This window comes from Pseudomonas sp. G3-39 (genome assembly GCF_054790485.1).
Genome location: NZ_CP186497.1, coordinates 3042169 through 3157511, shown reverse-complemented (window position 1 = coordinate 3157511; position 115343 = coordinate 3042169). Strand labels below are relative to the sequence as shown.

The window sequence follows — 115343 nt, the reverse complement described above, 5'->3', positions numbered from 1 at the left end:
ACTCCGGTAGGGCCAATCCGTAGTCGGCAACTTTCAAAATCGCATCGATATAAGCAGCGAAGTCTTTTTCGACTTTTTTGCGCTCGTTAGCAACTTCCTTTAAATAACCACACATCCGGGCTTTGCCATCGATTACGCAGTTTGTGGCGTCCAGATAAGCCTTTTTGTTTTTCTGAAAGTCTGCCTCCTTCAGAGTCGTCAACTTGCCACTCTTCGTGAGCGCAGCGCGGGCTTTCAAGTAAGTCTGCACGCGATTTCTTGCTTCGATCGCCCCTGGGGAAAACAGGTTGCCGCTTTCGTAGGTGTAGCCAGCAATTTTTGCCTGTGCAACTGCAATCGCTTTCAGCTTCTTCCATTCGTTGTAGAGGCGCTGCAGTTTCTGGCCGTCAGAGTTGGCTTCAAGCAGGCTCGCTTGCTGTTGATTGGCAAGCTCCCGATTGCGAGCGTATTCGCTTTGGTCTGGCAGTTTGTCCAAAGCAGCGGAGTTTCGGGCCTCTCGGCTGACAGCCTTCAATCGCATAGCCATGGTGGGCTGCGCGATATCGGGTTCCTGAGCCTCGATTTCGAGCATTCGGCTTTTTTGCTCGCCTTGCAGGAAATTACTCAGTTTGGGCTCCAGAAAGTACTCTAGAAGCCCTGCGGTGTTCATACCTTTGAGTCGTTCTTCCGGAGACTTGCTGGCGCTGATGTGTTGCTCGAGTTCATTCATCGCCTCTTTGATCGAGCTGGCCGCTCGTTTAGGCAACAGGTAGAACATTTTTTCCTTGGTGGCGTAGATCACTTCGCCATATTCCGTCGAGCAAGGCGTCTTCACGTTGTCGAACGCGTTAGAGCAACTGTCAGGCGCTTCAGGCTGGGGATCAAGCTCCAAAGCTGGCTTGCTTTCTACCGGTACCGCTGAAGTCGATACGTTCGCACTTGGTCCGTTGAGATCTACCTTGGGTGCTTCTGAAATTTCAGTTTCCATTTCGCTTCCATTCATTCTTTACGGACGGGCTCATCAAGCAGCGCTGTTAGCGTGTTTCTGCAACTGCTGCACTTTGATGAACGACTCTTCCCTGGATTGCAGGATGGCCATTGCCTGTGGCTGCGTTTCGAGCAGCGGGCCGTTGGTGATTTGGCCCAGTTTCAGTAAATGACGCCCTTCGTAAATGTTGTGGGCAACCAGCACATTGAGGTTTTCCACGAGGTTGGGCAGTTGTTCGTCGGTAGGTTCACCGTAGGCAGAGTATTGCTCGTCTGCCCAGTAAACCCATCCCAGATGCGCCTGAACCTTTGGCGCTGCTGGTGGCAGGTTGAACGCTGAGACGTCGTCCAGCCATTCAAGTTCCGAAAGGGCTCGCCAACTGAGCCAGCGACCGCGATTGCGCCCGAAGTGGACCGGCGCCGGGCTGTATACGTGTTGCCAAGGGCCGAAGAGCTGATGCGAACTTTCACCGGCGGTGTAGGCCAGCGCGGCCCACAGACTTGGCTTGTGATAACTCAACAGACTTTGACCGCCGGAGCCATCGTTGGCACGCAGGAGCCAGCGGGCGTGTGCAAGTGCTTTGACTGGATCTGCTGTGGTGAGGGCGATGCCGGAAAAGTTCTCTTCGCAGAGACCTGCCGCTTCTGCAGCGAGGCGACTGCCCCACGGGGCGACCAGCCAGAGAGGGCCGTCTGCGGCGATTTCGGCGAAGTCGGTGTTGAGGAACAGGCCTTGGGTGTCGACGGGTTCGCCGACACGGTAGAGGCGGCTCATGGCTTCTGGCTGACGGACGCGATCAATGATGAAACACAGGCTCAGGTCGGAGCTTTCTGTTGGCAAACCCTCGAAGGGGTGGCGTGGCGCTTCGAGGAGGGCGCTCAGCGCTTTTACATGCATGTGCAATCCTTACGGCTGCAAGCGCCGTTGCTTTGTTTGCCGCACAACGGCGTGATACCGGACTCGTTGAGGCGTTTGGGCAGCGGGATGAGCACTTTGCCCGCCTTATCCGCATCCGCCACCTTCATCGGCCCTGGCAGCAACGGCGCGGCCGGCGTACCTACACCCGGTGCACCGCCGGTATTGACCTTCACCTCGGCGCCGCTGATGGTCACGCCACCGGCGTCGACCTTGACGAAGCTGCCGCCCGCTTTGGCGGTCAGTTCCATTGCGCCTTCGACGACGACTTTCTGGCCGGCGTAGTAATGGATTTCGCTGCCGGCTTCGACGAATTGCGCTGTGCCTACTTTGAGGTGCTGGGTGACTGCGACGGTCAGGTGATCATCTGCGCGCATTTCACTGACGCGATTCAAATGGGTGATGCGGTGCTCTTCGACTTTGAATTCGCTGTAGGTGTTGGCCTCAACCGTGTCATGCCGCTCATTGCCCACGCGGATCTTCTGGTCGTGCTCGATGTTCTCGTCCCAATCCCGCTGCGCATGGATGTAGATCTGCTCCACACCCTTTTTGTCTTCAATCCGAAACTCGTTGTAGCCCTTGCCGCCCGGGGAGCTGAGGGTTTTGAAGGTGCTGCGGGTCTTGTTTGCCGGCAGGTCGTAGGGGACGACGTTTTCCTTGTGGTACAGGCAGCCGGTGACGAGTGGCTGGTCGGGGTCGCCTTCGAGGAAGGTGACGAGGACTTCCATGCCGATGCGCGGGATGGCGATGCCGCCGTAGGCGGCGCCGGCCCAGCCGCTGGCGACGCGCAGCCAGCAGGTGGTTTTGTCGTCGGACTGGCCGTCGCGGTCCCAGTGGAACTGGACTTTGATGCGGCCGTACTGGTCGCAGTGGATCTCTTCGCCGGCCGGGCCGGTGACGATGGCGGTCTGGCTGCCGAGGACTTTGGGTTTCGGGTGTTCGAGGGCAGGGCGGTAGTGCGCATCCCACGGGGTGGCGAGGAAGCTGTTGCGGTAGCCCTGGTGGAAATCGCTTTTGTTGTCGGTGACGTCGCTGGTGACGTTTTCACCGAGCACTTGCGGTTGTTTGCCTTCGTGGAAGACTTCCAGCAGCAGCCACAAGTCGTTCCATTCAGCGCGCGGGTGTTCGGCCAAGGTCAGGAAGTGGCCGCTGGTCAGGGTCGGTTCGTCACCTTTGCCTTCGGCGAGTTTGTAGTCGCTGCGATGACGTTCGAGGGCGCGGGTCGAGAGGAATTTGCCGCGCTCGCGGGTGGAGAAACGACCGGGGTAATCGTAGTCCTCAAGGTCCGGGGCGAACTCGGATTTGACCGCGCCTTCGGGCAGGATCTTCGGTTTTTCGAAGTCGTAGTCGCGGCGGCTGACGCGGGTGGTGCGGGTTTCCAGGCGCAGGTTGAAGCGCTTGATCACCGGTTTGTCGGCGCTCATGCCGGAGTCTTGCTGGTAGCTCACGGCCTTGAGTTTGCGGAACACCGTCTGATCGTCGCCGAACACCAGTTTGTGCCCGCTGCTGCTGTGCTGGAAGTGGAAGTGAATGCCTTCCTCTTCGCACAGGCGCTGGATGAAGTGCAGGTCGGACTCGTCGTACTGCACGCAGTAATCGCGCTGCGGGTACTCGGCGTTGAGCTGGAAGCTGTAGGCGTCGGCCAGAATGCCGCGATCTTCCAGCACCTGGGCGATGATCTTCGGCACCGTGAGGTTCTGGAAAATCTGCTGGTCATGGTTGTGCCGCAGATAGGCCAGCTGCGGCACCAGACTGATGCTGTAACGGGTCAGGGTCTTGCCGGAATCGCCTTGTTCGATGCGATACACCAGGCCGTGAATCTTGCCTTCGCCGGTGGCGCCGAAGGTCAGGACGCCGGGCTTGTGCAGCAGCTCTTCGAGTTTCAGGTCGGGGCGGGCGCTGACCAGTTCGAGGTCGAAACGGAAAGGCTCGTTGAGGGCTTCGCGACCGGTGAAGCTGAGCACTTGCAGGTCGGCGGAGGCGCCTTCGAGGGTAAGGGTAATGTGGGTAGCGTTGGCGTCCAGCATGCCTTGAATTCCGTCCATTGAATAAGCAGGTGACGGATGATGGAGGATTAGACCGCCTCGTTCAAGGCGCAAATGCCGTAGAGAGGGGGCCCGTGCTGTATAGGGAAAACCCCTATGACGGCGTTTAAACCCAATGAAACCGGGGGCTTCGCAGTCGTGAGCCCTTGGTCAGCGCATGATTTGAGCCAATCGCAGGCCGAAGAATCGCCAGTCAGTTTCAGACTAAAGTCGCCTTCAGACCGTCAAAGCCATCTGCCATCATTGCAACTCACCCCTGCGTGTCCACTTCTTCCCGGCTGTTTTTGACCCGGGACGGGAGCTATTTTTCTGGCTGACTGCGCCCCGGCGCAAACGCTGTACTGTTGGAGTTTTTCATGCGTCCCCCATTCCCTCTCATCACCCCGCGCCAGTCGTTTGGCTTCGGAGCCGTTGTGCTGTGCGCCGGTTTTGTCGCGCAGGTTCAGGCCAGCGGTTTTCTCGAAGACACCACGGCGAAAATCGAATCGCGCACGGTGTACTTCAACCGCGACTTCCGTGATGGGCATACCTCCAGCGATCAGGGCGCTTCCAAGCGTGAAGAGTCGGCGCAAGGTTTTATTCTCAATCTGCAATCGGGTTACACCGAGGGCACGGTCGGCTTCGGTATCGATGCGCTGGGCATGCTCGGTTTTCAGCTCGATTCCAGCCCTGATCGCAGCAACAGCGGCCTGCTGCCGTCCAGCGGCGAGAACCCGCGCGGCTCGAAGGGCCAGTACGCAAAAATGGGCCTGACCGCCAAGGTCAAGGTTTCGGACACGGTGTTGAAGTACGGCGCGCTGCTGCCGGATCTGCCGTTGCTCAAGTACAACGACGGCCGCTTGCTGCCGACCATGTTCAACGGCGCCATGCTGACCTCCAGGGAAGTGAAGGATCTGACCTTCATGGCCGCACGTCTGGACAAGTACACCGCGCGCGATTCCACTGATTCGCAAGACATCCGCGTGCACTGCAAGAACAAGCGCTACGCCTGCAACACCACCGCCGATCATTTCGACATGTACGGCATCGATTACAAGATCAACGATCGCCTGACCGCGCAGTATTACTACGCCGAGCTGGAAGACATCTACCGCCAGCACTTCATTGGCTTGCTCGGCAACCAACCGCTGGGTGACGGTGTGCTGAAGGCCGATCTGCGTTTGCTGAAAAGTGCCGACAGCGGTGATGCCAAAGCCGGCTCCATCGACAACCGCGCCTTGAGCGGCATGCTCTCGTACGGCATCAGCGGCCACACCTTCAGCGCCGGCTGGCAGCGCATGAACGGCGACAATTCGATGCCGTACCTCGATGGCAGCAATCCGTATCTGGTCAACTACGTGCAGGTCAACGACTTCGCCGCCGCGCAGGAACGTTCCTGGCAGCTGCGTTATGACTATGACTTCAAGGCCATCGGCATCAACGGCCTGAGCTTCCTGACCCGCTATGTCAACGGTGATCACATCAAGGTCCCGGGCAGTGATCAGGAGGGCAAAGAGTGGGAACGCGACAGCGAGTTGAAGTACGTGATCCAGACGGGCACGCTCAAGGATGTCAGCCTGCGTCTGCGCAATGCGACTTACCGCACCAACTATGAAAAGTTTGCGCGGGATGTGGATGAGACCCGGTTGATTGTGAGTTACAACTTTTCGGTGTTGTAACCCTTAGGACTATGGCGCCTGGATGACCGCTATCGCGAGCAGGCTCACTCCTACAAAGGAATTTTGGTCGCCGCGGATAGCGTGTTCGCCATCGATCCCTTGTAGGAGTGAGCCTGCTCGCGATTGGGCCTGATAGTCATCCCTACAACCAATGCCAGAACCGGCTCCAGAAGCCGCGATTCAGATCTTCCTTGCACCCGGCATACTGCCGCGCATACACGTCGGAGCGCGCCTGCACCTTGCGCGCAGTCGGCATCAGCCAGGCCTTGCTGGCGTAGGTTTTATTGCGAAAACCGCCCCAGCCTTCGTGGTAGTTCAGGTACTGGTTATAGGCGTCGTACTTGTACACGCCGTTGATCGAGGTGGTCTTGTCCATGTACCAGCCGACGAAATCGATGGCGTCATCGAAGTCTTCGCGGTCGGCCCAGTTGCGCCCGGTACTCTTCTGATAATCGGCCCAGACTTCATCCTTGGCCTGGGCATAGCCGGCGGCTGTCGACACCCGGCCCCACGGGATTACCCACAACAGGTATTTGCGCGGCGTCTTGGCGTCGTAGCGGTAGCCGGACTCCTGATACATGATCGCGAAGGGCACCTGGATCGGCACGCCCCAGCGCTTTTGCGTGACTTGCGCCGCATCGTACCAGTCGCTTTTCTCGCGGAAGATCGCGCAGATGTCTTCCGGCGAACGCGGCGGCGAGGTGCCGCAGCCGCTGAGTAATCCCGCCAGTATCAAAAGTCCCGCCATCCGCCCCGACATCAAACCGTCATCCCCATGCGCGCAAAAAGGCCGACAGTCTACGCGCTCAGCTCAACTGGTGACGATAGGGCAAATCCGGACCGGTCTTGCTGCACGTAAGGGCGGCCGCCTGTACGGCAAACCTGAGCATCGCGTCGATCTGCTCGCGGCTGAGCTGTCGCACGCCCTCAACCGAGTCCATACCTTGTTCGGTCAGCCAGGTGATCAGCGCCGCCTGAAAGGTATCGCCGGCGCCGACGGTATCGGCGATCTTCACCGAGCGCGCCGGTGCTGACCACGAACCGTGCGCGCGACTGAATACCGTTGCGCCTTCGCCACCACGGGTGAGGAACACCAACTGGCAGCGATGCTGCAGCCAGCCTTCGATCACGCGCTGTGGATCCTGTTCGGGATACAGCAGGCTCAGGTCTTCATCGCTGACCTTGATCATGTCGGCCAGTTGCACCAGGGTCGCCACTCGCTCGCGCCACAAGTCGATGTTTGGCTCCGGGTTGAGCCGTACGTTGGGATCGAGAGTGATGAGGCGCTTGCCGCTTTCGCGCTGCACCAGGGTCAGCAGGGTGTCGGCAATCGGCTGCACCACCAGCGAGAACGAGCCGATGTGCAGACCACGGACTTCAGCGTCCAGTTGCGGCAGATGGGCGAGGCTTAATTGGCGATCAGCACAGCCCTCGCCGCGAAAACTGTAATGCGGTGAACCGTTGGCGCCGACCGCGACCATCGCCAGCGTAGTTGGCGCGGCGAAATCGATCAGGTAGTCCGCCCGCACGCCTTCATCCCGCAGCACTTGCTGCAAACGCCGGCCGAGATAGTCGGTAGACAGCCCGGCAAACAGCGCCGAATCCACGCCCAAACGGCGCAAGCCGACCGCGACGTTGAACGGCGAGCCGCCGGCAATCGCCTTGAAATTGACTTTCGAAGCCAGACCGCTGGCATCGTCTTCGCTGAAGAAATCGAACAGGGCTTCGCCACACACCAAATACATAATTGTTTGCTCTTTATAGGGTTGCGACATGCTGTTGATAGCGTTCATAGGCCTGCTGGAACGCCGCGACATCGGCGGCAACCGGCAGGGTTTCACTGTGCAGATCGAGCTTCACGCAGCGCTGGCACAGATCGGCCAAAGTGTCCTCGTGACCGTTCGACCATGACTTGCACCACGCTGCCTGAATCGCCGCGCCAAGGGCTGCGGCTTCGCTGTGTTCGGTGCAGATCACCGGGGTGTTCATGATGTCGGCGACGATCTGCCGCCACACCGCGCTTTTCGAACCGCCGCCGATCAGGCAAATGCTGCGGCTTTGTAAACCATTGTGGCGCAACAGATCCAGTCCATAACGCAAACCGAAGGTGGTGCCTTCGACCACGGCGCGACACAGGTTGGCCTGGGTCAGGTTGCTCAGGGTCAGGCCGTGCAGGCTGCCGGTCGCATGGGGCAGGGCGGGGACGCGCTCTCCGTTGAGAAATGGCAGCATGCTCACGCCTTCGGCGCCGATCGGCGCCTGGGCCACGAGGTCGTTGAATTGTTCGAGATCAAGGTCGAACAGTTCGCGAATCGCACCGGTGGCGTTGGTCAGGTTCATGGTGCAGATCAGCGGCAGCCAGCCGCCACTGGACGAGCAGAACGTCGCAACCGAAGCGTCCGCGCTGACCTGCGGCGCCTCGGCGTAGGCGTACACCGTGCCGGAGGAGCCGAGGCTCATGGTGATCGCTCCCGGCTGAATGTTGCCGGTGCCGATGGCGCCCATCATGTTGTCGCCACCGCCGCTGGCGACCAGCGCATTAGGGTTAAGGCCGAGCTGTTCGGCAATCGCCGGCAGCAGGGTGCCGACCGCCTGATGTGCGTCGATCAGCTCCGGCAACGCGGCTTGCAGGCGACCCGTGGTGTCGATGTCGCGCAGCAGTTGTAAATCCCACTGGCGACTGCGCACGTTGAAATAGCCGGTGCCAGAGGCGTCGCCGTACTCGCTGCAGGCGCGGCCGGTGAGCCAGAAGTTCAGATAATCGTGGGGCAGCAGGATGCGTGCGATGCGCGAGAACACCTCAGGATGCTGTTCTTTGGTCCAGAGCAGTTTCGACACGGTGTAGCCCGGCGCGATGACCACCCCGAGGCGCTCCAGAGAGCCTTTTTCACCGCCGAGGTGTTTGAGCAGGCGATCGTTTTCGTCAGTGGTTTCGGTATCGCACCACAGCTTGGCCGGGCGCAGCACCTGGCCCTGATCGTCGAGCAGCACCAGCCCGTGTTGCTGGCCGGAAACGCCGATGCCGAGGATCGCTTGACCGTCAACATTGGCTGCGAGCAAGGCGCGGCGGGTGGCGAGGGCGAAGGCGTCGAGCCACTGTTGGGTGTCCTGCTCGCGCCGGCCATTGGCGCCGCTGATCATCGTGTGCGTGGCCGCGCCTTCGCCGAGCACCTGACCGCTGCTGGCATCGAGGATGATCGCCTTGGTGCCCTGGGTGCCGCAGTCGATGCCGAGGAAGAGTTGTCGGGTGGTCACAGTGAGGTCCTCAGGGTGTCAGGTTTGCCAGGGTGAGGCTGCCATTCGCGAGCAGGCTCGCTCCCACATTTTGAAATGCGTTCACCTGTGGGAGCGAGCCTGCTCGCGAAGGCGGCAGTAAAGTCACCGCATCATTCAGTCAAGACCCGCTCCAACGTGCGCGTCACACCCACCTCGCGCAAGCTGTTGCAGCACCATTCAAATGCCGCCACAAACGCCGCCGAACGCGGTATCGCCGTGCCGAAGATCTCCTCAACCGCCAACAACCGCTGAGTGATCAACGCATCATCCGCTACCAGTCCCTGACAAAACTCTGCCCGTGGATCGGGAATCGTATAAGTGTCGCCATTCTCATCCACGCCCTTCAAATACAACGCCCAGGCCGCCACCACCAACGCTGCGCGCTTGGTTTCCTTACCATCGGCAATCAAGCGATTGATCGTCGGAATGGTGAACTTGGGAAACTTCGACGAGCCATCCGAGCACACCCGTTCCAGCTGATCGGCAATCGCCTGATTGGAAAAGCGCGCCACCAGCGTGTTCTTGTAGTCGGTCAGATCGATGCCCGGCACCGGTGCCAGTTGCGGGGTGACGTCGAGGTCCATGTAGGCGCGCATGTAGCGCACGAACAGCGGGTCGTTCATGGTCTCGTGGACGAAGCGATAGCCTTTCAAAAAGCCCAGATACGTCAGCGCCAGGTGGCTGCCATTGAGCAGTTTGATCTTCATTTCTTCGTAGGGCGAAACGTCATCGGTGAACTGCACGCCGACCTGTTCCCAGGCCGGGCGACCGTTGACGAATTTATCTTCCAGCACCCATTGTACAAACGGCTCGCAGACCACCGGCCAGGCATCGTCGACCGCGTGTTTGTCGGCCAGTTGCAGACGATGCGCGGTGCTGGTCATCGGCGTAATGCGGTCGACCATGGCGTTGGGGAAACTGACGTTCTGCTCGATCCAGTCGCGCAGCCCCGGGTCACGCAGGGTGGCGAAGGCCAGCAGTGCCTTGCGGGTCACTTCGCCGTTATGCGGCAGGTTATCGCAGGACATGATCGTGAACGCTGGCGTGCCCGCGCCACGGCGTTTTTCCAGCGCCGCGCAGAGGAAACCGAACACGGTTTTCGGCGTTTGCGGGTGTGCCAGATCGTGTTGAATCTGCGGCAGGTGCGCCATGAATTCGCCGTTGCTGTCGTCGATGCAGTAGGCGCCTTCGGTGATGGTCAGCGAGACAATGCGGATCTGCGGATCGGCGAGTTTGTCGATCAGCGCCTGTGCGCCATCCTCGGCCAGGAGCATGTCGCGGATCGCACCGATCACCCGCACTTCGGTGTCATCGTTGTCGCCGAGTTCGAACAGGGTAAACAGGTAATCCTGCTCCTTGAGGTCGTCACGGGCGCGGCGGTCTTCCGCGCGCAAGCCGACCCCACAGATTGCCCAGTCCAGCGCCTGGCCGGTGTTCATCAGCGCATCGGTGTAATACGCCTGATGGGCGCGGTGGAAGCCGCCGACGCCAATGTGCGCGATGCCCTGACGGGTGTCGCTGAGGTTGTAGGCCGGCAGTTGCACCTCGGGGGCGAGGCGGTGCAGGTTTTGTTCATTCAGTTTCATCGGGCAGGTCTCGAAATTCAGGCCGCGGCGCGAAGCGGGCGGGTCAGCGCCACGCCATCGGCGTCGAACAGGTGGCAATGGCTGGCGTCCAGGTGCAGGTTCAGTTGCTCGCCGTAGCGGCTTGCCAAGTCGCCGCGCACGCGCATGGTCAGGGCTTCGCCCGCGTTGGTGGTGACGTGGCAGAAGGTGTCGCTGCCCAGGCGTTCGCTGACGTCGGCGGTGACTTGCAGGGTGCAGTCGCCCGGTTGTGCCAGCTCCAGATGTTCCGGGCGAATGCCCAGGGTCACCGCGCTGCCGACGCTCAGGTTGGCGGCGTTGAACGGCAATGTGATGCGCGTACCGGCGTCCAGCGAGACTTCGCAGGTCTGGCCGTCGATGCGGGCGATCTTGCCTTTGAGGAAGCCCATTTTCGGCGTGCCGAGGAACCCGGCGACGAACAGGTTGGCCGGGTTGTGATAGAGGTCCAGCGGCGAGCCGACCTGTTCGATTTTGCCGCCGTTGAGCACCACGACCTTGTCGGCCATGGTCATCGCTTCGACCTGGTCGTGGGTCACGTAGATCATGGTCGCTTGCAGGTCCTTGTGCAGGCGCAGCAATTCCAGGCGCATCTGCACTCGCAGGGCAGCGTCGAGGTTGGACAGCGGTTCGTCGAACAGGAAGATTTTCGGGTTGCGCACGATGGCGCGACCGATGGCGACCCGTTGCCGTTGGCCACCGGAAAGTTGTTTCGGCTTGCGCTCGAGCATCGGCCCGAGCTCGAGAATCCGCGCCGCTTCGCCGACCTTTTTCTCGACTTCGGCTTTCGGCACGCCCGCCAGATCGAGGGCGAACGACATGTTCTTCTTCACGGTCATGTGCGGGTACAGCGCGTAGGTCTGGAACACCATCGCCAGATCGCGCTTGGCCGGGCTGACTTCGGTGATGTCGCGGCCATCGAGTTCGATGGTGCCGCCGCTGACCTCTTCCAGCCCGGCGATCAGTCGGAGCAGGGTGGATTTGCCGCAACCGGACGGGCCGACGAAGACCACGAATTCCTTGTCATTCACCTCAAGGTCGATGCCCTTGATGATGGAGAAACCTTCGAAGCCTTTTTGCAGATTCTTGATTTTCAGGTTGGCCATTTTGATGGGCCTCCACTTAAGTTAATTCAATGGCGCCGGGCATGCTTTTATGTGGGAGCGAGCCTGCTCGCGAAAGCGGTGTGTCATTCAGCATTAATGCCGACTGACACGGCCCCTTCGCGAGCAGGCTCGCTCCCACAGGGGATTGGGTACGGTTGGAGCACTTCATTTCACGGCACCGAACGACAAGCCGCGCACCAGTTGTTTCTGGCTGATCCAGCCGAAGATCAGGATCGGTGCACAGGCCAGGGTCGAGACTGCCGACAACTTGGCCCAGAACAAGCCTTCAGGGCTTGAATACGAGGCGATCAGCGCGGTCAGCGGCGCGGCTTTCGACGAGGTCAGGTTCAGCGACCAGAAGGCCTCGTTCCAGCACAGAATCAGCGACAGCAACACGGTCGAGGCGAGGCCGCCCTTGGCGATCGGCAGCAGCACGCGGACCATTTCCTGCCACAAGGTGGCGCCGTCGAGGCGGGCGGCTTCTAGGATGTCTTTGGGGATGTCCTTGAAGTAGGTGTAAATCATCCAGACCACGATCGGCAGGTTGATCAGGGTGTAGATCACGATCAGTGCGATGCGTGTATCGAGCAGGCCGAAACTCTTGGCCAGCAGGTAGATCGGCATCAGCACGCCCACCGGCGGCAGCATCTTGGTCGAGAGCATCCACAGCAGCGTGCCTTTGGTGCGCTGGGTTTCGTAGAACGCCATCGAATAGGCGGCGGGCACCGCGATCAGTAGGCACAGAGCGGTAGCACTGAACGAGATCACCACCGAGTTCCAGGCAAAACTGAAGTAGTCGCTGCGCTCGTTGATGTGCAGGTAGTTCTCCAGCGTTGGCGTGAAGATGAATTGCGGCGGCGTGGCAAAGGCGTCGATTTCGGTTTTGAAACTGGTCATCACCATCCAGAAGATCGGGAAGAAAATCACGATCGCGATGGCCCAGGCCAGGGTGCCGAGCAGCAGGCTTTGCAGCCGGCGGGATTGTTGAAGAGTCATGGCAGGCCTCAGGCTTTGTCAGTCAGGTTTTTGCCGATCATCCGCACCAGAATGATCGCGGCGATGTTGGCGATGACCACAGCAATCAAGCCGCCCGCCGAGGCCATGCCGACGTCGAACTGCACCAGCGCCTGGTTGTAGATCAGGTAGGCGAGGTTGGTCGAGGCGTAGCCGGGGCCGCCGTTGGTGGTGGTGAAAATCTCGGCGAACACCGACAGCAGGAAGATCGTTTCGATCATCACCACCACGGCAATCGGGCGTGCGAGGTGCGGCAGGGTCAGGTGCCAGAAGATCGCGACGGGGCCGGCACCATCGAGGCGCGCTGCTTCTTTCTGTTCCTGGTCGAGGGACTGCATGGCGGTCATCAGGATCAGGATCGCGAAGGGTAGCCATTGCCACGAGACAATGATGATGATCGACAGCAGCGGGTAGTGCGCCAGCCAGTCCACCGGCTCGGCGCCGAACAGCCTCCAGACGTAGGCGAGGATTCCCGACACCGGATGGAAAATCAGGTTCTTCCAGATCAGCGCGCCGACGGTGGGCATGATGAAGAACGGCGAGATCAGCATCACCCGCACGATGCCGCGGCCGAGAAATTCGCTGGCCTCGAGCAACGCGCTGATCAGCACACCGAACACCACGCTGATCAACAGCACGCTGCCCACCAGCAACAGGGTGTTGGTGGCGCCGGGCAGGAACCCGGAGTCGGTCAGAAAGTAAGTGAAGTTCTCCAGCCCGACGAATTCGTTGACGCCCGGATCGAGCAGGTTGTAGCGAATCATCGAGAAGTAAATGGTCATGCCCAACGGCACGATCATCCACAGCAGCAACAGGGCCACCGAAGGGCTGACCAGAAACCAGCCGGGATTACGTACGCGGACTTTGCGCTGAGGTTGCGACAAGTCGAGGTGGGCTTTGGCAGTTGAAGTATTCATGGTGATCACAACCGAGTCATACAGACCTATGGAGATCTAATGTAGGAGTGAGCCTGCTCGCGATAGCGGTGTGTCAGCCACCAATGGGGTTTGATGGAAAACCGCCATCGCGAGCAGGCTCACTCCTACAAAAGGCAGGAGCGAGCAGTGTGGTTACTTGGGATAACCGGCGCGCTTCATCTCGCGTTCGGTGGTTTGCTGCGCGGCGGTCAGGGCCTGATCCACCGTGGTCTGGCCGATCAGCGCCGCCGAGAACAGCTTGCCGACCTGGGTGCCCACGCCCTGGAACTCAGGAATGGTCACCAGCTGAATGCCGATGTAGGGCACCGGTTTCAGCGTCGGTTTGCTCGGGTCTGCGGCCTTGAGCGATTCCAGCGTGACCTTGGCGAACGGCGCCGCGCTCATGTAAGCATCGCTGTAGGTCGAGGCGCGGGTGCCCGGTGGTACGTTGGCGATGCCGTCGGTCTTGGCCACCAGCTCGCCGTATTCCTTGGAGGTGGCCCAGGCGCTGAACGCTTTGGCGGCGTCCTTGGCCTTGGAACTGGTCGGAATCGCCAATGCCCACGAATACAGCCACGCCGAACCTTTATCGGTGACCTGATGCGGGGCGAAGGTGAAGCCGACGTGATCGGCGACCTTGCTCTGAGTCTTGTCGGTGACGAACGAGCCGGCGACGGAAGCGTCCACCCAGATCGCGCATTTGCCGCTGTTGAACAGCGCGAGGTTTTCGTTGAAACCGTTGCTGGACGCGCCCGGCGGGCCGGATTTCTTCATGGTGTCGACGTAGAAATTCAGCGCGTTTTTCCATTCCGGCCCGCTGAACTCAGGTTTCCACTGCTCATCGAACCAGCGTGCGCCGTAAGCGTTGGCGACGGTGGTGATCAACGCCATATTTTCGCCCCAGCCGGCCTTGCCACGCAGGCAGATGCCGTACTGTTCTTTGTCTTTATTAGTGAGTTTTTCTGCGAAACCGGCGATCTGTTCCCAGGTCGGGCGCTCGGGCATGCTCAGGCCGGCGTCCTTGAACAGGTCGGTGCGGTAATAGGTGATCGAGCTTTCGGCGTAGAACGGCAGGGCATACAGCGAACCCTTGACTGACAGGCCTTCACGCACCGACGGGAACACATCGTCGAGGGCGTAAGAAGCCGGCAGATCCTTCATCGGTTCGAGCCAGCCCTTGGCGCCCCAGAGTGCCGCTTCGTACATGCCGATGGTCAACACATCGAACTGGCCACCCTGAGTGGCGATGTCGGTAGTCAGGCGCTGACGCAGGACGTTTTCTTCCAGCACCACCCAGTTGAGCTTGATCTCCGGATGCTCGGACTCGAAAGTTTTCGAGAGCTTTTGCATGCGGATCATGTCGCTGTTGTTGACGGTGGCGATGGTCAGGGTCTGGGCGCCAAGGGTGACGCTGCTGAGGGTCATGCAGGTGAGGGCTAGCAGAGCTTTTGCAGTGGGTTGCATCGTGCACTCCTTTTCTGCACCCGGCGGGCGGCAGAAGGACAGTTATTGTTTTTGTGTCTTCCGAATGCAGGAAGAATGTGCGCTGATTACAGCCCTCAATCGACGGACTGACAAATCATCCGTCGCACTCAAATCAATACTTTTTTGCACTGGTGTTTGTTGCGGTAGACGCAGGGAAGGGCTTTTCAGTGGGAAGGGGCTATCGAATCAGTACAGGTTTCATCGCGTCGGATGCTGTTTGTGGGGGCGGGCTTGCTCGCGAAAACACTGTGTCAGTTTGCCGATCAGTTGACTGATACACCGCTTTCGCGAGCAGGCTCACTCCTACAGGGGGCGGTGGTATCAGCCGAGGTTTTGTTCGGTCAGACGCTGTACAGCGAGGCGTCGATAGTGCGACGGCGTCATGCCCTTGAGTTGCTGGAAGCGCCGATTGAAGTTGGAAATGTTATTGAACCCCGACTCGAAACACACCTCGGTCACCGGTTTGTCGCCATCGGCCAGCAGTTCGCAGGATTTGCTGATGCGCAGGCGATTGACGAATTCGATGAAGTTGCGCCCGGTGGCCTGTTTGAACACGCGGCTGAAATAGGTCGGCTTCATCCCCAGATGATCGGCGACTTCTTCCAGAGTCAATTCGCGGGCGTAATGGTCGAAGATGAAGTCGACCGCTCGGTTGGTGCGGTCGATGTTGTGCTCGTCGGCCAGTTGCGTGTTAGTGGCGCCGGACAGCAATTGATAATCGTCAGTCGCCGCCAGCAGCTCCATCAAAATGAAAAAGTGTCCGAGACGGGTAACGCCGCGCGTGTCGGCAATTCGCTGCATCAACGTCATGGCCTGACGGATCGTATCCTTGTCGCGAAATTCGATGCCGTATTGCGCACGCTCCAGCAGCGGCGCCAGGGTCTTGAGTTCGGCGAACACCTGGTGCCCGCTGTCGAACAACTCATCGGTGAAGTTCACCAGCATGTCGCGCTTTTCCACCACCTCGTCGTCGGCCACCTGGCTGATCCAGTTGTGCGGCAGATTGGGCCCGGTGAGGAACAGTGTTTGCGGATAAAAGTTGCCGATGTAGTCGCCGATGAAGACCTTGCCGGAACTGGCGACGATCAGGTGCAGTTCGTATTCCTTGTGAAAATGCCAGCGCACTAACGGGCACGGAAAACCATGCTGACGGTAGATGATGGACAACCCGTTATGGTCGTCCATCAGTTCGTAGGAGGGATCAGTGATTCTGGTTGCCCGAGTCATGTCCGATGCGTCTTGTTGTGGTGTTCAGGTGCCCATCATGCACGCGCGCCACGGACAGTTCCAGCGCCTCAGCCCCGGGCCTTGCGTAGACCTTTGGACTGGTTGACCTGCTGGCAATGGCTGATCAGTGGAGTGCCACCGATGAAGTCGGCATTGATAATGCTGCACTTCGGCGCCCATCCCGAGTCTGGGCCAAACCATTGATCGAGTTCGTCGGTGATCCGCTTGACGCCGGCCAGTTCGCCGTAGCTGGTGGCCGACAATGACCAGAGGCTGCCGGGTACCGGCGGGTTGGCGAGGGTTCGGGTGATGTGTTGCTTGAGTTGCTCTGGCGAGGTGATGTCCGAGCCGCTCCATTCATGGCGGATTTTCGGCCAGTACAGGGGCGAATTGAAATCCGGGTGCGAGTCGCTTGCCAACACCACGCGTTGTAGCGAGCTGGCCCTTTTAAGTTGTTCAAGGGTCAGATGACCGTTGTTTCGGGGAATAAGCCGCGAAGCCAGCTCCGTGGTGATGACTTCATGGAAACCCTTGTAATCGAATGGCTGATCGTTGGTGCCCTTGAGTTCATGTAAGTCCAATACGATGAATTCGTTCGGATTTTCATTGAGGAAAAAATTGAGACTTTTTACCAACTCGCTCAAGGAGCGTCCCTGGAGCAGTTTCACGCCATGAAAGGTATGAAACTTCCTGATGCCCAGCCAGTGTTCATCGGCGTGCAGACGCAAGTCGAAGGCACGCACGCCTTCATTAAGTTGCTGAATGAACGGACCGTCCTGACAGACAAACCAGTTCTGGGCGGGTTGGAGATAAGCCGGGTACGGAAAATCAAAATCCAGCCCGGAGTTATGCGCGCCGGGCCAGACCACTTCGCCAAGGGTCAGTCGGTCCATATCCGGTGTAGCCGCCATCCAGTTTTTGAAAGGGTAATTACTCATGGTGCATTCCGTTGCAGATAAAGTTTAATTTCCGACCAGTCAACTTGTTTGGTCAGTTCGGAAGTTATTCTTTGGTGCAAACGGAAAAAGTACAAGCCAGCACTCTTTGCAAAGTATTGGCAATGTGGTTTTGCACTTTAATTATCAACTTTTCTGGTTCTTTGCTTCGATCCACTGCGCCATGTATTGAGTGCTTTTATGCAAGTGGTGACGCAACATGCTGCCAGTAAAGTTGGCGCGACGTAATGCTGACAAGTTGTCGCGGCAATGTTGCAGGCGAGCGATCAGCGCCGGGCCGTGATCAGTCTGCCGATAGCGCGCATTCAACAACGCGACGCCGGCCTGCTGTGCGTCAGCCCAGCGCAATCTGTCTTCGTGCAGCGCTACAGCGGCGTCGGCCAGGGCCTGGGCCGACTGAGCCATCGCACCGGGCCAGGGCAATGCGCCGCCCATGCCTTCGGCGCCGATGGGCGTCGTGACGTTGGGCGTGCCGCAGAGCATTGCATCGACGATCTTGCCCTTGATCCCAGCGCCGAAACGCAAAGGCGCCAGGCAAACCCGGGCTTGCGACATCACTTGCAGCGCATCTTCTGCCCAGTTCATCACATGAAACCCCTGCGCCGCGTTGTGCAGGGCTGTGGCCTTGGGCGGCGTATAGGCACCGTAGATATGCAGTTGGGCGCCGGGCAATTGCTGGCGGATCAGCGGCCAGATGGCGGTCTTCATCCACAGCACGGCGTCCCAGTTGGGCGCGTGACGGAAGTTGCCAATACTCAGAAAGTGCGCCCGCTCTTCAAAGGGGACGAACGAATCGCGCGGTGGTTCGAGCATCAGCGGGCACCAGTGCAGCAGGTCGCCAGGGACTTGAAACTGTTCGACCAGCAACTGAATTTCAACTTCGGAAATCATCAGATTCAGATCGCAGCGATACAACGCGGCGATTTCCCGTTTGGCCAGGTCCGTATCGGCCATCAACTCGAACTCTTCGCGCAGCGCCGGGGCGAACAGGGCGCTGAAGTCCTGATTGTCCGGGTCGTCTTTCAAACGTTCCTTGAGCCGTTGGTGGCGGGCGTGGCGCAGGCTCTGCAGGTCGGACGTCTCCAGTACGCGCAAGGCATTCGGGCATTGCTTTTCGACGCGCCAGCCGAACTGCTCTTCCATCATGAACTGGTCGAACAGCACGATATCCGGGGCCAGTTCACTGATGAAACTATCGAAGCTGCTGTTGTTCAGTTCGATCGGCACTTCGCGGATGCCCAGCGCGGTCAGGTCAGCCTTGTGCTCGCCCGGGCCGGCCGGGCTGCTGAAGGTGATGTCCCAGCCTTGCTGCAAAAACGTCTCGAGGATCTGCATCACATGCCCGCTGGCTGCCGAAGAGCGCGGTTCGGGCCAGACGTAACCGATGACCAGAACTTTGGTGGCGGGTGATGCAGTCATTGACGGGTAATCCTTGCAGGCAGGCGGCTGAAAATGGCGCGCAATTAGAGCACATCTGCAGCCGCTGCCGGATCAAGGCCAATCACTCGGTCAGAATGCCCTTGACCTTGTCACGCAGTTGATCGATCGAGAAGGGTTTGCCGATCACGTGCATGCCGGCGGGAACGTCGATGTTTTCGGCGTAACCGCTGGCGAACAGAACGGGCAGGGTGGAGCGCAGTTCACGTGCCTTGCCGGCCAGTTCACTGCCTGTCATGCCCGGCAGGCCGTAGTCAGTCATCATCAAGTCGATAGCCTTGCTCTGATCCCCGAGAATCTCCAGCGCAGACTCGCCGTCATCGGCCTCCAACACACTGAATTCCAGCTCCTCGAGCACATCGACGATGAGCATGCGTACGATGTCGTCGTCTTCTACTACAAGGATGGTGGACGCTGGGGTGGACATAGGGATAGCTCTCAAGAAATGAAATCGGAACGGCGACCGGTCGAAAATGCCGGGCTCTTGCATGAGTAAGTGGCGCATGGCCACAAGTTCCCGAGCGGATACGAAAAAGATTAGCTGCAAATCGGGGCGGCAAGGATACCCGTTGCCTGATCGGGAAGTGCAGCAAATGTAGGAAATTGCCATCATGGCGGTGAGAAAAATGGATCCATAGTACCGTTTTGGGGCAAACTCCCGGGTTTCGACAGTTCGACAAGGCTGCCCCATGTCCACTCGGTCTACAGTTGACGAAACACGGTTCCGTAAACTCCTGACGCGCAACATCAGTCTGCCTTTGGGCGTCGGCGCGATCAGTGCAGTGTTTTTCATTTCGCTGATCACCTATTTGCTCTCGGTGATCCAGTGGGTGGAACACACCGACCGGGTGATCAATAACGCCAACGAAGCGGTGAAACTCACCGTTGATCTGGAAACCGGCATGCGTGGTTTCCTGCTCAGCGGCGACGAGCACTTCCTCGACCCGTACGAGACTGCCAAGCCGCGGATCAATGTGGCGCTCAATACCTTGCTCGAATTGACCGCCGACAACCCGGTGCAGACCGATCGTCTGCGGCGTCTGCAGGCCTTGCAGACCGAATGGAGCAACTACGCGCAATCGATGATCGACCTGCAGCGCTCCAGCGGCGACTACCGGGGCGCGGTCAAGGCCGGGCGTGGCAAGCGCCTGACCGACGAAATTCGCAAGCAATTCGAAGACGTGATCGACATGGAGCAGCAGTTGCGCACCACGCGCAACGAAGAGGTGCGCCGCACCACGATCTGGAGCATCACTCTTTATCTGCTGTTTATAGCCGGGATCAGCGGTTTGCTGGCCTATGTCGGCCGGCGCGATCTGGTCAGCCTTTCGGACAGCTACAGCGCCAACCTCGCCGCGCAGCAAGCCAGTGCCGAGCGTCTGGAGCGCCAGGCGTGGATGCGCAGCGGCCAGACCGAACTGGCGGAGCAGGTGCTGGGGCAACTGACGCTCAACCTGCTGGGGCGCAATATTCTGCAGTTCTGCGCGCAATACCTCGGCACTGCGGTGGCGGCGCTGTACGTACGTGAAGAGCACGGCGGCCTCAAGCGCGTGGCGTCCTATGGGTTCTCCCGCGAACAGGAAGAAAAGGATCAGCAGATTTACAGCGGCGAAGGCATCGTCGGCCAGGTTGCCCAGCAGGGGCAACTGATTCGCCTGGATTCGGTTCCGGCCGACTACTTCAAAGTCAGCTCCGGCCTGGGCGCAGGTCTGCCGCACAGTGTGCTGGTGGTGCCGACCAGTGATGATGATCGGGTCAACGGCGTGATCGAACTGGGCTTCCTGCGCCCGCTCACCGACCGCGATATCGATTTGCTGGAACTGATTGCCGGCAACATCGGCACCTCGATCGAAGCGGCACGTTATCGCCAGCGTCTGCAGGAAGTGCTGGCCGAAACCCAGCAGCTCAACGAAGAGTTGCAGGTGCAGCAGGAAGAGCTGAAAACCGCCAACGAGGAGTTGGAAGAACAGTCGCGGATTCTCAAGGAATCCCAGGCGCATCTGGAAACCCAGCAAGTCGAGCTGGAGCAGACCAACGAGCAGCTGGCCGAACAGGCGCAGACTCTGGCCGAGCAGCGCGACGCCATGGACCAGAAGAACACCGAGCTCAATCAGGCACAGGTGCAGCTCGAGGAGCGCGCCGAAGAGCTGCAGCGTTCGAGCAAGTACAAGTCCGAATTCCTCGCCAACATGTCCCACGAACTGCGTACGCCGCTGAACAGTTCGCTGATCCTCGCCAAGTTGCTGGCCGAGAACCCGCAGGACAATCTGACAGCCGAGCAGGTCAAGTTCGCCGAGTCGATCTATTCGGCGGGCAACGATCTGCTGAACCTGATCAACGACATTCTCGACATTTCCAAGGTCGAGGCCGGCAAGCTGGAAGTGATCCCGGAAAACACCAGCGTCGCGCGGCTGGCCGACGGCCTGCGCAGCGTGTTCGAACCGCTGGCGGCGGACAAGCAACTGACGTTCAGCGTCGAGTTGCAGCCGGATGCGCCGATCATGCTGTACACCGATCGCCAGCGTCTGGAGCAGGTGATCAAGAACCTGCTGTCCAACGCCGTGAAGTTCACCGAACACGGCGCGGTCAGCCTGACCATCGCTGGCCAGCCGAACGAGCGCATTGCGTTCATCGTGCGCGATTCGGGGATCGGTATCGCCGCAGATCAGCAGGAAAGCATCTTCGAAGCGTTCCGCCAGGCCGATGGCACCACCAACCGCAAGTACGGTGGCACCGGTCTGGGCCTGTCGATCTCGCGTGATCTGGCAGCCTTGCTCGGCGGCTCGATCAGCGTCAGCAGCGCGCCGGGGCAGGGCAGTGTGTTTACCCTGGTGCTGCCGCAGCAATACAGCGAGCCGGGTGACAGCCCTGCGATCCCACTGACCTTCACGCCGCCGGTATCGGCCCCGGCCCCGGTGGTGCAGCCGCCATCGATCGCGGTGTCGCCGCTGGCGCCGGTGCACATCCCGCGCTTTGCCGACGACCGTGGCAAGGCGCCGTTCGCCACACGCTGCATTCTGGTGGTGGAAGACGAGCCGAATTTCGCCCACATCCTTTACGACCTGGCCCACGAACTGGGTTATCAGTGCTTGGTGGCGCACGGAGCGGATGAAGGTTATGACCTGGCCCGCGAGTTCGTGCCGGACGCGATCCTGCTCGACATGCGTCTGCCGGATCACTCCGGTCTGACCGTGCTGCAACGCCTGAAAGAACACGCCGAAACCCGGCACATCCCGGTGCATGTGATCTCGGTCGAAGACCGCGTTGAAGCGGCGATGCACATGGGGGCGATCGGTTATGCAGTCAAGCCGACCACCCGCGAAGAGCTCAAAGACGTGTTCGCCCGTCTCGAAGCCAAGCTGACTCAGAAGGTCAAGCGCGTGCTGCTGGTCGAAGATGACGATCTGCAACGCGAAAGCATTGCCCGCCTGATCGGCGACGAGGACATCGAGATCACCGCCGTCGGTCTGGCGCAAGACGCGCTGGAGAAACTGCGCACGACGATTTACGACTGCATGGTGATCGACCTGAAATTGCCGGACATGCTCGGCAACGATCTGCTCAAGCGCATGTCGACCGAGGACATCTGCTCGTTCCCGCCGGTGATCGTCTACACCGGCCGCAACCTGACCCGCGATGAAGAGGCCGAGCTGCGCAAGTATTCGCGCTCGATCATCATCAAGGGCGCGCGCTCGCCGGAACGCCTGCTGGATGAGGTGACACTCTTTCTGCACAAAGTCGAATCGCAGTTGTCCCATGAACGGCAGAAGATGCTCAAGACCGCCCGCAGCCGCGACAAGGTCTTCGAAGGCCGCAAGGTGCTGCTGGTGGACGACGATGTGCGTAACATCTTCGCCCTGACCAGTGCGTTGGAGCACAAGGGCGCAGTCGTGGTGATCGGCCGTAATGGTCGCGAAGCGATTGATAAGTTGAATGAAATCGAGGACATCGACCTGGTGCTGATGGACGTGATGATGCCGGAGATGGATGGTTTTGAAGCCACCATTCAAATCCGCAAGGATCCGCGCTGGCGCAAACTGCCGATCATCGCAGTGACGGCCAAGGCCATGAAAGACGATCAGGAGCGCTGCCTGCAGGCGGGCGCCAACGATTATCTGGCCAAGCCGATCGATCTGGATCGCCTGTTCTCGTTGATTCGCGTGTGGTTACCGAAGATGGAACGCATTTAGTGGATAGCAGTCACTCCGCGGAGCGCAACAGCGAAATTGAATTACGCCTGTTGATTGAGGCGATCTACCTCAAGTACAGCTACGATTTTCGCGATTACTCGGGCGCTTCGATCAAGCGCCGGGTGCAGCACGCCTTGAGTCAGTTCGAATGCGCGACGATCTCGGCGTTACAAGAGAAAGTCCTGCACGATCCCACGGCGTTCATGCAGTTGCTGCAGTTGCTGACGATCCCGGTCAGCGAGATGTTCCGCGACCCGTCGCACTTCCTGGCAATCCGCAAGGAAGTGGTGCCGCTGCTGCGCACCTATCCGTCGCTGAAGATCTGGATCGCCGGGTGCAGCACTGGCGAGGAGGTTTACTCGATGGCGATTCTGCTGCGCGAAGAAGGCCTGCTCGACCGTACGATCATCTACGCCACCGACATCAACCCTCGCTCGCTGGACAAGGCCAAACAGGGCATTTTCTCGATGGAGAATGTCCGGGCCTACACTGCCAATTACCAGCAAGCCGGCGGTCAGCGTTCCTTTGCCGATTACTACACCGCAGCCTACGGCTACGCGATCTTCGACAAGAGCCTGTGCGAGAACGTGACCTTCGCCGATCACAGCCTGGCGACGGACAGCGTGTTCTCCGAAACGCAGTTGATTTCCTGCCGCAACGTACTGATTTACTTCAACAAGAAACTTCAGGACCGTGCCTTCGGTCTGTTTCACGAATCGCTGTGCCATCGTGGTTTTCTGGTGCTGGGCAGCAAGGAAACGCTGGATTTTTCCGGTTACTCGAATCAGTTCGAACCGTTGGTCAAACAAGAACGGATCTACCGCAAATTATGAACGATGCCGTGGATTTGCCTCGTGTCGAGGCCATCGTGGTCGGTGCTTCGGCCGGTGGGGTCGAGGCCCTGCTGACCCTGCTCGCGCCGCTGCGCCAGGGTTACGTGTTGCCGATCATTGTTGTGTTGCACCTACCGGAGGAGCGGCGCAGTCAGTTGGCCGAAGTGTTCTCCCGGCGACTGATGCTGCCGGTGGCAGAGGCGACCGACAAGCAAGACATCATGCCCGGCACGGTTTATTTCGCCACGCCCGGGTATCACCTGTCGGTGGAACAGGATCGCAGTCTGTCGCTGAGTCTTGAGGACCGCGTACACCATTCCCGACCTGCCATCGACTACTTGTTTGAGTCCGCCGCTGATGTTTACGGCGAAACCCTGGCTGCCGTGTTGCTGACCGGCGCCAATCACGATGGCGCTCGCGGCCTGGCGCAAGTCAAGCAGCGTGGCGGACTGACCATTGTTCAAGACCCGCAGGACGCACAGGTCGCCACCATGCCTCTGGCTGCGCTGAAAATTCAGCAGCCTGACCATGTCCTACCCATTCACGGCATCGGCCGTCTGCTTGTCGAGCTGGAACGAATCGCATGCTGAGTAATATCCAGGCCAAATTGCTGATCGTCGACGATCTGCCGGAGAACCTGCTAGCCCTCGAAGCGCTGATCAAGCGCGAGGATCGCACGGTGTACAAGGCGCTGTCGGCGGACGAGGCACTTTCGCTGCTGCTGCAACACGAGTTCGCCATGGCCATCCTCGACGTGCAGATGCCGGGGATGAACGGCTTCGAGCTCGCCGAGTTGATGCGCGGCACCGAGAAAACCAAGAACATTCCGATCATTTTCGTCAGCGCCGCCGGCCGTGAACTGAACTACGCGTTCAAGGGCTACGAGAGCGGGGCGGTGGACTTCCTGCACAAGCCGCTGGATATCCACGCGGTGAAGAGCAAGGTCAACGTATTCGTCGACCTGTACCGCCAGAGCAAGGCCATGAAACAACAGGTCGAAGCCCTGGAGCAGGCGCGTCGCGAGCAGGAAGCGCTGCTGCAACAACTGCAAAGCACGCAACTGGAGCTGGAGCAGGCGGTGCGCATGCGCGATGACTTCATGTCAATCGTCGCTCACGAAGTGCGCACGCCGCTCAATGGCCTGATACTCGAAACCCAGTTGCGCAAGATGCACCTGGCGCGGGACAACGCCGCGGCGTTCACCCTCGACAAGATGCACGCGATGGTCGATCGCGACGAGCGCCAGATCAAAAGTCTGATCCGCCTGATCGAAGACATGCTCGACGTTTCGCGTATCCGCACGGGCAAGCTGTCGATCCGGCCGAATCGTTTCGACCTGACGCAACTGGTGAGCAACCTGCTGCAGAATTTCGCCCAGCAGATAGAGGCGGCGGAGACCGAAGTGTCGTTCACCGCGCCGCAGCCGGTGGAAGGTTACTGGGACGAATTCCGCATCGAGCAGGTGGTCTCCAACCTGCTGACCAATGCCTTGCGCTACGGTGGCCGCAGCCCGATTCAGGTGCGCGTGTACCGTGAAGGCGACGAGGCGCGGGTCGAGGTTCAGGACCGTGGCATCGGCATCAGCGAAGAGAACCAGAAGCGCATTTTCCAACAGTTCGAACGGGTTTCCGCCAAGACGGTAGTGGCTGGTCTCGGGCTGGGTCTGTTCATTTCCGAGCAGATCGTCGCCGCCCATGGCGGTTCCATCGTCGTCGAGAGTCAAATCAACGAAGGCGCCCTGTTTCGCGTTTGTCTGCCAATCCAGGAAAACGGCATATCCGACGCAACCTCTGAGTGACCGCACGGTCGTATCAGCAGCTATTGACCGAACAAAGGCTTCCCATGAGCGTAGATGCACAAGATGTAGTACTCGTCGTCGAGGACGAACCGGTTATCTTGATGGTGCTGACAGATTACCTGTCGGGGCAGGGGTACCGCGTGTTGCAGGCCGAAAACGGCGAGCAGGCGTTCGAGATCCTCGCGAGCAAGCCGCATCTGGACATGCTGATCACTGACTTCCGCCTGCCGGGCGGGATCTCCGGCGTGCAGATCGCGGAGCCGGCAGTAAAACTGCGCCCGGATCTGAAGGTGATCTTCATCAGCGGCTACCCGCAGGAAATCCGCGAGACCGGCAGCCCGATCACGCGCAAGGCGCCGATCCTGGAAAAACCGTTCGATCTGGACGTATTGCAGGAAAAGATTCAGGAATTGCTGGCCTGATTCATAGCGGCTGATATTTCCCATGTAGGAGCTGCCGCAGGCTGCGATCTTTTGATCTTGAAAAACAAGATCAAAAGATCGCAGCCTGCGGCAGCTCCTACAGTCGTTTTGGGGGATCAGTTCTGGATCATCTCGCGGACCTTGGCGGTCAGCAGATCGAAGGTGAACGGCTTGGTGATCATCTGCATCCCCGAGTCGAGGAAGCCTCCGCGCACTGCCGCATGCTCGGCATAGCCGGTGATGAACAACACCTTCAATCCCGGCCGATACTGCCGGCCGATTTCCGCCAGTTGCCGGCCGTTCATGCCTGGCAGGCCGACGTCACTGATCAGCAGGTCGATGCGCTGCGTCGAGTTGAGGATCGGTACGGCGCCGTCGGCATCGCCGGCTTCGACAAACGCATAACCCAACTCACTGAGCACCGCGCTGACCAGTACGCGCACGGCGGGGTCGTCCTCGACGATCAACACGGTTTCACCATCCATTGCTTCCGGAGCCTGCTGAACATCGGACACCGGATGCTCCAGCTCTTCACCGCGAAAACGCGGCAGGTACAGTTTGACCGTGGTGCCCTGATCGATTTCGCTGTCGATCGAGACGTGACCACGGGACTGCTTGCTGAAGCCGTAAATCATCGACAGACCCAGCCCGGTGCCCTGGCCGATCGGCTTGGTGGTGAAGAACGGATCGAACGCGCGGCTGACCACGCTCTGCGCCATGCCACTGCCGTTATCGGTGACGCTGAGCATCACGTAGTCGCCGGGTTCGAGATTCGGGTAGGCCTCGGTGAATTCCGGCTTAAGCACCTGATTGCTGGTTTCGACCACCAGTTTGCCGCCCTCGGGCATTGCATCGCGGGCGTTGAGTACCAGGTTGAGCAGGGCGCTTTCCAGTTGATTGGGATCCGCTTCGGCGATCCACAACTGGTCGTTGAGGCGCATCTCCAGCTGGATACTTTCGTTGAGGCTGCGCTGCAGCAGCTCGCCCATCGACAGCACCAGTGTGTTCATCTGCACGGCTTTGGAGTCCAGTGATTGCCGGCGGGAAAACGCCAGCAAACGGTGGGTCAGGCCGGCCGCGCGGTTGGCTGAAGTAACACCGAGATCGATCAGGCTGTCGAGGTCATCAAGGCGTCCGCGAGCCAGCCGCCGGCGCAGCAGTTCAAGGCTGCCGATAATCCCGGTGAGCATGTTGTTGAAGTCGTGAGCGATGCCGCCGGTCAACTGACCGACCGCTTCCATTTTCTGTGACTGGCGCAGGGCTTCTTCGTTGTGGCGCAGTTGCGCGGTGCGTTCCTCGACCTGTTGCTCAAGGGTTTCCAGGGTCGATTGCAGTCGGCGTTCGCTTTCACTCAAATCGATCAGGCGGTCGCGGGCTTCGTACTGTCGTCGTCGCCCGCGCAGGGCGGTGGAGACCAGACTGACCAGGGTCGCCGGATGAAACGGGCGCTCAAGGAACGTGACGTTGCCCAGCAGTTTGCTCAGGCGCGAGGAGGGGCCGGGTTCCGGGCCGCCGTGGTGGGTCAACAAGACGATCGGCAGATCCGACCAGGCCGGTTGCTGTTCGAGAAAATGCAGAAGACTTTCCAGCTCGGGGCCGCGCAGCGCTTCGGTGGCAATCAACAAAAGTCCGGCGCCAGGCTCCAGCTCTGCGCACAGTGCACCCAGATCCGGGGTGATGACTCCGCCGTAACCGGCCTCATTGAGGATCATCAGCGCCACTTGGCTGTCCCGACCCATGGGCGCCAGGATCAGCGCCCGTTCCGGCAGTGATACGGAGGCTGTCACAAGGTTTCTTCCCGCAACAGCGGATTGCTCGCGCCGAGGTAAGTCGGCACGCCACGCAGCACGCCCTGGAACGCTTCCAGCGGTTCGCCGATGGTCATGCCCTGGCCCGAAATGCGGTATTCACGGATGGTCGATTCGTGGCTGCCGGTGCGTTTCTTGATAATGGAAATGGCTCGGCGAACTTTGCCGATGGCTTCGAAGTAGCGCAGCAGGATCACCGTGTCGGCCAGGTAAGTGATGTCGACCGGCGCCTGCATGTCGCCGACCAGGCCATGCTGGGCAACCGTCATGAAAGTCGCCGCACCTTTTCGGTTCAGATACAGCAGCAGCTCATGCATGTGCAGCACCAGCGCGTTTTCTTCCGGCATCGCGGCCTGATAGCCGTTGATGCTGTCGATTACCACGGTCTTGATATTGCCTTCGTCTACGCAGCGACGCACCCGATGCGAGAACTCGCCGGGGGACAGTTCGGCGGCGTCCACTTGATCGATCAGCAGGTTGCCGGTGGCTTGCAGGGCCTTGAGGTCGATGCCGATATTTTTCATGCGCTCGAACAGCAAGCCCAGCTCTTCATCAAAGATGAACAGCGCCGCTTTTTCGCCGCGTGCTACGGCTGCGGCGGCGAAGATCATCGAAATCAGCGATTTGCCGGTACCGGCCGGGCCGAGAATCAGCGTGCTGGAACCGGTCTCGATGCCGCCGCCGAGCAGGGCGTCCATTTCCTTGATGCCGCTGGTCAATTGCAGGCGCGGGTAGTCGCTGCGGTGTTCGGCGGCGACCAGTCGTGGGAACACATGGACGCCGTCGCCCATGATGGTGAAGTCGTGGTAACCGCCACGGTATTTCTGGCCGCGATATTTGACGATGCGCACGCGGCGGCGCTCGGCACCGTAATTGGGGGTCAGTTCTTCGAGGCGGATCACCCCGTGGGCGACGCTGTGCACGGTCTTGTCGAGAGACTCGGTGGTCAGGTCGTCAAGCAGCAGGACGGTGGCGTCGTAACGCACGAAGTAATGTTTGATCGCCAGAATCTGCCGGCGGTAGCGCAGCGAACTCTGCGCCAGCAGGCGGATCTCCGACAGGCTGTCGAGCACCACGCGGGTGGGTTTGAAGCGCTCGACCACTTCGAAAATCTGCTTGGTGGCTTCGCCCAGCTCAAGGTCGGAGGAGTACAGCAGGCTTTGCTGATGCTCGGCGTTGAGCAGGCTCTCGGGCGGCGTCAGCTCGAAGATTTCAATGTTCTCGTTCAGCTCCCAGCCGTGGGAGGCCGCGCCTTGACGCAATTCACGCTCGGTTTCCGACAGCGTGATGTACAGACAGCGTTCGCCGGCACGGGCGCCCGCCATCAGGAAATGCAACGCGACGGTGGTTTTGCCTGTACCGGGTTCACCTTCGAGCAAAAACACATGCCCTCGGGACAGACCACCGGCGAGGATGTCATCCAGGCCAATGATGCCGGTGGCGGCTTTTGCACTGATCAACTCGTTGGACGTAGACAAAGAATGCCCTCTCATGACTAGGGGAATCGAGGCAGCAGGCTGTATCAGCCGTTGTGCTCTACCTGATTACTTGACCGCTGCCAGTCATGACGGTTCCGATGTTTCGATATCAAAATGTCATTGAATCAGCGGGTAAAGGCTCAGAGTCCCTGCTGTAACGCCGGGTCATCAGGGTTCATCTGCTCCAGTTGCGCGAGCAGAATCTGCACGTTCTGCAACTGGCCGCTTTCCTTCCAGTAATTGATCAGCAGCACTCGCGCCTTGCGGTCGGCTGGGTGACGCTGGACGACTTCCTGCAACTGCTTTTGCGCCGCTTCCAGCTCTTCGGCAGCGTGCAGGGTGGTGGCGAGGTCGTAGCGGTAATCCTTGTTGTCAGGCTCAAGTTCCACCGCTTTGGACAAGCCGAGCAGGGCGAATTCACGCTGGCCGTGGTGCAACAGCCACAGTCCGAGCGCGTGTTGCAGGTAGGCGGAATCCGGTTGCGCCTGCAACTGTCTGGCGAGCAACTGGCGGGCGGCGTCGCTCTGACCCTGGCGGTCGAGGACATCGATCTGCATCACCAGTGCCGGCAGGTTGCCCGGTTCCAGCCGCAGGGTGTTGTCCAGCGCTTGTTGGGCCTGTTTGAGTTCGGCGTTGTGCAGATACAGGCGTGCCAGTTGCGCATAGGTGGCGGCGCTTTCCGGCTGTCCCTTGAGCGCTTGTTCCCAGCCATCGATCGCCTGCTGCAGCGGGGCGAAATACAGCCCCAGTTCATCCGGCGTCAGACCGAGCAGGGCGTTGATCGCGGCGAACCGTACGTTTTGGTCCTCATCGTCGAGCATCGGCCCGAGCAGCAGACTGCGTTGCCCGCCGGGCACCAGTCCGACCACACTTTGAATCGCTGCCAGCCGTACTTCGGGGGCTTCGTTTTGCAGATGGGCGTCGGCCAGTTTCAGCGCTTGCGGGCTCGGATAGTTGGGCAGCTCGGCCAGCAGCCAGACACTGCGTTTGACCGACAGGTCCGGGCGACCCAATTGCTGATACAACTGCCGCGCGGCTCCCGGCTGACCGGAACGGGCGGCCGTCAGGGCTTCGCTGTAGCCGCGCTTGATCGCTTCCGGCACCACCGGGGCGGTGGAGCGCAGGGATAACCAGGCGATGACGACGAGCAGCACAAGGCCAAGGCTGATAAGCAGGTAGCGGCGGGACTGAGGCATGCAGATTTCCGTGAACTGGCGTTCTATAGCAGAACGGCAAGCTTCGACCAGCGAGGGCCGTGAGTCAAACCCCGTGCATGCGAATCGCCCTACAACATCTGTCGATTCAGTTACCCATCAGGCATTCGATGCAGAGTCTACGCTTGCAGGAGTCGCTTCGATGAGAGCCCCCATGCAAGCCCTGCGCAATTATTTCCAGGTCGTGATCCATCCCGGTCAGGCTGTCCTGCTGTTTGCCCTGCGCACCATTGCCGCCGGGCTGTTGACGCTGTATCTGGCGTTTTTGTTCGATCTCGACCAACCCAAGTGGTCGATCATGGCCGTCGTGATTGTCAGCCAGCCGTTGGCCGGCATGGCGCTGGCGCGTAGTTTCGGTCAAGTGATTGGCACCACGCTGGGTGCTGCGGTGGCGGTGTTGATCATGGCGATATTCCCGCAGGCGCCGCTTCCGTTCATCACAACGCTGGCACTGTGGCTGGCGCTCTGCACCGCGGGCGGCACGTTGCTGCGCTATACCAGTTCTCAGGCGTTTGTGCTCAGTGGTTATACCGCCGTGGTGGTGGCATTGCTGGCCATTCCCGACCAGGATGGCACCTTTCTGCTGGCTGTCACCCGCGTTACCGAAACCTTGCTGGCCGTAGCGTGCGTCTGCGTGGTCAGCCTGCTCACCGCGCGTCCGGAAGCAGTTGCCAAAGGTTACTTCGCCAAGGTCGATCAGGTGATCAAACTGGCTGCCAGTCACTCCGCTGCGGTGATTCGAACAGAAGAAAGTGAAGCCGACTTTCAGCGCCGTCAGATGCAGTTGCTCGGTGAAATCAGCGCGCTCGAAGGGTTGCGCCGCCATCTGTATTTCGATGCCCCACGGTTGCGCGGTGCCGACAATCTGGTGCTGCTGTTGGGTAATCAACTGATGTTGCTGACCTCGCGTTTGACTGCATTACGTCATCAGCGCGAATTGCTCACCGAACGTTGGGAGGGCGATCTTCCTCTGGACGTACAGCGCTTGCGTGCAGAAGAGCTCGCACTTCTCGACCAGTTGGCGCAGTTGGGCCGAGCGCTGCCCGCCGAGCGGCGGCATCAATTCATCACGCTGCAGCAGCAGTTTGAAGCCTTGGCGTATGAGGCCGAACAACTGACCGAAGACATGAGCGCTATCCTGCGCTCGCTGGCGTGGGCGTTACGCTGGGAGCAGGCGCGGCTGTTGCAGCAACTGGAGCAGATTCTGGAGTTGAGTGATGCCATTCAGGAAGGGCGCGAAGCCAGTTGTCTGTATCGCGGTCAGGCCAGCCCGCTGCATCTGGATTTCACACTGGCTTCAATGAACGCCATCCGCGCCTTTACCGCATTACTGGTAGCCGGGTTGATCTGGATCGAAACCGCCTGGGATGGCGCGCGGGGCGGGATGATTCTGGTGGGGATTCTCTGTTCGCTGATGGCGACATTCCCGCGGCCACTGATGGCCGCGCAGAGTTACGCGCGTGGGTTGGGACTGGCACTGGTGGTCTCGGCGTTCTATCAATTCATGCTGGTGCCGACCATCAGTGATTTCGAGCCATTGGCGTTGATGCTGGCACCGCTGCTGTACGTGATCGCTGTCGGTTTGGCGAGCCCGACGACCGCGGGCATTGGTATGGGCCTGGGGTTGTCGAGTTTCCTCCTGCTCGGCCCACAGAATGTCGGCACCGGGCAGAACACTGCGATTCAATGGTTCGAATTCGCCGGCGCCTATGTCAGCGCGGCGATGCTCGCTTTGATGGTCTACGCATGGATTTTCCCGTTCCGTCCGGCATTGCGCATTCGCCGCTTTTATAACGAGGCGCGTGAGCAGGTTTATGAACTGACCAAAAAACCGGCCACCGATGAACAGCAATTCGCTTTCGAAAGCCGTATGGTCGACCGACTGACCAGCATGCTTGGCTTGCTGCCGGCCGTGAGCGAGCGCGCCATGCAGCAGCTCTATGAAATCAGTCTGGCGTGCGTCGCATTGGGCGTAGCAATGCATCAACTCCGGCAGCAGGCACAGAACAATGCACTGCTGACGGACGCGTTCAGCCAGCAATTGGCTTCGGCGCTGCGCAAGACCGGCCGTTTTGTGGCCGGGCGCCAGGACGTGCAATTGCAAGCGTTGTTGACCTCGCTCCAGCTATTGGGTGATGAGCTGGACGAGTTGCACGTCGCCAGCCACGAACATTTGTGGTCGGTGTTTCGCATGCGCGTGGCGCTGTTGATCGTCGTGTCTTTCCTGAAACGCCACGGCGAATACCTGCAACGTAAAGTCTCGGAAGGAGAACCGGCCCTTGCCCATTGATTTCGAAATGGGTGGCGTTTATCTGCCACCCATTGCCCAGGCCCTATTGCTGGCGATACCGATATTTATGCTCCTGGACTGGTGTTTGCGACGTCTGGGTGTGTTGCGACTGGTCTGGCACGAGGCGCTGTTTGAGGGCGCCTTGTATGCATGCGTTTGTGCCTCGCTGATTTTGCTGATGGGAGCCTGATGCCTTGAAAGTGTTACTCGCTCGAACAACGACATTAGCGGTGGTGTTGCTGGCCATCGTGCTTGGCTGGTTTGCCTGGGAGCATTACACCCGTGCGCCTTGGACGCGGGATGCGCGGGTGAGGGCGGACGTGGTGACGCTATCAGCCGATGTTTCCGGGCGTATTGTCAGCCTCGTGGTGCAGGACAACCAGCATGTCGACAAGGGGCAATTGCTCATGGAGATCGATCCGGCGCGCTATAGCCTGGCAGTCGAGCATGCGCGGCGTTCGGTCGAGGTGGCGAAGGCGACGCTGGGGCAATCACAGGCATCCATCGTCGCCAGTGAAGCGCTGCTCAAACAACGCCAGAGCGAAGAGCGGCGCCGGCGTACGCTTAAGCAGGGTTTTGCAATTTCCGGGGAAGAATGGGAGAAGTCCAATACCGATGTGGCGGTGGCTCAGGCTGATCTGTTGCGCAATCAGGCCAATCTCGGGCTGGCCGAGGCCAATGTGCAATTGGCGATTGCTGCACTGACTCAGGCGGAACTGGACTTGCAGCGTACTCGTGTCGAATCGCCGGTCAGCGGTTACGTCACTAATCTGCTGACCCGACAGGGTGATTACGCGGTTGCGGGTGGTGCACTGCTGGCACTGGTCGACAGCGATTCGTTCTACGTCAGCGGTTACTTTGAAGAGACCAAATTGCCGCGAATCGAGGAGGGGGACCGCGTGCGCGTGCAGTTGATGAGCGGAGAAACCTTTGGTGGCACGGTCCAGAGCATCGCCTTTGCCATCGCCGACCGGGAAAACGCCACGGGTGGCCGACTGCTGGCCAATATCAATCCGAGTTACACCTGGGTGAAGCTGGCGCAGCGGGTGCCGGTGCGCATCGGCATTGATGGTGACTATGCCGGCAAGAATCGATTAAGGGCCGGTACGACAGCCACTGTCACTGTACTGGAAGCGCAAAACCATCAGGCCAAAAAAAGCCCCGCGACCGAATGATACGCGGGGCAAAAAAATTGGTTGGTTGCGGCCAACCAAAGGAGCTCTTTAACAACTATTACTTACTGGCGACGGTTTCCGGCTGCCAGCCACCACCCAAGGCCTTGTAGATCGCGACGATGCCGCGATACAGATCAACTTCGGCCTGTGCCTGGCTGTCTTCGGCATTCAGGCGTTCACGCTGGGCGTCGAGCAGCACGAGGAAGTCGGTAGTGCCTTCGCGGTAGCGGATTTCCGCCAGATCGGCAGCCTTGCGGCTCGATTCACTCTGACGAATCAGCGAGATCAGCCGTTGCTGACGCTTGCCGTAATCGCTGAAGGCGTTTTCCGATTCTTCCAGCGCCAGCAACACCTGTTGCTCGTAGGTGGCGAGTGCGCCTTCGGCGTCGGCATCGGCGCCGCGCAGACGCGCGCGCACGCTGCCCAGATCGAACGCCGCCCAGGTGATGCTCGGGCCGAGTGCCCAGGCGTTGGCCGCCGAGGAGCCGATCTGCGAACCACGCCCGGCCGTCCAGCCGAGGAACCCGCTGAGGCTGACCCGTGGAAACAGATCAGCCTTCGCCACACCGATTCGCGCGGTGGCCGAGGCCAGTTTGCGTTCGGCGCTGAGGATGTCCGGCCGGCGTTGCAGCAGTTCACCCGGATCGCCGATCGGCAGGGCCTTGGCAATCGCCGGCAAGTCTTTCGGGCTCAGATCCACGGTCAGTTTGTCCGGACGTTCACCCAACAGAGTGGCGATGCGGTTTTTCTGCCGAACCTGTTCCGCCTGCAATTGCGGCACGCTGGCTTCGACCGAGGCCAGACGCGCATCGGCACGTTCGACGTCGAGCTGATCGCCCACGCCGGCGTCACGCAGGCTGATGGTGATCTTGCGCGACTCCTGCTGGTTTTCCAGGTTGGCCACGGCGATCTTCTCGCGCAATTGCGCACCGCGCAGTTGACCGTAGGCGTCCACCAGTTCGGCAATCATGGTGACTTGCAGTTGGTACAGATCGGCTTCGGCCGCCTGCTGGTCTGCGTCGCTGGCTTCCAGATTGCGCTGGATGCGCCCGAACAGATCGAGTTCCCAGGCCATGTCCAGGCCCAGATCGTAGCGTTCGCTGTTGACCCGTTTGGTGGTCTGGCCGGGGATTTGCCCCTTGGCCAGATCACTGCTCGCGCGGCTGGTGATGGTCGGCATCGCATCGTTGCTGACGTCGTCGCGGATCGCCCGGGCGGCTTTCCAGCGGGCGAACGCCACGCGCAGTTCACGGTTGCCTTGCAGCGATTGCGTCACCAACTGGTTGAGGGTCGGGTCGTCGAATTGCTGCCACCAGATGCCTTCGAATTTTGAACGGTCAAAGTTCTTCTGAGCGGCAGCGCCGTCGGTGGCGGTCGTGATGTTGGCCGCCTCCGTCGCCGGGGTCTTGTAGTCAGGGCCGACGGCGCAGGCGCTCAATGCCAGCACCAGCAGACTCGGCAGGAAGACTTTCAGACTCATTATTGCGCCTCCAGTGGCTTTTGAAGAGCTTGCGCCTTGGCCGCTTTGCGGGCTTCGCCACGCTCGACGAAATTACGGATCAACACGTAGAACACTGGCGTCAGCAACAGACCGAAGAAGGTTACCCCGAGCATCCCGGAGAACACCGCCACACCCATCGCGTGACGCATCTCGGCACCGGCACCGCTGGAGAACACCAGTGGCACCACACCCATGATGAACGCGAAGGAGGTCATCAGGATCGGCCGCAGACGCAGACGGCAGGCTTCCAGTACCGCAGCCAGCGGATCGAGACCTTCCAGCTGTTTATCCTTGGCGAATTCGACGATCAGAATCGCGTTCTTGCACGCCAGGCCCACCAGTACGATCAGGCCGATCTGGGTGAAGATGTTGTTGTCGCCGCCGGAGACAATCACCCCGGTGATGGCCGACAGCAGGGTCATCGGTACGATCAGGATCACCGCCAGTGGCAGGCTCCAGCTTTCGTACTGCGCCGCGAGCACCAGGAACGCCAGCAATACGCAGAGCGGGAACACGAACAGCGCGGTGTTACCGGACAGAATCTGCTGGTAGGTCAGGTCGGTCCACTCGTAGGTCATGCCGTTCGGCAATTCATCCTTGAGCAGTTTCTCGATGGCTTTTTCGGCCTGGCCGGAGCTGTAGCCGGGGGCTGCCGCACCGTTGATTTCCGCAGTGATGAAGCCGTTGTAGTGCATCACGCGATCCGGACCCGAGGTGTCGCTGACCTTGATGAAGGTCGCCAGCGGGATCATTTCGCCCTTGTTGTTGCGCACTTTCAGTTGACCGATCTGGTCGGATTCGAGGCGGAACTGTTGCTCAGCCTGAACGTTGACCTGATAGGTGCGTCCGAAACGGTTGAAGTCGTTGGCATACAGCGAACCCAGGTAAATCTGCAGGGTGTCGAAGATGTCGCTGACGGCCACGCCGTGGGTCTTGGCTTTTTCGCGGTCGATGGCGGCATCGACCTGGGGTACGTTCACGGTGTAGCTGGTGAACAGCCCCGCAAGCTCAGGCACGCTGTGGCTCTTGGTGATGATGTTCATCGTCTCTTTGTACAGCTCGTCGTAGCCCAGGTTGCCCCGGTCTTCGATTTGCAGGCGGAAACCGCCAATGGTGCCCAGACCTTGTACCGGCGGTGGCGGGAAGATCGCCATGTACGCTTCCTGAATGTTCGCGTACTGACCGTTCAAGGCTCCGGCGATCGCACCGGCGGACATGCTCGGGTCTTTACGTTCGTCGAACGGTTTCAGGGTCACGAACACGATGCCGGCGTTCGGGCTGTTGGTGAAGCCGTTGATCGACAGGCCCGGGAACGCTACGGCGCTTTCCACGCCCGGCTGTTTCAGCGCCAGGTCGGACATGCGCTTGATCACGTCTTCGGTGCGATCCAGGCTCGCGGCGTCCGGCAGTTGCGCGAAGGCCACCAGGTATTGCTTGTCCTGGCCAGGTACGAAACCGGTCGGTGTGCTGGAGAATCCGAAGAACGTCAGCACCATCAGGCCTGCATACAACAGCAGGGCGATGCCGCTGCCACGGATGACCCGGCGCACTGTACCGACGTAACCGTGACTGGCCTTTTCAAAGAAGCGGTTGAACGGACGGAACAACCAGCCACCAAAGATCTTGTCGAGCACTTTGGAGAAGCGGTCTTTCGGCGCGTCATGACTTTTCAGCAACACAGCGGCCAGCGCTGGCGACAGGGTCAGCGAGTTGAACGCGGAGATCACGGTGGAGATCGCAATGGTCAACGCAAACTGCTTGTAGAACTGCCCGGTGAGGCCGGAGATGAACGCCGCCGGAACAAACACCGCACACAGCACCAGCGCGGTTGCGATGATCGGGCCGGTCACTTCACCCATGGCCTTTTTGGTCGCATCGAACGGGTTGAGCCCCAGTTCAATATTACGCTCGACGTTCTCCACCACCACGATGGCGTCGTCGACCACGATACCGATCGCCAGTACCAGGCCGAACAGCGACAGGGCGTTGAGCGAGAAGCCGAACAGGTGCATGACCGCAAACGTACCGATCAACGATACCGGCACCGCCACCAATGGAATGATCGAGGCGCGCCAGGTCTGCAGGAACAGGATCACCACCAGCACCACGAGGATCAATGCTTCGAAGAGGGTGTGAACCACCGCCTCGATCGAGCCGCGTACGAAGATCGTCGGGTCATAGACGATGCTGTAGTCCATGCCTTGCGGGAAGCCTTTCTTCAGCTCTTCCATCTTGCCGCGAACTTCGTTCGAGATATCGATGGCGTTGGAGCCTGGACGCTGGAAGATCGGGATCGCTACAGCGGGCTGGTTGTTCAGCAGCGAACGCAGGGCGTACTGGCTGGAACCCAGCTCGACGCGCGCGATGTCCTTCAGACGAGTGATTTCACCGTTATCGCCTGCGCGAATGATGATGTTCTCGAACTCTTCTTCAGTGACCAGACGGCCCTGAGTGTTGACCGACAGCTGGAAGCTCTGGGCATTCGGGGCAGGGGGCGCACCGAGTTGACCGGCAGCGACCTGACGGTTCTGCTCACGAATCGCCGTCACCACGTCAGTGGCGGTCAGATTACGCGAAGCAGTCTTGTTCGGATCGAGCCAGACCCGCAGCGAGTAGTCGCCCATACCGAACAGCTGCACGTCACCGACGCCGCCCAGACGCGCCAGCTCATCCTTGATGTTGAGGATCGCGTAGTTGGACAGGTAGAGCATGTCGTAACGTTTGTCCGGCGAGGTCAAGTGCACAACCATGGTCAGGTCGGGCGAGGCCTTGTCGACGGTGATACCGATGCGCGTCACTTCTTCGGGAAGTTTCGGCTCGGTCCGGGTCACCCGGTTCTGCACCTGCACCTGCGCGTTGTCCAGGTCGGTGCCCAGAGCGAAGGTGATGGTCAGGGTGATCTTGCCGTCGGCGGTGGACTGCGAGGACATGTACAGCATGTTCTCGACGCCGGTGATGGCTTGCTCCAGCGGAGCGGCCACGGTTTCACCGATGACTTTGGGGTTGGCGCCCGGGAAGTTGGCACGCACCACCACGGTCGGTGGCACGACTTCCGGGTATTCGCTGATCGGCAGCTGGAACAGCGAGATCGCACCGGCGATCAGGATCAACAGCGAGAGCACCGCTGCGAAGATCGGCCGTGAAATGAAGAATTGGGAAAAATTCATCGGAGTTGTCGTCCCTTAACCGCGTGGGGTCGTAGCGGCCAGCTTCACAGCCGTACCCTGTGCACCTTTGGCGGGTGCGACCTTGGGCAGGTTGCTGGCTTCCAGCGCTTGACGTTGTTGAGCCAGAGCGGCAATGGTCTGCTCGCTGGCCATCGGGATCACTTCAGGCGTCACCGGCGAACCCGGACGCACCCGTTGCAGACCCTTGACGATGATCGTGTCGTCCTTGTTCAGACCTGTGCGCACAATGCGCAGGCCTTCGATTTTCGGCCCCAGTTCGACAGCGCGGTAAGCGGTCTTGTTGTCCGCATCCATCACCAGAACGAACTTCTTGCCCAGATCGGTACCGACCGCTTCGTCGTTGATCAGCATGGCGTTGTAGGTGCCGCTGCCGACCAGTTTCAGCCGCGCGTACAGGCCCGGGGTGTAGGTGCCGTCGCTGTTGTCGAACACCGCACGACCACGGATGGTGCCGGTTTTCGGGTTGACCTGGTTGTCGACGAAGTTCATCTGACCGAGGTGCGGATTGCCGTCCTCGTTGGACAGGCCCATGTACACCGGGGTAGTGGCGCCACGTTGGCCGTTGCGGGCGAGTTGGGTGTATTTAAGGAACACACGCTCGTCGGCGTCGAAGTAGGCGTAGACCTTGTCGGTGGAAACCACGCTAGTCAGCGGGGTGGTGTCGGCAGTCACCAGGTTACCGGCGGTGATCTCGGCACGGCTGACGCGGCCACTGATCGGTGCGGTGACGCGGGTGAAGCTCAGGTTCAGCTTGGCCAGGTCCAGTTGCGCCTGCAGGGCGCCGACGGCGGCGCGGGCTTCCTGGGCAGCGCTGGTACGCGAATCGGCCAGTTCAGCGGAGATCGCGTTGCTCGCACGCAGACGTTCGCCACGCCCGGCTTCGTTTTCACTGCGAGTGGCATTGGCACGGGCCTGGGCTACCAGGGCTTCGAGGCGGCGAACCTCAGCCTGGAAAGGACGCGGATCGATCTGGAACAGCAGGTCACCTTTCTTGACCAGCGCACCTTCGGTGAACGCCACCTCGTCGATCTGGCCAGAGACCCGAGGACGGATTTCAACAGTTTCCGGCGCTTCGAGGCGCCCGGTGAATTCGTCCCACTCGTTGACCGGTTGTTCCAGCACCTTGGCCACGCTGACTTTGGCTGCGGGCATAGTGGCGGCAGTCTCCGGAGTCTTGCCGCAAGCGCTCATCACCAGCACGGCCAACATGGCCAAGGGGAAGCGCAAATGTTTGAGTGACTGTTCCATGGAATCATCCGCCAATGTATTGAAGATGGGCGGATGATGCTCGGCGGGCTGTGATGGCACGAATCGAATGAAGCAAAGGTAACTATCATTCGGAATGATATAAGACCGATTCGAGCCCTCTAGCATGCACCTTTCGTTAGGGGGCTATCAATTGGTTTGATGACAAATGTGTGTTGCGTCGAGTGCAAAGGTCGCTTGGCCAAGTAAAAGCGGTATTCCATTTGAATAGTGGCTTTATGATGCTATTTTTCGCGAACTTTATTCTGTTTCATTGGCTCAGGGAGAAAGAGCACTCATGGTTGAGCATCAGTTGATCCTTTTCGGCCCGCCCGGCACCAGCAAGAGCCATCGGGCCCGGACAACAAAGGCCAGGGTTCTGGGCGTTAACAGTACCCAGATCGTTCCAGTGGCCTTCCACCCGGATTACAGTTATGGCGAGTTTGTCGCGCGGTTGATGCCAAGAACCCGGGAAAACCAGATCGAGTATCGCGTGCATGCCGGGCCATTACTGCGGGCGCTGGCACTGTCATACAGTCATCAGCCTCAGGAAGATAACGCTCAGGAAGCGCAGAACGTACTGCTGCTGGTCGATGAGATCAACCGTGGTAATTGCGCGGAAATTTTTGGCGATGTGTTTCAGTTGCTTGATCGTGATGACGAGGGTTGGTCCAGCTACGCGATCAGTGTTTCCGATCTGGTGATCGATGCCCTTGAGGCCGAGCTCGCGCTGCTTGGCCACATCAGCCCTTTTCCCGATCTGAATCGGCGACTGGCCGATGCGCTGAAGCAGCGTCAGTTATGCCTGCCACCTAACCTGTTCATGATCGGCACCATGAATACCAGCGACGAATCGGTGTTTTTCATGGATTCGGCGTTCAAGCGGCGCTGGCATTTCGAGTTTTGTGCGGAAGCGTTTAACGATGAGGTGCCGACCAGCCAGAGCAAGGCGTTGATGCCATCAACTCATCATTTGACCTGGGAGACATTCGTCACAGCGCTCAACCAGTTCATTCGTGATCGGTGCACAGCCCCGAGGCTCGATGACAAGCTGGTCGGGCCATGGTTTATCAAGGCCAGGCGGGAGCCTGACAAAACCCTGGCTGAAGTTTATCCGGGCGAATTGGCCAGACTCGTCGCCACTACCAGCATGATCGGAGATCCCGCCAGCGGTGTTAAACAAAGCAGGGCATTCGATGATGACCTGTTGGAATTGGCGACCAAAATGTCCAAAGCCAATCGCAAGCGACTGCTCGATGAGGGAGGGCATGAACCAGACGCCGAGCTCAAGTTCAAGCGAATCCGCTCTAATTCGGGCCACGCCAATCAATACTATTGCTCAAAGACCTCTCCCAAGAAGTTCAAGTCGGACACCAAGGGTCTCATTATCGAGGATTACCTGGAGCAGCTCGCCAAGTTCAAATTGCGCTTCGAAGTCCACCATATTCAGCGCGCCGATATCGTCGGCAAGTTGTTCCTGTATCTGTGGGACAACGTCTTTGATCGTGACCGAACCCCCCTGTGTTCGCTGCTTGAAATCGAACCGCGTGAGCTGCGCACCTTCGGTCAGTTTGCCAAACGCGCCGATGAATTCATTACTTGTCTGTGCCCGCCTCCTGATATTCACGAACTGCTGAGCGCCGCGTTTGCTGATGCCGCATTCAACTCGGAAGATGACGGACTGACGACATCCGGCGAGGCCTGATAATGCAGCTCGACGAAATCGAACGAGTAGAAAGCGACGGCGAGGTGGGACTGGTTCGTGAAGCGGATGGGCGTTACCTGTTGAAGGTGCCCTATGGCATGGGGGCAATGAGCGGTGCAGAAGCGTTGTCGCTGCTTTACCGGTGTTTCGTGGTATTTCGCCGGACACGACGCGAGCCTGAGGTGCTGACGGCCCGTGATGGCGTCGAGGCCCACGGCAAGGGCAAGGAGCGTGTTGGCGACGGACTTGCATTTCACGATGCGCTGGCGCTGGACGAGTTGTTCGACCGCGTCGACCCACGCAGTCTGCTTTCAATGTGTGAGCGCCGCGGTCGCAGTGTCGACGACCCCTATCGCCGTTTTGATCGACATCTGCATCGTGCGCTGTTTGATCAACGGGGCGCTGCTTACTTTGAGTCGGTCGCGCAGGATCGTCGGGTCGGTCAGTTTGGCAAGGCGGATATCGTAGGCCTCTATTGTTTTTTGGCAGTGGATTTCTATCGGGGTTTTCTGCAGGTAGATCCTCGATGTGCCTGGGGCAGCTTCGTGGGTGAAGGCGAAGCGCTGGCGCAAGACTTCCAGCATCGTTACCTCAGCGCTGAGGACTCGCTCTATTTTGGCAATGTCCACTCGCGTCAGCGCAGCCTGAGCCATCTGCGGCACCTGCTGCAGAGTATCGACCGCTGTGCGGCCCCGCGCGACGCTCACTATTATCAGTTGCACGATGCTCTGAAGCGCTACCTGCATGCGGGTACACAAAGCGACCTGGACACGGGACTGATATGGGGCGTGGAAAAGTTCTGGGCTGTCTGGGAGTCAGTCTGTCTTTGTCATGGATTGAGCGAAGGCGAGGGAGGGCTGGAACGCTTCCAGACGTGCGACGACCAGCATCTGCCTCACGGGATAGCCAGCACGGCTATACAGTCTCGCTGGCAACAGCAGCGTCGAAAGATTTTTGCGCGCAACCACATCAAACGGCGCCCTGATCTGGTGAGGCAGGACGGTAAAAATTGGACGGTAGTGGATTTCAAATACTATGAGCGGGCGACTTTCCAGCGCCCCAAGTGGAGCAAGAATGCAGAAATCGCCAAGGAGGAGCGAGACTTTCTGAATCTGGAAGCCTACGGGCTACTGCTGCATAACCATCTGGCCAAAGAGGGATTGAGCGAGCACAAGGTAGGACTGGAAATGTGGTTGCCGGGCGAGCGAGAGGCATGGTTCGAGTTCGTTGGCGAACCGGCATGGGATCCGCCTCTGCGAATGCGAACGCTGGTGACGACCGAGTTGATCAAGGCATATGCCGATCGATACGAGTCCTCGGCAAGGCCCTGATTCCGTCACTGTGGGCGCTCTTGTTCTTTCGCCATGGCCGCACGCTACGCAGGCCTTTTGCTGCTCAATGAAACGGCAGATTGATTCATCAAGCCGACTGGACCAGATTAGTGTGGCCTGGCTCACTGATGGTGCGTCCCCTGAACGTCGACACATTCGGCAATCGGTATCAAGACACCGACAGATGGGCACAGATCGCTTGCGTACAATTACGCGCGATCATCAAAGAGTAATACGACGTTTAAATGAGTGATTCTACGGCGACAAACAACGGCAACTGGTACGCAGTCATTGCCTTGGCACTGGCTGCGTTCGTGTTCAACACCACCGAGTTCGTCCCGGTCGGTCTGTTGAGTTCGATTGGCAGCAGCTTCGACATGTCGACCGCGCAAGTCGGCCTCATGTTGACCATCTATGCGTGGGTGGTGTCTTTGACGTCGCTGCCGATCATGCTGCTGACGCGCAACGTCGAGCGGCGGAAATTGCTGATTGTGCTGTTCGGGATGTTTATCGCCAGTCACATTCTGTCGAGTCTGGCGACCAGCTTCGGTGTACTGCTGGTGAGCCGGATCGGTGTGGCGTTGTCGCATGCGTTGTTCTGGTCGATCACCGCGTCTCTGGCCGTGCGCCTGGCACCGCCGGGCAAACAGGTTCAGGCCTTGGGCTTGCTGGCAACCGGTACTTCGCTGGCGATGGTGCTGGGGATTCCCCTCGGCCGCTTGCTGGGCGAGGCCATGGGCTGGCGCACCACGTTCATCGTGATTGCAGGCTTTGCCGCGGCGCTGGTGTTCTGTCTGGCGAAGGTGCTGCCGTTGTTGCCCAGCCAGAACTCGGGCTCGCTCAAGAGCCTGCCGATATTGCTGAAGCGACCTGCGCTGGTGGCCGTCTATGTTCTGACGGCTCTGGTGGTGACGGCACAGTTCACCGCTTACAGCTACATCGAACCGTTCGTACTGACCGTGGCCAACATGAGCGGCGACGTGGTGACGCTGCTGCTGTTGCTATTCGGCGGTGCCGGTATCTTCGGCTCGCTGCTGTTCAGCTACCTGCACAGCTATAACCCCCAGCGCTTTCTGATCATCTGCGTATCGGTGCTCGCCTTGTGCCTGGCTTTGCTGTTGCCGTTGAGCGGCAACGTCTCCTACCTCGGCGTGCTGAGTGTGTTCTGGGGTATGGCGATCATGGGCTTCGGGCTGGCGTTACAGTCCAAAGTCCTGGTACTGGCGCCGGACGCCACCGATGTGGCGATGGCGCTGTTTTCAGGCATCTACAACATCGGTATCGGCGGCGGGGCACTGGTGGGCAGTTGGGTGGGCAGCCAGTTTGGTTTTGCTTACATCGGGGTGGTGGGCGGAATGCTGGCGGCTTCGGCGCTGGCGTTTTACTGCCTGTCGATTTATCGCAGCAGCCGGGCTGGGGCTTGAGTCGCTGGCTGCCTGGTTAATGCGCAGGCAGCTCGAGACTGTCCGGATCGCCAAAGAACATCTGAATCCGCGACCGCAACCAACGCTCCCCCGGATCGTTATCCTGCGATCCACGCCAAGCCATATGTAGCTCAAACGTACGCGTTGGCAACGGTGGATCCTCCGCCCGCACACCGCCGGCAGCCGTCAGCGCATCCGCCGTGTAATCCGGCACCGTCGCGACGATGTCGGTACCGGCAAGCAACGTACTCAACCCATTGAACTGCGGCACGGCCAGCACCACGTGGCGCTTACGCCCGAGTTTCTCCAGCTCTTCATCAATAAAGCCACTGAGGTCGCCGGCGAACGACACGAGAGCGTGCGGGCGTGCGCAGTAATCATCCAGGCTTAGCGGCCCCGGCACGGTGTCGGCGCGCAGCAGTTTCGGCTGGCTGCGGCGCAGCACCTTGCGCTTGGCGTTGGCCGGCAGGTCGGTGGTGTAGCTGACGCCGATGGAGATTTCGCCAGAGGCCAGCAGGCCCGGCATCAATATGTAGTTGACTCGGCGCACGACGAGGACGATGCCCGGTGCTTCGGCGCGCAGGCGTTTGAGCAGCATCGGCAGCAGGGCGAATTCGACGTCGTCGGACAGGCCGATGCGAAATACCGAAGTGCTGGTGGCGGGGTCGAATTCCGCCGCGCGGCTGACAGCCGTTGAAATCGAGTCGAGCGCCGGGGAGAGCAGGGCGAAGATTTCCACCGCGCGGGCGGACGGTTCCATGCTGCGTCCGGTGCGCACGAACAACGGGTCATCGAACAGGCTGCGCAGGCGCGAGAGCGCCGCACTGATCGCCGGCTGGCCTAGAAACAGCTTCTCGGCGGCGCGGGTCACGCTGCGTTCGTGCATCAATGTTTCGAATACGATCAACAGGTTCAGGTCGACACGACGCAGGTCATTACGATTCATCTGGAGTCCTGGCAGAGTCATCAAGCTTGACGAGAGCGACCATATGAGAACAATGGCCGGCATGAATATTACGGGGAAAGGCTGGTACTCTGCACCGCTAAATTCAGCTTTACCGGGCCGGTGGCGGCATTTTTTCATCAATTTTGCCAATGCCGTTCATACTGCGGAATCAATGACAGGCATGTCGACTATTAATAGCCACTGATAGTCTTGGGTCAAAAGCCCAGATAGAGTTCAGGGCATTAGAGGTTACTTTGACGAGGTTTGCGATGTCCCGCACGATCCGTTTTCACAAGTTTGGTCCGGCCGAGGTGCTCAAATGCGAAGAGCATGCGGCCGCTCAGCCAGGTCCTGGCGAAGTGCAGGTGCGTGTCGAGGCAATCGGCATCAGCTGGTACGACATTCTCTGGCGTCAGAACCTGGCCTCGTCCCAGGCACGCCTGCCGTCCGGTCTCGGCCATGAAATGGCCGGTGTGGTCACCGCCGTCGGTGACGGTGTGGACGATCTGTCGGTCGGCGACAAGGTGGCCAGTTTCCCGGCCGAAAGCCCGAACGATTACCCGGTGTATGGCGAGCAGATCGTGCTGCCACGTACCGCGCTGACCCGTTATCCGGATGTGCTCAGCCCGGTTGAGGCCAGCGTGCATTACACGCCGTTGTTGATCGCCTACTTCGCCTATGCGGATCTGGCGCGGGTCAAACCAGGGCAGTTTGCCTTGGTCACTGATGCCAGCCATTGCGCCGGTCCGTCCTTTGTCCAGTTGGGCAAGGCCATGGGCGTGCGGGTGATTGCCGCGACGAAAACCGCTGATGAGCGTGAGTACCTGCTGTCGCTGGGTGCCGAGAAAGTCATCGTCACCGAGGAAGAAGACTTGTTGATGCGAATCAACAAGATCACCGACAACCGTGGCGTCGATGTGGTGTTCGACGGTCTTGGCGGCCCGCAGATGTCGTTGCTCGGCGATGTCCTCGCACCGCGTGGCAGCCTGGTCCTGTATGGTCTTCAGGGTGGCAACCAGACACCATTTCCGGCCTGTGCGGCGTTCCAGAAAAACATCCAGTTCTTTGTGCACTGCATCGGTAATTTCACCGGTAAACCCGAGTTGGGCATTGTTCAGGATCAAGTCGCCTTGCAACGTGCCCTGCGTGATATCAATCAGCTGACGGCGGACCGTGTGCTGCTGCCACTCAAGACCCGGGTCTTCCCGTTCAACGAGTTCGTCGAAGCACATCGCTACATGGACGAATGCCCATGCCGCGAACGGGTCGCCCTGCAGGTCGAACCCGCGTAACTCCTTCCGAACAGAGTCCGTGGCCCCACGGACTCTTGCGTTTTTACCTCTCGCAAATAATCAGACAGACCAAGCATGGTGCGTGGCCGGTTGTGCATCTGAACCGGTTTTTGTCTGCCATCTGTATCTTCTATTCGCCATATAAGCCCTGATAATTGAATGATTACTTTCATCTCAAGGAATGAGCCATGTCTGTGCATTCTGTTTTTCATTTCGCGTTTAACGTTTCCCCTCGTGGGCGATATAGCGGTTTTTGTTTAATGACTGTAGGGCATTTCCTATTGTTGTTCTGCTTTTGTTGTACTCAATGTTCGTGGGACGCTGTAAGAAGTTTCCTCAGATATTTCACGATCAGAAAAAACTCAATGCTGACAGTGGTTTACGATGTCTGAGGCGGTGGGATTGCTGACTTCCTTGCGTCAAGTGTTTCAAATAACTTCAAAATCATAAGTGTTAGTATTTGATCGTCTATTACTTATTGATGAATTTATTGCGCCAGCGTCATCGCTGATGCGCGATATGAATTTTTTATGCCGGGTAAAGTACTGATGAGCACGATCCATGATCAGGCAATGAACTATGTCTACCAGCAAGTATTGCAACGCCTGCTGAGTTTCTTTTCCAGAGCCGAGCGCACAGCGCTGCAGTTGCTGATCCAGCGTCTGGTGGTCGCCGCCGGCGGAATGGAGCGCATGGGTGAATACAAGGTCATGGTGACGCCATCCGGTACCCGTGACAGTTGCTACATGCTGGCGCTGCTGCGCGCCGCCCAGTTGAGTATTGCCGGCCGCGCCCCCGCCACGTTCCAGTTACGTGTGGCCACCTTGCGCCGCAGCGAATCGGGGACGGCGGCGCTGAACAACATGCACCGCAGCTTCGCTGCCTTGTTTCTGTATGACGACCCCCGTGTCGAGTTGCTCATGGTGGAACATCGACAAGTGTTGCCGTTCAACCATCTGGCGCCACTCGGAATGGACAGCGCGAACGCCCATCGCACCAATCTGCTGATGATGGGGCATCGACGTGCCAGGGGCGAGAAGCTTGAGTGGCGGGACGACGCCTGCCTGGCCTGGGCCGAATTTTACGGCCAGATTGCTCGCTGGAGTAACGGCGTGGATGCCTGGCTGGCCAGCGAATCGCCGCGTCGTCAGAAGCAGTTTGTCGAAGACCTGGACCGGGCCGTGCAGAAGGCCGGTATCGGGGCGCTGACGCCGAATTCCGGGACGTTCGATGAGCTGTTCGCTTTGCTGGACGGATTGGGAGGGGATTTGTATCGCGGTTTTTACTCCGAATCGGAGCGGCAATGCTGGCGTCCCGAGGGTGGCTTCGAGTCATGTCGTCGCACGACATTTGTCGACATTCATGACATGGCGGTCGGCAATCTTGAAGAACGCTGGCCGCTACTGAGCGAGTTTCTGGGGTTCGAGGCAGAGGAATGGATGTTTCACCAAGGCGAGGGCGAATACGCCGACCCTTTGATCGAGGCCCATTTACGCGGCCTGGAAGCTGAGTTCATCAGCGATCGCAGCTATGAAGCGGGGTTCTCGGAACATGTCCAGCGCATGCTGGCGAACATGCAGCTGCAGCGGGTGCCGGAACCGGTCTGCGAGCAGATGATCGCAAGACTGGGGCAATGGCAGACCACGGAAGAACTGCGCGAAGCAGCGGCGAGCTGGCTGCACCAGACTTACGGTCTGAACGAAGCACAATGGGTCTGCCTGCTGTTCACGCCGTTCATCGAGCGTGGAGCCGGGCTCGAGCGGTTCCTGCGCAGCTGTCATCCCGGCATGTTGGTGGCGCTGCCTGATTTGCATCGGGCCATGCAGGGGCTGCACGGCCCGGAGCAGGTAATGCAGTGGATGATGGACGTCAGCGGTTTACCGGTTCGGCTCATCGGCCACCTCTACGCCATGGAACCCTTGCCTGCGCACGGTGCGGCCCGGCAAACACTGGAGACCGCATTCGACGCGGCAGGCCTCGATGGCTCCGGCGTGGGTGACCGGTCAGTGGAACGATGAAGTGAGCGAGCGATACTTGGGCGCACCAACGGTTATGGTGTCCGTCTCATGAAGGCTGCACGGGAATCCGGTTTCGCCTACCAGGCAGTCTATCGATACCTGATGCGCTTGATGGCCGAGTCGGCTTGCGATGGCAATTCAAGGCTGCCATCGCTGCGTCAGTTGGCAGATCGCTTGAACGTGTCGATCTCGACCATTCAATACGCTTACTCGTTGCTCGAAAAGGAAGGGCGGATCTATTCGGTGGCCAAGTCCGGGTATTACGCCAGGGCGGTTTCGGGGGGGACGCCACCTGCCATGAGCAATGATCTGCTCGAAACGCTCTATGTCAACGCGCGGCACCCGGGTATGCGTTTGTTGAATGCTGATGATCCGGTTTCGCTGCAATCACTGGACAGTCCATTGCTGTTGTTGGAGCGTGAGCTGCTGCGCCAGTATCCCCGCCAGCCGCCGTTGCTCGACCAGCCTTGTGGTGAACTGGAATTACGCGCCGTCCTGGCGGCCCGCTATACCACCTCGCCAAAGCAGTGCTGGCACGCCGAGGATGTTTACATCGGCGCGGATATGCGCGGGGTGCTGGAGATCCTGGTGGCTGTTCTGCAGCTCAGGCACACAACCATTCTGGTCGAGTCGCCCTGTGACTGGGTGATACTGCGGTTGCTGCAGGCGGCTGAGGTGCGTGTAATCGAACTGCCGTTGCAGGCCTGTGGCGGGCTGGAGCTGCAGCGGCTGGAAACACTGCTCAAGACCGAAGACGTGCGGCTGATTCTGCTGTCCTCGGGCCTGTGCATGCCGCGCGGTACACAGGTTCCAGCGGATAACCGCAACGCGATCGCCGGCCTGCTTGGCGAGCACGGCACCTGGGTGCTGGAAAACGACTGCTACGGTGAACTGGGCGAGGCAACGGGCGTCGAGCGTCTGCGTGATCAACTGGACCCTGACCGACTGCTGGTCTTCTCCACGTTCGAGAAATTCATCGGTATCGAAGCGCCTTACGGGTACGTGTTGTCGCGCCAATGGAAGCACGAAATGCAGCGGCATTTTCTGATGCGCTCGTTCCGGTTGTCGCCCGTTCGCCAGAAGGCCATTGCCCGGCTGTATGGGAACGGTCGGGTCGACCAGCATCTGTACGTACTTCGCCGGCGCCTAAAGGAACGCCGTACGCCGATGATCGACTTGTTGCGCGAACGTCTGGGCGAAGCGCTGCAGGTTGTCGAGCCACAAGGTGGGGCGACGGTCTGGGTGCGGGCACGGCGGCCGGTGGACATGCGCGATGTGTTTCAGCGCCTGCTCAGGCAACAGGTGTTGATTGCGCCGGGCGAACTGTTCAGCTTGCAGGGATTGCACCGTCGGCATCTGCGCCTGAACCTGCTGGATCACGGTGAGAGCGGCTTGGGCGGAGCGCTCGAGAGGTTGGGAGAGGCGTTGCGCTTGGCGCCGCTGGAATGAACGTTGAAATCTGTCGGATAGATCCCGTCGCGCTGCGGTCGAACTGTCAGTAAACTGCGCTGTATTTCCTGAACCACTCTATTTCAGAGGTTTTGCATGACTATCAGTCCTTTTGCGGGCAAACCGGCACCAGCAGAATTGTTGGTCGACATCCCGCGACTGGTAACGGCTTATTACACCGGCCAACCGGACGCTTCGATTGCCACCCAGCGTGTTGCATTCGGTACTTCCGGGCACCGCGGTAGCTCCTTCGACCTGAGTTTCAATGAATGGCACGTTCTGGCAATCAGCCAGGCGATCTGCCTATATCGCGAAGCCCAGGGCATCGACGGCCCGTTGTTCGTCGGTATCGACACCCATGCGCTGTCGACCCCGGCCGGGGCCAGTGCGCTGGAAGTGTTGGCGGCCAACGGCGTGACCGTGATGATCGCCGAAGGTGACGAATACACGCCGACACCTGCAGTTTCGCATGCAATTCTCTGCTACAACCGTGGCCGTACCTCGGGCCTGGCCGATGGCATCGTGATTACGCCGTCGCACAACCCGCCACAAAGCGGGGGCTACAAATACAACCCTACCAACGGTGGCCCGGCCGATACACACATCACCAAGTGGATCGAAGCCAAGGCCAACGAACTGCTGGCCAACAAGCTGGCAGGCGTCAAACGCATCAGCTACGAGCAGGCGCTCAAGGCCAGCACCACCCACCGTCATGACTATCTGAACACTTACGTCGCCGACTTGATCAACGTGATCGACTTCGATGCCATCCGTGACGCCAAGCTGCGTCTGGGTGTAGACCCGTTGGGCGGAGCAGGGGTGCGCTACTGGTCGGCGATTGCCGAGCATTACCGTCTTGATCTGGATGTGGTGAACAAGCAGGTCGATCCGACTTTCCGCTTCATGACGGTCGACTGGGATGGACAGATTCGCATGGACCCGTCGTCCAGCCATGCCATGCAAGGTTTGATCGGTCTCAAGGAACGTTACGACGTAGCGTTCGCCTGCGACCCGGATCACGATCGTCACGGTATCGTCACACCGTCGGGTGGTCTGCTGGCGCCGAACAACTATCTGGCGGTGTCCATCGACTATCTGTTCCAGAACCGTCCGCAATGGCGCGCCGACGCCGCCGTAGGTAAAACCGTGGTCAGCAGTGGCCTGATCGATCGTGTGGCCAAGCGTCTGGGACGTCGTCTGTACGAAGTGCCGGTCGGTTTCAAATGGTTTGCCGATGGCCTGTTCGATGGTTCGCTGGGTTTTGGTGGCGAGGAGAGTGCTGGCGCTTCGTTCCTGCGCAAGGATGGTGGCGTCTGGAGCACCGACAAGGACGGTTTGATTCCGGCGTTGTTGGCGGCTGAAATGACTGCCCGTACCGGCCGTGATCCGAGCCAGGCCTATCGCGCCCTGACCGATGAACTCGGCGAACCATTCTCGGTACGCGTCGATGCCAAGGCCAACCCTGAGCAGAAAGCGCTGTTGAGCAAACTGTCGCCGGAGCAAGTGACGTCGACCGAGCTGGCAGGCGAGAAGATTCAGAGCATTCTCAGCCATGCGCCGGGCAACGATCAGGCCATTGGTGGTCTGAAGGTGATGACCGAAAACGGCTGGTTCGCCGCACGTCCTTCGGGCACCGAAGACATCTACAAGATCTACGCCGAAAGCTTCATTGGCGACGACCACCTCAAGCAACTGGTGGCTGAAGCGCAAACGCTGGTGGATGGCGCAATCAGCACCAAGTGATCTTCAGGGAGGTGAGTTCTTCCTGTGGTGAGGGGATGAATCCCCTCGCCACAAAAGCTGCAAAAAAGGGGCGACCATGACGGTCGCCCCTTTTTTTACCTGCATATCAGGCGATCAAGCCAGATCCACCAACACGATTTCGCTGTCTTCGAGCGCCGTCACAGTCAGTATTGACTCATGCTCGACGGCAACACCGTCTCGAGCTTGTGCGCGCAAGCCATTGACTTCAATCAGACCGGTGGCGGGTACCAGATACGCTCGACGTCCGGCATCCAGCTGATATTCAGCTGTTTCGCCGGCTTTGAGGTTGGCCGCGACCAACCGCGCATCACCGCGAATGCGCAGGCTCTGATCGTCGCCGTCCTTGCCGCTGGCGAGGGTCACGAAGCCTTCGCGCTGGCCTTTGGGGAACGGTTTGGCACCCCACGATGGCGGCGCGCCAGTTTCCGTCGGCAGAATCCAGATCTGAAAGATTCGGGTCTCTTTGTCTTCCAGGTTGTACTCGCTGTGTGCGATGCCGGTGCCGGCACTCATGACCTGCACGTCGCCTGCTTCAGTACGGCCCTTGTTGCCAAGGTTGTCCTGGTGAGTAATCGCACCTTCACGCACGTAAGTGATGATTTCCATGTCGCGGTGCGGGTGCAGCGGGAATCCGGTGCCGGCGGCGATCACGTCATCGTTCCACACCCGCAGATTGCCCCAGTTCATGCGTTGCGGATCGTAGTATTCGGCGAACGAAAAGTGGTGATGGGCATCCAACCAGCCGTGGTGAGCGCCGCCCAGTGTATTGAAAGGTCTGAGTTCAAGCATGATCGTCTCCTCAAAAGGTTCGTCATGGGGCGTAACGCCAAAGCCATGAAGCGAGACCGTCGGTTATGACGGGCATCATCCATGAGGCAACCATCGAGAAAAAGCGTAAAAAGTGCGGCATTCTCATCGAATCTGTTGATGGGAAACCGGCTCGAAACGATCTCACCCAACTTTCAGTTCATCGCCTAAACCAATGAGCTGTAAGCATTTCGCTAGAACTCATCAGCAAATAAAGCCACCATAGCCCCCAACAGCCTCACACACTGGAGCCCCTCAGCGTGGCGCAACACACTCCCGATCTTCCTCCCGAACTTCGTCCATTGGCCGAGATGCCATGGTTCAAGCGTCTCGCCGCACGTTTCTTCGGCCATGGCCTGACACGCTTGCGCGCTCAACACCGTGCGTCGTGGCTGCACGGCCAGGCGGACGGTTTTCGCAGCGGACACACCGCTGGCGTGGAGTACGGCTTCAAGGAGGGGAAACTCGAAGGCCTGGAAGAAGGCCGGCAGGTGCTGTTGATTCGTGACAGTCGCAGCACCGAGCATCGTCCGCCGAGCGTCGATAATCATCTGTTCGACGACTGGCGTCTGCCACTCAGCGCCGACCTGAAGAAGCGCATGAAAGCCGATGTGGCGCGCCTGCTGCCCGCGCATGCCCAGCCAAGCCTCGCTCAATGGAAGATGATTTTCAGTGACACTCCCTCGACCTCGGTGATCGCCGGGGCCGGGGCAGGCAAGTCGACCACGTTGGTGCTGCGCATCCTGTTGCTCACGCATTATCTGGGGTTTGAGCTGGATTCGATGACCGTGGTGACCTTCACCCGTGAGTCGCGCAAGGACTTCATCAATAAGCTTATCGAGATGTTCGCGCTCTGGGGCCAGCCATTGAGCCTGCAACAGGCGCGGGAACTGGTGCGCACCTTTCACTCACGCATTTTGCCGATGGTCCGCAGCCTGCCGGGGTTCGAGCGCTTGCAGGCGTTTGAAAACCTTAGCCTGCGGCCGCAAGGCGCTGACGAGGAGGTCGACAGCAACCCGTTCGATCTCCGGATCAATGATGCCCAGCGCCAGCAGCTCAACGCCTGCTATCACCAGCTGTTCAATCAAGACCAACGTTTTCGCCAGTTGATTCAACCACTGGCCAAGGCTGCCTTGCAGCTCAAGGAACTGGAGCGCGATCACCCGGACGTGCAGAAGCGCATGGCGGTGACCGAACTGGCAGCCAAACGCGACGAAGAACTGTGCGATGCCATCGAAGACCTGTGGTTTCGCGCCGGAGTCTGGCCGATCAAGGGCATTGAGCCCAGCCGGCAGACGTTCGAGATCAACGGTTCGACCTTTCACTGCCACGGCTACATTCCCAGCCTCGATGCCTGGGTGGTGCTCGGCTTCGATCCCCGGGAAAACCCGCAAATCTGCCGTCCCAATGCCAAGCTCAGCATGCGCGCTGAATGGGCCGTGAAACGCACCCTGTTTCAAGCTTTCTGTCGTAAGCCATTGATTTGGTTGGATAGCTACGAAGCATCGAAGCGGGTGTTGGCGACATTGGCCGGCGACGCGAGCGCCGGTCCGGGCTTCGATTACAAGGTCAAAGGTGAACTGGTTTCGGCGCCGTTACTGGACTGTTTTGTTGCGGCGGCCGGCTTTATCGAAAACCTTGGGCTGGACGTGCCGGATGCCGTCGGCCGCATGAGTTTTGCCAAAGACGACCCGGACCGATTCTTCTTTGAGGCGCTGAGCCTGTTCTGGCGTGCCCTTGAAGATCATCTGCTCGATCAGAAGCCGCCGGTGATGACCTACAACCGAATGTTTGCGCTGTTCAGCGAGCACTCGCCGGAGAACCTGAAGCTGCTGAGTGATGAGCTGCTGCGACCGATGTCGCACCTGATGATCGACGAATTTCAGGACGTATCGCCGCAGATCGTCTCGTGGATCCGTGCCAGCCTCGCGGAAATCCGCAGTCGCGGCCCTGCCATGCATGTCGGGCGGGGTGCGCAGCGTTCTTCGTTGCTTTGCGTAGGCGATGACTGGCAGTCGATCTACGGCTGGCGCGGCAGTTCGCCCAGTTACTTCATGGAGTTCAACAAGGAATTCCCGTCACCGAGCACCACGCGGGTGATGCTCAGTGACAACTATCGCAGCCATCAGCACATCATTGATGCTGCCGAGCACATCGTTCGTGCCGCGCCGGCAATCCCCGGCAAGAAGGCCAAGGCCAGCGGTGCTCCCAAGGCATTGCAGCCAGTCAATGTGCTGGAGCGCGATGATCAGGCCTTGGGACAGCGCCTGGCTGAACATTACAATCGTGGCGATTCGATCTTGATGCTCTATCGAAAAAGCAGCGATAAGTTATTGATAGAGCAGCATATTCAGCCTGTAGTTAATGTTGATTCGAGCTTGCCTTACGAAGCGCGACGGCTGAAACAGCTGACTTACCACAGCGCCAAGGGGCTGCAGGCTGATGCGGTGTTCCTGCTCGGTGACTGCCAGCACCTGACCAGTTCGCCCTACAAGAACCAGGTGTATCGCATGGCCGGCTTGGGCAAGGCTGGCGACAGTGAGCCTTATGACACGGCGCAGAAGGACGAGATTCTGCGGCTGGCCTACGTTGGTATCACCCGGGCGGTCAGCCATTGCTACTGGTACGTCGAGCCGCAGGATACCCAGGCGGTGAACATGCCAAGGGCGTCCGATCGGGTTACCCAAGGCAAGGCGTTCTTCGCCGATCACCGGAAACAGCCGCAAAACGCGTAGCACGCGAGCACAAAAAAGCCCGCCTGAATTGGCGGGCTTTTTTATATAAAACAATAGTTTATGCGTAACTCTTGAGAGATTCCGGAGGAATGAAAGCCTCCAGTTCGTCTTCCACAGCCTCAATGATGCGCTCGACATCGGCCGCGTTCATCACTGTCGCACAAGGAATACCGGCGATGGCGATCATGGTTTCACCGCTGGCACGATCAAACAGACGGGCAATCATGCTGCCCGGCGCATCCATCGTTGCCTCAAAACCCATGGGATGAAAGTGCCAACGCATCAGTTGGCACGCATTGGGAAACGTGACTTTACTGGAGCCTTTATTCATGTGTTGCCCGCCTTCTTCATCGAGCGCTTCCTTTTGCTCATGTTAGGTGGGAAGAGCCTTCATTGGCTCAACCGGTCAGTGACGTTAAAAGTAGCACCCGTATGTGAATTTTCCGTGAGATTTTTCAGTTCATTTTGCGATTGCTGCGCGTTTTTTGATGTAAGTCACGTCGGGATCAGTCATCGCCAAATGGCCACTACGGTTTGCTCGTTGATCGTTTTGTCGAACTTGGGCAAGCTCGGTTCTTTTGCGCCGAGCCCTTTATGCACGCCGACGATGACGGCCCCGAACAGACCCCGGCCACGGCCGCCACGGTCATGCGCTACCACCTGAGCTGGAAGCACCGCGATCTGGACAGCGTCATGACGCTGTATCACCCTGACGTCCAATACAACGATTCCTTTCAGAACCGGGTCCTGGGTCTCGACGAATTGCGCGAGTACGTGCGCGTGAGCATGCCGCGAGAATCCGACGAAGCGCTCGAGCATTGCGACCGGATTCGCGTGGATGGCAACACCGCTTTCATTCAATACGAAGTGACTTTGCGCGGTGGCGACGGGCTGGTGTCGTTCCGATCCAGCGAAGCGATCACGGTCAAGGACGGGCTGATCTGGCGGGTCAACGAATACGCCTCGCTGGTCCGCACGCAAACCAACGGCGCAGTAGCACCCAGTCAGCGTCCGGCGGTGAGTCGTCTGGGGCTGTCGCCGCGCCAGATCAGTTTCATGGCCGAGGATCTGCAGCAATATTTCGAACGCCAGCAACCGTATCTCGATCCGGAACTGGATCTGCAACGGGTGGCGAAGGAGTGCGGCTACAGCCGCAATCAGATTTCCTACCTGCTCAATCAGGTGCTCGGCCAAAGCTTCTACCGCTACGTCAACCAGGCCCGCCTGCAGCACTTGCTCAAGACGCTGGATCAGGCCACGCCGCCGCTGCGCATCGATGAGCTGGCGTTTGCTGCCGGTTTCAATTCGCTGTCAGCGTTCTACAGTTGTTTCCGCCAACACACCGGTCAGTCGCCGAAGGCCTACGCCAAACAAATTTCTTTGCGGGCACGCGCGCAAGACAGTGATTGAAGTCACGCACTAGGATCGACGCCATCGAAGGTTTTCAGTGGCGGAGTCTTGCATGCCGGCGTGGCGCACTATCAGTTTGTGGATGGATCAACTCGACGAGCCGTTGATTGCGCGGCCGGCGTTGGAACAGGATCTGGATGTCGACGTGGCGATCATCGGCGCCGGTTATACCGGGTTGTGGACCGCGTACTACCTGAAAAAACTCGCTCCCGGTCTCGATATCGCCATCGTCGAGGCGCAAACCGCCGGTTTCGGCGCGTCCGGGCGCAATGGCGGCTGGCTGATGGGTAACCTGCTGGGCGAGGATCGACTGCTCGCCGGTCTCTCTCCAGAACAACGTCGCGCATCGTTTGATCTGCTGCACAGCATTCCGGATGAAGTGGAAGTTGTCCTCGAACGTGAGGGCATCCACTGCGATTACCGTAAAGGCGGGGTGCTGTACTGCGCCGCCCGTTACCCGGAGCAGGAAGCCAGCCTGCGCGAATACCTCGACAAACTGCACGCCCAAGGCCTGACCGACAACGATTACCGCTGGCTGAACCCCGAGCAACTGGCGCAACAGATTCGTGTGGCGAAACCCTACGGCGGCATATATGCGCCGCACGTGGCGACCATTCACCCGGCGAAACTGGTGCGCGGTCTGGCGCGCACCGTGCAGAGCATGGGCGTGAAGATCTATGAAAACAGCCCAGTCACCCATTGGCAGTCCGGCAGTTTGCGCACGGCCAGGGCCAGTGTGCGCAGTCGCTGGATTGTGCCGGCGGTCGAAGGTTATTCGGTCACGCTCCCACCGTTGGGTCGCTATCAGTTACCGGTGCAGAGTCTGATTGTTGCCACCGAGCCGTTGTCGGCAGCGACCTGGGATGAAATCGGCCTCAACCGTGGCCAGGCTTTCAGTGAGTTCAGCCGTCAGGTCACTTATGGCCAGCGCAGCGCCGATAACCGCCTGATCTTCGGCGCCCGCGGCGGTTATCAGTTCGCCGGCAAACTGCGCCACAACTTCGATCTGACCCGTGATGAAGTCGAGCTGCGCCGCTATCTGTTCGGCGAACTGTTCCCGCAGTTGAAAAACGTGCAGATCACCCACGCCTGGGGCGGCAACCTCGGCATGTCCCGGCATTTCAAGCCGCACATGCTCTGCGATCGCGCCAATGGCATTGCGCTGTCCGGCGGTTATGGCGGGGAGGGTGTGGGTGCCAGCAATCTCGGCGGCCGCACCCTGGCCGATCTGATTCTTGAGCGCGATACCGAACTGGTGCATCAGCCGTGGGTGCTGCCGGACGGCGGAATTCATGCGCTACGCGCCTGGGAGCCGGAGCCGTGCCGCTGGCTTGGCTACAACGCGATCATCAAAAGTTTCGTCCACGAAGACCAGACTCTGGCCAACCCGGCCAGCGCCCCGTGGCGGCGCAAGCTGGCCAGACAGGTCGCGGGCTTCATGGAAGGTTTCATGCACTAACCGCCGTTTTCTTCACAAGACAGGTCTCACCATGAGCATTACGCAGTTCAAGAACACCGCCAGCCTGCAACTGGATGAATCCAACCCGGTCGCCGTGCCACTCGGCGAGCCGGTCGCCATTGCCTCGACCACCAGCGTCGAGCGCGATGACGGCGTTGAAACCGGCGTCTGGGAATGCACCCCGGGGCGCTGGCGCCGGCAGATCACCGCGCAGGAGTTCTGCCACTTCATCTCCGGCCGTTGCACGTTCACCCCGGACGACGACGGCGAAACCCTGCACATACAAGGTGGCGACGCACTGATGTTGCCGGCCAATACGCTCGGCATCTGGGATATCCAGGAGACCGTGCGCAAGTCCTACGTTCTTATTTTCTGATTGTTTGATCCTTTGATTGCCTGCCAACAAAAATAGCCACTACAGGAATCGACCCCATGATCCAGAAAACCCTCGCTCTGGCGCCGCTGCTGCTGGCCGCCTCCATTAGTCATGCCGCCGAAACGGTGAAAATTTACAACTGGTCGGACTACATCGCGCCGGACACCACGAAAAACTTCCAGACGGACACCGGCATCGGCGTCACCTATGACGTCTATGACAGTAACGAAACCCTGGACGGCAAGTTGATGACCGGCAAATCCGGTTATGACGTGGTGTTCCCGTCCAACCATTTCATGGCGCGGCAGATCCAGGGCGGGGCGCTGAAGAAGCTCGACAAGAGCCAGTTGCCGAACTGGAAGAACCTCAACCCGATGTTGCTCAAGGCCTTGCAGGTCAACGACCCGAACAACGAGCACGGCTTTCCGTATCTGTGGGGCAGCACCGGCATCGGCTACAACGTCGCCAAGGTCAAGGCGGTGCTGGGTGATAACGCGCCAGTGGATTCCTGGGATCTGATCTTCAAGCCCGAATACATGGAAAAACTGCAGAAGTGCGGCGTGGCGATCCTCGATAACGGCCCGGAATTGCTGCCGGCAGCCCTCAATTACCTGGGCTTGCCGCCCCACAGCAAGAACCCCGAGGACTACAAGAAAGCCGAAGCATTGCTGATGAAAGTGCGGCCGTATGTCAGCTACTTCCATTCCTCGAAGTACACCAGCGACCTGGCCAATGGCGATATCTGCGTGGCGGTCGGTTTCTCCGGTGACATCCTGCAGGCGGAAAACCGCGCCAAGGAAGCGAAGAACGGCATCGACATCGGTTACGCGATTCCCAAGGAAGGCGCCGCCATCTGGTTCGACATGGTCGCCATGCCCGCCGATGCGCCGGACGAGAAGGCCGGTTACGCGTTCATGAACTACCTGCTGCGCCCGGACGTGATGGCCGGCATCAGCAATTACGTGCATTACGCCAATGGCAACCAACAGGCCGACAGCCTGATCGATCCGGCAATCAAGGGTGACACCAAGGTCTATCCGAGCCCGGAAATGATGGGCAAGCTGTTTGCGCTGGAGGCAATGCCGCTGAACATCGATCGGATCCGCACGCGGGTGTGGAACAAGATCCGTACCGGTAGCTAAACCACATCACCCCTCCTGTGGGAGCGGGCTTGCTCGCGAATGCGTTCGATCAGTCAGCAAACAGGTTGGCAGATAAATAGCATTCGCGAGCAAGCCCGCTCCCACAAGTGTTTTAGCAACGCTGATTTGGATTGATATCACTGCACTGGCATCGCACTAATAGAGTGCAGCAAAGTGAGACGTATCTATCAAAAAGCAACTTACCGATATTTAATATTTAAATAGAAAATCGTCAGACAATTAGGCGAGAACAAACACCTCATAACAATCTTTCGACCCCGCAGTCATTGTTTACGGGCATTTGACGGAACAGTCGGTTTTGATCTAAAAAAAACGCTAGACGACAGATTTCAAATTGTGTCAGGTTTCTTACGCCTTCATTGGGCGAGTGATAGGACGATCTCGCCAGGGATCGTCGCTATCTGACAAAAACTGTTCCATTGCTAAACAAGGAAGTGTGTTTATGTCGAAAGTAAAAGCGAACGCTATTGATATCACCGCAGACACATTCGTGCCTGTCGGCGCAGCGCAATCTCTGGCTGCGACCAGCTCTGCCTGGAACCAGATCAATAGCTTCAGCCATCAATACGATCGTGGCGGCAACCTCACGGTCAATGGCAAACCGTCCTTCTCGGTGGATCAAGCCGCCACTCAACTGTTGCGCGACGGTGCCTCCTGGCACGACCTGGACAACAGTGGCAAGATCGAACTGACCTACACCTTTCTGACCGCCAAAACCGCTAACTTCAGCGGCCTGGGCGTCACCGGTTTCAGTCAGTTCAGCTCCCTGCAGAAAGCCCAGGCCGTGCTCGCCATGCAATCCTGGGCGGATGTCGCCAACGTGACGTTCACCGAGTCGGCCCGTGGTGGCGACGGTCACATGACCTTCGGTAACTACAGCGGCGGCCAGGAAGGCGCAGCGGCGTTTGCGTTCCTGCCAGGCACCGAGCCAGGCTATGACGGTCAGTCCTGGTACCTGACCGGCAGTGGCTACGACGTCAACAAAACCCCGGGTCTGAACAATTACGGGCGTCAAACCCTGACCCACGAAATCGGCCACACCCTGGGCCTGTCTCACCCTGGCGACTACAACGCCGGCGAAGGCAATCCGACTTACAAGGATGCTTCCTACGGGCAAGACACCCGCGGTTACAGCCTCATGAGTTACTGGAGCGAAAGCAACACCGCCCAGAACTTCAGCAAAGGTGGTGTGGAAGCCTATGCTTCCGGCCCGCTGATGGACGACATTGCAGCGATCCAGAAGCTGTACGGCGCCAACCTGACTACCCGTACCGGTGACACCACCTACGGCTTCAACTCCAACGCCGGTCGCGATTTCCTCAGCGCCTCGTCGTCGAGCGACAAGCTGGTGTTCTCGGTGTGGGACGCGGGCGGCAAGGACACCTTCGACTTCTCGGGTTTCACCCAGAACCAGAAGATCAACCTCAACGAAGCCTCGTTCTCCGACGTTGGCGGCATGATCGGTAACGTGTCCATCGCCAAGGGCGTGACCATCGAGAACGCCATTGGTGGTTCGGGCAACGACCTGCTGATCGGTAACAGTGCGTCCAACGAGCTGAAGGGCGGTGCCGGCAACGACATCATCTACGGCGCCGGTGGTGCGGACAAACTGTGGGGCGGTTCGGGTTCGGACACTTTCGTGTTCGCCTCCAGCTCCGACTCCAAGCCGGGTGCAATCGATCAGATCCTCGATTTCGTCAGCGGTCTGGACAAAATCGACCTGAGCGCCATCACCAACGGTTCCGGCCTGCACTTTGTCAGCAGCTTCACCGGTTCGGCCGGCGACGCGATCCTGACCTCGTCAGGCGGCAACAGCCTGTTGTCGGTGGACTTCTCCGGGCACGGCGTGGCGGACTTCCAGGTCAGCACCGTGGGCCAGGCAGCGACCAGCGACATCGTGGCGTGATGTGAAACGGGAAGCGGCGCTTGATGCGCCGCTTTCTTTGCTTGCATCGTGTTGATGGCTGGGCAAGGCTAGGTGCTGGAGCGAATTTTCTGATGATCTGTAAAGTTTTTACCTACAAGGCAATGGCGTGGCTTTCGGCGGCGCTGATCATGATTTCTGGAGAAACAACCATGGCAAGCAGCCTCAGACTTGAAGACCCCTCGGTTTTTGCCGGGCAATGGCAGGCGACGTTGAGCACTGGAAATGACGCGCCCGAAGCGCAAAAGCTGCAGGATAAACCGTCGAACACCTGTGCCCTCGAACTGCAAGCCAATCAGACCGTCGGCAAGGGCGCCGAATGCCTTGGTGCATGGCTGGAAGATTCGCCTACCGGCTGGTTTCCGGAACCCGACGGAATTTCGATCACCGGCAAGGAAGGTTCAAGAATCGTGTTTTTCAGCCGACAACGTGACGGGCTCTATTCCAGCACTTTGAAGTCGGGCCTGATTGTTACACTCGTACGCGCGACGAAATAAACGCTCAACTAATCCAGTTCGAATATATGGCAGTGTTTGAACGTTATAAGTGATCGTCGCAGTTGTTGTTGAATGGTAAGCGAGTACTTGCAAAACATCTTTCGCAGGTAGGCGGAACATTAATTGAGCGCTCGTCGAAGTCTGGCGGGATCTATCATTTCAGGAAGAAACAATGAAGATGGCGAAGGCCCCAGCCACCGCTCCCTTGTTCAAGGCTTTGGGCGACTATAAAAGCATTCTGATCAGCGTCGGGTGCTTTACCGCACTGATTAACGTGCTGATGCTGGTGCCCTCCATTTATATGCTGCAGGTCTACGACCGCGTACTGTCTTCGCAGAACGAAACCACCCTGGCGATGCTGTCGTTGATGGTCGTCGGGTTCTTCGCGTTCATCGGCATGCTGGAAGTGGTGCGCAGCTTCATCGTGATCCGCATCGGCAGCCAACTGGAGCGCCGCTTCAACCTGCGGGTGTATCAGGCGGCGTTCGAACGCAACCTGTTCAAGGGCGAGGGCAACGCCGGGCAATCGCTGGGCGACCTGACCCACATTCGCCAATTCGTCACCGGCCCGGCCCTGTTCGCGTTTTTCGACGCGCCGTGGTTTCCGGTCTATCTGTTTGTCATCTACCTGTTCAACGTCTGGCTGGGCGTGCTCGCCACGGCCGGCGCGCTGCTGCTGATTGCGCTGGCCTGCCTCAACGAATACATGACCAAAAAACCGCTGGGCGAAGCCGCCGGTTACTCGCAGAAGTCCAGCCAACTGGCGACCAGCCACCTGCACAACGCCGAAACCATTCAGGCCATGGGCATGCTCGGCGCGTTGCGCAAGCGCTGGTTCGGTGTGCACTCGCGTTTCCTCGGCCTGCAGAATCAGGCCAGCGACACCGGTGCGGTGATCAGCTCGATCAGTAAAACCCTGCGTCTGTGCCTGCAATCGCTGGTGCTGGGCCTCGGTGCGTTACTGGTGATCAAGGGCGACATGACCGCCGGGATGATGATCGCCGGTTCGATCCTGATGGGCCGCGTGCTGAGCCCGATCGACCAGTTGATCGCCGTGTGGAAACAGTGGAGCGGGGCGAAGCTGGCCTATCGTCGTCTGGACTCTTTGCTGCAGGCGTTCCCGCCGAGTGATGACGCCATGGCGCTGCCGGCGCCGAAAGGCCAGATCACCTTCGAGCAAGTCAGTGCCGGCCCTCCCGGGCAGCGCGCGGCAACCCTGCAGATGATCAATTTCAATCTGGGCGCTGGCGAAGTGCTCGGCGTGCTCGGTGCTTCCGGTTCCGGCAAGTCGACCCTGGCCCGAGTGCTGGTCGGCGTGTGGCCGACCCTCGGCGGCACGGTGCGCCTGGACAGTGCCGACATCCATCGCTGGAACCGCGACGAGCTCGGCCCGTACATCGGCTACTTGCCACAAGACATCGAACTGTTCAGCGGCAGCATCGCCGAAAACATTGCCCGTTTCAGCGAAGCCAACCCGGAGAAGGTCGTGGCCGCCGCGCAACAGGCCGGCGTCCACGAGATGATTCTGCGTCTGCCGCAAGGCTATGACACGCAACTGGGCGAGGACGGCAGTGGCCTGTCCGGCGGTCAAAAGCAGCGTGTGGCCCTGGCCCGTGCGATGTATGGCGATCCGAGCCTGGTGGTGCTCGATGAGCCGAACTCCAACCTCGACACTGTTGGTGAAGCCGCGCTGGCCAGCGCCATCGCCCAGCTCAAGGCCAAGGGCACCACCGTAGTGCTGGTGACGCATCGCTCTTCGGTACTGGCTCAGGCGGACAAGCTGCTGGTGCTCAACGATGGCCGCTTGCAGGCGTTCGGCGCCAGTCAGGAAGTGCTCAAGGCGCTGTCCGGCGCTCAGGAACAACAACGGGAAAAATCCGCGCAGGCACCGGGCGGGCTCAGCATGAGCCGGCAGTACCAGCCCTCGACAAGGAATTCGGGTGTATGAGCAGCGCCAGCATGAACACTGAAAACGAAGCCTCCATGGAACACGCGTACGTCACCGAGCGCCCGGAGCGCGATGCGAAATTCTTCGCCCGCATGGGCTGGATTCTGGCCATCGTCGGCGCCGGCAGTTTCTTCACCTGGGCCGCACTGGCGCCGCTGGATCAGGGGATTCCGGTGCAAGGCACCGTGGTGGTCTCGGGCAAGCGCAAGGCTGTGCAGTCGATGAGCAGCGGCGTGGTCAGCCGGATTCTGGTGCGCGAAGGCGAGATCGTGAAGCAGGGTCAACCGTTGTTTCGCCTCGATCAGACCCAGGTCGCGGCCGACGTGCAGTCGCTGCAAGCCCAGTACCGCATGGCCTGGGCCAGCCTCGCACGCTGGCAGGCCGAGCGCGACAACCTCAAAGAGATCACCTTTCCTGCCGAACTGAGTAACGACCCGGATCCGCGTCTGGCGCTGGTTCTTGAAGGCCAGCGTCAACTGTTCAGCAGCCGTCGCGAAGCGTTCTACCGCGAGCAGGCCGGTCTGCGCGCCAGCATTGAAGGCGCCACCGCGCAGCTGGCGGGCATGCGCCGCGCCCGCACCGACCTCAACGCCCAAGCCGATTCGCTGCAACAGCAACTGAGCAACCTGCAGCCACTGGCGGACAACGGCTACATCCCGCGCAACCGTTTGATGGAGTACCAGCGGCAGCTGTCGCAAGTGCAGCAGCAGCTGGCGGAAAACACCGGTGAAAGCGGCCGGGTGGAGCAGGGGATCCTCGAATCGCGCCTGAAGCTGCAACAGCATGGCGAGGAGTACCAGAAGGAAGTACGCACGCAACTGGCCGACGCGCAGCTCAAAAGTGTGACCCTGTCGGAGCAACTGACTTCGGCCGGTTTCGACCTGCAACACAGCGAGATCCTCGCCACCGCCGACGGCGTGGCGGTCAACCTTGGCGTGCACACCGAAGGCGCCGTGGTGCGTCAGGGCGAAACACTGCTGGAGATCGTCCCGCAAGGCACCACCCTGGAAGTCGAGGGGCACTTGCCGATCAACCTGATCGACAAGGTCGGCACGCATCTGCCGGTCGATATCCTGTTCACCGCGTTCAACCAGAGCAAGACCCCGCGTGTACCGGGTGAGGTCAGCCTGATTTCCGCCGACCAGATGGTCGACGAGAAAACCGGCGTGCCGTACTACGTGTTGCGCAGCAGCGTCAGTGATCAGGCGATGGAAAAACTCCATGGCCTGGTGATCAAGCCCGGTATGCCGGCGGAAATGTTCGTGCGCACGGGCGAACGGTCACTGCTCAACTACCTGTTCAAACCATTGCTCGATCGCGCTGGCTCTGCGTTGACTGAAGAATAAGGATGTTCGGCTGTATGAATAAGCTTTCGATGTTGGGAGCAGCGTTCGCGCTGCTCGCAGGAAACAGCGCGCTGGCGGCCATGGGGCCATTCGAAGTCTACGAACAGGCATTGCGCAACGATCCGGTGTTCCTCGGCGCGATCAAGGAGCGTGACGCGGGCCTGGAAAACCGCACCATCGGCCGTGCCGGGCTGTTGCCGAGACTGGGTTACAACTACAACCGGGGTCACAACACCTCGAAGGCCACGCAACTGACCGCTCGCGGCAACCTGACCGAAGACCGCAACTACAACAGCTATGGCTCGACGCTGACCTTGCAGCAACCGTTGCTCGACTACGAAGCCTACGCGGCGTATCGCAAAGGCGTGGCGCAGTCGCTGTTCGCCGACGAAGCGTTTCGCGGCAAGAGTCAGGAGCTGCTGGTACGGGTGCTGGACAACTACACCAAAGCCTTGTTCGCTCAGGATCAGATCGACATCGCCCAGGCCAAAAAGAAGGCTTACGAGCAGCAGTTCCAGCAGAACGAGCACATGTTCAAGCAGGGCGAGGGCACGCGCACCGACATTCTCGAAGCCGAGTCGCGCTATGAACTGGCGACCGCCGAAGAGATCGAGGCGCGCAATGAGCAGGACGCGGCGCTGCGTGAACTGGGGGCGCTGGTCGGCGTGCAGACGGTGGACATCAGCGAGCTGGCGCCACTGGATCAGAATTTCCAGACCTTCGCCTTGATGCCGGCCAACTACGACACCTGGCATGAACTGGCGATCAGCAACAACCCCAATCTGGCGTCGCAACGCCAGGCGGTGGAAGTGGCCAAGTACGAAGTCGAGCGCAACCGCGCCGGGCACCTGCCGAAAGTCAGTGCCTACGCGTCGATCCGCAAGACTGAATCGGACAGCGGCAACACCTATAACCAGCGCTACGACACCAACACCATCGGCTTTGAAGTCAACGTGCCGCTGTATGCCGGTGGCGGGGTATCGGCCTCGACCCGTCAGGCCAGCCGCACCATGGAGCAGGCGGAATACGAACTCGACGGCAAGACCCGCGAGACGCTGATCGAACTGCGCCGCCAGTTCAGCGCCTGCCTGTCGGGCGTCAACAAACTGCGCGCCTACCAGAAGGCCCTGGCCTCGGCTGAAGCGCTGGTGGTGTCGACCAAGCAAAGCATTCTTGGCGGTGAACGGACGAACCTCGATGCGCTGAACGCCGAACAGCAACTGTTTACCACCCGCCGCGATCTGGCGCAGGCGCGCTACGACTACTTGATGGCCTGGACCAAGCTGCATTACTACGCAGGGACGTTGAACGAACAGGATCTGGCGCGGGTGGATGAGGCGTTCGGACAAGGCCCGAAAAGCAACCCGCGTTAATGCTTGGCACCGAACCTGTGGCGAGGGAGCTTGCTCCCGCTTGAGTGCGTAGCGCTCACAAGATTTTGGGCTGCTGCGCAGCCAGCGGGAGCAAGCTCCCTCGCCACAAATAGACTCGCTCGATATTTCAAGAAGTGCTCGCCCGGCGAAACGGGTCATAACAAAAACATAAGAAAAGTGAGTGGTGAACATGGAAGTACGCATCAAGCCGGCAGCGGTCGGCACTCTGTTGCTCGCAGTTTCCATCGCGCAAGCCAATGCGCAGTACCTTGAAACCGGCAAGCCCGGCGATCCCGCCAGTTGGCGCAGCGCCGAATTCCAGCGTGACTGGGGCCTTGCGCGGATGCAGGCGGATCAGGCCTACGCTGCCGGCATCACCGGCAAAGGCGTGAAGATCGGCGCCCTCGACTCCGGCTTCGATGCCGCCCATCCCGAGTTCGCCAGCGACCGCTATCACCCGGTGCTGGCCTTCGGCAGTTACGTCGACGGCTCACTGTTCAACGTCAACGGCACCCTCAACCCCAACAACGATTCCCACGGCACCCACGTGGTCGGCACCATGGGCGCGAGCCGTGACGGCACCGGCATGCACGGGGTGGCGTACAACGCGCAAATCTACGTCGGCAACACCAACAACAACGACAGCTTTCTGTTCGGCCCGAAACCCGATCCGCGCTATTTCAAAGCGGCCTACGACGCTCTGGCCGCTGCCGGCGTACGGGCGATCAACAACAGTTGGGGCAGTCAGCCGCCGGATGTCAGCTATCGCACCCTGGCCGATCTGCATGCCGCTTACGCCCAGCACTGGAATCAGGGCACCTGGCTCGACGCGGCGGCGGATGTCTCGCGCCGTGGCGTGATCAACGTGTTCAGCGCCGGCAACAGCGGCTACCCGAACGCCAGCGTGCGCTCGGCGCTGCCGTACTTTCAGCCGGACCTCGAAGGCCACTGGCTGGCGGTTTCCGGGCTGGATCAGAGCAATCAGCAGAAGTACAACCAGTGCGGCATCGCCAAATACTGGTGCATCACCACGCCGGGGGCGAAGATCGACAGCACCATTCCGGGTGGCGATTATGCGATCAAGTCCGGCACCTCGATGGCCGCGCCGCACGCCACCGGGGCACTGGCGCTGGTGATGGAACGCTACCCGTACATGAATAATCAGCAGGCGCTGGAAGTGCTGCTGACCACCGCCACGCAACTCGACGGCTCGGTTACCGATGCGCCGACCGAGCGGGTCGGCTGGGGCGTGGCCAACCTGAACCGGGCGATGCGCGGGCCGGGGCAGTTGCTTGGCGCGTTCGATGCCAACCTGGCGGCCGGGCAAAGCGATGTGTGGAGCAATGACATCTCCGACAAGGCATTAATTCAGCGCCAGCGCGAAGACCTCGCCGAACACGGCGCCTGGCAGCAGACCTTGCAGGACAAGGGCTGGCAGAACGGTATTCCGGCCGGTGCCACTCAGCAGGATCAGACCGACTACGCGGTCGGTATGGCGCGCGATGCCGCAGCGGCGACGCGGGTCTATCAGGGCAGCCTGATCAAATCCGGGGCAGGGCGCTTGCTGCTGACCGGCGACAACACCTTTCGTGGCCCGACCACGGTCAATGGCGGCTTGTTGAGCGTCAACGGCTCGCTGGCCTCGGCGGTGACCGTCAACGACAGCGGCACCCTCGGCGGTTCCGGGCGGATCGCCTCGTTGCTCGCCAACAGCGGCGGCCGCGTGGCGCCGGGCAATTCCATCGGCACCTTGAACGTGGCCGGTGACGTGACCTTCGCCCCAGGCTCGACCTACGCGGTCGAGCTGTCGCCGACCAGCAGCGACCGCATCGTCGCTGGCGGCAGCGCGAGCATCAGCGGTGCCACGGTCAGCCTGTCGCTGGAAAACAGTCCGACCCTGCTCAGCACCACTGAAACCCGCAGCCTGCTCGGCCATTCGTACGACATTTTGCAAGCGGCCGGTGGTATTCAGGGCCAGTTCGGCGCGGTGCTGCCGGATTACCTGTTCATCGGCGGCAACCTCGACTACACGGCCAACGCCATTCAGCTCGACATTCAGCGCAACGCCACCTCGTTCGCCAGCGTCGGGCAGACCCCGAATCAGCGTGCGGTGGCGGCCGCCATCGAAGGCCTCGGCGCCGGCAATTCGGTGTACGAAAGCCTGCTGCTGTCGGCGTCTGCCGCCTCGGCGCAGCAAGCCTTCCAGCAATTGAGCGGCGAAATCTACCCGGCGCTCGGCTCGATGCTGATCAATGACAGCCGCCAGTTGCGCGACGCGGTCGGCGAACGTCTGCACGATGCCAACGCCACGCAAAGCAATGGCTGGATCAAGGCCCTCGGTGCCTGGGGTTCGACCAACTCCGGTAACGACACCTCGCGCTACAGCACCTCAATCGGTGGTCTCCTCGCCGGTGTTGACGGCGCGCTGGACGAGCAGACGCGCATCGGTCTGGTCACCGGTTACAGCGACAGCTCGCTGAACATGGGCTCGGACACGCATTCGTCGGCGAAGGTCGACAGCTATCACCTCGGCGCTTACGCCGGACATGAAATCGGCGCCTGGCGCCTGAGCACCGGCGCGGCCTACAGCTGGCATCGCGCCGATGTGAAACGCGATCTGCAATACGGCGACGTCAGCGCCAAACAGAAAGCCAAGGTCGATGCGGCCACCACGCAGGTCTTCGGTGAGGCGGCTTACCGGCTGAACCTGCAACCGCTGGCATTGGAGCCGTTCGCCAACCTCGCTTACGTGCATCTGGATACCGAAGGCTTCACCGAAAAGGGCGATGCAGCGGCGCTGAAAAGCTCGGGCGATCAACGCGACGCAGTGCTCAGCACCCTCGGTGTGCGCGCGGTCAAGCGCTTCAACCTGTCGGCCGCGCAGGCGCTGGACCTGAGCGGGCATCTCGGCTGGCAGCACAGCCTCAGCGACATCGAATCTGAACAACATCTGCGTTTCGCCAGCGGTAGCACACCGTACGCGGTCGAGAGTTCGGCACTGGTCCGTGACGCGGCGCTGGTCGGCGTACAAGCCAGCCTGGCATTGAGCAAGGACGTGCGGGTCAACCTCGATTACAACGGACAACTGGCCAACCGCGAGAAGAGCCACGGCGTGGGGCTGAGCCTGAACTGGCAGTTCTGACGGAGGGTGAATACGTCCCCTGTAGGCGCTGTGGGCACATACCTGTGGCGAGGGAGCTTGCTCCCGCTCGGCTGCGCAGCAGTCGTAAATCCGATGAGCCGGGTTCGACTGGAAGAATGCACAGGGCCGCTTCGCGCCCCAGCGGGAGCAAGCTCCCTCGCCACACAAAGCAGCATTCATGAGATTGAAGTAGACGGATTTTTCGCAACAACACTAAGGAAGGTCGCTGGATGAATAACAACAAAACCCCCGCGCAAACGGGCGGTCGCTTCGCCATGAAAACCCTCAATTGCGCCGTGATTTGTGCGCTGACCACCTGGGGCACCGCGCACGCGGCGCCTTACGTGGAAAGCGGCCGCAGCGGCGATCCCGCCAGTTGGCGCAGCGCCGAGTTCCAGGCGGAATGGGGCTTGGGCGCCATTGGCGCGGATCACGCCTACGCCGCCGGTTACACCGGTAAAGGTGTGAAACTGGGGATCTTCGACCAGCCGGTGTATGCCGCGCACCCGGAGTTTTCCGGTGCCAATAAAGTCATCACCCTGGTCACCAGCGGGATCCGCGAATACACCGACCCGTACATCCCGGTCAAAGCCGGCGATGCGTTCCGTTATGACGGTTCGCCCTCGGTCGGTTCCGACGGCAAGCTCGGTGCCCACGGCACCCACGTCGGTGGCATCGCTGCCGGCAGCCGTGACGGCGGGCCGATGCACGGCGTGGCGTTCGGTGCGCAGATCATCAGCGCGGATAACGGTGACCCGGGCCCGGAAGACGGCATCGTCCGTGGCAACGACGGCGCGGTGTACAAGGCCGGTTGGGATGCGCTGATCGCCAGTGGCGCGCGGATCATCAACAACAGCTGGGGCATTGGCATCACTGACCGGTTCGACCTCGGCGGCCGCGACCCGGCGTATCCGCACTTCACCGTCAACGACGCGCAATTGCAGTTCAACGAAATCCGCACGCTGCTCGGCACCAAGCCCGGCGGCGCCTACGACGGCGCCATCGCCGCCGCCCGCAGCGGCATCGTGACGATCTTCGCCGCCGGTAACGATTACAACCTGAACAACCCGGACGCCATCGCCGGCCTCGGCTACTTCGTGCCGGACATCGCGCCGAACTGGATCACCGTCGCCGCGTTGCAGAAGAACCCTGATCTGGCCAGCGCCAATCCGTACATCATGAGTACGTTTTCCTCGCGCTGCGGCTACACCGCGAGCTTCTGCGTCTCGGCGCCGGGCACGCAGATCTACAGCTCGATCATCAGCGGCACCAACGCCGACAACCTGACCACCGGCTACAAGAACTACAACGGCACCTCGATGGCCGCACCGCATGTGGCGGGATCGATGGCGGTGTTGATGGAGCGCTTCCCGTACATGACGGGCGATCAGGTCGCCACGGTGCTGCGTACCACCGCGACCGACCTCGGCGCACCGGGCATCGACGCCTTGTACGGCTGGGGCATGATCAACCTGCGCAAAGGCATCGACGGCCCGGCGATGTTCGTCACCGAGCAGGACATCCCGGAAGAGTTCCGCATCCAGGGTGCCTACGGTTCCGGGCAGTTTGTCGCGGACTTGCCGGGCATCGGCGCGATCATCGACAAGGGCAAACCGACCGAGCGCCTGTGCACCGACATCACTTGTGGCCTCGACACCTGGCGCAACGACATTTCCGGTCACGGCGGCCTGACCAAGCAGGGCATCGGCACGCTGGTGCTGACCGGCAACAACAGCTACAGCGGCCCGACTCTGGTCAATCAGGGGCGTCTGGCGATCAATGGCTCGCTGGCTTCGGCGGTCACGGTCAACGACAGCGGCATCCTCGGCGGTAACGGCCGCATCGGTGCACTGACCGCGAAAAGCGGCGGTACCGTCGCCCCGGGCAATTCGATCGGCACGCTGAACGTCGCCGGTGACGTGACCTTCGAGCGCGGTTCGACCTACGCGGTAGAAGTCTCACCGACCAGCAGCGACCAGATCGTTGCCGGTGGCAAAGCGGTGATTGATGGCGCCACGGTCAGTTTGTCGCTGGAAAACAGCCCGACCTTGCTGACGACGACTGAAGTGAAGAGCCTGCTGGGTTCGCAGTTCAACATCCTGCAAGCGGCCGGTGGCATCCAAGGCCAGTTCGGGCAAGTGCTGCCGAACTACGCGTTCCTCGGCGGCACCCTGGCGTACTCGGCAAACGGCGTGCAATTGGACGTCGGGCGCAACGGCGCGTCGTTCGCCAGTGTCGGCCTGACGCCGAATCAGCGTGCGGTCGGCGCGGCTGCCGAGCGTCTGGGCGCGGGCAATGCGCTGTTCGAAACCCTGCTGCTGTCGCCGAGCGCGGCCTCGGCGCAACAAGCCTTCCAGCAACTCTCCGGCGAGATTCATCCCGCCATTGGGACGATGCTGATCAACGACAGCCGCTACCTGCGTGAAGCGGTGGGCGAGCGTCTGCGTGAGCGCGATCTGTTCAATGCCAACGCACCGACCGACGACCGCAGCAACACCTGGGTCAAGGTGCTGGGTTCGTGGGGCAAGAGCGATGGCGGCCACGAAAACGCCGACTCCAACAGCTCCATTGGCGGCCTGCTGGCCGGTGTCGACGGCCTGATCGCTGAAGATACCCGTCTGGGTTTCGTTACCGGTTATAGCGACAGTTCGTTGAACATGGGCGGCGGTACGCATTCTTCGGCCTCGGTCGACAGCTACCACCTGGGTGCGTACCTGGGGCATCAGATCGATGCGTTGCGTCTGACCGCCGGTGCGGCTTACAGCTGGCATCGCGTGGACGTGAAGCGTGATCTGCAGTTCGCGGGCGTCAATGGCAAAGAGAAAACCAAGCACGATGCGGCGACCACTCAGGTGTTCACCGAAGCGGCTTACGATCTGCGCCTGCAACCGATGAATCTGGAGCCGTTCGCCAACCTGTCGTACGTGCACTTGAACACCGACAGCTTCACCGAGAAGGGTGATGCGGCGGCGCTCAAGAGCTCTGAAGACAACCGCGATGTGGTGCTGTCGACTCTTGGCGTACGCGCCAAGCGCAGCTTCGCGCTGTCGGACAAACATCAGCTGGAACTGGGCGCGACCCTCGGCTGGCAGCACAACCTGAGCAGTGTCGATGCTGACAGCCACCTGGCCTTCGCCAATGGCAACAGCGCGTTCACCGTGCAGAGTGTGTCGATGGATCGTGATGCGGCAGTGGTCGGCGTGCGTGCCGGGCTGGCGCTCAATCGCGATGTCCGGGTCAACCTGGACTACAACGGACTGATCGGTAACAACGAGAAAGACCACGGTGTGGGTCTGACCCTCGACTGGCAGTTCTAAAAGCGTGCCGGCAGTCCCTTGGGGGCTGCCGGTTTTGAAGGAAGAGAGAGCACAACATGGGATTGTTCGATTATAAAAATGCCGACGGCAAAGCGTTGTACAGCGACGCCATCGCGCTGACGCTGTATGCCTACACGCCAACCGGCCAGCCGTTGCCGGCCACCGCCTGGAAACCGCTCAGCGCCACGGCGTTGGGCTATCAGGGCAAGGTCGGCGCGCAAGGCACGTTCTTCGGTGAGAAGGACGGCTTCACCAGCGCCGAGGCTGAAGTGCTCGGCAAGTACGACGCCGGCGGCAAGCTGATCGGCATCGGTGTGGCCTTTCGCGGCACTGGCGGGCTGGGTTACAGCGACACCTTCGGCGACATGAAAAACAACCTGCTGGCCGCCATTGGGCCATCGGATTACGCGAGCAACTACGCGAAAAATGCCTTCGACAACCTGCTCAAGTCCGTTGCCGCGTTTGCCATCGCCAACGGCATCGCCGCCAAGGACGTGTTGTTCAGCGGCCATAGCCTAGGTGGCCTCGGGGTCAACAGCGTGGCCGAGTTGAGCGGCAGCAATTGGGGTGGGTTCTTCAAGGATGCCAACTACATTGCGTTCGCTTCGCCGACCCAGAGCAGCACCGGCAATAACGTGCTGAACATCGGTTACGAAAACGATCCGGTGTTCCGTGCGTTGGACGGCACCACGTTCAGCAGCGGTTCGCTGGGCAAGCACGACGGGCCGCACGAGTCGACCACCGACAACATCGTCAATTTCACTGACAACTATGCGTCCACCGCGCAGAACCTGGTGCCGTTCAGCATCGTCAATCCGCTGAACTGGTCGGCCCACAGCTCGCTCGGGTATGCCGATGGCTTGAACCGGGTGATCGATTCGAAGTTCTACAACCTCACGCACAAGGACTCGACCCTCATCGTCTCCAACCTTGAGGAATCGTCCCGGGGCAAGACCTGGGTCGAGGATCTGGGGCGCAGCGGCGAGCCGCACACCGGCAGCACCTTCATCATCGGTACGCAGAGCAACGACTGGCTCAAGGGCGGGGCGGGTAACGACTTCCTCGAAGGCCTGGGCGGCGATGACCGCTTCCGCGATGACGGTGGTTTCAACATCCTCCTCGGTGGTCAGGGCCACAACACCTTCGAGTTGCAGAAACCGCTGCAGAACTTCAGTTTCGCCAACGACGGAGACGGCACGCTATACGTGCGCGACGCCTACGGCGGCATCAGCATGACCCGCGACATCGGCGCGCTGGTGAGCAAGGAGTCGGGTTCGTGGTGGGGCAGCAAGGAAATCACCTGGGGCGTCACGGCCAAGGGTTTGACCAATGGCAGCGAACTGACCCAGTACACCCATTCGCTCAACGGCGATGCGTATGGCAACGCGCTGCACGCCAGCGCCGACGGTGACTGGCTGTTCGGGCTGGGTGGCGATGACAAGCTGATCAGCGACAAGGGCCACGTGACCTTCGTCGGCGGCACCGGCAACGACGTGATGACGGCGGTGGGTGGCAACAACACCTTCCTGTTCAGCGGCGCGTTCGGTTTCGACGCGATCAACGGCTACCAGGGCAGCCACAAACTGGTGTTCATGGGCGTCGAAGGCGCGGGGCAGGGCTACGACTACAAGCAGCATGCTGTGCAGTCGGGGGCCGATACCGTGCTGAAGATTGGCGAATATGCCGTGACCCTGGTCGGGGTGGGAGTGGCTAACCTGTCGGACTCCAGTTTCATGTTCGCGTAGATCCAATGTGGGAGCGAGCCTGCTCGCGAATGCGTAGTGTCAGTTGAAGTATTCGTACCTGACACACCGCCTTCGCGAGCAGGCTCGCTCCCACAGTAAACAGCAACAAGTAGTACTGAAATGCTCCGGGGCGTGCCCGTGAGGGGCGCCCTGGCTGTGAGCTATCTCTGACAATTCCAACAAAAGAGAGGCAATAGCAATGGGTGTGTATGACTACAAGAACTTCGGCACAGCCGATTCCAAGGCGCTGTTCAGCGATGCCATGGCGATCACGCTGTATTCCTATCACAACCTCGATAACGGCTTTGCCGCCGGTTATCAGCACAACGGCTTCGGTCTCGGCCTGCCCGCCACGCTGGTCACCGCGCTGCTCGGCGGTACTGATTCGCAAGGGGTGATTCCCGGTATTCCGTGGAATCCCGACTCGGAAAAACTCGCCTTCGACGCCGTGAAAAAGGCTGGCTGGACACCAATCACCGCCTCGCAACTGGGCTACGACGGCAAGACCGACGCGCGCGGAACCTTCTTCGGTGAGAAGGCCGGTTACACCACCGCTCAGGTGGAAATCCTCGGCAAGTACGACGCCCAGGGCCATCTCACCGAAATCGGTATCGCCTTTCGCGGCACCAGCGGGCCGCGGGAAAACCTGATCCTCGATTCCATCGGCGACGTGATCAACGATCTGCTGGCAGCGTTCGGTCCCAAGGACTACGCCAAGAATTACGTCGGCGAAGCGTTCGGCAATCTACTCAATGACGTGGTGGCGTTCGCCAAGGCCAATGGCCTCAGCGGCAAAGACGTGCTGGTCAGCGGCCACAGCCTCGGCGGGCTGGCGGTCAACAGCATGGCTGACCTGAGTGGCGGCAAGTGGGGCGGGTTCTTCGCCGATTCCAACTACATCGCCTACGCCTCGCCGACCCAGAGCAGCACCGACAAGGTGCTCAACGTCGGTTACGAAAACGATCCGGTGTTCCGCGCCCTCGACGGCTCGACCTTCACCGGCGCCTCGGTCGGCGTGCACGACGCGCCCAAGGAATCGGCCACCGACAACATCGTCAGCTTCAACGATCACTACGCCTCGACCGCGTGGAATCTGCTGCCGTTCTCTATCCTCAACATCCCGACCTGGATCTCGCACCTGCCGACCGCTTACGGCGACGGCATGAACCGCATTATCGAGTCGAAGTTCTACGACCTGACCAGCAAGGACTCGACGATCATCGTCGCCAACCTGTCGGACCCGGCGCGGGCCAACACCTGGGTGCAGGACCTCAACCGCAACGCCGAAACCCACAAGGGCAGCACCTTCATCTTCGGCAGCGACAGTAACGACCTGATCCAGGGCGGCAGCGGCAATGACTATCTGGAAGGTCGCGCCGGCAACGACACGTTCCGTGACGGTGGCGGCTACAACGTGATTCTCGGTGGCGCCGGCAACAACACCCTCGACTTGCAGAAATCGGTGAACACTTTCGACTTCGCCAACGATGGCGCCGGCAATCTGTACGTGCGCGATGCCAACGGTGGGATCAGCATCACCCGCGACATCGGCAGCATCGTCACCAAGGAGCCAGGTTTTCTCTGGGGGCTGTTCAAGGACGACGTGACCCACAGCGTCACGGCTAGCGGCTTGAAGGTTGGCAACAATGTCACGGCCTATGAATCGAGCGTGAAGGGCAGCAGCGGCGCCGACACGCTCAAGGCAAATGCCAGCGGTGACTGGTTGTTTGGTCTGGATGGCAACGATCATTTGATTGGCGGCGTCGGCAACGACGTGTTTGTCGGTGGCGCCGGCAATGACCTGATGGAGTCTGGGGGCGGGGCGGATACGTTCCTGTTCAATGGCGCGTTCGGTCAGGATCGGGTGGTTGGCTTTACGGCCAATGACAAACTGGTGTTCCTTGGCGTGCAGGGTGTGTTGCCTAATGATGACTTCCGCGCGCATGCCTCGATAGTGGGGCAGGACACGGTGCTGAAGTTTGGCGCTGACTCGGTGACGCTGGTCGGGGTGGCGCTGAATAGCCTCAGTGCCGATGGAATTGTGATCGCCTGAGGTTGATAGGGCGCCGGTAAGGGCCTCTTCGCGAGCAGGCTCGCTCCCACATGGGGCTATGTGATCGACACAGGTCCAGTGTGGGAGCGAGCCTGCTCGCGAAGGATTCAGCTCGGTATCAAAAGTGACTCAACAGCCACACCCTGACTCAAAAGCTCTGCAAACAGCAGAAGCGGCCTAAAGCCAGCACGTGCACACACGTTCTATAGCCAGCCGCCATTGAGTACAGGAGATGCACACGTGAAAAGGTTCAAGGGGTATGTCGGGATTGTCGGACTGGCGCTGTTATCGGCCAATGCCTGGGCCGATCTGCCTCAAACCTCGATTCTGAGCCGCTACGGCATCAGCAGTGACCAATTGCCGAAACCGGCGAAGACCGAAGCAGCCGAGCCGGTCGAAGAGAAAAGCCTGTTTCAGATTCAGCCCGAACAGCCCTTCGTGACGTTTCGGCGCGGTGATGACAAACAGGCACAAGCCACCGGTAACCTGAGCATCGACCGCATGACCCAACAGGATCTGGAGCGCTGCCGGCGTCTGCAAGCCGAGCTGGCGCGGCGCGGTGAGCAGTATTTCAGCTGTGATCACAGCATTATGGGTTTGCCTGCTTTCGAATAACCCAGGCGGTAACACTTCCCCTGTAGGAGCTGCCGCAGGCTGCGATCTTTTGATCTTGTTTTTAAAATCAAAATCAAAAGATCGCAGCCTGCGGCAGCTCCTACAGGTAAAACGGGGTGTCAGTCTTCCTTGCGTACGGTCGCGACCTCATCGGAGCGGACTTTCACCTTGGTCCCGGAAATATCCTCGAATTCATAGAACCCGTCCTTGTTCTTGGTTTTCGGCATGTCCTTGGTCAAATACTGAGTACCGTTCTGCAAGGTCACCACGGTTGGTGTCGAGCAGCCGCCCAATGCCAGGAAGGCTGCTACCGCCAGGGGAAGACCCAGAGTCTTGATGTTCATACCCACCTCAAATACCTCATTCCATATCAATTGACCGACTTCGGTCTCTAACGCGGTTGGTGCGATCGAACCGGGAAAAGTTCGATGGCACCCTGAAAAAATCCCGATTGCCGCTGCCACTGATCTTTTTCCGTTTGCAGGAGACAGGGCAGAGCTGGTATCTGTACGCATAACCAGTATTCGCTCGCCATGGCCCTGAATTCCCGTGACTGCCAACCCGCTCGACGATCCGTTCTATTACCTCAACAACTTCCGGCAAGTGCTTGATTGGCTTGAGCTTCGCTATGCCGATGTGATGAGCGAATCCGAGCACGGCTTTATTCGCGACTTCAAGGCCTTGCCACGCGCTTCGCAGGGTTTGCTGGTGCGCATGATAATGCGCAAGGGCGTGCATTTCCGCTTCGGCAAACTCAACTACCCGGAAATCGGGGACATCAGCAACGCCGCGCAGCCGTTGTTGCGTCACGGCTGGCTCGACGATCAGGCTCTGTTGAGCGTGGCCGAAGTGTTCGACGTGTTGCTCAAGGCTGAACTGCTGCAGGCGTTCGGCAGCTTTATCGAGCAACCCAAGGGCCGCAAGGACGACTGGCTGCCGGTGCTCGCCGAGCAATTCAGCGAGTCGCGCAGCCTCTCTGGTTGGGCACCGACGCTCGGCGACCGCTTGCTCAGCCTGACCATCATGGACCTCTGCGACCGCCTGCGTCTGATGTTCTTCGGCAACCTGTATCAGGACTGGTCGGAATTCGTCCTCGCCGACCTCGGGATCTTTACCTACGAAAAAGTCGAGTTCTGCGCCGACTCCCGTGGCCTGCGCAGCCGTGAAGACGTTGACGCCTGTCTGTTCCTGCATCAGTGCCAACTGCGTTTCGAAGCCGGTGAACCGTTGGAGCCCATTGTCGAGCAGGTCCGCGCGTTGCAGTTCGACAACCCGTGGCTGCAGCGGCGGCGCGGCAAGGTGCTGTTCCAGATCGGCCAGTATTGCGAGCGCATCGCCGAGTTTGCCTTGGCCCTGAGTATTTACCGCAACTGTGCCTACCCCGGCGCCCGTCAGCGAATGATCCGCGTGCTGGAGCGCTGCGGCGAATACGCACTGGCGCTGGAGCTCGCCAGCCTCGCCGAACAGGCGCCGGAAAGCGCCGCCGAACAGCAGAGCCTGCAACGGATGCTGCCACGGCTGCGGCGCAAACTCGGCGGGCCACCGCTCAAACGGGCAACGCCACGCCCGGTCGAGCGCCTTGATCTGCAACTGCCGCGCACTGATCCGGGATTGTCGGTGGAGTTCTATGTGCAGGCGCATTTGCACGAAGACAGCGGCCCGGTGCACTACGTCGAGAACAGCCTGATCAACTCGCTGTTCGGCCTGTTGTGCTGGCCGGCGATTTTTGCGCCGCTGCCGGGGGCGTTCTTTCATCCGTTCCAGCGCGGGCCGGTGGATCTGCTCAACGAAGACTTTCAGCAACGCCGCGCCGAACTGTTCCAGGCCTGTCTCGACCAACTCGACGACGGCCGTTATGCGGCGACCATTCGTGAGCGCTTCGCCGCCAAATGGGGCGTGCAGTCGCCGTTCGTGTTCTGGGGCGCGTTGAATGAGCAACTGCTGGAGCAGGCGCTGGCGTGTTTGCCGGCGGAACACCTCAAGCACTGGTTCAATCGCCTGCTGCTCGACATCAAGGCCAATCGCGCCGGCATGCCGGATCTGATCCAGTTCTGGCCGCAGCACAAGACCTACCGGATGATCGAAGTCAAAGGCCCCGGTGACCGCTTGCAGGACAACCAACTGCGCTGGCTGGAATTTTGCCACCAACACCAGATGCCGGTCGCCGTGTGCTACGTGCAATGGGCGGAGCAGAGCGCTTGAGCTACAGCATTGCCGTCCGTGCCCTATGCGAGTTCACCGCCAAGACCGGCGACCTCGACCTGCGTTTTACCCCTTCGCCGACAGCCCTCGAAGGCATGCTCGGGCACCGCACCGTGGCCTCGCGGCGCAACGACAAATACCAAAGCGAAGTGGCACTGGAAGGCGAGTTTTTGCAGTTGAAGGTCAGGGGCAGGGCGGACGGCTATGACCCGGCGCAGAACTGTCTGGAAGAAGTCAAAACCTATCGCGGTGACCTGAGCAAGCAACCGGCCAACCATCGGCAGTTGCATTGGGCGCAGGCGAAGATCTACGGCTGGCTGATGTGTCGCAAGCTGGAGCTTGCGCAGATCAATCTGGCGCTGGTGTATTTCGACATCGTCAGCGAAAAGGAAACCTGTCTGGTCGAGGCCTTCAATGCGCCGGTCTTGCAGGAATTTTTCGAACAACAATGCCGGTTGTTCCTGAACTGGGCCGAGCAGGAAATGGCCCATCGCGAGGCGCGCAATCTGGCGGCGCAGCAATTGGGCTTTCCCCACGCCGACTTTCGCCCCGGCCAGCGGCATCTGGCTGAATCGGTGTTCAAAGCGGTCAGCACCGGCCGCTGCCTGATGGCCCAGGCGCCCACCGGCATCGGCAAAACCCTCGGCACGCTGTTCCCCATGCTCAAGGCACTGGCGCCGCAGCAACTGGACAAGGTGTTCTTTCTGACCGCCAAGACCCCGGGGCGCAAACTGGCGCTGGATGCCAGTCAGGTGCTATTCGATCAATCGCAACACTTGCCGCTGCGGGTGCTGGAGATGGTCGCCCGCGACAAGGCTTGCGAACACTTGGACAAAGCCTGTCACGGCGAATCCTGCCCGTTGGCTCATGGCTTTTATGATCGGCTGCCCGCCGCCCGGCAAGCGGCCAGCCGGATCAATCTGCTGGATCAGGCGGCGATGCGCGAAGTGGCCCGTCAGCACACGGTTTGCCCGTATTACCTGAGCCAGGAGATGGCCCGCTGGGCCGACGTGGTGGTGGCGGACTACAACTATTACTTCGATTTCAGTGCGCTGCTGTTCGGTCTGGCCCAGCTCAATCAGTGGAAGGTTGCGGTGCTGGCGGATGAAGCGCACAACCTGGTCGAACGTGGGCGCTCGATGTACAGCGCCAGTCTCGATCAGGCCGCGCTGGCCAGTGTGCGCAAGACGGCCCCCGAGGTGCTGAAAAAATCCCTGCAACGGGTCAACCGCGAGTGGAACGCGCTGCATCAGCCGCAACTGGCGCCGTATCAGGCCTACGACAAGGCCCCGGAAAAACTGCTGCAAGCCGTGTCCCTGTGCAGCGCGGCCATTGGCGACTACCTCAATGATCATCCGCAGGGACTCGACAGCGCGCTGCAAACCTTCTACTTCGACATGCTGCAGTTCGGCCGGGTGGCGGAGCTGTTCGACGAGCATTACCTGTTCGACATCAGCAAGCGCGACCTTGAGCGCAAGCGGCCGCTGTCGCAGTTGTGCCTGCGCAACGTGGTGCCGGCGGCGTTCATCGGCCCCCGGCTGAAAGCGGCGCGCAGCAGCGTGTTGTTCTCGGCGACGCTAAGCCCGCGGCGCTATTACGCCGACCTGCTCGGCACGCCCGCCGACACGGTATGCATAGACGTCGAATCACCCTTCAGCGCCGAACAGTTGCAGGTGCAGATCGTCAGCCGCATTTCCACGCGCTTCAATCATCGGCAGGCGTCGCTGGAGCCGATCGTCGAGCTGATCGCCCGCCAGTTCAGCGAGCGCCCGGGCAATTACCTGGCGTTCTTCAGCAGCTTCGATTACCTGCAACAAGTGCTGACGCTGCTCGCCGAACGCCATCCGCAGATCAACCTGTGGCAGCAGTCCCGGGGCATGGCCGAAGGACGGCGGCAGGCATTTCTCGATCAGTTCACCGCCGACAGTCAGGGCATTGGCTTCGCCGTGTTGGGCGGTGCGTTTGGCGAGGGTATCGACCTGCCCGGAGCACGGCTGATCGGCGCGTTCATCGCCACCCTGGGGCTGGCCCAGCTCAACCCGGTCAATGAACAGTTGAAACGGCGCATGGCAGCGATTTTCGGTGCCGGCTACGATTACACCTACCTGTATCCGGGCGTGCAGAAAGTGGTGCAGGCCGCCGGGCGGGTGATCCGCACCCGTGAAGATCGTGGCGTGGTGATGCTGATCGATGATCGCTTCGCCGAACCGCGCATTCAGCAACTGCTGCCACGCTGGTGGTCGCTCGGCACCGACTCGTCCTCAATCAACCCATTGATCACGCCGTGAATAGAAGCGCGTTTGCACCTTCCCATGGCGCCGGATTGCCGCATACTTGCGCTAATGAAAACCAGCGGTGAACCTGATGAGTGACAACCCGAGCAAAACTGCCGCGATCGAGGAGATGCGTTTTCGTCTGCTGATCGATGCGGTGGTCGATTATGCGATTTATATGATCGACCCGGACGGCATCATCACCAGTTGGAACTCCGGCGCCAAACGCTTCAAGGGCTACGAAGAGGCGGAAATTCTCGGCGAGCATTTCTCGCGCTTCTATACCGCCGATGATCGTGCGGCGGGTCTGCCGCAACGCGCGCTCGACACAGCGCTGCACGAAGGACGGTTCGAAGGCGAAGGCTGGCGGGTGCGCAAGGATGGCACCAGCTTCTGGTGCCATGTGGTCATCGATCCGATCATTGATCCCAACGGCAAACTGCTCGGCTACGCCAAGATCACCCGTGACCTGACCGACCGCAAGATGGCTGAGGAAACCCTCAAGCAAAGCGAACAGCAGTTTCGCCTGCTGGTGCAGGGTGTCACCGATTATGCGATCTACATGCTCAGCCCCGAAGGTCGTGTGAGCAACTGGAATCAGGGCGCCCAGCGGATCAAGGGGTACCAGCCGGAAGAAATCATCGGCCAGCATTTTTCGATTTTCTACACCCCGGAAGACCGCGTGGCCGGCGAACCGCAACGGGCGCTGGAGATTGCCACCCGCGAGGGCCGTTTCGAGAACAAGAGCTGGCGCATGCGCAAGGATGGCACGCGGTTTCTGGCCCACGTGGTGGTCGATGCCATTCGCGGCGAAACCGGCACGCTGCTCGGGTTTGCCAAGATCACCCGCGATGTCACCGAAGCCCATGAGTCGCAAGTGGCGCTGGAAAAGACCCGCGAAGCGCTGTTTCAGGCGCAGAAGATGCAGGCCATCGGTCAGCTCAGCGGCGGCATCGCCCATGACTTCAACAATTTGCTGACGGTGATTCTGGGCAATCTGGAGATTCTGCAAAAGCGCATCGGTGACGATCCGAAAAACAGCCGTCTGCTGGAAAACGCCACGCAGGGTGCGTTGCGTGGAGTATCGCTGACCCAACGCATGCTGGCCTTCGCCCGCCGTCAGGAACTCAAGACCGAGCCGGTCGATATTCCGCAACTGGTGCAAGGCATCACCGGACTGTTGCGCAGCTCGATAGGCCCGGGGATTCGCATCGAGACACGCTTTCCCGAGGATCTGCAACCGGTGCTGGCCGACAGCAACCAACTGGAACTGGCGTTGCTCAATCTGGCGACCAACGCACGCGACGCCATGGTCGACGGTGGCAGCCTGTGCATTACCGCGCAGCCGGAAGTCGTGCTTGAGCAAAGCCATTCGTCAATGGCGGCCGGGCACTATGTGTGCCTGAGCGTGATCGACACGGGCGAGGGCATGGACGAAGCCACGCTGGGTTCGGCCAGGGATCCGTTTTTCACCACCAAGGGCGTGGGCAAGGGCACCGGGCTGGGCTTGTCGATGGTGCATGGCTTTATCGAGCAACTGGGTGGCCGTTTCATTCTCAAGAGCGAAAAAGGCCATGGCACCCGCGCTGAAATGTGGATACCGGTGGCGCTGGCAGGGGAGACGGCAAAAAACCTCTACCCGGCGGTCAAACCGGTGTTGGTGCCGCGCCTCAGCGTGCTGGTGGTGGACGACGATTCGCTGGTGATGACCAGCACCACGCTGCTGCTCGAAGACCTTGGCCATCGCGTGATCAACGCCACATCCGGTGCCAGGGCGCTGGCGTTGTTCGAGCAGGGCGAAGTCATCGATCTGATGATCACCGACATGGCCATGCCGCAGATGAGCGGCGCGCAACTGGCGCATGCGGTGCGCCTGCTCAAGCCGGATCTGCCGATCATTCTGGCCACCGGTTACGCTGAACGCCTGGAAGGCTTTGCCGCGCAATTGCCGCGTTTGCCCAAGCCATTCACCCAGCTCAACCTGGTGGAAATCATCGCGCAGTCGATGAAGTGAATCCGCCTGAACTTGTCCGTGGCGAGGGCCTTCTAAAAGGTTTCCCTGCCCCGGAGCGCGCGTCCCTTGCCTCGCATACTGACCCAGCCCACCGCTGAAGAACACTTGACCGAACATGACGCCAAGATGTTCGGCTCACCCAAGGAACGGCTGGATTTCTATCGCAAGGAAATCCAGTACGAAACCAGCATCCTCGCCAATCGCACCGATGCCTATCTGGCGGCGCAGTCGTTTCTGGTGATTGCCTTCGCATCGTGCATGGCCAACCTCAACCCCGAGTGGGGCAAGCTGTTCACGCTGGTGGTGCCGCCGTTTCTGGCACTGCTCGGGCTGCTCAGCTCGCTCAACGCCTGGCCGGGGATTCGTGCGGCGTACGACATCATCGATCACTGGCACTACAAGCAGAGCGAGTTGTTGCGCAGCGAGCCGATCATGGGCATGGCTTACGACGAGTCGCCGCTGTTCAGTGAAATGGAGTCGAGCCACAAGGGCTATCGCAAGTCGCTGTTGTTTTCGGTGCGCACGCCCTGGATCTTCGCCACGTTCTGGATCCTGCTCGGGGCTTATGCAGTGTTCATTCAGGTGACCAACCCCGGGGGCTGAACGCCGCCCAAAGAAAAAGCCCGGACATCGCTGCCGGGCTTTTTCTTGTGCGCTTTATTCGACGGTTTCAAGCTGTCGACGCAATTCCTGCGAGTGATGCGGTGACATTGGAATCGGCGGGAAGTCTTCGTTGAGGACGCACAAGTGATCGATGGCTTCTTCGAACTTCCCATCGGCTTTGCGGCGCATTGCTCGATAGTGCTCAAACTGTTCGAGGTCCAGATTGTCCGCTTCCAGCAGCTCGTAAGCCGCTCGGTTGAGGGCGTGGGCATCTTCGAACAGTTGACGATTGCGTTCCAGGGCCAAAGCCCTGCAAGCCTTGATTTGTGCCGGAGTCGAGCATTCTTTCATGACCGTGACCTTGTTATCCAAAGATTCCTCTTCATGGGCTGCAAGCCGCAGGGGAACCGAACCTGCCGGACCTCGCCGAGTGCATCCAGCGAGGGGTTATGGTTGTGACTGTCGGTTTTGGCCGAGGGATCCATTTATTTTCAGAAAAAACTTCGATGTATTTCCCGTGATATTGCCGCCGGAAAAATCAGTTTTTTCGTTTTTGCCGTTGTTCGTAGCGCGCCAGCAACGGCTGCGTACTGATGCCATGCAGCAAAATGCTCAATGCCACTACGGACAGGGTGATGTTGGTGCACAACGCCGCGACCGAGGGACTCAGGCCATGGTTCAAGGCGTAAAACAGATAGAACAGGCTGCCGATCCCGCGAATGCCGAACCAGCCGATCAACAGCCGCTGACCACCGTCGAGCAAACTGCCCCATGGCATCAGCGCAACGCAGACCGGACGCACCACGCAGAACAGCACCGCGCCAATGACCAACGCCCGCCAGTCCCAATGCGGCACCAGTACCACACCGAGCAGGGTCACCAGAAACACTTCCATGGCCCGTTCCACCAGACTGCCGAATGAGAGCATGTCGCCCATCATGATGCCGGCGGCGACCTGACTGCTTTCCAGTCGTTCGGTATCACCGTGCACTGCGTGCTGCGGTTCGATGTTCTGATGGCCCACCACCGGTTGCACCAGATGTTCGGCGGGCGGCTGACTGGCGCCGGTGGATTTGACTTCTTCCTGACGCAAGCCGAGGCCGGCGGCGAATACCGACAGAAAACCATAACCGCCAATCGCATCTGCGCCGACATAAGCCAGAGCAATCAGCGACAGCGCCAGATAATCATTCGGGCTCAGGGTGCTGTCGTCGTTGCGGATGCGCAACGACAGCGTCAACCGACCGATGCCGCGCCCCATCCAGTAACCGGTGAGCAAACCGACCGGCACCGCCCAGAGCAAACCGTGCAGCACCCAATCGATCAAGGCGCCGGGTTGCGCGTCGGCCTGCAACAGCAGCAAGCCGAGAATCACGAACGGGAAGGCGATGCCGTCGTTAAGCCCGGCTTCACCGGACAGACCGAAGCGTACGCTGTCGACATCCCGTGCGTCGTTGACCTGCACCAGAGCGGCCAGCACCGGGTCGGTCGGTGCCAGCATCGCCCCGATCAGGAGCGACGGTCCCCACGACAGTTGCAGGCCCCAGTGCAGCAATACGCTGACCCCGGCGATGGTCACGACCATCACCGGGCCCGCCAGCCCGAACGCAATCCGCCAACGCTTGTCGCGCAGCGGCAGACGCAACTTCAGCCCGCAGACAAACAGCGAAAACAGCACCGCCACTTCCGTGAGGTGCTCCATCCATACGGAAGCGTTTTCCAGTGACAGTTTCAGCAAATCCAGACCGCTGGGGCCGATGCCGATCCCCAGCAGCAGGCACACCGCCGAAGTGGTGACCGGCATCCAGCGCAGGTACGACGAGGTCAGCGCGAGGGTCAGCAACACCGCGCCAAGCACCGCGACCCAGATGACAAAGCTCATGTTCGGCCGTCCATCGACGACAGCGTTGGCACCGGGTTAACCAACGGTAGTTCGCAGGTACTCGGGCGCGAGCACGTTGAACCACAGCAGAATCATCGACACCAGAATGGTCACCATCACCAGCAGGCCGACGCCCCAGACGCAAGCCGAATACAGCAGGCCCTGTTCCTTGCGTTCATGCATGAACGTCGGCAGGCCGACGAACAGCAGGAACGTCGAATACACCGAAGCGGCACCCAGCACCAGAATAGCCAGCCAGCGACTTGGATAGAGCCCGGCGATGCCGGCGACGAAAAACGGCGTCACGGTATAGGCGGCAAAGCCGATGCACTGGTTAAGCGTGGGGCGCGCGTCGAACGTACGTGACATCCAGCGGATGAACCCGCCGATGATCGCGACCCCGGCGACAATCGCCACATACAGCAGAATGCTCAGTTGCAGTGCACTGGCCGTGCTCAAGCGTACGGTCTCGCCGGCTGCCAGACTCCAGCCGACATAAGTGGTACCGAGGAACAGACACACGGCGGGAATCAGCGCCAATAGCAACAGATGCGCCAGGTAGTGACGGGGATGGGCCTCTTCCTCGCGGCGGATGTCGGTCCAGGCGAAGTTGGGCTGGGTGAAGAGTTTGATGAGCGGGGCGGACATGACGACCTCCTGATCCTGCGGACCGGTTGGGGCTCTTAAAGGTATGGAGGGACGTCATGCCGCCAGGTTCAGTTTTTCTCGCGCCGCTCAGAGCATCGGCTTGCCGCCGGTCACGCCATAGCGCTGACCGGTGATGTAACTGGCTTCATCGGAGGCGAGCAGCACATAGATTGGCGCCACTTCCACCGGTTGCCCGGGGCGACCGAGCGGGGTTTCGCTGCCGAAGTTCTGCACTTCTTCATCGGGCATAGTCGAGACGATCAGCGGCGTCCAAATTGGTCCGGGGGCCACGCAGTTCACGCGGATTTCTTTCGGCCCGAGGATCTGCGCCAGACCGCCGGTGAAGTTGGCGATCGCGCCCTTGGTGGTGGCGTAGGCCAGCAGGGTCGGTTTGGGCATGTCCGAGTTGACCGAGCTGGTGTTGATGATCGACGCGCCGGGGCGCATGTGTTTGATCGCTGCCTGGCACAACCGGAAAATCGCCGTGATGTTGACGTCGAAGGTCATCACCCATTCTTCGTCGGGGATTTCTTCGAAGTTTTCGTGGGTCATCTGGAACGCAGCGTTGTTGACCAGAATGTCGATGCGCCCGAAGCGTTCGACCGTCTTGTCCACCAGTTCCTGACAATGGGCCTTGTGCGCGAGGTCGCCGGACAGCAACAGGCACTGGCGGCCTGCCTGTTCGACCCAGCGCGCGGTCTCTTTGGCATCGTCGTGTTCATTCAGATAAGCCACGACCACGTCAGCGCCTTCACGGGCGAAGGCAATCGCCACGGCGCGACCGATACCGCTGTCGGCACCGGTAATCAGCGCAATCTTGCCGGCCAGCCGCCCGGAGCCGACGTAGCTTTGCTCGCCGCAGTCGGGGTAAGGCTGCATTTTGCTTTGCGCACCGGGGACGGCTTGGGCTTGTGCGGGGAAGGGTGGTTTTGGATAGTCGGTCATCACAGATCTCCGAGGTTCTCAGGGCAGGTATGGGTGGTTGACCCGGACGGTTTGCCGTGAGTTCGATCGGATTTGCGCTGGTCTTTCAGACTTGGAAATGCAAAAACCAATGTGGGAGCGAGCCTGCTCGCGAATGCGGTGTATCAGTCACCCCCTTTGTTGGATGAAAGACCGCGTTCGCGAGCAAGCTCGCTCCCACAGGGGGATCTACTGTGGATTCAGGTATTGCGCTGGGTCAGGGCGCGCTCCATGCGGCTGATGCCCTCTTCGAGCAACGACCGCGGGCAGCCGAAGTTCAGGCGCACGAACTGTTGGTGCTGATCGCCAAAATCCAGACCGGCGCTCAGACCGACCCTGGCCTGTTCAAGGAAGAACTGCTGCGGATTGTCCAGGTCCAGCGCCGAGCAATCGAGCCACGCCAGATAGGTTCCCTGCGGCACATTGATCGTCACGCCCGGCAAGCGGCTGCGCACTGCATCCACCAGCCAGTCGCGGTTGGCCTGCAGATAGGTTTTCAGTTCGGCCAGCCACGGCGCGCCTTCGCTGTAGGCGACGCGGGTGGCTTCCATGCCCAGCGGGTTGACGCTGTCGACCATGCCGCAACGGGCGTGGTTGACGCGCTCGCGCAGGGCGGCGTCCTGGATGATCATGAACGAAGTCTTGAGGCCGGCGATGTTGTAGGCCTTGCTCGCCGACATCAGGGTGATGGTGCGCTTGGCGATTTCCGGGCTGAGGGACGCGGTCGGAATATGCACGCGGCCGTCGAAGCACAGTTCGGCGTGGATCTCGTCGGAGATGATCCAGGCGTCCTGTGCCGCACAGATATCCGCTACGGCTTGCAGCTCCTCACGGCCAAACACCTTGCCGATCGGGTTGTGCGGGTTGCTCAAGAGCAGGGCGCCGCCGCCGTTCAGCGATTCGCGCAGGGTCTCCAGCGGGGTGGCGTAGGTGCCATCGGCCTGGGCGACGAATTCCAGCTCGACCTTGTTCAGCCCCCAATGCCCCGGCGCATGCCGCAGCGGCGGGTAGTTTGGCACTTGCACCACGACGTTTTGCTGCGGCTGCACCAGCGCTTTCAAAGCCATGTTGAAACCGGATTCAACGCCCGGCAGGAAGATCAGCTCCTGCGGTTTGACCTTCCAGGCAAACTTGTTCCACAGGTCGGCGACGATGGCTTCACGCAGGTTGTCCTGCGCCACGCTGTAACCCACCAGTGGGTGCAACAGACGCTGCTGCAACGCCTCGATGATCACCGGTGGCGCGGCGAAATCCATATCAGCGACCCACATCGGCAACACATCCGCCGGGTAGCGGCTCCACTTGGTGCTGCCGGTGTTATGGCGGTCGAATAGCTGATCAAAATCGAAAGTCATGCGCGGTCTCGTGAAGGCGGGTTGTTCATGGGCGCCATGATAAACCCATGACACTCGGCGATACACAAAACCTGTGGGAGCGAGCCTGCTCGCGAAGGCGGTGTGTCAGTCAATATTTGTCTCAACTGACAGGGCCTCTTCGCGAGCAGGCTCGCTCCCACAGGTTTTCCAGGGCATGACCGATTGTCGCCGACGGTCGGTTTTCACACAGAGTGTGTGGTCATTGTCTACAGTGAAAAAGCCGGCAGGCATTCTGCCGTAACCGTGTTTGTCCAGAAAAAGCCCGGCTCAAGTACCGGGTTCCACCTGATCAGGAGTGCACGATGGATCTCAGCCGTCGTCAATTCTTCAAGGTCGCCGGTATCGGCCTTGCAGGCTCTAGCCTGGGCGCGTTGGGCATGGCCCCGACGCCCGCCTTCGCCGAGCAGGTGCGTCACTTCAAGCTTGCCCACACCCATGAAACCCGCAACACCTGCCCATATTGCTCGGTCGGTTGCGGGTTGATCATGTACAGCCAGGGCGATGCCGCGAAGAACGTCGCGCAAAACATCATCCACATCGAGGGCGACGCCGACCACCCGGTCAACCGCGGCACCCTGTGTCCAAAAGGCGCGGGCCTGCTGGACTTCATTCACAGCCCGGGCCGCCTGCAATACCCGCAAACGCGCAAGCCCGGCAGCAGTGAATGGACCCGGATCAGCTGGGATGAAGCACTGGATCGCATCGCCGACCTGATGAAGGCCGACCGCGACGCCAACTTCATCGAGAAAAATTCCACCGGGCAAACGGTGAATCGCTGGCTGACCACCGGGTTCCTCGCCGCGTCGGCAGCGTCCAACGAAGCCGGTTACATCACCCAGAAGGTGATTCGCAGTCTCGGCATGCTGGGGTTCGATAACCAGGCGCGTGTCTGACACGGCCCGACGGTGGCAAGTCTTGCCCCGACGTACGGCCGTGGAGCCATGACCAACACCTGGACCGATATCGCTAACGCGAATCTGATCCTGGTGATGGGTGGCAACGCAGCAGAAGCGCATCCGTGCGGCTTCAAATGGGTGACCGAGGCCAAGGCGCACAACGCTGCCCGGCTGATCGTGGTCGACCCGCGTTTTACCCGGACCGCTTCGGTGGCCGACTATTACGCGCCGATCCGCACCGGTACCGACATCGCCTTCATGGGCGGATTGATCAATTACCTGCTGACTCAGGACAAGATCCAGCACGAATACGTGCGCAACTACACCGACGTCTCGTTCATCGTCAAAGCCGGCTATGGCTTTGAAGACGGCATCTTCAGCGGCTACGACGCGGCCAAACGCAGCTACACCGACAAATCCGGCTGGGGTTACGAGTTGGGTGAGGATGGTTTCGTCAAGGTCGACCCGACCCTGCAGGATCCGCAGTGCGTCTATCAATTGATGAAGCAGCATTACAGCCGCTACAACATTGAGCTGGCGAGCCAGATCTGTGGGATGCCGGTCGATGCCATGCAGAAAATCTGGGATGAGATTGCCACGTGCTCCACGCCGGGCAAAACCATGACCATCCTCTATGCACTCGGCTGGACGCAACATTCGATCGGCGCACAGATCATCCGCAGTGCGGCGATGGTGCAACTGCTGCTGGGCAACGTCGGCATGCCGGGCGGCGGGGTCAATGCCTTGCGTGGGCACTCGAACATTCAGGGCCTGACCGACCTCGGGTTGCTGTCCAACTCGCTGCCGGGTTATCTGACCCTGGGTGGCGATGCCGAGCAGGACTACAACGCCTTTATCAAAAAACGTACGCAAATGCCGTTGCGTCCGGGGCAGTTGTCCTACTGGCAGAACTACAGCAAATTCCACGTCAGCCTGATGAAGTCCTGGTACGGCGCCAACGCCACGCTGGAGAACAACTGGAATTACGACTACCTGCCGAAACTGGACATCCCGAACTACGACGTCCTGAAGATGTTCGACCTGATGAGCCAGGGCAAGGTCAACGGCTACATGTGCCAGGGCTTCAACCCGATCGCTGCGTTGCCGGACAAGAACCGGGTGATGGCTGCGCTGGCCAAACTCAAATGGCTGGTAGTGATGGATCCGCTGGCCACCGAAACTTCGGAGTTCTGGCAAAACGTCGGGCCGTACAACGACGTGAAAAGCGCCGAGATCCAGACCGAAGTGATTCGTCTGCCGACCACTTGCTTTGCCGAGGAGGACGGCTCGCTGGTCAACAGCAGTCGCTGGCTGCAATGGCACTGGAAAGGCGCCGACGGCCCCGGTGAAGCGCAGACCGATATCCGCATCATGAGCGAACTGTTCCTCCGCCTGCGCAAGCGCTATCAGGCCGAGGGCGGCAAGTTCCCCGATCCGCTGCTGAACCTGTCGTGGCCGTACAAGATCCCCGACGAGCCATCGCCGGAGGAGCTGGCCAAAGAGATCAACGGCAGCGCCATGGCCGACTTCACCGATGCCAGCGGCGTGGCGGTCAAGGCCGGATCGCAACTGGCCGGGTTTGGCCTGCTCAAGGATGACGGCAGCACCGCGTCCGGTTGCTGGATCTTCGCCGGCAGCTGGACCGAAGCCGGTAACCAGATGGCCCGGCGTGACAATGCCGATCCGTATGGCATGCATCAGCATCAGGGCTGGGCCTGGGCGTGGCCAGCCAACCGGCGGATCCTCTACAACCGCGCTTCAGCGGACGTCGCCGGCAAACCGTGGGATCCGAAAAAGCGCCTCGTATGGTGGAACGGCAAGGCCTGGGGCGGCACCGATGTGCCGGACTACAAGGCCGATGTGCCGCCGGAAGCCGGGATGAACCCGTTCATCATGAACCCCGAAGGCGTGGCGCGGTTCTTCGCCGTCGACAAGATGAACGAAGGGCCTTTCCCCGAGCACTACGAGCCGTTCGAAACGCCGATCGGCATCAACCCGCTGCACCCGCAAAACAAGAAAGCCACCAGCAACCCGGCGGCGCGGATCTTCGATTCGGTCTGGGAAAGCCTCGGCGAAGCCAAGGACTTCCCATACGCCGGTACCAGTTACCGGTTGACCGAGCACTTCCACTTCTGGAGCAAGCATTGCAAGTTGAATGCGATTGCCCAGCCTGAGCAGTTCGTCGAAATCGGCGAAGTGCTGGCGAAGGAGAAGGGCATCGCCGCCGGAGATCGGGTGCGGGTCAGCTGCAAGCGCGGGTTCATCGAGGCGGTGGCGGTGGTGACCAAACGCATCCGGCCGCTGCAGGTCAACGGCCAGGTGGTGCATCAGATCGGTATCCCGCTGCACTGGGGATTCACCGGCCAGACGCGTCACGGTTACCTGACGAACACCCTGGTGCCGTTCCTCGGCGATGGCAACACACAGACCCCGGAATCCAAGTCATTCCTGGTCAACGTGGAGAAACTGTAAATGGCCAGCCAAGACATCATTGCCCGCTCGGCCACCACCACGGTGCCGCCCTCGGTGAGGAATCAGCAGGAAGTCGCCAAGCTGATCGACACCACCAAATGCATTGGCTGCAAAGCCTGCCAGGTCGCCTGCTCGGAATGGAACGAGCTGCGCGACGAGGTCGGCCACAACCACGGCACCTACGACAACCCGCAGGACCTGAGCGCAGAAACCTGGACCTTGATGCGCTTCACCGAACACGAAACCGACGCCGGCAACCTGGAGTGGCTGATCCGCAAGGACGGCTGCATGCATTGCGCCGAGCCGGGTTGCCTGGCGGCATGTCCGAGTCCCGGGGCGATCATCAAGCATGCCAACGGCATCGTCGATTTCGATCAGGATCACTGCATCGGCTGCGGTTACTGCATCACCGGTTGCCCGTTCAACATTCCGCGCATCTCGCAGAAGGATCACAAGGCCTACAAATGCACCTTGTGTTCCGACCGCGTCGCGGTAGGGCTGGAGCCGGCCTGCGTGAAAACCTGTCCTACCGGCGCCATCGTCTTCGGCACCAAGGAAGACATGAAGGAACACGCCGCCGAACGCATCGTCGATTTAAAAAGCCGTGGCTTCGACAACGCCGGGCTGTATGACCCGGAAGGCGTCGGCGGCACTCACGTGATGTATGTGTTGCACCACGCCGACACGCCGAAGATCTACGCCGGGTTGCCAGAGGCGCCGGCCATCAGCCCGCTGGTGGGCTTGTGGAAAGGCATCAGCAAACCGTTGGGCCTGCTGGCGATGGGTGCGGCGGTGCTGGCCGGGTTCTTCCACTATGTGCGTATCGGGCCGAACCGCACCGAGGAGGATGATCATCCGGCGCCACCGGATACTTCGGTGCACGTTGTCGATCCGGCGGTGCACACCTTCGATCCACGCGGGGAGGACCGGCCATGAGCAACAAGACGATCCTGCGTTACACCGCCAACCAGCGCACCAATCACTGGCTGGTGGCAATTCTGTTCTTCATGGCCGGGCTGTCCGGGCTGGCGTTGTTTCATCCGTCGATGTTCTGGTTGACCCACCTGTTCGGCGGCGGGCCGTGGACGCGGATTCTGCACCCGTTCATGGGCGTGCTGATGTTCGTGTTGTTCCTCGGCCTGGTGTTCCGCTTCTGGCGCGCGAACTTCTTTATCGACAACGACTGGAAGTGGATGCGCCGCATTGATCGGGTGCTGGTCAACGACGAGGAAAGCGTGCCGCCGGTGGGCAAGTACAACGCCGGGCAGAAGATGCTGTTCTGGACTTTACTGCTGTGCATGCTCGGGTTGCTGTTCACCGGGCTGGTGATCTGGCGCGCGTATTTCAGTGCTTACTTCGGCATCACCGTGATCCGCTGGGCCATGCTCCTGCATGCGCTGGCCGGGTTTGTGCTGATCCTCAGCATCATCGTGCACATCTACGCCGGGCTGTGGATCAAGGGTTCGGTGGACGCGATGCTGCATGGCTGGGTCAGCCGCGCCTGGGCGAAGAAGCACCACGAACTGTGGTATCGCGACATCACCCGCGATGAACGCAATCCGGACGTGCCGGAGCGACCGATCACCAAAAAGGGCTGACTTTTGGCAACCATTCTTGAACCCGGGGAAATCGAGGCGGCGGCCAGTTCGCCGCCGTTTCTGCACCTGCCGCCGCACAACCTGTTCACCTTGCGCGCCCAGCGCCTGGAGCAATTGGCTCACGGGCATCCGCTGGCCGATTACCTGCGACTGATCGCCGGATTGTGCCGGGCTCAGCAGCAGGTTTTCGACGATCCACCGCTGACGGCACCGTTTGATCAGCAAAGGATCGAAGCCTGTCAGCAACATGGTTTGCCGCCGTTTGCTGCCGACACATTGGTGCGCGAGGAGGGCTGGCAGGTTTATCTGGATGCTCTGTTGCAACGCTATGTGCCGCCCGATCAACCCGCCGTAGTCGACGCGCTCGCCACACTGCGCAGCGCCAGTGCCGGCCAGTTGCGTGCGTGGGCGGTGGCGTTGGTCAGCGGTCAATATTCGATGGTGCCGGCGCAGTTGGTACCGTTTCTCGGCGCCGGGCTGCAAGCGGCGTGGAGCCACTGGCTGCTCAGCGCACCGAACCTGCAACTGAAACCCGGCGACAGCCTCAGCCAGTGCCCGGGGTGCGGTTCACCGGCGATGGCCGGGGTGATCCGCCATCGCGGCAAACACAACGGCCTGCGCTATCTGGTGTGTTCGTTGTGCGCCTGCGAATGGCACGTGGTGCGGGTCAAGTGCGTGTATTGCGAGTCGAGCAAAGGCCTGGATTACTTGAGCCTGGAGGACGATCGCCACGCCGCTAATCAGGCGCCGATTCGTGCGGAGGTGTGCCCCAGCTGCAACAGCTACCTGAAACTGGTTTATCTGGAGAACGATGCCGAAGGCGAAGCGTTGTCCGCCGATCTCAGCAGCCTGCTGCTCGACATGCGTCTGGCGCAGGACGGTTATCAGCGTCTGGCACCGAATCTGTTGCTGGCGCCGGGAGACGAATGACCAGAGCGTCTACACTCCTGAAAAACCTGTGGGAAGGGGCTTGCTCCCGAAGGGGCCGTGTCAGTCAGATCATTTGTGGCTGACTCACCGCATTCGCGAGCAAGCCCGCTCCCGCAATTGGGGGCCGGTGTGCTGTATTTAGACGCGTTGCGTCAGGTCATGCCGGAGAGTCTTGTTTTCGGGAGTGGCTGATGTCTTCGAGTGTTGCCCTGCGGTTGCCTTCCATTGATGGTTTGTTGCGTCACCCGGCCTGTCTGCCGCTGGCCGAGCGTTATGGTCGTGAGGCGTTGCTGAGCGGCTTGCGGCAGTTGCTTGATGAGCTGCGGCTCAGCGTGTTGCAAGGTCAACTGTCTGCCATTGAAATCAGCCCCGAAGTGCTCGCCGGCCGCGTCGGCGAGCGTCTGGCGCAGCAACAGCGCAGCAACGTGCGGCGGGTGTTCAACCTGACCGGCACGGTGCTGCACACCAATCTGGGCCGCGCCTTGCTGCCGGACGAAGCCATCGACGCGGTGCAGATGGCCGCACGTTATCCGCTTAATCTGGAATTCGATCTGGCCAGTGGCAAACGCGGTGATCGCGATGACCTGATCGAAGGCCTGATCCGCGAGCTGACCGGCGCTGAAGCCGTCACCGTGGTCAACAACAATGCCGCTGCGGTGCTCCTGACCCTGAACAGCCTTGGTGCGCGCAAGGAGGGCATCATCTCCCGTGGTGAGCTGATCGAGATTGGCGGCGCGTTCCGCATTCCCGACATCATGGCCCGCGCCGGTGTGCGCCTGCATGAAGTCGGCACCACCAACCGCACCCACACCCGCGACTACGAAGCGGCGATCAGCCCGCGCAGCGGCTTGATCATGCGCGTGCATGCGAGCAACTACAGCATCGAAGGCTTTACCGCCCGGGTGCCCACCCCCGAACTGGCCGAGCTGGCGCATCGGCACGGCTTGCCGCTGCTGGAGGATCTGGGCAGCGGCAGTCTGCTGGACTTGACCCGTTGGGGCCTGCCGGCGGAACCGACGGTAAGGCAGGCGCTGCTCGACGGTGCGGACATCGTCACCTTCAGCGGCGACAAATTGCTCGGCGGGCCGCAGGCCGGGTTGATTGTCGGGCGCAAAGACCTGATCGCGAAGATCAAGAAGAATCCGTTGAAACGCGCCTTGCGTGTCGACAAGTTGACTCTGGCCGCACTGGAAGCGGTGCTGGGCCTGTATCGCGACCCGGATCGCCTCGCCGAACGACTGCCGAGTTTGCGGCTGTTGACTCGCCCGCAAGCCGACATTCTCGTCCAGGCTTGCCGTTTGCAACCGGCGATGGCTGAAGTCTTGGGCGAACCGTGGCAGGTCAGCGCCGTGCAGGCGTTGGGCATGATCGGCAGCGGCAGCCAACCGGTGGCGCGTTTGCCGAGTGCAGCGCTTTGCCTGCGCCCGCAGGTATCGAAACGCTTGCGCGGGCGCTGTCTGCTGAATCTGGAAGCTGCGTTGCGTAATTTGCCGATTCCGGTGCTGGGTCGAATTGACGACGACGCGCTGTGGCTCGATCTACGCCAACTCGACGACGAGCCGACGTGGCTGGCGCAGTTGCCGCAGTTGCAGGTCGAGTCGTGATCGTCGGCACCGCCGGGCACATCGACCACGGCAAGACCTCGCTGCTGCAAGCGCTGACCGGCCAAACCGGCGACCGCCGCCCGCAGGAACGCGAGCGTGGGATGACCATCGACCTCGGTTATCTCTACGCGGAACTGGAAGCCGGTGCCGGGCTGACCGGGTTCATCGACGTGCCGGGCCACGAGAAATTCACCCACAACATGCTTGCCGGGGCGCAGGGCATTGATCTGGTGTTGCTGGTGGTGGCGGCGGACGACGGGGTGATGCCGCAGACCCGCGAGCATCTGGCGATTGTTCAGTTGCTGGGCATTCCCCGGGCGCTGGTGGCGATCACCAAATGCGATCGGGTTGAAGCGGGCAGGGTGGAGGAGGTGCAGCGCCAGGTTCTCGATCTGCTCGAAGCCGGGCCATTCGCCGATGCACCGACGCTGGCGGTGTCGAGCGTGACCGGGCAGGGCGTCGATGAACTGCGCCAGAGCTTGCTGCAGATTCAAAGCGAAGTGCATGAGCGCAGTCGCGAAGGTGGTTTTCGCCTGGCCATCGACCGCGCCTTCAGCGTGGCGGGCGCCGGGATTGTGGTCACTGGCACGGCGTTGTCGGGAACGGTGTCAGTCGGGGACAAACTGGCCCTCGGGCCGTCCGGGAAATCGGTGCGGGTGCGGGGCTTGCACGCGCAAAACCAGCCCGCCGAGCAGGCCTTCGCCGGGCAACGGGTGGCACTGAACATCAGTGGCGATCGATTGACCCTGGAGCAGATCCATCGTGGCCAATGGCTGTTGGCCGAATGGCTGCACGCACCGACGCAACGGGTCGATATCGAGTTTCAGTTGTTGCCCGGTGAGCGCACCTTCGAACACTTTCACCCGGTGCATGTGCACCTCGGTACGCAAGACGTCATCGCCCGCGTGGCGTTGCTCGAAGGCCCGCGCTTGAGTCCCGGTCAGCGCATGTTCGCGCAATTGCTGATCAACGCCCCGGTGCACGCGGTGAAGGGCGATCGCCTGATCCTGCGTGACCACAGCGCGCAACGCACCCTCGGTGGCGGGCAGGTGCTCGACCCGTTCGCCCCGGCCCGGCAGCGCCGCAGCCCGGAGCGGCAGGCGCAACTGCAAGCGCTGGCGGGTAGCGACAGTCTTGAACAAGCGCTGCCGCTGTTGCTCGACCACAGCGCTGGCGGCCTCGATCCGCAACGGCTGGAGCGTCAATTCAATCGTCAGCGTGAAGACTGGGCGCTACCAGCCAACGTGCGCCTGATCGACACCCGCCAGGGCCCGGTGCTGTTCAACGTGCAGCGCTGGGGGCAGTTGAAGTTCACCCTGTTGGAGCAGTTGGCGAAACTGCACGAACTGGAACCGGACCAGATGGGGCCGGATCGCGATCGCCTGCGACGCTTCAGCGGTTTGGCGCTGGAACGTTCGACCTTTGTCAGCCTGCTGGAAGAACTGCGCGCTGCCGGGTCGATCAACGCCAGCGGGCCGTGGTTGCATCTGCCGGATCATCAGGTGCGTTTGAGTGCTGAAGACGAAACCCTGTGGCAGCGCATGCAGCCGCTGTTCGAACAGGCCGAGTTTGATCCGCCGTGGGTACGTGATGTCGCCAACGTGTTGGGCGTGGAGGATGCCGTGGTGCGCCTGCTGTTGCGCAAACTGGCGCGCCTGGGATTGATGCACCAAGTGGTGCGCGACCTGTTTCTGTCTGACGGGCAACTGCGGCGCATCGCCGACATTCTGTTGCAACTGGAGCAGGAAAATCCGTCGATCCAGGTGACAACCTTCCGTGATGCGCTAGGCTTGGGACGCAAACGCTGTATTCAGTACCTGGAATACTTCGACCGCCTCGGCCTGACCCGACGCATCGGCGAATCCCGGGTGATCCGCCACGACAACGCGCTGGCCAGTGCCGACGCACCCTGAGTTCAAAGGAAGGCAATCGCGCCCGGTGGCGCGGCCGGGCTTCAAACCCGGTTGGGGACGGCATCCGTTCCCGGGCAGGTTCGACTCCGGCTGCCTTCCGCCAATTACGCAATGCTCACACCCACAGGAGTTGACCATGCAGATGATTGAAGTGGTATCGCACCCAATTTAGTATTAAACCAGACCACACATGGTCCAGTTGCAACACATCGGAATCTTGCCTGTTGAGAAATCTGGGCTTTGCTAAGTCTGTGTTACTTCTACCAAGGTATGTCGCCGCTGTCCCGAAGGTGCTCCGCATACGGATGACAAATAAAAAGCTAGACGGATTGAGAAGAATATGTACAGCATCAAAAATACTGTTGTTGCTCTGGCTAAAATTCAGATTTCTCAAGGACGATGAGGACTGAGTCGGAAATGCGAGTCAATCACTGAAAATTACTGGAAGTGAAATCGCGTTGTTGAACGGAAAGTTATAACCAGCCCCCAAATAAAATCGAATGGACGAAGCGTGCATATGGAAAACTCTCTTGAGTCATTTTTGGCTACAAATAATATTTCTCAGGAAGTATGGGAAGGTTGTCAGTTAGACTGGAGCACTTTACAAGACATTGCAGCAGATCATGTTGTCAGATCAGAAGACTTGCGAGCAACGGCGAGTTACTTTGCTTCAGCATTTCAAGCAACGGATGGTGTTCATTCCGTGAGATGGAGAATTAAGGATCCAGATCATCTTGTTGCAAAAATAATAAGGAAAAAGTCGGAGCGTTCGGAAAAATACGAAAATATTGGAGTTGATAACTATCATACTATAATTACCGATCTTATCGGTGTGCGGGTGCTGCATCTATTTAAACATGAATATGAAGGTATAGATTTAGCAATTCGTGCAAAGTGGAATCTGCACGAAACTCCTCCAATACATTATATTCGGACGGGGGATACTACGCCTCAAAACTTCAAAAAGGAGCTTTTTGATGAAAAACCACACCCAGCTGGCTATAGATCTATACATTATGTTTTGAAGACGCAACCGACTATTCGCGAGTGCCTTGTGGAGGTGCAAGTACGGACAATATTTGAAGAAGGTTGGAGTGAAATTGACCATAAAATTAGGTATCCTAACTTCTCGGATAATGCATTGGTTAATTATTTTCTAACTATATTCAATAGGATGGCTGGCAGCGCCGATGAAATGGGTACATTCGTAAAGGAGCTATCGGTAGCATTTGCTTTAAATGATTTGAAAACTTCCAAGCTTACTAATGAGCGCGATGAAACGCTGAAAAAGATGGATGCTTTGGTTGGAGAGTTGGCAGTTGCTAAAGGTACGGGGAATGAGTATCAAGAAACAATTAAAAAGCTTCAGAGCGATATTCAAAGCTTAAAGGCGAATTCGAGTAAGGAGGCACTTGCTAGCTACTCTTCTTGGATGGATGAAATTATTCGCGCCAAATCCATTAGTGCTTCGGACAATCTAAATAAATACCTGTATGAATTGAAGGTGCCGAAGACATGGAATTTATCTAGCTTTAGCGAGTCAGAAAATAGCCTAGCCAAACTGGCCGATTTGTTAAAGCAGCAGCCTATCTCTCGAGATATTGAAGTGAAAAACGTCACGTCATTGGCTGAGCTTCTAGGGCAAAATAAAACAAGCATTAAGGGTTTAAAAAAAACCAAAGATCCCAAAGATCCAAAAAGTTCTAAGTAGATATAACTTATCTGGAACTAGGAGTTTTTTGTAAGACGTTAATTGGGAGAGTGATACGCTAGGCTTGGGACGCAAGCGCTGTATTCAGTACCTGGAATACTTCGACCGCCTCGGCCTGACCCGACGCATCGGCGAATCCCGGGTGACCCGCCATGACAACGCGCTGGCCAGCGCCGACGCACCCTGAGTTCAAAGGAAGGCAATCGCGCCCGGTGGCGCGGCCGGGCTTCAAACCCGGTTGGGGACGGCATCCGTTCCCGGGCAGGTTCGACTCCGGCTGCCTTCCGCCGATTACCGCAGCATCCATGACGCACTGAATCCCCTGTGGGAGCGAGCCTGCTCGCGAATGCGGTACGTCATTCAACGTCTATGCCGACTGATCGGCCGCTTTCGCGAGCAGGCTCGCTCCCACAGGGGGGGCAGGCTGGCGCGTACCAGCAGGGTTTCGTTGTCGGCGGCTTCGCGGAGTTTTTCCAGTCGATGGATTCGTAGGGCGACATCGGGCCAGAGGCTGGGTTTAACCACCAGCCATCAGAACCCCAACGGGTACTGAATCACTAAATAAATCCGGTCGATATCATCCCCGGCCTGTGCCTCGTTGGCCCGGTGCGAGACATGCGACAGCTGCACCGACAGGTCCTTCGCCGTGCCCGATTGCACGATGTATTTCAGATCGATATCCCGTTCCCAATGCTTGCCGCCAGCGCCTTGCTGCGGCTGATAGTCGCCAGTCTCGGCATCGAACGGGTTGTACGCGCCGCCCTTGGGCGCGTGAGTGCCGTCGATGTGGTCGCCGGAGACGTAGCGGGTCATGAAGGTCAGGCCAGGGATGCCGAAAGCGCCAAGGTCGAGGTCGTAGCGTGCTTGCCAGGAGCGTTCGCCGGCGCCGTTGAAGTCGGCGTATTTGATCGAGTTGGCGAGGTAGATCGAGTCACCGCCCACGAAATCGAACGGCGTGTCGCCATTTATGCGTTGCCAGCCGAGCATGACCGCGTGCGCGCCGAAACTGTACTTGCCGGACAGGCTGAACGCGGTGTTGTCGATCGCGCCGGCCAGCGCCCGACCGGTATCGCGGGTGTGGTAGAGGTTGGCATCGAGCAACAGGCCGGACTGTTTGAAGTGCAGATTGGCGTAGTACTGATGCCAGGTGTCGCTCAGGTCCGAGGCGTAAAGCGATCCACCGACCGGACTGTCGCCGAACAGGTCCACGCCTAGAAAACTGATTCCGCCGGCTTCGGTGTTGGCGCCGTAACCATAAAAGTCGCCGCGCCCTGAGGAGCTGTCCTGATTCTTGAATGCGGTGAAGTGTCCGGCCGTGAAGTTAACGTTGTCGATTTCACGACTGTTCACTAGCAAACCTGTGGCGTATTCCGGTTGCAGGCGTTTGTCCGAGGTGTCGAACACCGGCGTTTCCACGGTCATCTCGCCGAACGCGAGGGTGGTGCGCGAAACTTTCAGTTTGAACGCGCCGCCAGCGCTGGAGTAGTTCGGTTCACTGCGACCATTGCTGTCGACCGGCAACAGACCCGTGCCGGAATGTCCTTTGCCGCCATCGAGTTTCAGGCCGAGAAAGGCGTGGGCATCGATGCCGAATCCGACAGTGCCTGGCGTGTAGCCAGAGGTGAACGTGCCGATAAAGCCCTGGGCCCATTCCTGTTTATAGTTTTTGCCGGAGGGAGAGGGCGAGCGGTAGTCGTTGCTCAGGAAGAAGTTGCGGCTGAGCACTTCGGTTTTGGCGTCGTCGAAGAAGTCATTGGCCAAAGCACTGTCGCTCGCTGCGCAAAGCAGTGCCAACAACGCAAAGCGTGGTGTTGAGGGAGCCATCGTGAGGGACCGACAATCAGGGAAGGTCTCTGATGATGGGCACGATCATCCGTGCCGGATTGAGCCGATGTGCTGAGTTCAAGGCATACCTGATTCCCTTGTAGGAGTGAGCCTGCTCGCGATAGCGGTCGATCAGTTTAGATCGATGTTAATGACACACCGCTATCGCGAGCAGGCTCACTCCTACAAGGGGTATGCGTTACAGCACGCCGTATTCGCGAGCCGTGCGTTCCACGGCGATGCGTGTCTTGTCGACCAGTTCATCCAGCTCGACCCGTGTGGCGATCAATGCCGGGGCCATGATCATCCGGCCCAGCGTCGATCGAATGATCAGGCCTTCCTCAAAACCAATGGTGCGGCAGCGCCAGGCGATGTCGTTCTCGTTGGCGAAACGCTTGCGGGTGGCTTTGTCTTCGGCGAACTGCAATGCCGCCACCAGTCCGACGCCCTGAACCTCACCCACCAGCGGGTGGTTGCCGAACACTTCGTGCAGGCAGTTCTGCAGGTACGGGCCGGTGTCGTTTTTCACCTGAGTGACCACGCCTTCATCGCGCAACGCCTTGAGGTTGGCAATCGCCACCGCAGCCGCCACCGGGTGCCCGGAGTAGGTCAGGCCGTGAGCGAACACGCCGCCTTTTTCCACCAACGCCTCGGCCATGCGTCGCGACAGGATCAACCCACCCATAGGGATGTAGCCGGAGGTCAGGCCTTTGGCGATTGACAGGGTGTCCGGTTCAAAACCGAAGGCCTGGTGCGCGAACCATTCGCCGGTGCGACCGAAACCGCCGATGACTTCGTCGGCGCACAGCAGCACATCATATTGGCGGCAGATACGCTGGATTTCCGGCCAATAGGTGGCGGGCGGAATGATCATGCCGCCAGCGCCCTGGAACGGTTCGGCGACGAACGCGGCGACCTTGTCGGCGCCCAGTTCGAGGATCTTGTCTTCCAGTTGCCGTGCGGCGCGCAGGCCGAATTCTTCCGGGCTGAGGTTGCCTTCGTGGGCGAACCAGTACGGCTCGTCGATGTGCGCCACGTCAGGGATGGTGCCGCCCATTTCGTGCATGAATTTCATGCCGCCCAGCGCCGTCGCGGCCAGGGTCGAGCCGTGGTAGCCGTTCCAGCGGCCGATCATGATTTTCTTCTCGGGCTGGCCCATCACCTGCCAGAACTTGCGCACGGTGCGGATCAGCACTTCGTTGGCTTCCGAGCCGGAGTTGGTGTAGATCGCGTGGCTGTAGTGCTGGGGCAGCAGGCTGAACAACAGCTCGGAGAGCTCGATCACCTGCGGGTGAGTGGTGTGGAAGAACATGTTGTAGTAGGGCAGTTGTTGCAGCTGCGCGGTGGCGGCAGCGGCCAGGTCCTTGCGCCCGTAACCGAGGTTGGTGCACCACAGGCCGGACATGCCGTCCAGGTAGCGATTGCCGTCGTTGTCCCACAGCGCCAAGCGATCACCGCTGACCATCACCCGCGGGCCTTCCTCGTTGAGCGCCTTCTGGTCGACGAACGCGTGAATGTGGTGGGCGGCGTCGGCGGCCTGATAATCGCGGGTGCTACGGGTCGGATCGAATTCGGCGGACATGGCGGTTCTCCAGAGAAACGGGGCAAGTGGGTGCGCGTTCATTCCAGCGGTGCACGGCCAATATTTGTCACTTAAAAATATTTTTGTAAAGAAAATATTTGTCGGTGAAAAAAGAAATCCGTAGGCTGACGCCGATCAGCAAGACAGGACATCAGCACCATGAGCGGGCTCAGAGAACGGCAAAAGGAACAGCGCAGGGAAGTCATCGCGCAGGCAGCGCTGGAGTTGTTCAAGACCAACGGTTTTGCGGCCACCACGCTGGACCAGATCGCGGTCCAGGCCGGGGTTTCCGCGCCGACGGTGGTCAATTATTTCGGTGGCAAACAGGAGATTCTGCTGGCCTTGCTCAAGCAGCCGGACGAGCAGGCGATGCGCGATGCGCGGGCCAATCTGGACGACGACAGTGATCCGCTGGAGGCGCTGTGCGAGTTCGAAGGCTTGATGACCGACTATCAACTGCAAGCGATGCCGGCCTCGTTGTGGCGTGAACTGGCGCCGTTTCTGCTCACGGGCGAACTGGCTCAGGCGTTGAGTCCGTGGAATGCGGCGGTGATCGAAGAGACCAAGGCGCTGCTCGGGCATTTTCAAGCGCAGGGCAAGGTGCGGGCGTCAGTCGATCTCGATGTGGCGGCGACGCTGTTCAACCAGTACGCGAACATGGCGTTTATCCGTCTGGCGACCGAGCCTGAGCCGGACCGGGCAGCACATGCCGAACACATGCGCGGTGTGCTGGGTTTGATCTGCCATGGCATTTTGAGCAGCGAGTAGTGGTTTTCAGGTTTTCGGCAACCACGGCTGCATCTGCTCCAGCATCCCGCGTCCGCCACGGCGCAACCCGGCGGCCATGGTCAGCCACGACAGCTCGGTAATGATCACCTCGCGGGCCTGCAGCAAGCGCACTTCGCCCGCCGTGCCACCGGCCGTTCCGCCATCCGGCATGTACACTGTCATCCAGTCATCGAGACTTTCCACCACCAGACACAAGCGCCAGCCTTGTTCTTCGGCAATCAGGCCGACCTTCGAGCCGTCGGGGTTTTCCATTCCGGCAAAGCGTGTGGTGGTGTCCTTGAACAACTGGTAACCCGGCAGATTGCTCAAGACCTTGTCTACGGTGTTTTCGATCGCTGAAAGTCTCTAGTGACTAGTTGCCAGACACACCGCTTTCGCGAGCAGGCTCGCTCCCACATTGGAATGCAGTTCCCCTGTGAGAGCGGGCTTGCTCGCGAATAGGTCAGCACATTCAGTGAGCAAGGCTAGCTGAAAAAGTCGCTCGGCTAACGACGGGTCGCCAGGTAGGACTTCCCAAGATCACTGGCCCAACCGTCCAGCACCGCTTTGACGTCATCGGCGGTCAGCACCTGTTGGTCGTTTTCCAGCGGTAGTCCGATGCCCTTGCGCACGACTTCGGCGACCACTTCGCCGGTTGTGCCGTCCTCGAACGAGACTTCGGTGGTGATTTCGCTGTCCTGATCGCGGATGCCGGTTGCGGTGCTCACGCCGGCGGCAATCAAGGTCACCGGGAGCCATTCATAAAAACGCAGGCCCTGGGTGCTGGCGGCGACGCGGGTGATCGCCGGTCTGATGGTCAGGGTGTTCGGGCCGGGTTGCGGCATCAGGCGCATGACCTTGCCCAGTTCCAGCCTGAGCGCGGCGTCGTAGTAGTCGGTGACGCCGGACAGCGTGCTCAGCGGGATCCGCTCGGTCGGCGCGGCGCTCGGGTAGAACTGGCTGGGCGCCAGATAGGCCTGGGTGTAACGCCCCCGCGCCAGCGCCGGGCTGACCCAACCCAGCACCGTCTGCCCAGATGGCGACTGGCGCTCGCTGAGCACGCTGTAATCGTGCAGAAATCCGGTGTACTTCTGCGGTTCGACGGTTTTGCTGCTGCAGGCCGAAAGGCTGAGGGACGCCGTACACAGTACCGACATCAAGCAATGGCTTCTGATCATGCGAATCCTTGTTTTGCGCTTTTGCCTCGCGTCGTTCAAGCGCGGGCAGTGATTGGGGAGGAGAGCGGCGTGGTGTTGTCCGAGCATTCGATGTGCAGCTGGCCGTGGCTCATGATCCATTGGATCAGGTCGGCGGTCGGAATCGAATGCACGTACTCCACCCATTGCGAATCGCCGGGGCCGTACTGCTCGAAATAGCGGCGCAGGACGATTCGGCTTTGATCATCTGACAGGCCCAGGCAGAACTCCTGGAACAACAGCGGCGTATCCTGCTCAGGCGCGCTGGTGCGCTGGCTGAGAATCAACGGATAGCGGGCGTCGTGGCCCTCGGCGGTATAACGGTTGTGCAATGCGCTCATTGAATGCCCCCCGGTTGTTGATGGCGTGCAGGGTGCCTGAGGGGTTTTGCCGCAGAATGTCCGCTTGATGTCCGGGACGACGGAATGTTGCTCGATTGAAATATATGACCCGCCCGCCAGAATAGTTTTAGATGCGTTCTTTTTTGGCCTGAGGATCCTGTGCCCGTGAGCAGACTGCTGATCGTCGACGATGACGTGGAAATTCTGGCCCTGCTGAAAAAGTTCTTCGTCCAGCACGCCTACGAGGTCGATGTTGCCGCCGACGGCGCAGCGATGTGGGCGGCGATTGCCCAGCAGCGCCCGGACACGATCATTCTCGACCTGATGCTGCCCGGCGAAGGTGGCCTGAGCCTGTGCCAGAAAGTGCGCGCGCAGATGGGCATTCCGATCATCATGCTGACTGCCATGGGCGAGTTGAGCGACCGGATTGTCGGCCTCGAACTGGGCGCCGATGACTACGTCACCAAACCGTTCGCCCCACGTGAACTGCTGGCGCGCCTGCGCGCCGTGCAGCGTCGCGCCGGTGAACAGGTCAGCCCCGCGAGCGAGCCGTCGCGGCCGGTGATCGCCTTCGCCGGTTGGCATCTGGACATCACCTGTCGCGAGTTGCGCTCCCCGGAAAACGTGATGATTCCGCTGTCCGGCGGCGAGTTCGATCTGCTGGTGGTGTTTCTCGAACACCCGCAGCGCATTCTTACCCGCGAACAATTGATCGACCTGTCTCGTGGTCAGGGCCACGACGCCTTTGATCGCAGTATCGACGTGCAGGTCAGCCGCCTGCGGCGCAAGATCGAGCCGGACAGCAAACGCCCGGACCTGATCCGCACCGTGCGCAACGGCGGTTACATGTTCACCGCCAAGGTCACTCGTTCATGATCCATCGATTCCTGCGCCGTGATCCGCTGAGTCGGCGGATCGCGCTGACGATTGTCGCGGCCATGCTGGCTTCGCTGGCACTCAATTTCCTGTTCGTGGAGGTTGCGGGGACCTGGGCGCGGCCACCGATTGAACGTACCGGTTTGCTGGAGCAGATTGCCGCGACCGTCAAAGTGATCGAGGCCGCACCAGCGCCTTTACGCCCGAAACTGGCGCACGCAGCAACCGGCCCGACGCAGGAGGTGACCTGGAGTGCGCACCGCGACGAACTTGGATTGCCAGCAGGTGGCACGCAGCTCATCGCCAACAAGACGTCGGGGTTGCATCAGTTGTTGGGCGATGAGCGAGACATTCGGGTGTTCAATCCCGCTGACTGGCCGAGCGGCAGTCCGCTGGCGCGCTATGCGGCGCTGATTCAACTGCCGGATGCCAGTTGGCTGTTGTTCTCTTCGCCCGAACGCTCCTGGGGCCTGGACATCGGCACGCGCATCGCAATCATCATCGCCCTCGGCCTGATCGCCACCGTGCTGGTGGCCTGGCTGGCCACGCAGCAACTGGCCAAACCGCTGCAACGCTTTGCCAGCGCCGCCCGGCGTTTTGGCGGAGATCTGCGTGCGCCGCCGATCAAAGTCGAAGGCCCCGACGAGATCCGCCAGGCGATCATCGCCTTCAACACCATGCAGGCGCAGATTCAGCACTACATCAGCGAACGCACGCACATGCTCGCGTCGATTTCCCATGACTTGCGCGCACCGCTGACCCGTATGCGCCTGCGCAGCGAGTTCATGGAGGACTTTGATCATCAGGGCAAACTGATCCGCGACATCGAAGAAATGCAGTCGATGATCAACGCGGCACTGGCGTTCTTTCGGGAAGACACTCAGCCGGAGCAAAGCACCGCGTTCGACCTGTCGGAACTGTTGCAGACGATCATCGACGACTACCGCGACCAGAACATTGCCATCGATTTCCACGGCCCGGCGCATCTGGTCTACGAGGGCCGCCCGCTGGGGATCAAACGGGTGATCGTCAATCTGCTGGAAAACGCCGAAAAGTACGCGCAGCAGCCGGCAATCGCCCTGAGCAGCGACGGTTACAGCGTGTGCATCGACGTCAGTGACAACGGGCCGGGGATTCCCGAAGCGTCGTTGCAGCGGGTGTTCGACCCGTTTTTCCGCCTGGAAACCTCGCGCAACCGGGAAACCGGTGGCGTCGGGCTCGGGCTGTCGGCGGCGCGGGCGATTGTGCGCGAGCAGGGCGGCGAACTGAGTTTGAGCAATCGCAGCAGCGGTGGCTTGCTGGCGCGGGTTGAGTTGCCTTTGTAATACTTTGAAACATTTGCTCGTGACGGGCGGTCAACAGGACACATTCACTGCAAGAAGCGTCCATGAAAACCCCACGGCCCTCCGCACGTCTTGAACCGCTGTCACAACTGCGCAATCTGAAAATGGCTCGCTCCGCCCACGCCTATGTCCGTGGCAGTACGGTGCAGTTTTATGAGTGGCTGCACAGCCAACCGGGCCGCAACTTACCGAAGGGGCCGGCGGTGTGGATCTGCGGCGATTGTCACGCCGGCAATCTCGGGCCGACCGGCGATCTGAAGGGGCGCATCGACATTCACATCCGCGACCTCGACCAAACCGTTATCGGCAACCCCGCGCATGATCTGGTGCGTCTGGCGCTTTCCTTGGCCACCGCCGCCCGAGGTTCGGACCTGCCCGGCGTCGCCACCGCGCGCATGCTTGAAGAGATGATGCGCGGCTATGAACAAGCATTCGAAGACGACGTCGACAAAGAGCCGCCAAGACCCGCGCAAGTCAAGGCCGGCATGCGCAGCGCGGTGCAGCGCACCTGGAAGCATCTGGCCCAGGAGCGCATCGAGAGCACCAAACCAACTATTCCGCTGGGCAAGCATTTCTGGTCGCTGTCACGGGAAGAGCGCAGCGCGCTGAAATCGCTTTGCGCAACGCCTGACGTCCATACGCTGGTGACGTCCCTGAAGGGGCGCTCAAAGGACGACCGGGTGAAAATGCTCGACTCGGCTTATTGGGTCAAAGGCTGCAGCTCGCTGGGGCTCAAGCGTTATGCGGTGTTGCTGGGGGTGGGCGAGGGCGACGATCAGGAATATTGCCTGCTGGATATCAAGGAAGCGATTGCCGCCGCCGCACCTCGGGTGGCGCGAGCCGCGATGCCGCGCGACAACGGCAAACGCGTGGTCGAAGGTGCGCGGTTTCTCTCCCCGGGCCTGGGCAATCGGATGATCGCCACCCGCGTGCTCGACCATGGCTTCTTCATCCGCGAACTGCTGCCACAAGACATGAAACTGGAACTGGATCAGTTGAGCCAGACCGACGCGATGCTCGCCGCCGGCTATCTGGCCCGGGTCGTGGGGCTGGCCCATGCCCGGCAGATGGACATGAGCACTCGGGCTTCATGGATGCGTGAACTGCAAGCGTGTCGCTCGAAGACGCTGGATGCGCCGTCGTGGCTGTGGATCAGTGTTGTGCAGTTGGTTGGTAAACATGAGAAAGGTTATCTGGAGCATTGCCGGCGTTATGCGCTGGAGCATTGATCTGTGTGAGTGAAACAGTTGTCGGTTGCCGATATGAAATTTGTTCTGTAGATTTTCATGAAATTATAAGAAATAAATTTCATGAGGCGCCGAATGTTTCAGCAATCCCAACAGCATGTCGCCAGTTATTACGCCCACAGTTGCGCCGATATTCTCAGCACACGGCCGGCGCTGGAAGGTGCGCACGACACCGACGTGGTGATCATCGGCGCCGGTTTCAGTGGGCTGCACACCGCGTTGCGTCTGGCCTTGGCCGGCAAGCGCGTCACCGTGCTGGAAGCCAGTCGCGTGGCGTGGGCCGCGTCGGGACGTAATGGCGGACAGGCGATTCTGGGCTGGTCGTGCGACATGCCGCCGCTGGAAGCCGCGCTCGGCCATGAGCGCGCCAGGCGTCTGTGGGACGGCATGCGTTGGGCCGCGCAGGAGCTGCGTGAATTGCCCGGGCGGCATGGTTTCGATTGCGACTATCGCCCCGGCCATTTGTGGACGTCGGTGATGCAGCGTCGAGTCAGCCTGCTGACTGAGTGGCAACACGAAGCCAGTCACAAGTGGGGCCACGACGGTCTGCAGTTCATTCCTCGTGAAGACTTGCCGCAATGGGTCGCCAGCGATCGTTATCAGGCCGGCCTCTTTGACGCCGAAGGCGCGCACCTCAATCCGCTGAAACTCGCCCTCGGCCTGGCCGCCGCCATCGAGCGTGCCGGCGGGTATATCTACGAACAAAGCAAAGCGCTGAGCTATCAGCGCGAAGGCGACGGTTACCGGGTCAACACCGAGTACGGTTCGGTGAAGGCCGACGTGCTGGTGTTGGCCTGCAATGCCTATCTCGATGAACTCGATCCGCAACTCTCAAGCTGCATCCTGCCGGTCGGCACCTATCAAGTCGCCACCGCACCGCTGACGCCGGAGCAAGCCACTGCGCTGCTGCCGAGCAACGTCTGCGTGACCGACAACCAGTTCGTCCTCGATTACTTCCGTCGCACGCCGGACAACCGCTTGCTGTTCGGGGGCGGCTGCACCTATCTGGGCGGTATGCCCAAGGACATTGCGGCGGCAACTCGGCCGTTTCTCGAACGCGTGTTTCCGCAGCTTAAAGGTGTAGAGGTGGAATTCGCTTGGGGCGGGCATATCGATCTGACCATGAACCGTACGCCGGATGTCGGCGGCGAGGGCAATCGTTATTGGCTTCAGGGTTATTCGGGGCACGGCGTGTTGCCGACGCTGGCCGCCGCCCGTGCGGTGTCCGATGCGATTCTCGGGAAGGACGATGAGTTGGCGTTGTACCAGGGCCTGAGCAATGGCCGTTTCCCCGGCGGCAAGCACTTCGCCGCACCGCTGGAGGCCATCGGCAAGGCCTGGTATCGGCTGCGCGACAGCATTTGATGAGATTTTGATCATGAACAAGCAAGAAGAAATCGCCGCGCTGGCGATCCTGATCCACGACCTGCGCAAGCACAAGAAATACACCCTCAAAGAGCTGGCCGACAAGATCGGCCGTTCGGTGGGTTTTCTCTCGCAGGTCGAACGTGGGCTGTCGCGCCCGACCGTGGCCGACCTCACCGCGATCAGTGAAACCCTCGGTGTGCCGACCACCTATTTCTACAGCCTGCCCAAAGCCAAACAAGTGCCGTGGGTCACCCGTCCAGACGAACGACGCACGCTGTATTACGCCAACGGCATCACCGACATTCTGGTGTCGCCGCAGATGCGTGCCTCGTTCTCCATGCTCGAAAGTCATCTGGAGCCGGGCGCGAGCAGCGGCGACCGCCACATGAGCGACAGCTCGGAGCAGGGCGGTTACGTGCTCGAAGGCGAACTGACCTTGTGGCTGGGCAACGACGACGAGCCGGTCACCTTGAGGGCCGGAGACAGCTTTCAATTCGACAGTCACACCCATTGCCGTTACGGCAATCTCACCGGGCAGCTGACTCGCGTGCTCTGGGTCTACACCTGATAACAACAAAGGATGAACACGATGGACGCTGTCTGCTCTGACCTGCTCGCCGAAGTGCGCGCGTTTCGCCAACGTTACCCCGAGGTGCGTTATGTCGACCTGATTTCCTTGGACATTCCGGGGCACTTTTACGGCAAGCGCTATCCGGTGGACATGCTCGAAAAAGTCGCTGCAGGCAGCGCCTTGAAACTGCCGCAGAACTGCGTGTTGCTGGGCGTGCAGGGCGGTCTGTTCAAGATCGGCGATTACTGCTTCAACGACGGCGACCCGGACGCTGTGCGCCGCTTGGTGCCGGGCACGCTCAAACCGGTGACCTGGGAAGCGCAACCGCTGGGGCAGATGCTGATTACCTCCGACGGCACCGCCAAACCGATCGAATTCGAACCCCGCGAGGTATTGGCGAAAGTGCTGGATCGACTGGCAGCCAAGGGTATTCACCCGGTGGTGGCCTTCGAACTGGAGTTCTATCTGTTCGACAAAAAACTTCGCGACGGCCTGCCGCAATTCCCCCGCGACGAACTGACGGACGATACCGATGATCAGCCGAACATGCACATCGAGCGTCTGTCGCGCTTCGCCCCGGTGCTCGACGAAATGGTAGAAGCAACGCGAGCTCAGGGCATTGACGCCACGGTAATCACCGCCGAGCTGGGGCCGGGCCAGTTCGAAATCAATTTCGGCCATCTGGACGACGGCTTGCGTGCCGCCGACTGGGCGGCGCTGTTCTGTCGCAGTACCCGTGGAGTCGCGCTCAAGCATGGCTATCGCGCCAGCTTCATGGCCAAACCGTACGTGGAGCATCCGGGCAGCGGCATGCATGTGCATGTCAGCCTGTATGACGCGGCCGGCAATAACCTGCTGGCCGCCAATCACCAGCAAGCACTGCGCCATGCGGTGGCCGGTTGCCTGGATCTGCTGCCGCACAGCATGCCGATCTTCGCCCCGAACCAGAACGCCATGCGCCGCCTGAGCGGCACGGTGAACACCGCGACCAAGGCGAGCTGGGGTTACGAGGATCGTGACGCCTGCCTGCGCATTCCTGAATCCGACACGAAAAACCTGCGCATCGAATACCGACTGGCCGGCGCCGACGCCAACCCGTATCTGGTGCTGGCGGCAATTCTGGTGGGTCTGGAACATGGTCTGGAATCAGGCAAGGAGCCGATCCCGCCCCTCAACGATGACCGCAACAGCGGCATCGATTTCCCGACGGAAATCCTCAACGCCGTGCGCGCGCTGCAGCATCAGCCGCAACTGCGTGCAGGACTGGGCGCCGAGTTTGTCGACGTGTATTGCGAGAACAAACGTCAGGATCACCTGGCGTTCATGCAAGAGATCAGTGCGCGGGAGTATCGCTGGTATTTGTGATCACTGGTTCAGCACACCACATGAATCGGGTGCAGGGGCCGCGATGACCGGATGGAATTCAGTACCGGTGAATTCCATCGCTCATCAAAATTGAAGAGCGTGCCAAGAGGTATTTTGAACACGGGGCGTGAGGATGGCGGAAGAACGGCTTCGAATGACGTTTGGAGATAATCCAACGCCATCCCGTGTAATGTCTGCGCTGAGTTGGAAATAGTTGACGTTGGCTGGCAGCTATCGGCCAAAAGCAGGCGCTCGGGAGTGGCGTCTCGCGGCCAACAGTGGACACTCAATCAGTTGATGAGGAAATTACTTGGAAGTCCAAACCGTCTAGCACTCGATCTTGCCGCGTCCTTACCCATCGATCTCGCCGTTACGAATGGCCATCCTGATGGCTTGTGCTGTCGTTGTCACGCCCAGACGTCGGCGTGCTGAGCGCAGGTGATTTTCAACTGTACGCTCCGACAAACCGAGAGTCGCTGCAATATCCGCTTGCCGTCTTCCGGCAGCCGTCCATTCCATGACTTCGCGCTCTCGCGGGGAAAGGGTTCTTAACGCTTCGTCCAATGGCGCCTCAAGCAACCGCCGAGCCGCGAAAAAAGCGGCCGTCGCAACCAGGCTGAGTCCCAAGCGCACCCGCGCGCTCCCATCCACCGGCTCCCCCCCCAAGCTCATTGCGCCCTCAAGCCCCTGTGGACCAAAAACTGGCACCTGCAACCCCTGAATTCCTGGTCCACCTGGAGAACGAATCATCCGGTAACGCTCTTCTCCCTTGACCTGCTCTTTCTGCCAGAAGAAGGATTGCCGAGCATTCAAAAGGTGACGAGTCACCGGACAATGTCGAACGTAAGTCTCGGCATCCACCGCTTGACCGTTATCGAACCAATCGCCTTCGACCCAGTAGATATGCTCAACCACTTCCTCACTTGCCGTCGATGCAGAAAACAGCACGAATCGATCATAACCGTAGGGTGTGGCGAAACCCCTGACGGATTTCTTGATTGATTCAAGCGTGCGCGCCGTCTCTATCTCCAGAGCAGCGCGCATCGCTGTTTCGGCCGGCCCGTCGCTCACTCCGATGCAACCTCTTTCAACAATGCTTCAGCTGCCAACTTGCCCAGATTGTTGCCTGCCAATGGGCTGTCGCCGGTCAGCAACTTGCGGTCTTGGAGCGTCGCACCTGAAATATCCTGATTGATGATCTCAACTCCCAAGGATTTCAACTGCTCACCAAATTTCCACGTCAGATGCCCAGGCATATACCCTATGTCGGGCGTCTTTGCGTCGAGACTGTCTGGAAATGCGCAGATCTTGTAGCCGTTGAATATGAAGGAGTTCCTTGACTCACCAATGCCCGCCGCGAGCATTGCTGCTGGGCCGTGACATAAGGAAATCACAAATTTGTCGTTGGTGATTGCCCAATGCAAAGCCGCTTTCACGTCGGCACTCTCCGGCAATCCAATCAGCGCGCCGTGCCCGCCAGGTATGAAAACGCCGATGTAATCCGAATCCTGCCCCAGCGCCTTCTCAACCACTTCGCACAGCTTCAAAGGTTTTTTGAACTGCTCACGGTATTTGGCGTAGAAATCCTTTACCTCGGTATCTTCGCTAGGCATGGCCCAGAACTCGAATTTCACTGGATTGCCTGACAGGGTCGCAACGTCGAACGCGAAACCGGCTTTGTCGAGGTGATACATGGGCAACAATGTCTCGACTGGGTGATTACCGGTGGAAAACATTGTTCCGTTGTCGGTCAGTAAATAGCGCTCATCGGCGCCAATCAGCAAAATCTTCCAGCGGCCACCTCGGTAGGGATTAGCGTAATCCGCATCACTCAGATCAGATTTTGGCGAGGTAAATTGGCTAAGCGAGTATGGGGAGGGAAAAAAGGCATTGTCCTCCGCCTGATCCGGAGTGGGGCGCTTGTCGTCACTCTGCAAGGTAGTCATGGGTTTCTCCTACGAATGGGCCGATTGCCGAGGTTCATGCTAGTAGCGTGAGGTAGGCCCAGCAATGAGGGTTTTCCCTTAAAGAAATATTCCTCACACATACAGCGCGCCGATCGGCTACTTTCGGCAAAAAGCGGTCAGTGACAATATTCGCAAAGGCTACCGCTCAGCTTCCCGAAGACCGATCTCGACTATTCGTTAGGTACAGCACCATCGCTGCACGAGCCGCATCTTTGATTACCTTCA

General features: G+C 60.0%; 86 protein-coding genes, 2 tRNA genes and 2 pseudogenes (2 of these 90 only partly in view). 52 read left to right on the top strand and 38 right to left on the bottom strand.

The window, feature by feature from the left end; translation table 11 throughout:
• The 3 genes in view from ACOYXG_RS13895 to ACOYXG_RS13885 are tightly spaced (at most 33 nt apart) and all read right to left on the bottom strand, a layout consistent with a single transcriptional unit that may run on beyond the window.
• A protein-coding gene (locus tag ACOYXG_RS13895; protein ID WP_460352308.1) for a hypothetical protein crosses the window boundary here: on the bottom strand, window positions 1–967 show its beginning. It extends 2324 nt beyond the left edge of the window; only the first 967 of its 3291 coding nucleotides appear in the window; it begins with the start codon at window positions 965–967; the stop codon falls past the left edge of the window.
• 33 nt (window positions 968–1000) lie between these two features.
• Window positions 1001–1864, bottom strand: a complete 864-nt coding sequence (locus ACOYXG_RS13890) for a DUF4123 domain-containing protein (protein ID WP_460352306.1) — start codon at window positions 1862–1864, stop codon at window positions 1001–1003.
• Window positions 1855–3909 carry a type VI secretion system Vgr family protein gene (locus ACOYXG_RS13885; protein ID WP_460352304.1) on the bottom strand — a complete coding sequence of 685 codons (2055 nt, stop codon included), beginning with the start codon at window positions 3907–3909 and terminating at the stop codon, window positions 1855–1857. The genes ACOYXG_RS13890 and ACOYXG_RS13885 overlap by 10 nt, the downstream gene beginning before the upstream one ends.
• A gap of 374 nt (window positions 3910–4283) precedes the next feature.
• On the opposite strand from ACOYXG_RS13885, the gene ACOYXG_RS13880 reads away from it, so the two are divergent.
• Window positions 4284–5585, top strand: a complete 1302-nt coding sequence (locus tag ACOYXG_RS13880; protein ID WP_460352302.1) for an OprD family porin — start codon at window positions 4284–4286, stop codon at window positions 5583–5585.
• A gap of 142 nt (window positions 5586–5727) precedes the next feature.
• On the opposite strand, the gene ACOYXG_RS13875 is transcribed toward ACOYXG_RS13880, so the two are convergent.
• From ACOYXG_RS13875 to ACOYXG_RS13820, 12 genes are all read right to left on the bottom strand, one after another.
• Window positions 5728–6333, bottom strand: coding sequence for a transglycosylase SLT domain-containing protein (locus ACOYXG_RS13875; protein WP_460352300.1), 606 nt, complete (start codon window positions 6331–6333; stop codon window positions 5728–5730).
• Between the two features lie 58 nt (window positions 6334–6391).
• Window positions 6392–7330, bottom strand: a complete 939-nt coding sequence (locus tag ACOYXG_RS13870) for a carbohydrate kinase family protein (protein ID WP_460352298.1) — start codon at window positions 7328–7330, stop codon at window positions 6392–6394.
• Between the two features lie 13 nt (window positions 7331–7343).
• Window positions 7344–8840: a xylulokinase gene (xylB, locus tag ACOYXG_RS13865; RefSeq protein ID WP_460352296.1), complete on the bottom strand. Its 1497-nt coding sequence runs from the start codon at window positions 8838–8840 to the stop codon at window positions 7344–7346.
• Window positions 8841–8971: 131 nt separating this feature from the next.
• A complete protein-coding gene (locus ACOYXG_RS13860; protein ID WP_460352294.1) occupies window positions 8972–10447 on the bottom strand; it encodes a mannitol dehydrogenase family protein in 1476 nt (491 codons plus the stop codon).
• Window positions 10448–10464: 17 nt separating this feature from the next.
• Entirely contained in the window at window positions 10465–11568 is a 1104-nt protein-coding gene (locus ACOYXG_RS13855) for an ABC transporter ATP-binding protein (protein WP_134786472.1), read from the bottom strand.
• 165 nt (window positions 11569–11733) lie between these two features.
• Window positions 11734–12564, bottom strand: coding sequence for a carbohydrate ABC transporter permease (locus tag ACOYXG_RS13850; RefSeq protein ID WP_003225143.1), 831 nt, complete (start codon window positions 12562–12564; stop codon window positions 11734–11736).
• A gap of 8 nt (window positions 12565–12572) precedes the next feature.
• Window positions 12573–13499: a carbohydrate ABC transporter permease gene (locus ACOYXG_RS13845; protein ID WP_003225141.1), complete on the bottom strand. Its 927-nt coding sequence runs from the start codon at window positions 13497–13499 to the stop codon at window positions 12573–12575.
• A 153-nt stretch (window positions 13500–13652) separates the two neighbouring features.
• Complete coding sequence (locus tag ACOYXG_RS13840) at window positions 13653–14963, bottom strand: ABC transporter substrate-binding protein (RefSeq protein WP_460352291.1); 1311 nt, start codon at window positions 14961–14963, stop codon at window positions 13653–13655.
• A 342-nt stretch (window positions 14964–15305) separates the two neighbouring features.
• Window positions 15306–16211 (bottom strand): AraC family transcriptional regulator, encoded by a 906-nt coding sequence (locus ACOYXG_RS13835; RefSeq protein ID WP_096796578.1) that lies wholly within the window; start codon window positions 16209–16211, stop codon window positions 15306–15308.
• A gap of 68 nt (window positions 16212–16279) precedes the next feature.
• A complete protein-coding gene (locus tag ACOYXG_RS13830; protein ID WP_027612741.1) occupies window positions 16280–17149 on the bottom strand; it encodes a phosphatidylinositol-specific phospholipase C domain-containing protein in 870 nt (289 codons plus the stop codon).
• 144 nt (window positions 17150–17293) lie between these two features.
• On the bottom strand, window positions 17294–18586 hold the full coding sequence (locus ACOYXG_RS13825; protein WP_225135050.1) for a glycosyltransferase: 1293 nt from the start codon (window positions 18584–18586) through the stop codon (window positions 17294–17296).
• Between the two features lie 82 nt (window positions 18587–18668).
• A complete protein-coding gene (locus ACOYXG_RS13820) occupies window positions 18669–19031 on the bottom strand; it encodes a response regulator (protein ID WP_027612743.1) in 363 nt (120 codons plus the stop codon).
• A 262-nt stretch (window positions 19032–19293) separates the two neighbouring features.
• On the opposite strand from ACOYXG_RS13820, the gene ACOYXG_RS13815 reads away from it, so the two are divergent.
• From ACOYXG_RS13815 to ACOYXG_RS13795, 5 genes are read left to right on the top strand one after another with little or no spacing between them, the layout of a single operon-like run.
• The gene (locus tag ACOYXG_RS13815; RefSeq protein ID WP_460352287.1) at window positions 19294–22794 is read left to right on the top strand and encodes a response regulator; all 3501 of its coding nucleotides are present in this window, start codon (window positions 19294–19296) and stop codon (window positions 22792–22794) included.
• The gene (locus ACOYXG_RS13810; RefSeq protein ID WP_027612745.1) at window positions 22794–23627 is read left to right on the top strand and encodes a CheR family methyltransferase; all 834 of its coding nucleotides are present in this window, start codon (window positions 22794–22796) and stop codon (window positions 23625–23627) included. The genes ACOYXG_RS13815 and ACOYXG_RS13810 overlap by 1 nt, the downstream gene beginning before the upstream one ends.
• Window positions 23624–24217: a chemotaxis protein CheB gene (locus tag ACOYXG_RS13805; protein WP_097087405.1), complete on the top strand. Its 594-nt coding sequence runs from the start codon at window positions 23624–23626 to the stop codon at window positions 24215–24217. Before ACOYXG_RS13810 ends, ACOYXG_RS13805 begins: the two co-directional genes overlap by 4 nt.
• Window positions 24211–25425 carry a hybrid sensor histidine kinase/response regulator gene (locus tag ACOYXG_RS13800; RefSeq protein WP_027612747.1) on the top strand — a complete coding sequence of 405 codons (1215 nt, stop codon included), beginning with the start codon at window positions 24211–24213 and terminating at the stop codon, window positions 25423–25425. Before ACOYXG_RS13805 ends, ACOYXG_RS13800 begins: the two co-directional genes overlap by 7 nt.
• A gap of 44 nt (window positions 25426–25469) precedes the next feature.
• Window positions 25470–25847 carry a response regulator gene (locus tag ACOYXG_RS13795; RefSeq protein ID WP_003225116.1) on the top strand — a complete coding sequence of 126 codons (378 nt, stop codon included), beginning with the start codon at window positions 25470–25472 and terminating at the stop codon, window positions 25845–25847.
• A 116-nt stretch (window positions 25848–25963) separates the two neighbouring features.
• Here the strand turns inward: ACOYXG_RS13795 and ACOYXG_RS13790 are convergent, their stop codons facing one another.
• The 3 genes from ACOYXG_RS13790 to ACOYXG_RS13780 form a co-directional block, all read right to left on the bottom strand.
• Window positions 25964–27634: an ATP-binding protein gene (locus tag ACOYXG_RS13790; RefSeq protein WP_460352283.1), complete on the bottom strand. Its 1671-nt coding sequence runs from the start codon at window positions 27632–27634 to the stop codon at window positions 25964–25966.
• A complete protein-coding gene (locus ACOYXG_RS13785; RefSeq protein WP_027612749.1) occupies window positions 27631–29133 on the bottom strand; it encodes an ATPase domain-containing protein in 1503 nt (500 codons plus the stop codon). Before ACOYXG_RS13785 ends, ACOYXG_RS13790 begins: the two co-directional genes overlap by 4 nt.
• Before the next feature lie 140 nt (window positions 29134–29273).
• Window positions 29274–30329, bottom strand: a complete 1056-nt coding sequence (locus tag ACOYXG_RS13780; RefSeq protein WP_460352280.1) for a HEAT repeat domain-containing protein — start codon at window positions 30327–30329, stop codon at window positions 29274–29276.
• Window positions 30330–30501: 172 nt separating this feature from the next.
• Between ACOYXG_RS13780 and ACOYXG_RS13775 the strand changes: the two genes are divergently transcribed.
• From ACOYXG_RS13775 to ACOYXG_RS13765, 3 genes are read left to right on the top strand one after another with little or no spacing between them, the layout of a single operon-like run.
• On the top strand, window positions 30502–32637 hold the full coding sequence (locus ACOYXG_RS13775) for an FUSC family protein (RefSeq protein ID WP_460358458.1): 2136 nt from the start codon (window positions 30502–30504) through the stop codon (window positions 32635–32637).
• On the top strand, window positions 32627–32827 hold the full coding sequence (locus ACOYXG_RS13770) for a DUF1656 domain-containing protein (protein ID WP_027612752.1): 201 nt from the start codon (window positions 32627–32629) through the stop codon (window positions 32825–32827). The genes ACOYXG_RS13775 and ACOYXG_RS13770 overlap by 11 nt, the downstream gene beginning before the upstream one ends.
• 4 nt (window positions 32828–32831) lie before the next feature.
• A complete protein-coding gene (locus ACOYXG_RS13765; RefSeq protein ID WP_027612753.1) occupies window positions 32832–33812 on the top strand; it encodes an HlyD family efflux transporter periplasmic adaptor subunit in 981 nt (326 codons plus the stop codon).
• Between the two features lie 58 nt (window positions 33813–33870).
• Here ACOYXG_RS13765 and ACOYXG_RS13760 read toward each other — a convergent pair whose 3' ends face one another.
• The 3 genes from ACOYXG_RS13760 to mexE are packed head-to-tail and all read right to left on the bottom strand — an operon-like array spanning window position 33871 to window position 39749.
• The gene (locus ACOYXG_RS13760) at window positions 33871–35292 is read right to left on the bottom strand and encodes a TolC family protein (protein ID WP_115989722.1); all 1422 of its coding nucleotides are present in this window, start codon (window positions 35290–35292) and stop codon (window positions 33871–33873) included.
• Window positions 35292–38480, bottom strand: coding sequence for an efflux RND transporter permease subunit (locus tag ACOYXG_RS13755; protein ID WP_096796769.1), 3189 nt, complete (start codon window positions 38478–38480; stop codon window positions 35292–35294). The genes ACOYXG_RS13760 and ACOYXG_RS13755 overlap by 1 nt, the downstream gene beginning before the upstream one ends.
• 15 nt (window positions 38481–38495) lie before the next feature.
• Complete coding sequence (gene mexE / locus ACOYXG_RS13750; RefSeq protein WP_139053919.1) at window positions 38496–39749, bottom strand: multidrug efflux RND transporter periplasmic adaptor subunit MexE; 1254 nt, start codon at window positions 39747–39749, stop codon at window positions 38496–38498.
• Window positions 39750–40044: 295 nt separating this feature from the next.
• On the opposite strand from mexE, the gene ACOYXG_RS13745 reads away from it, so the two are divergent.
• The 3 genes from ACOYXG_RS13745 to ACOYXG_RS13735 all read left to right on the top strand — a co-directional run bounded on the left by ACOYXG_RS13745 (window position 40045) and on the right by ACOYXG_RS13735 (window position 44206).
• Window positions 40045–41451, top strand: a complete 1407-nt coding sequence (locus tag ACOYXG_RS13745; RefSeq protein ID WP_049827894.1) for an McrB family protein — start codon at window positions 40045–40047, stop codon at window positions 41449–41451.
• Window positions 41452–41453: 2 nt separating this feature from the next.
• Entirely contained in the window at window positions 41454–42782 is a 1329-nt protein-coding gene (locus ACOYXG_RS13740; protein ID WP_460352276.1) for a hypothetical protein, read from the top strand.
• Window positions 42783–43027: 245 nt separating this feature from the next.
• Window positions 43028–44206 carry a sugar transporter gene (locus tag ACOYXG_RS13735; protein ID WP_460352274.1) on the top strand — a complete coding sequence of 393 codons (1179 nt, stop codon included), beginning with the start codon at window positions 43028–43030 and terminating at the stop codon, window positions 44204–44206.
• 16 nt (window positions 44207–44222) lie between these two features.
• On the opposite strand, the gene ACOYXG_RS13730 is transcribed toward ACOYXG_RS13735, so the two are convergent.
• A complete protein-coding gene (locus tag ACOYXG_RS13730; RefSeq protein WP_007963542.1) occupies window positions 44223–45152 on the bottom strand; it encodes a LysR family transcriptional regulator in 930 nt (309 codons plus the stop codon).
• Window positions 45153–45421: 269 nt separating this feature from the next.
• On the opposite strand from ACOYXG_RS13730, the gene ACOYXG_RS13725 reads away from it, so the two are divergent.
• The 4 genes from ACOYXG_RS13725 (at window position 45422) to pgm (ending at window position 51654) form a co-directional block, all read left to right on the top strand.
• A complete protein-coding gene (locus ACOYXG_RS13725) occupies window positions 45422–46444 on the top strand; it encodes a zinc-dependent alcohol dehydrogenase family protein (RefSeq protein ID WP_027612770.1) in 1023 nt (340 codons plus the stop codon).
• 548 nt (window positions 46445–46992) lie between these two features.
• Complete coding sequence (locus ACOYXG_RS13720) at window positions 46993–48462, top strand: hypothetical protein (protein ID WP_460352271.1); 1470 nt, start codon at window positions 46993–46995, stop codon at window positions 48460–48462.
• Between the two features lie 48 nt (window positions 48463–48510).
• A complete protein-coding gene (locus tag ACOYXG_RS13715) occupies window positions 48511–49911 on the top strand; it encodes an aminotransferase-like domain-containing protein (RefSeq protein WP_460352269.1) in 1401 nt (466 codons plus the stop codon).
• Between the two features lie 96 nt (window positions 49912–50007).
• A complete protein-coding gene (pgm, locus tag ACOYXG_RS13710) occupies window positions 50008–51654 on the top strand; it encodes a phosphoglucomutase (alpha-D-glucose-1,6-bisphosphate-dependent) (RefSeq protein ID WP_096796764.1) in 1647 nt (548 codons plus the stop codon).
• Between the two features lie 114 nt (window positions 51655–51768).
• On the opposite strand, the gene ACOYXG_RS13705 is transcribed toward pgm, so the two are convergent.
• Window positions 51769–52464, bottom strand: a complete 696-nt coding sequence (locus ACOYXG_RS13705; RefSeq protein WP_027612774.1) for a pirin family protein — start codon at window positions 52462–52464, stop codon at window positions 51769–51771.
• Between the two features lie 278 nt (window positions 52465–52742).
• Here ACOYXG_RS13705 and ACOYXG_RS13700 point away from each other — a divergent pair, with 278 nt between their 5' ends.
• Window positions 52743–55217, top strand: a complete 2475-nt coding sequence (locus tag ACOYXG_RS13700) for a UvrD-helicase domain-containing protein (RefSeq protein ID WP_460352266.1) — start codon at window positions 52743–52745, stop codon at window positions 55215–55217.
• Between the two features lie 58 nt (window positions 55218–55275).
• Here the strand turns inward: ACOYXG_RS13700 and ACOYXG_RS13695 are convergent, their stop codons facing one another.
• A complete protein-coding gene (locus tag ACOYXG_RS13695) occupies window positions 55276–55548 on the bottom strand; it encodes a DUF1652 domain-containing protein (RefSeq protein WP_025109621.1) in 273 nt (90 codons plus the stop codon).
• Window positions 55549–55811: 263 nt separating this feature from the next.
• Between ACOYXG_RS13695 and ACOYXG_RS13690 the strand changes: the two genes are divergently transcribed.
• From ACOYXG_RS13690 to ACOYXG_RS13625, 14 genes are all read left to right on the top strand, one after another.
• A complete protein-coding gene (locus ACOYXG_RS13690; protein ID WP_460352264.1) occupies window positions 55812–56627 on the top strand; it encodes a helix-turn-helix domain-containing protein in 816 nt (271 codons plus the stop codon).
• Between the two features lie 52 nt (window positions 56628–56679).
• Window positions 56680–58086, top strand: coding sequence for an NAD(P)/FAD-dependent oxidoreductase (locus tag ACOYXG_RS13685; protein WP_460352262.1), 1407 nt, complete (start codon window positions 56680–56682; stop codon window positions 58084–58086).
• Between the two features lie 31 nt (window positions 58087–58117).
• Entirely contained in the window at window positions 58118–58462 is a 345-nt protein-coding gene (locus ACOYXG_RS13680) for a cupin domain-containing protein (RefSeq protein ID WP_460352260.1), read from the top strand.
• A gap of 56 nt (window positions 58463–58518) precedes the next feature.
• Complete coding sequence (locus tag ACOYXG_RS13675) at window positions 58519–59604, top strand: polyamine ABC transporter substrate-binding protein (protein ID WP_103367035.1); 1086 nt, start codon at window positions 58519–58521, stop codon at window positions 59602–59604.
• A gap of 463 nt (window positions 59605–60067) precedes the next feature.
• A complete protein-coding gene (locus tag ACOYXG_RS13670) occupies window positions 60068–61531 on the top strand; it encodes a serralysin family metalloprotease (protein ID WP_247267436.1) in 1464 nt (487 codons plus the stop codon).
• A 92-nt stretch (window positions 61532–61623) separates the two neighbouring features.
• Complete coding sequence (locus ACOYXG_RS13665; RefSeq protein ID WP_460358455.1) at window positions 61624–62046, top strand: AprI/Inh family metalloprotease inhibitor; 423 nt, start codon at window positions 61624–61626, stop codon at window positions 62044–62046.
• Window positions 62047–62218: 172 nt separating this feature from the next.
• Complete coding sequence (locus ACOYXG_RS13660; RefSeq protein ID WP_333989703.1) at window positions 62219–63994, top strand: type I secretion system permease/ATPase; 1776 nt, start codon at window positions 62219–62221, stop codon at window positions 63992–63994.
• Window positions 63991–65340, top strand: coding sequence for an HlyD family type I secretion periplasmic adaptor subunit (locus tag ACOYXG_RS13655; RefSeq protein ID WP_003225006.1), 1350 nt, complete (start codon window positions 63991–63993; stop codon window positions 65338–65340). Before ACOYXG_RS13660 ends, ACOYXG_RS13655 begins: the two co-directional genes overlap by 4 nt.
• Before the next feature lie 2 nt (window positions 65341–65342).
• Entirely contained in the window at window positions 65343–66713 is a 1371-nt protein-coding gene (locus ACOYXG_RS13650) for a TolC family outer membrane protein (RefSeq protein ID WP_027612784.1), read from the top strand.
• A gap of 190 nt (window positions 66714–66903) precedes the next feature.
• Window positions 66904–69855 (top strand): autotransporter serine peptidase EprS, encoded by a 2952-nt coding sequence (gene eprS, locus ACOYXG_RS13645; protein ID WP_460352256.1) that lies wholly within the window; start codon window positions 66904–66906, stop codon window positions 69853–69855.
• A gap of 230 nt (window positions 69856–70085) precedes the next feature.
• Window positions 70086–73172, top strand: a complete 3087-nt coding sequence (locus tag ACOYXG_RS13640) for an autotransporter domain-containing protein (protein WP_460352254.1) — start codon at window positions 70086–70088, stop codon at window positions 73170–73172.
• A 56-nt stretch (window positions 73173–73228) separates the two neighbouring features.
• A complete protein-coding gene (locus ACOYXG_RS13635; RefSeq protein WP_460352252.1) occupies window positions 73229–74917 on the top strand; it encodes a polyurethane esterase in 1689 nt (562 codons plus the stop codon).
• Between the two features lie 199 nt (window positions 74918–75116).
• On the top strand, window positions 75117–76970 hold the full coding sequence (locus ACOYXG_RS13630) for a polyurethane esterase (RefSeq protein WP_460352250.1): 1854 nt from the start codon (window positions 75117–75119) through the stop codon (window positions 76968–76970).
• A gap of 240 nt (window positions 76971–77210) precedes the next feature.
• On the top strand, window positions 77211–77585 hold the full coding sequence (locus tag ACOYXG_RS13625) for a hypothetical protein (RefSeq protein ID WP_097087458.1): 375 nt from the start codon (window positions 77211–77213) through the stop codon (window positions 77583–77585).
• Between the two features lie 119 nt (window positions 77586–77704).
• Here the strand turns inward: ACOYXG_RS13625 and ACOYXG_RS13620 are convergent, their stop codons facing one another.
• The gene (locus tag ACOYXG_RS13620) at window positions 77705–77929 is read right to left on the bottom strand and encodes a YgdI/YgdR family lipoprotein (RefSeq protein WP_041064149.1); all 225 of its coding nucleotides are present in this window, start codon (window positions 77927–77929) and stop codon (window positions 77705–77707) included.
• A 205-nt stretch (window positions 77930–78134) separates the two neighbouring features.
• Here ACOYXG_RS13620 and ACOYXG_RS13615 point away from each other — a divergent pair, with 205 nt between their 5' ends.
• The 4 genes from ACOYXG_RS13615 to ACOYXG_RS13600 all read left to right on the top strand — a co-directional run bounded on the left by ACOYXG_RS13615 (window position 78135) and on the right by ACOYXG_RS13600 (window position 84677).
• Window positions 78135–79787: a VRR-NUC domain-containing protein gene (locus ACOYXG_RS13615; RefSeq protein ID WP_460352247.1), complete on the top strand. Its 1653-nt coding sequence runs from the start codon at window positions 78135–78137 to the stop codon at window positions 79785–79787.
• A complete protein-coding gene (locus tag ACOYXG_RS13610) occupies window positions 79784–82075 on the top strand; it encodes an ATP-dependent DNA helicase (protein ID WP_460352245.1) in 2292 nt (763 codons plus the stop codon). The genes ACOYXG_RS13615 and ACOYXG_RS13610 overlap by 4 nt, the downstream gene beginning before the upstream one ends.
• A gap of 76 nt (window positions 82076–82151) precedes the next feature.
• Window positions 82152–84074 (top strand): hybrid sensor histidine kinase/response regulator, encoded by a 1923-nt coding sequence (locus tag ACOYXG_RS13605; protein ID WP_097087494.1) that lies wholly within the window; start codon window positions 82152–82154, stop codon window positions 84072–84074.
• A 66-nt stretch (window positions 84075–84140) separates the two neighbouring features.
• Window positions 84141–84677, top strand: a complete 537-nt coding sequence (locus ACOYXG_RS13600; protein ID WP_003224989.1) for a hypothetical protein — start codon at window positions 84141–84143, stop codon at window positions 84675–84677.
• A gap of 54 nt (window positions 84678–84731) precedes the next feature.
• On the opposite strand, the gene ACOYXG_RS13595 is transcribed toward ACOYXG_RS13600, so the two are convergent.
• From ACOYXG_RS13595 to ACOYXG_RS13575, 5 genes are all read right to left on the bottom strand, one after another.
• Window positions 84732–85028, bottom strand: a complete 297-nt coding sequence (locus tag ACOYXG_RS13595) for a hypothetical protein (protein WP_027612795.1) — start codon at window positions 85026–85028, stop codon at window positions 84732–84734.
• Window positions 85029–85215: 187 nt separating this feature from the next.
• The gene (locus tag ACOYXG_RS13590; RefSeq protein WP_460352242.1) at window positions 85216–86559 is read right to left on the bottom strand and encodes a cation:proton antiporter; all 1344 of its coding nucleotides are present in this window, start codon (window positions 86557–86559) and stop codon (window positions 85216–85218) included.
• Between the two features lie 36 nt (window positions 86560–86595).
• Entirely contained in the window at window positions 86596–87207 is a 612-nt protein-coding gene (locus ACOYXG_RS13585; protein ID WP_027612797.1) for a Yip1 family protein, read from the bottom strand.
• An 87-nt stretch (window positions 87208–87294) separates the two neighbouring features.
• A complete protein-coding gene (locus tag ACOYXG_RS13580; protein ID WP_460352240.1) occupies window positions 87295–88152 on the bottom strand; it encodes a glucose 1-dehydrogenase in 858 nt (285 codons plus the stop codon).
• Window positions 88153–88370: 218 nt separating this feature from the next.
• Complete coding sequence (locus ACOYXG_RS13575) at window positions 88371–89525, bottom strand: MalY/PatB family protein (RefSeq protein ID WP_460352238.1); 1155 nt, start codon at window positions 89523–89525, stop codon at window positions 88371–88373.
• Window positions 89526–89848: 323 nt separating this feature from the next.
• On the opposite strand from ACOYXG_RS13575, the gene fdnG reads away from it, so the two are divergent.
• The 10 genes and pseudogenes from fdnG to ACOYXG_RS13525 all read left to right on the top strand — a co-directional run bounded on the left by fdnG (window position 89849) and on the right by ACOYXG_RS13525 (window position 100957).
• Window positions 89849–92914 (top strand): formate dehydrogenase-N subunit alpha, encoded by a 3066-nt coding sequence (gene fdnG / locus ACOYXG_RS13570; RefSeq protein WP_460352236.1) that lies wholly within the window; start codon window positions 89849–89851, stop codon window positions 92912–92914.
• Window positions 92915–93850 carry a formate dehydrogenase subunit beta gene (gene fdxH / locus ACOYXG_RS13565; protein ID WP_460352234.1) on the top strand — a complete coding sequence of 312 codons (936 nt, stop codon included), beginning with the start codon at window positions 92915–92917 and terminating at the stop codon, window positions 93848–93850.
• Window positions 93847–94512 carry a formate dehydrogenase subunit gamma gene (locus tag ACOYXG_RS13560; RefSeq protein ID WP_047597242.1) on the top strand — a complete coding sequence of 222 codons (666 nt, stop codon included), beginning with the start codon at window positions 93847–93849 and terminating at the stop codon, window positions 94510–94512. Before fdxH ends, ACOYXG_RS13560 begins: the two co-directional genes overlap by 4 nt.
• Before the next feature lie 3 nt (window positions 94513–94515).
• Window positions 94516–95442: a formate dehydrogenase accessory protein FdhE gene (fdhE, locus tag ACOYXG_RS13555; RefSeq protein ID WP_460352231.1), complete on the top strand. Its 927-nt coding sequence runs from the start codon at window positions 94516–94518 to the stop codon at window positions 95440–95442.
• Between the two features lie 191 nt (window positions 95443–95633).
• The gene (gene selA / locus ACOYXG_RS13550; protein WP_460358369.1) at window positions 95634–97046 is read left to right on the top strand and encodes an L-seryl-tRNA(Sec) selenium transferase; all 1413 of its coding nucleotides are present in this window, start codon (window positions 95634–95636) and stop codon (window positions 97044–97046) included.
• A complete protein-coding gene (gene selB, locus ACOYXG_RS13545; RefSeq protein ID WP_460358451.1) occupies window positions 97043–98959 on the top strand; it encodes a selenocysteine-specific translation elongation factor in 1917 nt (638 codons plus the stop codon). Before selA ends, selB begins: the two co-directional genes overlap by 4 nt.
• Window positions 98960–98966: 7 nt before the next feature.
• Window positions 98967–99062: transfer RNA gene (locus ACOYXG_RS13540), tRNA-Sec, on the top strand.
• A gap of 414 nt (window positions 99063–99476) precedes the next feature.
• A complete protein-coding gene (locus ACOYXG_RS13535; protein ID WP_097090504.1) occupies window positions 99477–100670 on the top strand; it encodes a RelA/SpoT domain-containing protein in 1194 nt (397 codons plus the stop codon).
• A gap of 52 nt (window positions 100671–100722) precedes the next feature.
• Window positions 100723–100857, top strand: a pseudogene (locus ACOYXG_RS13530) (SelB domain-containing protein); the annotation flags it as partial.
• A gap of 7 nt (window positions 100858–100864) precedes the next feature.
• Window positions 100865–100957: transfer RNA gene (locus ACOYXG_RS13525), tRNA-Sec, on the top strand.
• 244 nt (window positions 100958–101201) lie between these two features.
• Here ACOYXG_RS13525 and ACOYXG_RS13520 read toward each other — a convergent pair.
• Window positions 101202–102494: an OprD family porin gene (locus ACOYXG_RS13520; RefSeq protein WP_027614287.1), complete on the bottom strand. Its 1293-nt coding sequence runs from the start codon at window positions 102492–102494 to the stop codon at window positions 101202–101204.
• A gap of 199 nt (window positions 102495–102693) precedes the next feature.
• A complete protein-coding gene (locus tag ACOYXG_RS13515) occupies window positions 102694–104076 on the bottom strand; it encodes an aspartate aminotransferase family protein (RefSeq protein ID WP_460358365.1) in 1383 nt (460 codons plus the stop codon).
• Between the two features lie 159 nt (window positions 104077–104235).
• Here ACOYXG_RS13515 and ACOYXG_RS13510 point away from each other — a divergent pair, with 159 nt between their 5' ends.
• Window positions 104236–104844: a TetR/AcrR family transcriptional regulator gene (locus ACOYXG_RS13510; protein ID WP_096796743.1), complete on the top strand. Its 609-nt coding sequence runs from the start codon at window positions 104236–104238 to the stop codon at window positions 104842–104844.
• A gap of 6 nt (window positions 104845–104850) precedes the next feature.
• On the opposite strand, the gene ACOYXG_RS13505 is transcribed toward ACOYXG_RS13510, so the two are convergent.
• From ACOYXG_RS13505 to ACOYXG_RS13495, 3 genes are all read right to left on the bottom strand, one after another.
• On the bottom strand, window positions 104851–105174 hold the full coding sequence (locus ACOYXG_RS13505) for a hypothetical protein (protein ID WP_256584842.1): 324 nt from the start codon (window positions 105172–105174) through the stop codon (window positions 104851–104853).
• A gap of 176 nt (window positions 105175–105350) precedes the next feature.
• The gene (locus ACOYXG_RS13500) at window positions 105351–106001 is read right to left on the bottom strand and encodes a DUF3313 domain-containing protein (protein WP_460358362.1); all 651 of its coding nucleotides are present in this window, start codon (window positions 105999–106001) and stop codon (window positions 105351–105353) included.
• A 56-nt stretch (window positions 106002–106057) separates the two neighbouring features.
• Complete coding sequence (locus tag ACOYXG_RS13495) at window positions 106058–106381, bottom strand: hypothetical protein (RefSeq protein ID WP_460358359.1); 324 nt, start codon at window positions 106379–106381, stop codon at window positions 106058–106060.
• A 165-nt stretch (window positions 106382–106546) separates the two neighbouring features.
• On the opposite strand from ACOYXG_RS13495, the gene ACOYXG_RS13490 reads away from it, so the two are divergent.
• From ACOYXG_RS13490 to ACOYXG_RS13465, 6 genes are all read left to right on the top strand, one after another.
• Window positions 106547–107257, top strand: coding sequence for a response regulator (locus ACOYXG_RS13490; RefSeq protein ID WP_027614282.1), 711 nt, complete (start codon window positions 106547–106549; stop codon window positions 107255–107257).
• Window positions 107254–108582: an ATP-binding protein gene (locus ACOYXG_RS13485; protein ID WP_460358355.1), complete on the top strand. Its 1329-nt coding sequence runs from the start codon at window positions 107254–107256 to the stop codon at window positions 108580–108582. Before ACOYXG_RS13490 ends, ACOYXG_RS13485 begins: the two co-directional genes overlap by 4 nt.
• 62 nt (window positions 108583–108644) lie before the next feature.
• A complete protein-coding gene (locus ACOYXG_RS13480; protein WP_460358353.1) occupies window positions 108645–109829 on the top strand; it encodes a DUF2252 family protein in 1185 nt (394 codons plus the stop codon).
• A gap of 93 nt (window positions 109830–109922) precedes the next feature.
• Entirely contained in the window at window positions 109923–111212 is a 1290-nt protein-coding gene (locus tag ACOYXG_RS13475; protein WP_460358350.1) for an NAD(P)/FAD-dependent oxidoreductase, read from the top strand.
• 13 nt (window positions 111213–111225) lie between these two features.
• Window positions 111226–111783, top strand: coding sequence for a helix-turn-helix domain-containing protein (locus ACOYXG_RS13470; protein WP_027614278.1), 558 nt, complete (start codon window positions 111226–111228; stop codon window positions 111781–111783).
• Between the two features lie 21 nt (window positions 111784–111804).
• Window positions 111805–113151, top strand: a complete 1347-nt coding sequence (locus ACOYXG_RS13465) for a glutamine synthetase family protein (RefSeq protein WP_460358347.1) — start codon at window positions 111805–111807, stop codon at window positions 113149–113151.
• Between the two features lie 351 nt (window positions 113152–113502).
• Here ACOYXG_RS13465 and ACOYXG_RS13460 read toward each other — a convergent pair whose 3' ends face one another.
• From ACOYXG_RS13460 to ACOYXG_RS13450, 3 genes and pseudogenes are all read right to left on the bottom strand, one after another.
• Window positions 113503–114195 carry a PA1136 family autoinducer-binding transcriptional regulator gene (locus ACOYXG_RS13460; protein ID WP_219737903.1) on the bottom strand — a complete coding sequence of 231 codons (693 nt, stop codon included), beginning with the start codon at window positions 114193–114195 and terminating at the stop codon, window positions 113503–113505.
• Between the two features lie 23 nt (window positions 114196–114218).
• Complete coding sequence (gene hchA / locus ACOYXG_RS13455) at window positions 114219–115097, bottom strand: glyoxalase III HchA (RefSeq protein WP_336836303.1); 879 nt, start codon at window positions 115095–115097, stop codon at window positions 114219–114221.
• A gap of 242 nt (window positions 115098–115339) precedes the next feature.
• Window positions 115340–115343, bottom strand: a pseudogene (locus ACOYXG_RS13450) (FAD-dependent oxidoreductase); its annotated part runs 110 nt beyond the window's last position; the annotation flags it as partial.

What these genes read in the sequence shown, in the direction of transcription:
- ACOYXG_RS13890 (WP_460352306.1), bottom strand. Translation starts at nt 1,864, where the DNA reads ATGCATGTAAAAGCGCTGAGCGCCCTCCTCGAAGCGCCACGCCACCCC.
- ACOYXG_RS13885 (WP_460352304.1), bottom strand. Translation starts at nt 3,909, where the DNA reads ATGCTGGACGCCAACGCTACCCACATTACCCTTACCCTCGAAGGCGCC.
- ACOYXG_RS13880 (WP_460352302.1), top strand. Translation starts at nt 4,284, where the DNA reads ATGCGTCCCCCATTCCCTCTCATCACCCCGCGCCAGTCGTTTGGCTTC.
- ACOYXG_RS13875 (WP_460352300.1), bottom strand. Translation starts at nt 6,333, where the DNA reads ATGGCGGGACTTTTGATACTGGCGGGATTACTCAGCGGCTGCGGCACC.
- ACOYXG_RS13870 (WP_460352298.1), bottom strand. Translation starts at nt 7,330, where the DNA reads ATGTATTTGGTGTGTGGCGAAGCCCTGTTCGATTTCTTCAGCGAAGAC.
- ACOYXG_RS13860 (WP_460352294.1), bottom strand. Translation starts at nt 10,447, where the DNA reads ATGAAACTGAATGAACAAAACCTGCACCGCCTCGCCCCCGAGGTGCAA.
- ACOYXG_RS13855 (WP_134786472.1), bottom strand. Translation starts at nt 11,568, where the DNA reads ATGGCCAACCTGAAAATCAAGAATCTGCAAAAAGGCTTCGAAGGTTTC.
- ACOYXG_RS13850 (WP_003225143.1), bottom strand. Translation starts at nt 12,564, where the DNA reads ATGACTCTTCAACAATCCCGCCGGCTGCAAAGCCTGCTGCTCGGCACC.
- ACOYXG_RS13845 (WP_003225141.1), bottom strand. Translation starts at nt 13,499, where the DNA reads ATGAATACTTCAACTGCCAAAGCCCACCTCGACTTGTCGCAACCTCAG.
- ACOYXG_RS13840 (WP_460352291.1), bottom strand. Translation starts at nt 14,963, where the DNA reads ATGCAACCCACTGCAAAAGCTCTGCTAGCCCTCACCTGCATGACCCTC.
- ACOYXG_RS13835 (WP_096796578.1), bottom strand. Translation starts at nt 16,211, where the DNA reads ATGACTCGGGCAACCAGAATCACTGATCCCTCCTACGAACTGATGGAC.
- ACOYXG_RS13830 (WP_027612741.1), bottom strand. Translation starts at nt 17,149, where the DNA reads ATGAGTAATTACCCTTTCAAAAACTGGATGGCGGCTACACCGGATATG.
- ACOYXG_RS13825 (WP_225135050.1), bottom strand. Translation starts at nt 18,586, where the DNA reads ATGACTGCATCACCCGCCACCAAAGTTCTGGTCATCGGTTACGTCTGG.
- ACOYXG_RS13820 (WP_027612743.1), bottom strand. Translation starts at nt 19,031, where the DNA reads ATGTCCACCCCAGCGTCCACCATCCTTGTAGTAGAAGACGACGACATC.
- ACOYXG_RS13815 (WP_460352287.1), top strand. Translation starts at nt 19,294, where the DNA reads ATGTCCACTCGGTCTACAGTTGACGAAACACGGTTCCGTAAACTCCTG.
- ACOYXG_RS13805 (WP_097087405.1), top strand. Translation starts at nt 23,624, where the DNA reads ATGAACGATGCCGTGGATTTGCCTCGTGTCGAGGCCATCGTGGTCGGT.
- ACOYXG_RS13800 (WP_027612747.1), top strand. Translation starts at nt 24,211, where the DNA reads ATGCTGAGTAATATCCAGGCCAAATTGCTGATCGTCGACGATCTGCCG.
- ACOYXG_RS13795 (WP_003225116.1), top strand. Translation starts at nt 25,470, where the DNA reads ATGAGCGTAGATGCACAAGATGTAGTACTCGTCGTCGAGGACGAACCG.
- ACOYXG_RS13780 (WP_460352280.1), bottom strand. Translation starts at nt 30,329, where the DNA reads ATGCCTCAGTCCCGCCGCTACCTGCTTATCAGCCTTGGCCTTGTGCTG.
- ACOYXG_RS13775 (WP_460358458.1), top strand. Translation starts at nt 30,502, where the DNA reads ATGCAAGCCCTGCGCAATTATTTCCAGGTCGTGATCCATCCCGGTCAG.
- ACOYXG_RS13760 (WP_115989722.1), bottom strand. Translation starts at nt 35,292, where the DNA reads ATGAGTCTGAAAGTCTTCCTGCCGAGTCTGCTGGTGCTGGCATTGAGC.
- ACOYXG_RS13755 (WP_096796769.1), bottom strand. Translation starts at nt 38,480, where the DNA reads ATGAATTTTTCCCAATTCTTCATTTCACGGCCGATCTTCGCAGCGGTG.
- mexE (WP_139053919.1), bottom strand. Translation starts at nt 39,749, where the DNA reads ATGGAACAGTCACTCAAACATTTGCGCTTCCCCTTGGCCATGTTGGCC.
- ACOYXG_RS13745 (WP_049827894.1), top strand. Translation starts at nt 40,045, where the DNA reads ATGGTTGAGCATCAGTTGATCCTTTTCGGCCCGCCCGGCACCAGCAAG.
- ACOYXG_RS13740 (WP_460352276.1), top strand. Translation starts at nt 41,454, where the DNA reads ATGCAGCTCGACGAAATCGAACGAGTAGAAAGCGACGGCGAGGTGGGA.
- ACOYXG_RS13735 (WP_460352274.1), top strand. Translation starts at nt 43,028, where the DNA reads ATGAGTGATTCTACGGCGACAAACAACGGCAACTGGTACGCAGTCATT.
- ACOYXG_RS13730 (WP_007963542.1), bottom strand. Translation starts at nt 45,152, where the DNA reads ATGAATCGTAATGACCTGCGTCGTGTCGACCTGAACCTGTTGATCGTA.
- ACOYXG_RS13725 (WP_027612770.1), top strand. Translation starts at nt 45,422, where the DNA reads ATGTCCCGCACGATCCGTTTTCACAAGTTTGGTCCGGCCGAGGTGCTC.
- ACOYXG_RS13720 (WP_460352271.1), top strand. Translation starts at nt 46,993, where the DNA reads ATGAGCACGATCCATGATCAGGCAATGAACTATGTCTACCAGCAAGTA.
- ACOYXG_RS13715 (WP_460352269.1), top strand. Translation starts at nt 48,511, where the DNA reads ATGAAGGCTGCACGGGAATCCGGTTTCGCCTACCAGGCAGTCTATCGA.
- pgm (WP_096796764.1), top strand. Translation starts at nt 50,008, where the DNA reads ATGACTATCAGTCCTTTTGCGGGCAAACCGGCACCAGCAGAATTGTTG.
- ACOYXG_RS13705 (WP_027612774.1), bottom strand. Translation starts at nt 52,464, where the DNA reads ATGCTTGAACTCAGACCTTTCAATACACTGGGCGGCGCTCACCACGGC.
- ACOYXG_RS13695 (WP_025109621.1), bottom strand. Translation starts at nt 55,548, where the DNA reads ATGAATAAAGGCTCCAGTAAAGTCACGTTTCCCAATGCGTGCCAACTG.
- ACOYXG_RS13690 (WP_460352264.1), top strand. Translation starts at nt 55,812, where the DNA reads ATGCACGCCGACGATGACGGCCCCGAACAGACCCCGGCCACGGCCGCC.
- ACOYXG_RS13685 (WP_460352262.1), top strand. Translation starts at nt 56,680, where the DNA reads ATGCCGGCGTGGCGCACTATCAGTTTGTGGATGGATCAACTCGACGAG.
- ACOYXG_RS13680 (WP_460352260.1), top strand. Translation starts at nt 58,118, where the DNA reads ATGAGCATTACGCAGTTCAAGAACACCGCCAGCCTGCAACTGGATGAA.
- ACOYXG_RS13675 (WP_103367035.1), top strand. Translation starts at nt 58,519, where the DNA reads ATGATCCAGAAAACCCTCGCTCTGGCGCCGCTGCTGCTGGCCGCCTCC.
- ACOYXG_RS13670 (WP_247267436.1), top strand. Translation starts at nt 60,068, where the DNA reads ATGTCGAAAGTAAAAGCGAACGCTATTGATATCACCGCAGACACATTC.
- ACOYXG_RS13665 (WP_460358455.1), top strand. Translation starts at nt 61,624, where the DNA reads ATGATCTGTAAAGTTTTTACCTACAAGGCAATGGCGTGGCTTTCGGCG.
- ACOYXG_RS13660 (WP_333989703.1), top strand. Translation starts at nt 62,219, where the DNA reads ATGAAGATGGCGAAGGCCCCAGCCACCGCTCCCTTGTTCAAGGCTTTG.
- ACOYXG_RS13655 (WP_003225006.1), top strand. Translation starts at nt 63,991, where the DNA reads ATGAGCAGCGCCAGCATGAACACTGAAAACGAAGCCTCCATGGAACAC.
- ACOYXG_RS13650 (WP_027612784.1), top strand. Translation starts at nt 65,343, where the DNA reads ATGTTCGGCTGTATGAATAAGCTTTCGATGTTGGGAGCAGCGTTCGCG.
- eprS (WP_460352256.1), top strand. Translation starts at nt 66,904, where the DNA reads ATGGAAGTACGCATCAAGCCGGCAGCGGTCGGCACTCTGTTGCTCGCA.
- ACOYXG_RS13640 (WP_460352254.1), top strand. Translation starts at nt 70,086, where the DNA reads ATGAATAACAACAAAACCCCCGCGCAAACGGGCGGTCGCTTCGCCATG.
- ACOYXG_RS13635 (WP_460352252.1), top strand. Translation starts at nt 73,229, where the DNA reads ATGGGATTGTTCGATTATAAAAATGCCGACGGCAAAGCGTTGTACAGC.
- ACOYXG_RS13630 (WP_460352250.1), top strand. Translation starts at nt 75,117, where the DNA reads ATGGGTGTGTATGACTACAAGAACTTCGGCACAGCCGATTCCAAGGCG.
- ACOYXG_RS13620 (WP_041064149.1), bottom strand. Translation starts at nt 77,929, where the DNA reads ATGAACATCAAGACTCTGGGTCTTCCCCTGGCGGTAGCAGCCTTCCTG.
- ACOYXG_RS13605 (WP_097087494.1), top strand. Translation starts at nt 82,152, where the DNA reads ATGAGTGACAACCCGAGCAAAACTGCCGCGATCGAGGAGATGCGTTTT.
- ACOYXG_RS13595 (WP_027612795.1), bottom strand. Translation starts at nt 85,028, where the DNA reads ATGAAAGAATGCTCGACTCCGGCACAAATCAAGGCTTGCAGGGCTTTG.
- ACOYXG_RS13590 (WP_460352242.1), bottom strand. Translation starts at nt 86,559, where the DNA reads ATGAGCTTTGTCATCTGGGTCGCGGTGCTTGGCGCGGTGTTGCTGACC.
- ACOYXG_RS13585 (WP_027612797.1), bottom strand. Translation starts at nt 87,207, where the DNA reads ATGTCCGCCCCGCTCATCAAACTCTTCACCCAGCCCAACTTCGCCTGG.
- ACOYXG_RS13580 (WP_460352240.1), bottom strand. Translation starts at nt 88,152, where the DNA reads ATGACCGACTATCCAAAACCACCCTTCCCCGCACAAGCCCAAGCCGTC.
- ACOYXG_RS13575 (WP_460352238.1), bottom strand. Translation starts at nt 89,525, where the DNA reads ATGACTTTCGATTTTGATCAGCTATTCGACCGCCATAACACCGGCAGC.
- fdxH (WP_460352234.1), top strand. Translation starts at nt 92,915, where the DNA reads ATGGCCAGCCAAGACATCATTGCCCGCTCGGCCACCACCACGGTGCCG.
- ACOYXG_RS13560 (WP_047597242.1), top strand. Translation starts at nt 93,847, where the DNA reads ATGAGCAACAAGACGATCCTGCGTTACACCGCCAACCAGCGCACCAAT.
- selA (WP_460358369.1), top strand. Translation starts at nt 95,634, where the DNA reads ATGTCTTCGAGTGTTGCCCTGCGGTTGCCTTCCATTGATGGTTTGTTG.
- ACOYXG_RS13535 (WP_097090504.1), top strand. Translation starts at nt 99,477, where the DNA reads ATGGAAAACTCTCTTGAGTCATTTTTGGCTACAAATAATATTTCTCAG.
- ACOYXG_RS13520 (WP_027614287.1), bottom strand. Translation starts at nt 102,494, where the DNA reads ATGGCTCCCTCAACACCACGCTTTGCGTTGTTGGCACTGCTTTGCGCA.
- ACOYXG_RS13515 (WP_460358365.1), bottom strand. Translation starts at nt 104,076, where the DNA reads ATGTCCGCCGAATTCGATCCGACCCGTAGCACCCGCGATTATCAGGCC.
- ACOYXG_RS13510 (WP_096796743.1), top strand. Translation starts at nt 104,236, where the DNA reads ATGAGCGGGCTCAGAGAACGGCAAAAGGAACAGCGCAGGGAAGTCATC.
- ACOYXG_RS13500 (WP_460358362.1), bottom strand. Translation starts at nt 106,001, where the DNA reads ATGTCGGTACTGTGTACGGCGTCCCTCAGCCTTTCGGCCTGCAGCAGC.
- ACOYXG_RS13495 (WP_460358359.1), bottom strand. Translation starts at nt 106,381, where the DNA reads ATGAGCGCATTGCACAACCGTTATACCGCCGAGGGCCACGACGCCCGC.
- ACOYXG_RS13485 (WP_460358355.1), top strand. Translation starts at nt 107,254, where the DNA reads ATGATCCATCGATTCCTGCGCCGTGATCCGCTGAGTCGGCGGATCGCG.
- ACOYXG_RS13480 (WP_460358353.1), top strand. Translation starts at nt 108,645, where the DNA reads ATGAAAACCCCACGGCCCTCCGCACGTCTTGAACCGCTGTCACAACTG.
- ACOYXG_RS13475 (WP_460358350.1), top strand. Translation starts at nt 109,923, where the DNA reads ATGTTTCAGCAATCCCAACAGCATGTCGCCAGTTATTACGCCCACAGT.
- ACOYXG_RS13470 (WP_027614278.1), top strand. Translation starts at nt 111,226, where the DNA reads ATGAACAAGCAAGAAGAAATCGCCGCGCTGGCGATCCTGATCCACGAC.
- ACOYXG_RS13465 (WP_460358347.1), top strand. Translation starts at nt 111,805, where the DNA reads ATGGACGCTGTCTGCTCTGACCTGCTCGCCGAAGTGCGCGCGTTTCGC.
- ACOYXG_RS13460 (WP_219737903.1), bottom strand. Translation starts at nt 114,195, where the DNA reads ATGCGCGCTGCTCTGGAGATAGAGACGGCGCGCACGCTTGAATCAATC.
- hchA (WP_336836303.1), bottom strand. Translation starts at nt 115,097, where the DNA reads ATGACTACCTTGCAGAGTGACGACAAGCGCCCCACTCCGGATCAGGCG.